This window comes from Arthrobacter sp. B0490, from assembly GCF_002929355.1.
Lineage (GTDB): Bacteria > Actinomycetota > Actinomycetes > Actinomycetales > Micrococcaceae > Arthrobacter_D.
Genome location: NZ_PJIR01000002.1, coordinates 399,347 through 512,689 on the forward strand (window position 1 = coordinate 399,347; position 113,343 = coordinate 512,689).

The following is a 113,343-nucleotide window of genomic DNA, read 5'->3' on the forward strand; positions in this document are numbered from 1 at the left end:
GTCCCGGCCCCCACAACGATCCAGGCTGGCAGCGGATGAGGCTCGAGAGCGAGCTGCTCGAAAATGGACTGCGCAATGTTGTTGTTGCCGCGCCAGTCGGTGGCTCGCTCGGCGAAGGTGAACTGGTCCATGTAATGACCTCCTGTCTCACGCGCCACCTCCTCTGCACGTGCGTAGACATCGGAGGCTTGCTCAACGAACCGGCACTTCCCGCCGTATTGCTGGATCAGCGCGACCTTCTCCGGGCTCGTCGTCGTTGTCATCACGGCGATGAATGGCAAGCCCAGCAACTGAGCGAAGTACGCCTCGGACACTGCCGTCGAGCCGCTGGACGCCTCCACGATTGTGGTTCCTTCCGTGATCCAGCCGTTGACGAGGCCGAAAAGGAACAAGGACCGCGCGAGCCTGTGTTTGAGGCTGCCGGTCCGGTGCGTGGACTCGTCCTTGAGGTACACCTGCACGCCCCAGTGTTCGGGAAGCGGTACGGCGAAAAGGTGCGTGTCCGCCGACCGGTTGCCTTCGGCCTCAATACGCCGAACAGCTTCATCGGACCACGATCTGTCGGCAGCGGTGAATCTAGGCACTGCGTCAGCCTACAAGCCAGTCCTGAAGCTCGTTGAGGTCGGAGCTATCAGCAACTGTCCGCGTTGTTCGGTGATGAGGAAGGACTGGTACCGCTCGTCCTAGCGGCGCTTCCGACTCGTCCTTGCAATCGCCGATAGCCTGCCTCACGACGGCTGGCACTAACCGCTTCTACATACAGGCGCGGCAGTTGGACTCATGAGCAGCAGTCATGGGCGGGCGTTCTACAAATCGCTGCCTTCTCATGCACGACCTCCTTTGTGGGCCCTCCAGCTGCTCTCAGTGATTTCAGGGCTTCTTCCGCGCCCTGAAATAGGGAAGACTAGCCGGAAAGCGCTATCCCGAGGAGGCTTCATGCCGGATTCAAGCACCCAGCCAGGAGTGCGGGACGAAGGTACCCGTAGGGGCGTGCCCAAGCGAGCCGGGATGCTGGTCTGTGCGCTTGTCATGTTGCAGGTGATCTGGCCCTTGACGATGGATCTCTACCTTCCTTCGTTTACCGTTATTCGCCGAGACCTCGGAACGGGCGAGGCAGGCGTTCAACTGACATTGACTGCCGCCTTCGTTGGGATGGGTATCGGGCAGTTGGCGTCAGGTCCTGTGTCCGATGCGGTGGGGCGCGCACGGCCACTGGCTGTGATGATCGTTCTCTACTGCGTGGCGACGGCGTCCTGCGCTGTGGCACCGTCCATCGAGTGGTTGATCACCAGCCGTGCGTTCCAGGGGATGGGATCCGCTGCCTGCGCGGTTTTGGCGATTGCTATCGTTCGTGACCTGTACACGGGCAAGCAATTGATGGTGTTCCTTGCCCGACTCTCCATTGCTTCGGGTGTCTTCGTCGTTCTGTCACCTGCTTTGGGGGCTCAGCTGCTACAAGTGGTGGGTTGGCGAGGAATTTTTTGGGTCCTTCTTGGGTACGGGGTGGTGCTGCTGTGCGTTGCCGGAGTGATCTTGCTGCGAAACGAGACGCATACCGTTGAGCGACGCCAGCTTCGCAAGAGCCTGCGCTTGCGCGATGACTACCGCAGCCTCCTGTCTGATGGACAATTCCGTTCCCTGGCCGTGGCGGGAGGATTCCTGTTCGCCGCGATGATGTCCTATATGGCGGGCAGTGCATTCCTGCTGCAGGACGTTTTCGGGTTGAGCCCAGCGGAGTACGGACTCATGTTCGGGGCGCAGGGCGCCCTGATGGTGGTGGGCGCGCAGATCGGCGGCGTGATAGCTCAACGCTCTTCACCGGTGCTCGTAATCCGCGTTGGGGCTTTCGCGTTGGTGACAGCACTGGGGATCCTGGTCTTGAGTGTCGGTCTTGCGCCCGGGCTCGGGGTGTGGGGTTTGACCGTTCCCATCATGGCGTTCACTACCTCGTTCGGGTTGGTCAGCCCGGCGATTCAAGCGACCGCCCTGGAACATCATGGGTTGCGTGCTGGTACGGCAGCCTCGCTCCTTGGAGCGGCAAACATGACAGGATCAGCTCTAATCGCACCTGTCTCGGGTGCGTTTGGGTTGTCGTCGCCCCTGCCTACCGCCGTCGTCATGGCGACCTGCGTGCTGATCGCCGGCGCCCTCCTGCTCATCGGAACACGGAAGGCAGGCGAGGCAGCGAAAAGACCGGGGGCTCATCCCGACGGTGGTCAACGCCCGGTGCACGCTCCACCAGCCACTATCAACCGGTCATGACAGTGCCGCAGTGTCCATGAAGTACAGACCTAGAAACAGAGACGGTAGGAGCCTGCTCAGGCTGGCCGGAAGCGGTTCCCTGAAAGGAGAGGTCCCTTGAACTCATTAGTGATTGGACGTAGGAGCACCGCAGGCGGTCCTATCCGCTTCGGCATCGTTGGAAGCGGTTGGAGGAGCGAGTTCTTCCTTCGTGTGGCGCGGGAACTGCCTGACCGCTTCACCGTGACTGGCCTCGTGACGAGGAGCGAGGACACGGGGCGCCATATCGAAGACAGGTGGGGCGTGCAGCCTTTCGCCTCGATCGATGACCTCGTGGCGGCTACGTCTCCGTCCTTTGTTGTCGTCTCCGTACCGCGGGATGTCGCTCCGGAGGTCATTCAGCGCCTTGCCGAACTTCGCGTTCCGGTACTGACGGAGACACCACCGGGACCGGACCTTGAGGCACTCACAGGCCTGTACGAACTGGTGCGTCGGGGGGCCATCATTCAGGTGGCGGAGCAGTACCATCTGTCCCCGCTGCTACGTGCACAGCTGCAGATCGCCGTGTCCGGGTGTCTGGGCCGGATCAGTCAGGTGCTGGTTGCTCAATGCCATGACTATCACGGGGTGAGTATCATGCGCCGCGGCCTGGGCGTGGGCTTCGATGACGTCACCATCACCGCCTCGACGTTCGAGTCACCGCTGGTACAGGGGCCGAGCCGGCATGGGGATCCGCAGCAGGAAGTCGTCATTACCGCGCAACAAGTCTCTGCCCGGTTCGACTACGGCGACCGCCTGGGCGTCTACGACTTCGCAGCCGAACAGTACTTTTCCTGGATCAGGGCGAACCGATTGCTCGTCAGGGGAGACCGGGGAGAGATCAACGATCTCGACGTCCGATACCTCGCCGATTGCGGCACACCGGCGTCGACGTCCCTGCGTCGAGTGGCAGCGGGGGAGGGCGGCAACCTCGAGGGCTTTTTCCTGCGGGGGATCGTGGCCGGGACCGAGTGGGTGTTCACCAATGACTTCATGCCCGCGCGGTTGAGTGATGACGAACTGGCGATCGCTGAATGCCTCGTGCGGATGGCTGAGCATATTCAGGGTGGTCCTGACCTGTACAGCTTGGCTGAAGCAAGCCAGGACCACTACCTGTCCCTGCTGATGCTTGAAGCGGCGGCTACCGGTGAGCCTGTCCGCTCCCGGCCGCAGGTCTGGTCACGGTAGGGAGGCCCCGCAGATCTTCCCTAGCGTCGCTCTATGTAGGTGGTGCTACCAGGCATAGGCCTCGGGGGCCTGGCCGCCAGGTCCGGGCCAGATCTCGTCCAGGGCCTGGAGCTGCTCGGCAGTGATCGTCAGATCCAGAGCCTTGAGGGCGCTGGTGAGTTGCCCGGCCGTGCGGGGCCCGATGATCGGCGCGGTGACGACGGGCTGGTGTAGCAGCCACGAGATCGCGAGGACGGCCGGATCGACGCCGAGCTCCTCGGCGAAGCGTTCGTATTTCTCGATCTGGGTCCGGCGTTCTCCGAGCCGGTGGAGGTCCTGTGACCGGGACCGATCGGTTTTGCGGAGCACCCCGCCGAGTTGGCCGCTGGCCAGGGGGGACCAGGGGAGGACTCCCATCCCGTATTCCTGGGCGGCGGGGACGACTTCGAGTTCGAGGAGCCGTTGGGCCAGGTTGTATACCGACTGTTCGGTGACGATGGGCAGCTGGTTCCGCGTCGAGGCGTGCTCACGGTATTGGGCGATATTCCAGCCGGCGAAGTTTGATGAGCCGAGGTAGATGATCTTGCCCTGCGCCTGCAGTGTCGTGAAGGCATCGAGGACCTCATCAACGGGAACGGCCCGGTCGATGTGATGCATCTGGAAGAGGTCGATGCGGTCGGTCTGCAGGCGCCGCAGGGAAGCGTCGACGGCGGCGCGGATGTGCAGGGCGGACAGTCCCCGGTCGTTCGGGCCCTGCCCCATGGGCCCATAGGCCTTTGTTGCGATGACGAGGGAGTCCCTGTTGCTGCGGGCCTGCATCCACTCACCGAGGAGCTCCTCGGATTGGCCGGGCTGATCCCCCCAGGGGTGGCCGCCGTACACGTCGGCACTATCGATGAAATTGATACCGTTCTCCACGGCGAGGTCCAGGATGCTGTAGGACTCCTCCCGTCCGATGACAGGGCCGAAATTCATCGTGCCGAGGGCGATTCTGCTGACAACGGCACCGGCGGAGCCGAGGCGTGTGTAATCCATATCAGGTTCTTTCGTGAGGATCGGTCAGGGAAGGTGCTGAAGAGGTTCAGAGAGGTGGAGTGGACCGGCAGCACCGACCAGCGCCCACCCGTAAGGAGCGAGCTCCACAAGGGAAGGCGACGATTGGTTTCCGGACACTGCCTCGGGCAGGCGGACAGTGACGCTCTCGGGGCCGTGGTTGATGAGAGTCAGGACGTCACCACGACGGGCTACTTCGACGTACTCGAGGTCCGCTGAGCCCGAATCGGGCAGTTCGGCCGCGATACCGGCCTGGCTCGTGAGCCATCGTGTGAGCTGCAGCATCCCGTGGTCGTCCGGGATGGTCGCAAGATAGTAGCCAACACCACCCTGTTCCCGCTGTTCCTCGTGTTCGCTGGTCTGGTTGCCGCTGTCCCGGGCGATGTTCGCGCGGAGGGCGGTGAGGGCCGGACTGCCGGAGGCGCGGCCTGTTGTGAAGGGTGCGAGGACGGTGACCGCTGGGTTGAGGATGTCCAGTACCTCGGCGAAGTACTGGCCGGTAAGGATTCCGACGGGTGTGTCGAAAAAGGCGTGGTCCTCACCTGGTTCATACAACGCTGAGTAATCAGTCTGGGTTGTTTCGCCGGCGGAAGTGGGGCCGGCCGGGGTGGCGCTGGGCTGAATAAGAGCCCCGAATTCGTGCACTGCGACGCCCACGATGTCCCGCAGACCGACTTGGAACCCTCCGCTGCGGAACGCGTCGTGTTCGTCGACGATATCGCTGAAGGCGGTGACGAGGAGGTGACCACCGCCGTTGACGAACCGTGTGAGGTTTCTGGCCCCGTCATCGGTGAGGAGGTAGAGGTTGGGTGCGATCACGACCTGGTAACCGGTCAGGTCTCCGGTCGGGGGGGCCAGGTCGATCGACAGGTGGTGGCGGTGGAGGGCGGCGTACCAGCGTTGCACCAGGTTCAGGTAGTCGAGTTCGGCGGGGTGGTCGGGGTTCTGCAGCGCCCACCAGTTCTCCCAGTCGAAGACGAGAGCGACCTTTGCTCTGCTGGAGTCTTCACCGCTGGGTAGATCGGTCACGTCGGCCAGGGTCTGCCCGAGGTCTGTGACTTCCTGCCAGGTGCGGGTGGTCGTCCCTGCCTGGGGAAGCATCGCGGAGTGGAACTTTTCGCTGCCACGCTGGGACTGCCGCCATTGAAAGAACATGATGCCGTCTGCGCCGTGGCCTATAGCTTGCATGGATAGTGCAGCCATCTGTCCGGGGGCTTTGGGTGCGTTGCTCGGACGCCAGTTGACCTCGTTGGTGGATTGTTCCATGAGCACCCAGGGTCGTCCTGGTTTGAGGGATCGTATGAGGTCGCGGGTGAACGCCGCGGTGCGGAAGGAGTGGGGGTCGTTGGGGTCGGGGTAGTTGTCGTCGGAGATGAAGTCGAGCTCCTTGGCCCATGTCCAGTAGTCCAGGGGCGGGAAGGCGCCCATGAAGTTGGTGGTGACCGGTTGTTGCGCCCCGGAGGCCCTGATGATGTCCCGTTCCATGATGAAGAGCTCGAGCAGCGCGTCGGAGGTGAAGCGCTTGAAGTCCAGCGCCTGGCACGGATTGTGGCTGTAGGGCGCTTGGCGTGGAGGCAGGATTTCGTCGAAGCTGCTGTAGCGCTGGGACCAGAAGAGGGTGCCCCACGCGGCGTTCAGTGCGTCGATGGTGCCGTAGCGGTTGCTGAGCCAGTGGCGGAACCCGGTCGCGGCGTTGTCGGAATAGTCGTAGTGGAGGTGGCAGGCGTATTCGTTGTTGACGTGCCACATGACGACAGCCGGGTGGTGGGCATAGCGGGCAGCCAGTTCGGTGACGAGCCTGGCCGCGAGGCGTCGGTAGTCCGGTGAACTGGGTGCGTAGGCCTGGCGGCTGCCCGGCCAGTAGGTCGTTCCGTCTGCATTCTGAGGAAGAAGTTGCGGGTATCGCGTGGAGGCCCAGGGCGGTGGTGATGCTGTGGCGGTAGCAAGGTCCACGGAAATGCCTGCTTCGTGTAGCCGTCCCAGGATGTCATCGAGCCACTCCCAGTCAAAGGAGTCTTCATCGGGCTGGATGCGGGCCCAGGCGAAGACACCGACCGTGACGAGGTTGACTCCGGCTTCTCCCATAAGCCGTATGTCCTCGTCCCAGGTTTCGGGCGTCCATTGTTCGGGGTAGTAGTCGGCTCCGTAGTACACGGGCATCCTCCATGATGTCGGCGGGTTGGGATGAGTCGGCAAGGCAGCGCAATGAGTCCTGGAACCGTCAGCGCCTCATCGTCGGTCTCAGGGGATGTCAGTGCCGGGTTGATTGGCGCGGCACGAGGAGTGGTTCGAATCGGGTCTGAACGTTGGACGGGGGCACGGCTTTGAGTTCCTGCAGGAGTAGTCGTGCGGCGTGGGCGCCCATCTCGATGGCCGGCTGCCGGATCGACGTGAGGGGGACGACGGCGGCGGCGGCGAAGTCGATGTCGTCGTAGCCGATGATGGCTATCTCACCGGGGACTGAGACGCCGTGGCGGATAAGGCTTTGCAGGACGCCGAGGGCAACGTGGTCATTGGCAGCGAAGATCCCGTCGGGCCGCTCAGCTGGCGGGAGGGTTGCGATGCGGTCGCCGATATCGCGGCCGAGCTGCGGGTTGAGGGTGGTGGTCTCGATGAAGGTGAACCGGGCGCCGGCGGCTTCGACGGTGGAGCGGCATCCTTCGAAGCGTTCGCGCATCTGGTCGACGGTGAGCGGGCCTCCGATGAACGCGATGTGGCGGCTTCCTCCTTGGAGGAGGTGCTCGGTGGCCATGGTGCCGCCGGTGACGTCGTCGAGCGAGACGGAGGGGAAAATCCCTTCCTTATCGGCACGGTCGACGAGGACGACGGGTACCTCGCGCTGTCGGAAGCGTTCCAGCATCGCTGTCGGGGTGCGGACCGGTGCGATGAGGATGCCGTCCATTCTTTGGCGTTCGAACAGGTCGAGGTGCCGTGACTCCCGTTCTTCGGAGTCGTAGCTGTTACCGACGATGATCGAGTATCCGGCCCGCTCGGCTTCCTCCTCGGCACCGAGCACCACATCGGCGAAGAACGGGTTGGTGATGTTCAGGACAGCCATACCGATCGCGTTGCTACGTCCGGCTCTGAGCTGCCGTGCTGCAGTATTGGGCACGTAGCCGAGATGGGTGATGGCCTCGGCGACCCGATGCGCGGCAGCACTCGACACGAGTTCGGGCCTGTTCAGCGCATTGGAGACGGTACTGACGGACACACCTGCCCTGGCCGCCACGTCCTTGATGCCGATCTCACCCATGGTCCCCCTTCAGACGTCTGAGGCTGTGTAGGAGCCTGATGCGGTTCTCGACTTTACCTGCGGCCGGTCCATGCACGAACGTGAAACCCATCTGGTGTGGAGTGGGCGAGGTCAGCAGGACTTCATGCTCATCCCTTCCTATAGAGATAGTGGTGTCCGGGTCGGTGATGACGGCGATACCCGCAGTTGAGTGCAGCACTTGCCCCTCGAGGTGCGGGGGACTGTCGAAGCGGAGGGAGATCGCGCCGTCCGCGGTGTCGGTGAGCTGACCTACGGGGCGACCGTGACTGAAGATCCCGAGGGTTTCCTGCCCGGAGCCAAGAGAGGGGCTCGACAGCATCAAATAGCCTGCGATGACGCGCCAGGTAGGACGAGTAGCCAGATGAGTGTCGGGGAAGGCCGACAGTACTCGCGTGTGGTTTCGTCCGAGCCAGATGATTTCGTAGAACACCGGGTCGATGCCTAGTGACCCGTGACGCATCAGGGTGTTTTGCGTGTCGCGCGCGACGGTCATGCTGGTGCTTTCTGCCCGGCAGTGATGCTCGTGCCGGCGACCCATCGTACGAGGGACAGGAATACCTGCTGGTGGGCGGGGGAGTCGTAGGACTCGACTCCGTGGCCGAGGGCGTCGTACGCGACCCGCCCGTAGTTCTTGTGCGCGTTGTTGGCCCAAATCAGCGGATGCGTCATGCCGTCTTCCGTGTGGATTGCCAGGATTTGCGCCTGCGTCGATGTCTCAAGGTGGGTGTATCGCTCGTCGTAGACGGTGAAGTCGTCGAAGGTCAATGGGTTGTGCGCGTGCGGGGCCGCCTGAATAAGGGAGGTTCCTATCTGGGGGTGCATGGTGGTCCCTGGGACCCATCGTCCGCCAAGTAGTGCAGCCCAGCGTGGGTCGTCCCGGAAGGCAAGAGTGGACGAGTGCGATGCCAGGACACCCCCTCCCCGGTGCCAGTGGGACGTGATGACGTCCACGAGGGCAGTGGAGTCAGGTGATGCCTCGGACAGGTCGCTACTGGCATTGGTGATCAGAACATCCGCGCCCTCCATGGCTTTGAGGAAGTCGCCGTGCTCGTCTGTGCTTACAGCCCGGACATTGGTAAAGCCATGGTCATACAGGAGCTCCGCTATCCGCTGACTTGTCGCGGTGAGGGCATGCCAGGGATCACTATGGGCTCCTGCTCCAACGAGCAGCACGATCCTCGGGCTACCCGCGGAAGTATGGGCGGCGGAGTCGACGTCGGTGACGGCGGTGATGGTGGTGTTCCCGACGTGATCAGTCATTGATCCACGTGCGGGGGTCCGGGCAGATAGCGTCGATTTCGTCCCACAGCGCGTCAGGGATATCGAGGTTCATGTTCAGGACTGCTTGATCGACCTGTTCAGGGGAGACGACTCCGCAGATTGTCGACGAGATGCGGGGATCATGGGTGGAGAACTGAAGGGCGGCTGCCCGCAGTGGTACGCCGTGCCTGTCACAAGCAGCACCCATCGCGTCAACAGCTGCCAGGATCTCTGGTTTGGCTTCGGCGTAGTGGTACCGGTTGGTCGAACGCGGCCAGTTGGCGAGCAATCCGCCTCCGTAGACAGCAGCGTTCATGACACCGACACCGGCGTTAGCGGCGGCGTCGAGGAGGCGGTTCGCGGTGCGGTCCACCAGGGTGAATCGGTTGTGCGTGACCAGCGCATCGAAGTGCCCGGTTTCGACGAATCGCTGAAGCATGGACGCCGGGCCCCCGGAAATTCCGATGTGATCGGCATAGCCCTCGTTGCGGAAGCGCTGCAGCGCTTCGACAGGCCCGTCGGGGGCCATAGCCGCGTCGAAACCGATGTGTTCCGGGTCATGGAGGTACAGGATGGGCACGCGGTCCAATCCGAGGCGTTCAAGGCTCTCCTCGAGCGAGGCACGCATCCGCTTCGCGTCGAAGGTGTCCGTTGTCGGGTCGCGATCCAGCTTTGTCTGGATGACGAAGCCGTCAGGTAGCCCGTACTGCCGGATGGCGGCCCCGACCCGACGCTCGCTTTCCCCATCGCCATAGTTGTTCGAGGTGTCCAGGACGGTCACGGGTCCGGCGAAGGCCCGGCCGGCTGTTGCTACAGCGTCGGCCTCGCTGACGGTGAGCTCGTGCACGGGAGAAGACACCCCCCATGCTGCCGTTCCGACGCAAAGACGGGAGATGTGCAGGCCCGTACGTCCTAGGGGTGCTGATTCGAGGGTGTGCTGGGTCATTCGAATTCGTCTCCTCCGCGGAAGCGGTCGACCAGTACGGCGGCGAGCAGGATGAGTGCCACGATCAGGTCGAGGTAGTCGGGGTCAAAGAACTGGATGTTGAGGATATTGGTGATGCCAGCGACAACCAGCAGGCCGAGCAGGCCCCCGAGCGGATTGCCGACACCGCCGCGGGTGATGGAGTACCCACCGATCATGAGGGCTGCGTAGATCTGGAACTCGAGTCCGGTGCCGAGGATGTTCGAGGCTGAACCGAGTTGTCCCACGTACAGGATCCCGCCGATGGACGCTCCTACGGCGCTGATGACCAGGGCGATGACGCGCACCTTCGTCACCGAGATTCCGGCGCGGGCTGCGGCTCGGTGGTCACCACCGACAGCCTGTACCTTGCGGCCGACCCTGGTTTTGCCGATGAAGCCGGCGGCGACGAGGGTGATGCCTATGCCGATGAGCAGGAGAGTGGGGAATCCAAGGAGTGCGCCCTGCGTGACGTTGTAGAGCGGGTCGATGAGGGTCGTGGGCGGGGCGCTGACGACGATCGCCTGGCTGAGTCCGCGTAGCAGGGTGAGCATGCCGAGGGTGACTGCGAGAGGTTCGGCGCCGAAATAGACGATGACGAAGGCGTTGGTCAGTCCAACCACGACGCCCACGCCGATGGTGATGGCGGCGACCAGCCACGGGTTCAGGCCCGTGGCAACGAGCTGATTGAAGATGACCGCCCCGAATCCAACCATCGAGCCGATGGAGAGGTCTACGACGCCTGCCAGCAGCGCGAACGACGCCAGAACGGCGACGATGAGCGGGATGGCGACGCTCACGCCGACGATCTGGATATTCGAGGGGGCGAAGAATTCGGGTCCGACCCATAGCAATCCGACGAGCAGAGTGACTGCGAGGGTGGCGGTGATGCTTCCGACGGGTCCGTTGAAGGAGTGGAGCGTTCTGTGTCGGAAGGACTGGGGGCGGTCTTCGAAGAGCGGGGAAGCGAGGGTGGTCATCGGCTTGTCCTCTTCAGTCGGGCACCGTCGATACCGACGGCGATGATGAGCAGTGCACCCTGGAAGACGAGTGACCAGGCCGGGGGGAGACCGAAGAACGCGATAGAGGTCGGGATGGTTGCGAGGAATCCGACACTGAGCAGCAGTACGAGCAGGTTTCCTTTTCCACCGGACAGGCTGATGCCGGCGAGGATGACGGCTCCGATGACGATGAGTTGGAACCCGGTCCCTGAGGCTGGCGTGAAGCTTGGATTGACGGCCGAGAAGAGCACTCCTGCGAGGCCGGCGACGGCTCCGGATCCGGTGAACGTCGCCAGGCGTATCCGGCGGAGGTTCAAACCGCGTGCTTTGGCGGCGCGGGCGTTGCCTCCGATGGCGATGAGGCGGCGCCCCCAGCGGGTGTAGGTCAGGGCGAGACCGAAGAGGATGATCGTGATCACCATGGGCCAGAAGATGTTGGGCAGGCCGAGAAAGCGTCCGAGGCCGTACGCCCGCAATGCGGATGTCGACGGGATCTGCGCGGATTTGAAGAGGATCAGCATAATCGCCAGTCCGCCGAATCCGGTTGCGAGGGTCACGATGATCGGGTTCAGTTTCCCGAAGACGACGATGGCACCGTTGAGCAGCCCCCAGCAGGCACCGGCCCCCAAGCCGGCGAGGATTGCGAGAACTGTTGGCAGTCCGGCGTTCAGTGCGCTGACCGTGGCCCAGGCGCTCAGGGTCAGGGATACGGGCAGACTCAGGTCAAGGAGGCCTCCGCTGATGACGATCAGGGCTTGGGCGACGGCGAGGACCCCAGAGATGGACATGGTGAAGGTGACGGCGAGCAGGGTCTGGTTCGAGAGAAAGTCGGGGCGGGCTATGAGTGTGGCTGCCAGGAGCAGAACCCATACGCCGGTGATGCTGATTGCGTCGCGGAACGAGGTGAAGGTGCGCCCGTCCGTGATCGAAATGTGGGGCTTGTCCGGCTTGGTGGCGACCGGATCGGTCGGGGTGAGGTGAGATGTGGTCATGGTGTGGTGTCGTCTCTGACCGATCCGGTCGCTGTCATAGTCGGGCGGGTATCAGGTGATTTGAAGGTCGATCTAGAAGTCGCAGAACAGGTCGTGTTCGGTGGTTCCCTTGGCGGCGGAGGCGAGTTCGGAGACGCGCTCATCGATGTTGGGGATGGACGCGGCCTGTTCCTGAGTCACGGGGCAGGGCTTGACGCTTACGGCGGCGTTGTCGCCTGTGTCCTTGACCTCTGGGGCGTTGCCTTCGGCAATCTGGTCGGCGATTTCGAAGGCGGAGGCCGGGTAGCCCTCGAGGAAGTACATGACGCTTCCGGCGAGGTTGGGGTCGACGTTGTCTCCGGTGATCAGGCCGCCGTCCTGGCCCCAGCCCATGATTGAGCCGTCCCTGCCGAGCTGGGTCGCTGCCTGAAGGGCGCCGACGACAGCTTGGTCGTTGAGGCCCACGACGAGGATATTCTCGGCGTCGGGGTGGGCTGCGAAGACACCGGGTGCGTTGGCGAGGGAGGTGGTGAGGTTGCCGTCTGCCTCGTAGGAGACGTAGTTGTCCTCGGGGATGTCTGGGCAGGTTTCCTGAATGGCGGTACGCGCGTTGCCGGTGCGCCACTCGTTGATTTGGCCGGCTGCAGTGCCCTCAGCGGAAATGACCAGATCGACGTCGCAGTCCCACTTCTCCTGTGCCAGTTCGGCGAGCTTGGTTCCTCCCTCAGTTCCGGCTGAGGCGTTGTCGACGCCGACGAAGTACCAGCCGGGCTGGGCGATATCAAAGGTCACGACCGGGATACTCGCGTCTTCGTACTTTTTGGCGATCACAGGGTTCGCCGAGGGCTGGCCGTTGAACATCATGACCATATCGACACCCTTTTGGATGAAGAGGTCAGCGTTGGTCGTGGCTGTTGCTTCGCTGTTGTCGTTGGAGAGTTCGACGAAGTCCCAGCCACGTTGGTCTGCGAGGCCTTTGGCGACGTCGCCCTGGAGTTCCTGCCAATCGGCGTCCGGCTGGCCTCCGACCGCGAATCCGAGGGTGAAGGTTCCGTCATCGGTTGCCCCTGAATCGGAGCCTCCCGCTGCGGGATCCACGGTGCTGCATCCGGTAAGGGTGAGACTGGTCGCGGCTAGACCGACAAAGGCTGCGCGGACCAGGCGTGAGCGGGTGGTGAGTTGCGTCATTGCAGTGTTCTCCTGGGGTGATGTTCCTGTGATGGTGAAACTGAAAGAGGTCATGCTGTTCTGCGGTAGCGGGGCAGGTGAGGGCCTTCAAACGACGACAGTGGACGTGTCCTCGGGTGTTGGGACGTCGGCGGGGATTGCCCCGGTGATGAGGCCTACGATCTTCTCGGGGGTGATGTCGGCGACGTCACGCGTAGCGATAGTTCTGCCCAGGCGCATGACGGTCACCCGGTCCGCGACTTGGACAAGTTGCTGCATGTTGTGGCTGACGAGGATGACGCTGACACCGCGGTCGCGGAGCCGGCCGATGAGCTCGAGGACCTGCGCCGATTCCCGGACTCCGAGCGCTGCGGTGGGTTCGTCGAGGATGACGATCTGACGTCCCCAGATCAGCGCTCGGGCGATCGCCAGGCACTGGCGTTGCCCGCCGGACATGCCACGGACCGAGACGTTGACGGATTGGATGCCAACTCCCAAGTCCTTCAGGACCTCGCGGGAGCGTGTCCGCATTCCCTTGTCATTGACAACGTTCAGAGCCCTAAGGAGCCGGTTGGAAGACAGCTCCTCCCGCCCGAGGTAGACGTTCTGCACGGCCGACATCGTGTCTACCAGGGCGAGGTCCTGGTAGACGGTCTCGATGCCTGCTTCGAGCGCATCCGATGGGCGGCGGAAGGACACCGGCCGCCCTGACACTTCCATGGATCCCGCATCAGGTGTGACAGCTCCGGACAGGATTTTCAGGAAAGTGGACTTACCGGCTCCGTTGTCTCCTACAAGTCCCATCACTTCGCCCCGGCGGAGCTCCATGGAAGCGGCCGAGAGGGCTACAACGGCACCGTAGCGGCGTTCAATATTTCGTGCCTGAAGGACGATGTCCTGAGCAGCAGCAGTTGAATCGTGCATGGTGGACGACCTCTTCGTCGATCTGAAACGTTTTATCTAAAACGATTTAGATGACAATTACATACTGTGAGACGGTGGTCAAGAGCTGTCGCTCAGCATCTTCGCTGGACGCCGAATGTGACGCTGAAGTCTCTGGTAATCAATGCCTGCACCTGGCGGAACGGTCCGATTTGCTTCACCTGCAACCCCTGCTGAATAGCTTTGATGAACTGCCGATAACCAAGCTTCTGACACGTTTTGTATTGCCGCCCGTGACCTTCTGCGGGGGTGAACGTATCGATTCCGCGTGGACGGTGCCTACAACAACGGGACGCCCGCTATTGCGGACGCCCCGTCGCTTGTTCTCTTGGTAGAAGGTCTACTTGGTGAGGTCCACCCGGTAGGTGGTTGTGGTGGTGCCGTCCTCGCTCGTAACCTCGATGACCGCGGTGCGGGTGCCCTGCGTGGGCTGCGTGATCGCCAGGGTCGAATAAGGATCGGTCGCGGTGGCCGTGACGGTGGGCAGCTTGCCTCGCGCCTGCACCGAGTACGTCATGGTGTCGGGCGAGAAGCCAGGGACGGGCGCGTTGTTGATGCTGATCCCAGAGAGCGTCGGTTCGACGGAGGTCACTGGAACCCAATCGAGTACTTCGATCTCGCTGACGACCATGTGCGTGTTCGACCGAGCGGTCATGACCACGCGCACGGACTGGGCTGTCACGCCGTTGATGGGCAGCGTCACGACTGGCGCGGGAGCACCTGCCGGCACGGTCACGGGGGCGCCGGAGTCGGACCACTGACCGTCGGCGCCCTGAACCTGCAGCTGCACCGTCTGCGCGTAGCTGTCGCTGCTGCCGTCGCGGAAGAAGTGCACTTTCACGCCGCTCAGCGGCTGCGCCTGGCGCAGGTTCACCGTCAACGTATCGGTGAGGTTCTTGTTGCTGGGTTTCCAGTTGGACCATGCCTTGTCCTGTAGGTTCCCGTTGAACAGGCCTGTCGTACCGTAGCCTCGCTCGGTGAACGTCGCGGTGGCCGTGGTGCCGCCGTCGTCCGCGATGTTCTCTGGTGCGCGCTCGGTGACCTTAATCAGGACGATCGCCGGGAGAGTAGTGCCGTTGCCGGCATCGGCCTGCCCCGTGAGTTCATATATGCCGGGCGTGGAGTAGCTGACGGGGGTATTCCAGGTGACTGGGCGTTCTAAGGTGCCGCCCATGCTGCCCACCGCGGTCACCGTGGCGGGCAGCGTCGGTACGCTGTTCACCACGGTCTTGGCACGGGCCGGTTGCGTGGACACGAGTTTGTCCACCGTGACCACGACCTCCGTGGGGAAGGTGTTGCCGAGGTTGTCCGTCGCGGTGCCCGTGACGGTCACGGTCCCGGGCTTCTTCCAGCGGTTGTCGTTCGGGATCTTCGACCACGTCACGGGGATGGCCCCGCGGGCGCCGTCGCGGTAGACCGGTGTCACGGTTTCCGGCAGCACGGGTGCGGTGCCGGGGACTGTGAAGGCGGTGGCGGGTTCGACGCCGAGCACCGTCTCGTCGATCAGCGTCCAACGCTGGTTCGCACCGGAGTTCGCAAGGTACAGGGTCACGGGTGCGCCCTCGGCGGTGGAGCCGCCGCCCACTTCGAGCAGGAGGTCCGTTTCGGCGTTGACGAAGGTGTAGGTTCCGTCTCCGGTGGTGGAGGCGATCCACTCCGCCCGCGGGTTCGAACCTGCGGGGGCGATGACGGCGGCACCGCCCTCGTCGGCGAGCTGCGAGGCGCCGTCGAGCGTGGTGATGGAGTACCGCTCCTGGTTCGTGTTGTCCTCGCCGAGGCTGGTGAAGCGGAAGAGCTGCTGCGTATCGGCGGTGTCACTGGTGCTGATGACGGCGGTGCCGCCCGCGGTCTCGATCGACTTGCCGCTCTGGACGCCCTGCAGCCGGTAGACGTGGCCGTCCTGGATGGCTGCGGCGTCCTCGGCGATGCCCGAGACGCCCTCCACCACGAACGTGGTGACGGACTCGGCGGGCGCGGTGACGACGGCGGAGCCGCCGTCAATCGCGACTGGCTCACTCTCGACGAGTGCGCCGTTGGCGTCGCTGACCACGGGGATCACCGTGGCCCCCTGGGCGATGGACCCGAACTTCGAGAAGTCCAGGACCACAGGAGTGTTCTCGGTGGACTCGTTGATGTGGACGACTGCCGCGCCGGTCTCCGTCACGGCGGCGGTGGTGTCCTCGTCGTTCACGCCGACCAGGCGGTCGCCGGGCTGGATGTAGTGCGTGTAGTTGCGCACGGTGTTGAACTTGGTGTTTGTGTAGATGGGGCAGCTCTCGAGGGTGTCCGCGTCGGTGCAGTCGAAGGGCATCTGGATGCTGCCCCAGTTGGCGCCGGCCGCGGACTCGCCGCCGGGCTTCATGTTGTCGTAGTCCTCCACGGGCTGCCAGAACACCCAGGCGGTGGGCTCGAGTTCGCGGAGGTCGTCGGTGATGCGCTTGGCCATGCCGAGGCCCGGCTCCATGCTGGTGAAGCTCTGGCCGTCACCCCAGGAGCCCTCGACCTCGCTCATCCACAGGGGTTTATCTTCGGCCTTGGCGATGTCCCGGACCGTGGTGCGCTGGTCCGTGCCGTAGGTGTGCACGTTGAGCTGGTCCACGAGGTTCCGGACGTCCTCGGGGTAGCTGTTCCAGTTCGTGGCGAAGAGGCCGGGGTTGGTCTCGTCCATCGCGGAGATCGTCGCGTTGGCGCTGGAGGTCTCGAGCTTCGTGGCGAGGTCGCGGAGGACCTGCTGCTGTAGCTGCGGGCTCAGGTGGGCGCCCTCCTGGCGGCCACCGGTCGGGTTGCCGTCGGCCCCGAGCCGCGTGCTCCAGTAGTTGGTGTTCGGCTCGTTGAACGGATCGAGCGTGTCCACTTCGATGCCGTGCGCTTTCTCGATCTCCTCCGTGACGCGCACCAGGTAGGCGTTGAAATCGGAGATGCTCTCGGGCTTCAGCTGGTCAGCCGTGGAGTTGAAGCCGCCCGAAACGTAGCCGCTGACGGTCTGGAAGTAGGGCGGCGAGTTGCTGAACGTCTCCCAGTGGGTGATGTCCTGCTTGATGCGGTCGATCCACCAGCGCTGCGTAGCGTCCGCCTCGAGGTTCCAGTCTGCGGGGTCCTCGGGATCCCACCAGGCGGTGTCCTCGCGCGTAGTGCCCTCGGGTGCGTTCCACCAGCCCTCCACGGCGCCGCCGGGACGCAGATAGTCCTTCACGTCGGGGGCGTTACCGCCTCCGATGTTATACCGGGCAATGTTGAGGTTCAGGCCCTCGGGCCCGAAGACCAACTCCGCGAGGCCGTTCCGGATTTCGTCCGGGTAGTCGCCGGTGGCGTTCGCGAACCAGACGAGGCTCGTGCCCCAGCCCTCGAACTCCTCGCCCTGGTAGGAGGGGTCCGGGGTGAGGGTGAGTGCACCCTCGGGTGCCGCGGGAGGTGCGGGTGGGGCCGGGGGAGCGGCCTGGGCCGGCGCCGCCACTCCGATGAGGGAGGCTGCCGCCAGCACGGCGGCAACCCCGGTCGCGACAGCCCTGGAACAAGCGGCTCGCCTGGGTCGATTCATCATTGAATGTGCTCCTTAATCAGTGGTGCTGATTCCTTCTGGGCGTTACTGAGTGGTACGGATGAGCTTTCGGACGGTGACGGAGCGGGGAGCCAGCTTCGACTCCTCGCCGGTCAGGGTGTCGCCGTTGACGCCGGTGATGTCCACGGGCGCGTCAGTGCGGTTGATGAGGAAGACGTAGTCGGCGTCGTCATCGGTGCGGATGATCTGCTCGACGGCGCCGCGAAGCTCAGCGGGCAGCTCACTGGTGATCCCTGCGCGTTCGGCGAGGTTCACGAGGACCGGGGTGATGCCCTCCGCGCCCAGTCGCGCGCCCACGTAGGCGGCGCTGCCGGCCCCGACAGTGCGTCGCGTGACGGCAACGTCACCGGCGTGCTCGCCCGTGGTGTAGCGGATGAGGACCTCGACTCCGTCGGCGCGGGGCTGCACGCGGTCCGCCCAGAACGTGGCGGCGGTGCCGTTGTCGAGCTGCACGGTCTCGCCGTCGAGCAGCGGGCCGAACTCGTCGATGCGCACACCGAGCAGATCGGCGAGGGCGCCGGGGTAGCCGCCGAGCCAGATGTGGTCGTTCTCGTCGGTGATGCCGCTGAAGTAGCTTGCGACCAGGTGTCCGCCGCCGCCCACGTACTCCTCGAGGCGCGTCTTCAGCCCCGCGGGGACGGTGTGCAGGATGGGCGCGACGACGAGCCCGTAGCCGGTGAGGTCGGTGGCGGTGGGGACGACGTCGGCGCGGATGCCGAGGGCGAGGAACGCCGAGTACCAGTCCAGGGCCTCCTGCTTGTAGCGCAGGCGGTCGGACGGGTGGGAGTCCTGCTCGGACGCCCACCACGAGTCCCAGTCGAAGAGGATCGCGGCCGGTGCGGCGCTGCGGTGGGATCCGACGACGGCGGACAGTTCGCCGAGCTCACGGCCGAGGTCCACGACGTCGCGGAAGATCGGGCTGTCCTCGCCGGCGTGGGGAACCATCGCAGAGTGGAACTTTTCGGCGCCGGCCTTGGACTGCCGCCACTGGAAGTAGCAGACGGCATCCGCGCCGTGGGCCACGTGGGTGAGGGAGTCGCGGCGCAGGGCGCCGGATTTCTTCGGGGTGTTCACGGGTTGCCAGTTCACGGCGCTCGTGGAGTGCTCCATGAGGAACCAGGGCCTGCCGCCGGCGATGTTGCCGGTGAGGTTCGCTGAGAAGGAGAGCTCGTCGACGGCCTGCGGGCCGGGCACGAAGTAGTGGTCGTTGGCGACGAAGTCCACCTCGGCGGCCCAGTCGGCGTAGTCCATGCCCTTCGTCTCGCCCATGACCATGAAGTTCGTGGTGACGGGGATGTCCGGGGTGATGCGGTTGAGGATGTCGCGTTCGGCGCGCAGGTACTGCTTCAGGGCGTCCGAGGAGAACCGTTTGAAGTCGAGCTGCTGCGTGGGGTTCGGGTGCGAGGCGGCCTGGCGCGGGGGCAGGATCTGCTCGAAGCGCGTGTACCGCTGGGACCAGAAGTCGGTGCCCCAGGCGTCATTGAGGGCGTCGATGCTGCCGTAGCGGTCGGTAAGCCACGTGCGGAAGGCGCCGGCGGCGTCGTCGGAGTAGTCGTAGATGTTATGGCAGCCGAGTTCGTTGGAGATGTGCCAGGCGCAGACGGCAGGGTGGTCCCCGTAGCGTTCGGCCATCGCGGTGACGAGTGTCAGGGCGTGCTCGCGGAAGACGGGGCTGGTGGGGCGCCAGTGTTGGCGGGCGCCGGGCCAGAGGGTGCCGCCGTCGGCCGTGACGGGCAGGATCTCGGGGTGCTCGGTGGCGAGCCACGGGGGCGGGGAGGCGGTGGCGGTGGCGAGGTCGACGGCGATGCCGTTGGCGTGCAGGAGGTCGATGATCTCATCGAGCCACGCGAAGTTCCACGTGTCACGCTCGGGCTGCAGGCGGGCCCAGGAGAAGATCGCGAGCGACACCACGTTAACGCCGGCCTCCCGCATGAGCCGTACGTCCTCATCCCACGTCTCGCGCGGCCACTGCTCCGGGTTGTAGTCGGCGCCGAAGGCCATCCGCTTACGATCGGGGTCGGTGGGCCAGCGCAACCAGCGGTGGGTGGTGGGTGTTGACACGGTACAGCTCCTTGGGGTGTTGCCTGAGGCTTTTGCGGCGCACGCATGTTGCTCCCCGCCGTCGTCGTTCCCTGGACGGACGGGGCGAGGATGGCGGGTCCAGCGGGAGGTGGAACGGGCCGGGCGGGTGCGCGCGAGCTCCCGCCCGGCCCGGGTCTGGTGATGAAGCCGGGGTCTACTCGGAAACGGTGAAGCCCTGTTCGGTGCCGTACTTGACGCTAGCGTCCTGCCAAGCCTTCAGGCCGTCCTTGAGCGGGGTGTCCGAGACGTAGGCCTGGCCGGCGGTGTCGTTGAACACGCTGTTCGCGTAGACCTGGAAGGGCAGGTAGGACCACCCGTCGGGGACGTTCTGCGCGGACTCGGCGAAGATCTCGTTGGCCTTCTGGCCGCCGAAGTACTCGAACTCGGAGTTGAGGAACTCCTCCGACTTGAGGGCCGCCGATGTCGCGGGGAAGGCGCCGCCGTCGATCCGGGTCTGCACGCCGTCGCCCACGTTGGCGTAGTCGAGGAAGGCGTACGCGAGGGCGCCCTGCTCGCTCGCTGTGGGGATGGTCAGCGAGCTGCCGCCGTTCTCGGCGCTAGCCGTGCCGCCCTCTTCCCACTGGGGGAGCGGGGCTGCACGCCACTTGCCGGCGGAGGCGGGGACGCCGGAGGTGAAGTTGCCGGGCATCCAGGCGCCGGTGGCGAGGGTGGCGATGGTGCCGGTGCCAAGGCCCTGGTACCACTCGTCGCTCCAGGAGCTGATGGGGGCCAGGAGGTCCTCGTCGAGGAGCTGCTGCCACGTCTCGGCGAATTTCGTGGAGCCCTCGTCGGAGAAGTTGACCTTCACGTCGGTGCCGTTCACCGTGTAGGGCTTGCCGCCTGCCTGCCAGATGAGGCTGGTCGCGAAACCGGCATCACCTGTGTCATTGGCGATGTACACATTGGGGTCGGCCTCGTGCAGCGTGCGCGCGGCCTCGACGTACTCGTCCCAGGTGGTGGGGACCTCGACGCCGTACTTCTCGAAGACCTCGGTGTTGTAGAACAGCGCCATGGGCCCGGAGTCCATGGGCAGGCCGTAGATACCGTCGCCCGCCTGGACAGAGCTCCACGGGCCGGGGCTGAAGGTGTCGGAGAGGTCGCTGGCGCCGTAGCCGGTGAGGTCCTTCACGGATTCGGCGAGGGCGAACTGGGGGAGGGCGTAGTACTCGATCTGCGCGACGTCGGGCACACCCGACCCGGCGGCGATGGCGTTCTGCAAAGCGGTGTACTGGTCGTTGCCGGTGCCGGCGTTCACGAGGTCGATGTCGACGTTAGGGTGTTCGGCCTCGAAGTCCTCGACGACCTTCTCCAGGGTCGGCTCCCAGGCCCAGACGGTGAGGTCGCCGCCGGCCTCGAGGGCTGCCTGGACGTCGTCGGCGCTGACCTCTTCGGGCGCCGCGCCGCCGGCGTCGTTCCCGCCTCCTCCGCCGCAGGCGGTGAGGGAGAGGGCTGCCGCGAGGGCGAGTGCCGAACCGCGCAGCACTGCTGGGGAGATTCTGCTCTTCATGGGGTTCCTTTTCACTTCATCGTTTTTCGGAAGGGGGTTCTTGGGAGGGGTCTTACTCTTTGACGGCGCCGGCGCTGAGGCCGGACTGCCAGTAGCGCTGCAGCAGCAGGAACGCTGCGATCAGCGGGAGGATGGTGAGGAGCGAGCCGGTGATGACGAGGTTGAAGATCGCCTCGCCGCCGGCCGTCGAGGCCTGCGCGTTCCAGGCGTTGAGGCCCAGGGTGAGCGGGTACCAGGTCGGGTCCTTGAGCATGATCAGCGGCAGGAAGTAGTTGTTCCAGGTGGCCACCATGGTGAACAGCAGCACCGTGACGATGCCTGGGCCCAGCAGCGGCAGGCAGATCTGGAAGAACGTGCGGAATTCGCCGGCGCCGTCCATGCGGGCCGATTCCAGCAGTTCGGTGGGGATGGCCTCGGAGGCGAACGTCCACATCAGGTAGAGGCCGAACGGGGAGATGAGGGACGGGATGATCACCGACCACGGGGTGTTGGTGAGGCCCATCTCGCTGAACATGAGGAAGGTGGGGACTGCCAGGGCGGTGCCGGGCACGGCCACCGCGCCGATGACGACGGCGAACACGGCCTTCTTGCCGGGGAAGTGGAACTTCGCCAGCGCGTAGCCGCCGAGGACGGCGAGGAATGTGGCGCCTCCGGCGCCCACCACCACATAGAGCACGGTGTTGAGGAACCAGCGGCCGAAGATGCCGTCGTCGTAGGCGAGGGTGTCGCCGATGTTCGTGAAGAGGGCGAAGTCACCGCTGAACCAGAGGCCGAACGAGGTGAAGAGGTCCGCCTGGGTCTTGGACGAATTGATGAACAGCCAGACGAGCGGGATGAGGCTGTAGATCAGGATGACGCCAGTGAGGACGGTCAGCAGGAGACTGCGCCTCGGGTTGTCGACACCGCGGCGGGTGCTCTTCATGCGCACATACGCGGGCTTCGGCTTCTGCTTCTCGGCGCGGGTGGGTTCGACGGCGATGCTCATGGTCAGCTCTCCTTCCGCATGCCGCGCAGCTGCACTGCGTAGGCGATGACCATCGTGATGACGCCCATGATGATGGCCACGGTGGCGGAGTAGTTGTACTGCTGGCCGGAGAAGCTCAGCGAGTAGGCGTAGAGGTTCGGGGTGAAGTACGTGGAAATCGAGTTCGGCGCGAGGCTCTGCAGGATGGCGGGCTCGTTGAAGAGCTGGAAGCTGCCGATCACGGAGAAGATGCCGGCCACCACCATCGCCCCGCGGATGGCGGGGAGCTTGATGGCGGTGACGAGGCGGAACTGGCTGGCACCGTCGATCTCCGCGGCCTCGTAGAGGGACTTCGGGATCACGCTGAGCGCGGAGTAGAAGATCAGCATGTTGTAGCCGATGAACTCCCACGTGACGATGTTGCCGATCGAGGCGAGGATCAGCTCGGGAGAGAGCGGGTTCGGCAGGCTGATGCCGAGGGCGCTGTTGATGTTGCCCACCAGGCCGAAACGCGTCCCGTACATGAAGCCCCACATGAGGCTGGCGACAACGGCGGGCACCGCGTAGGGCAGGAAGATCGAGATGCGGAAGAAGGACTTCCCGTAGAGCCTGCCGCTGTCCAGGGCGAGGGCCACCAGCAGGGCGATCAGCAGCATCACCGGGACCTGCACCGCGAGGAAGAGGACCACTCGGATCAGGGAGGACCAGAACTGGGAGTCCTGCAGCACCTGGCTGTAGTTCTCGAGGCCCACGAAGCCGTTGCCGCCCACGAGCTGGTTGCGGAAGAAGCTGAGCCAGATGGAGTAGGCGATCGGGGCCAGGAAGACAACCGCGAAGACCGCCATGAAGGGGCCGATGAACAGCCAGCCGGACCAGGAGGACTTCTGGGTGCGCTTCTGCGCCCGCTTCGCGGGCCTGGGCTGCGTGCCGAGCGTGGCCGGTGGGGGTGACGCCGTCGTCATGGGTGAATCCTTCTGCCTCTCGGTGATGTTTGCGTAAACATAACAGGGCGGTGAGCTGGATGTTTACGTAAACATTATTGTTACGATAGTCACATGTCATCCATGTCGCGTCAACACCTCGTCCGTGAGGACCGGCGCGTCTCCATGTCCGACGTCGCCCGCCTGGCCGGCGTCTCGGCCCAGACGGTGTCCCGCGTCTCCAACGGCAACCCCGGGGTCATCGAGTCGACGCGACAGCAAGTCATCGAGGCGATGGACGAGCTGGGCTACCGCCCCAACAGTGCGGCACGCGCCCTGAAGCGGGGGAGTTTCCGCACGCTCGGCGTCATCCTCTTCACGCTCTCCACCACCGGCAACGTCCGCACGCTGGAGGCCATTGCGGCCCGGGCCGCGGAGGAGGACTACGCCATCACGCTGATTCCCGTCTCCGCGCCGACGCAGGCGGGAGTGCGGGGGGCGTTCTCGCGGCTGAACGAGCTGGCGGTGGACGCCATCATCGTGATCATGGAGGTCCACCTGCTCGACGCCGCCACGGTGTCCTTGCCGCCGGGCGTGCATGCCGTGGTGGTGGACTCCGATGCAAGCGACGGCTACAGCGTCATCGACACGGACCAGGCCGACGGCGCGCAGAAGGCCGTTGAGCACCTGCTGGACCTGGGGCATGAAACCGTATGGCACGTTGCCGGACCGTCGGCCTCGTTCGCATCGGAACGGCGTGTGAATGCATGGCGATCCACCCTTGCCGCTCGGGATTGCGTCGAGCCGCCATTGCTGCGGGGGGACTGGTCCGCGGACTCGGGCTACGTCGCTGGCCTGACCCTTGCCGAGGCGAACTGTACGGCGGTGTTCGTGGCGAACGACCAGATGGCACTGGGGGTGCTACGAGCCTTCCACGAGAAGGGCATTCGGGTGCCCCAGGACGTCTCGATCGTGGGCTTCGACGACATCCCGGACAGCACCGCGTTCAGCCCGCCCCTGACAACAGTGCACCAAGACTTCGCAGAGGTTGGCCGGCGCTGCGTGGACAAGGTGCTGAAGCAGATGCGGGAGAACTCCACCGAGCCGGGACTCGACCTCGTCCCGACGCGTCTAGTGGTGCGAGAAAGCACTGCACGATCTGCATAACGAACAGGGCTTCGGAAGGAGCGCATGCCACGCATACGGAGCATTGTTGTTGTCAGCATAGTTGCCTAGTTCTTAAAAGGCGCGATCGCCGATAACCTCGCGTTATGTGCAGGGCCGCACCAAGAGGGGGTGGCGCTCGGTTAGGGACGGTCACAATCACTCTGGGGGTGATCAATTTAGGTGACGAAGAACGATTCGATTGGATTACCGCAATGCAGGATCTCTGACCCTGCACGCCGAAAATCATGGTGTGGTGATTGGCTACACGTCCCGGAGAGAGGTTTCGAGGTGTTTGATGCCGTCTCGGATGCGGGTTCTGGGGGTCGGCCCGGGGATGCCCAGGTATGCGCTGACCTCGAAATGGGTGGGGCCGGCGTAGTAGGCGAGTTGGATCGTCCCACGCTGCGCGGCGGACAGCGTGCTCATGCCCGCCCGGACCGCAGCGACCTCGGAGTCCGCGCGACGATGAGGTCGAGCGCGTCGATTTCCTGCCTCCCGAGCGATTCTCCTTCTGCCTGTGTCCCATGACACGGGGAGGCAACCGGATCCGGGGTTGTAGGTGGCTATCGGAGCTTGAGTGGAGACCACTTCCGCAGCCTGACTTGAGCCCACCAACCCCGCATGACGACTCGCCAGTGGGCTAACTGCATATCGGCCTACCCCTTTTTTCGGTGGTGGGCTCCGGCTGGTGTTGTGCGGTTCCGCTCAGGCTACGTCTTGTAGAGACGTTCGGCGTTGTTTGATGCCGTCGCGGATGCGGGTCTCAGGTGTTGATTTCCTGTTCGGCGCTCACGGCGAGTTCTCGCAATGTCTGTTCATCCTCGGGTGAGAAGTTCCGAGGGTTCTGGTCGATAATGCACAACGTCCCAACTGTCCATCCGCGGAGTCCTTGCAGAGGATGACCGGCGTAGAAGCGGATGTAGGGCTCGCCCAGGACCAGGGGGTTGGCTTTGAAGCGGGGATCGGTTCGGGCGTCGTTGACGATGAGAGGTCCCGCGTTGCGGATCGTGGCGTTGCAGAACGAGATTTGCCGGGGCATGTTCTGAGACACGTTGCCCACCATGGATTTGAGGAACTGGCGGCGGTCATCGATCAGGGCGATGGTCGCTGTACTGACCTTGAAGTGATTTTTGGCTTGACGGGTGATCCGGTCGAATCGCTCCTCGCCGGGTGTATCCAGCAGGTGTGTGCGGGTGACAGAGTCCAGTCGTTCTGATTCCACTTCTGCCGCCGACAGCAGAAACGCGCCGGCGGCACCGAGCATCCTCCGCCCGTCATCGTCAGGCATGAACGCTTGGCTTCCGGTGCTGTTTGGGACCTGCATGGCCGAGGAAGCATCCTTGAGGAGTTCGTTGGCTGCTGCGGCCAGCACATCACGGTCGAACACGGGAATGTCGAAATGGCCTTTGAGGTAAGCATCTACCTCCAGCTGGGACAGGTTCCCGCCGAAACTGAAGTAACTGATCCACAATTCCCTGACAAGGAGGCCGGCTTCGATGAGCGCGGCGCGCGTAGGATCCTGATGCGCGTGTTGGTCCACAATGAACGTCCCGGTTGAATGAAGGCCGACCACGATGGTGTCGAAACCCCGAACCACCACGGATCAGCATGCTTGTTATTTCACGGTACTGCGCGCCATCGGAACCCACGAGGAATCCGAGAGGACGTTACTCGGGTGCACCGTCGTGCTGGGTCGTGCATGGGATGCGCTGCGGGCCCGCGGTGCTTCTGGTGTCATGGGATCAACGGTGAAAGGGGCTCAAGTCAGGCTGCGAAAGTGGTATTCGGTTAAGCTCCCACAATCAGCGCAGGAGTCTTGCTGGCGCGGTCCGTTATGGTGCGGGGAGGCGTAAATTGGCCCTCATGCAGGACAACACGTGTCCCGAGCAGCACCCTGCGCATTCCGATGCCACCGATCCGCAGGCCCTGATGCTCGAAGACCAGAACATCGAGGACTTCCTCGACCACCTAGCGGTGCTGGGGGAGCAGCTTTTCGCCAATGGGGAGTCGGTGCCGTGCGGGCTGATGTCTCGACGCGGCAACCGGCATCTGAGTGTCAAGAGCAGCTCCGAGACGGCCGCGGCCCTGAATGAGATCCATCACGACGTCGGAGAAGGGCCCTCCTTCGTCGCGATAGCCGCTAATGAGATTGTGGTCGTCGACGACGCCCGGCACGATGCGCGATGGCCCCGGTATTTCAGTTCCTCGGCTGTCACCGGGTTCGCGTCAATGCTCAGCGTCCCGCTGAAGGTTGGAAACGAAGGAATCGCGGCGCTCAATTTTTACGCCCGACCGGCCGGGTACTTCACGAGCGAGAAGCAGCGCGTTGCTGCTGTGTTCGCGGCCCAGGCCGGCAAGGCCCTCGAGATGGCGATGCGGGTGGCCCGATATCAGGACGCTGCTTTTGACATGCGTACGGCGATGGAGGCGCGGACCACTATCGACATGGCCGTCGGCATCATCATCGGCCAGAACAGATGCACTCAGGAGGAAGCGTTCGAGATCCTTCGCCGAGCGTCGAACACCCGGAACAAAAAAATCCGCGATATCGCCCGGGGCCTGGTTGTGCACGCCACTGGATCCACCCCGCGCACCCACTTCACCAACTGACCCACACCTTCCCGCCAGCGGTGGTGGCTCAAGTCAGGCTACGAAAGTGATCTCCACTCAAGCTCCCATAACCATGTAGGGGTTCAGTTCCAAGCGCAAGTATAAAAATCTATACCAATCAAAGATATTTATTATAACAACTTAGAATCTCTTAACGCGGCGAATGAGCAATCTGGCAGGGGAAATAAGGTGCGACTGTCCGCCCGCCCGATCGGTTCCGACACAGATACACAGAGGCACGGCACGGTGGAAAGAGCTGGAGCAGCCGCCAGTCAGGCGGTACCCAGCCCATCGTAAAGGGCACCTGCATCGCCGATAACCTAGCTTGTGACGGACGTTGGGGTGCTGTACCCGGCGCCATAGAACCCCTGGTGGGGTGTTTTCCGTCCCTGGCGCAAGAATCGATCTGAGCGGTCTTGCGGCTCCAAACAAGATCGTGCTCGATCAGCGATCGGCCCCGGGGGCGAAAGTGCCACCCTCGATGACGGCGTCGTCCTGCTGGAACGCGGGAAGGGTCTGACCTAGCTTCGGGTCCCAGCTCCCCGCAGTAATAGTGGGCAGGCGGGGCCCACGTGATGGGTAATAGGCCATAGGCCATTAGATTGCCTTAGGTCAATCCGCATGCCTTGAACCTTCAACGAGGCGCCGCAACAGTCTTGAGTCGTCCCTGTCGTACCGGTGCCGTGTCTCGGAAGGCTTCAGCTTTTGAGGACGTGCTTAGAGCGGGGAGTTGGTCTGCGGTGTCCTTGCGCGGAAAGGTCGTTCGTCTCGGTTTTCGTGGGGCAGGCGCTGCAGTTACCGAACACTTCGGCTGTCGGGGATACGTCGCTGAAGCCAAGGCGTTGTGCTGCGTCGGTGGCCGTATCGTCCAGGGCTTGCCCTGCGATTTCTTCGGCCCGCCCGCATTGCCGACAGATGAGATGGAGGTGGCGTCCTGCCCTGTCGCACCAGCGGTACCTGGTTTCACCATCGGCTGTGTGTAGGACTTTCAGACTTCCGGTTGCGACGAAGAACTGCAGAGCCCTGTAGACCGTTGCTCGGGAGATAGATTCGCCCCGGTCGTACAAAATCGCATACAGCTGTCCAGCGCTTCGGTAGTGGGCGCTGTGTTGGAGCACGCTGAGGATTGCGGCCCGCTGGCGGGTTGCCCGGGTAACGGGTTCGTGGTGCGGGTCAGCGCTCATGTGCTGCCTCGAGCTGGGGCCGGAGCTGGACTTTGGACCGGGATTCGGGGGCGTTTGGGTGCCGGCGGTGAAAGAGTGGGCGGATGGCTGCCACTGCGGCGTACAGGGTGATCGCAAGTACCGTGATCGTGGCGCCCGGGGAGAGCGCATGGAAGTACGTGATGGACAGGCCCACGACACAGACCAGTCCGCCGAGTGCCATCGACAAGCCCATCGTGGCTCGGAAGGACACCGCGACGAGTTGAGCCACGGCGACCGGCACGATCATGAGTGCGGAGACCAGCAGCACGCCGACCACGCGCATGGAGATTGCGACGGTGAGCGCGGCGGTGACGGCGACGAGGATGTTCAGGGTACGAACGGGTAGCCCGCTGGCGCGTGCGAATTCCTCGTCGTAGCACAAGGCGAACAGTGCCGAGCGTAGGCCGAGACCGATGGTGAGGATGAAGGCGGCCAGCCCTACGCTCAACCACATATCGAGGGTGTCAACGGTTGAGATGGATCCAAAGAGGTACGCGGTGAGGTTCGCTGCTGTTCCGCCTGCGATCCCGATCAGAAGGACGCCGCCGGCTATACCCCCGTAGAACAGCAGGGCCAGTGCGAGGTCGGCGCTGGTGCGGCCGCGCTCACGCACGAATTCGATGAGGAGGGCTCCGATGATGGACGCGACGATTGCGCCTGGCACGGCCAGCGCGTCCGCGGACCCGGTACCGGCGGCAGCGCCGGCGAGCCACCCCATCGCAACTCCTGTCAGCGCCACATGGCCGATGCCGTCGCCAAGCAGGGCCAGGCGGCGTTGCACCAGATACGTCCCGATGACTGGAGCGCTGACGCCTACGAGGAGGGCGATGATCAGGGCTCGCTGCATCAGCGGACTGGCGAGCATGGACAGCAGCGTGTCGAGGAAAGTCATGGTTACCTTCGCCAGCCGGTAGTGAGATCGAGTGAGAGCCGCCCGGAGGAGGGTACGCCGTCGTTGCCGTGTACGTGATGCCCGGCAGTGGTATCCGAGGTCACCGGGCCGGGAGTCAGTCGGTGAGGGTCTTGCGTGTCCATCATTTCGTCACGGCTTATTCGTCCCTGGTCGAGGATGATCGTGCGGTGAATCAGCGGGGCGAGTACCCCGGGATCGTGCAGCACGACAACGATGGTGGTCCCTTTGGTCTGGAGTTCGCTCAGACTGATTGCCAGTGCGGTCTGGGATTCCTGGTCGATGCCGGACATCGGCTCGTCGATGACCAGGAGATCCGGTTGACGCACCAGGGCGCGGGCAATCAGGACTCGTTGCTGCTGACCTCCGGAGAAAAGATGGACGCTTTCGTGGGAGCGTTCGCGCAGACCGACCTGGTCGAGAGCGTTGTGCACCCGCTCGCGCGCGCGTGGCCCGGGAAGTAGGCGGCGATTGTCGAGCAGTCCCGCGGCGACGACTTCCTCGGCGGTGACAGTCATGGAGGGGTTGGTGTTGACCCTCTGCGGAACATACCCGATACGCGACCAGGGCACGGAACGGCGAGCATTCACATCCGCTCCGTACAGGGTGACCTGCCCCTTGGTGGTCGGCACCAAACCCAGGAGGGTTTTCACCAGTGTCGTTTTTCCTGAACCATTCGCCCCGAGCAGGGCGAGGGTCTGACCGTCGGGGACGGTGAGGTCGATGCCTTTGAGCACGGTGTTGGCGCCGAGTTGTACGTGGAGTGCGTCGAGGTGAACTGCGGGACGCGGACCGCTGCGCTCACTCACAGCTCAGGGCTTCCTGCAGGGCGCCCAGGTTGTTGCGCATGATGTCGAGGTAGTCCCCGCTGGCTTCCGCGTGGGACTCCAAAGGGTCCAGCAGTGCTGTTCGTACGCCGAGGTCCGCTGCCAGCGTCTCTGCGACCTTCGGGTTGACGAGCGATTCGGTGAAGATGGTGGTGATGTCCTGGCCCTGGATGACGCGGCGGATCTTCGCGACTCGCGCTGGTGCCGGTTCGGCTTCTGGATCGATGCCCGAGACTCCCGTCTGCTCGAGGTCGTAGCGGTCGGCCAGGTAGCCGTATGCCTCATGTGAGACGACGATCGTCCGACGCTTACAGGTGGCCAGGCCTATGCTGAATTCCTCGTCGAGGGCGGACAGCTCCTCGGTGAGCTGGTCGGCGTTGTCCTGATAGGCGTCCGCGTTCTGCGGGTCAGCTTCGCTGAAGCGCTCGGCGACTGCTTTCGTGACCTCGGTAAGGCGCTCCGGGTCGAGCCAGAAGTGTGGGTCGGCTGCTTCCCCGTCCTTGGCGGTGCTGCCGTCCGTCGAGGAGAGTCCTGCCGCCTCTGCCACATCGATACCGTGCTCCGGTGCGGTCTGTTCGACGGCTTCGTCCACGGCGGCCTGGAAACCGGAGGCGTAGATGACCACCGATGCGTCGGCCAGTTCAGCCACCTTCGCCGGGGAGAGCTCCAGATTATGGGGCTCAGCGCCAGGAGGAGTGACGGAACCCACCTCGACGTTCTCGCCGCCGACCCGCTCCGCAACGAACTGCAAAGGGTAGAACGAAGCAAGGACCCGCATCGATTCTGTCTCCCCATCGGCAGAGCCGGTTGAGCCGGCGGGATTCGAGGAGTTGGACGGGGCGCAGGCGGACAGGGCCAGACCGGTCATGACCGTCATCGCCATCATGGCCGTGAGGACGAGCGGGGGTCGGGGAAGGGAGTGCATGGGTTCCTTGCGTGATGATGGTGTGCTGGAGGGCAGGCCGCGACGACCCGGAGGCCGTCGCGGCTTGGTGGTGCAGGTGGCTTAGCCCTCGCTGTCGGAGTGGTTTTCGCCCTCGGCGTGCTCGTGGCCCGGGGTTTCGCTCTCTCCGGTGACGACCGCGAGTTCAACGGGTGTTTCCGGGAGGTCGAAGCTGTCCAGCAGGGTTCCGTCGGTGACGTCGATGACGTGCAGCTTCTTGGCGGCCGGCTCGGTCACGTAGGCGAAGCCGTCTGCTCCGACCTTCACGGTCGGGGCGGGGGACTGCCACTCGTCGGGCTCCTCCCACGGTGCTACGACTGGGACCTCGTGGATGACCTCGCCGGTTTCCTCGTCGAGAACGTTCAGTTCGCCGTCGTAGGTCAGGACGAGGGCTTCGCCCTCGGCGCCGCGGGCGAGCGAGCGGAACCAGTACGCCGAGCCGACGTCGACGGTCTTCATGGTGGCGGTGTTGGTGTCGATCAGGCCGACCAGCGTCGGGCGTTCCTGCTCGGCGTCGGGGTCGACCTTGTAATCGGCGAGGACGATCGGTGATTCGTGGCTGCCGAACTGGTTGCCCGAACGCTGGTAGGTCTCCTCGACGGGAACTTTGTGGAACTCGCCGTCGCGGTACACGACAGGACCGTTCTCGCAGCCCAGAGACACAACATCCCCAGCCGACGTCGGCATCGCTGCCGCTTCTCCATGCACACCCGGGCAATCCGTGGTCTCGGCGAGGACCTCGCCGTCGGGGGAGACGACCTGAACTGTGCTGCGGGAGTCCTCGGTTCCCTGCGTCATGAGCAGGTCCCCTGAGCTCAGCGGAACAGCAACACCGTGGTGGGCGGCGTCAGTGGAATATCCCTGCACCTCATCGGAGCTGATCTGACCGTCCTCGAAGGCCGTAGTAGCCATGATGGAAATGGCTCCGGTGCCGTCGGCGAAGAGCGCTGTCTTCCCCTCGTGCGCGACGACGTGCCCGGCCTCAGGGGCCTCAATCATCGAGCCTGTCAGCTCGGGGGCCTGCTCGTAGTAGTGGTCATGATCCCCGTGACCTTCAACGATGAGCCCTGAGTCGAACACGCGGAACTCCTTGCCGGCGCTGACCAGCACGTGCCGGCCATCTCCGGCATTGTTCAACCGCAGGAAGCCCTCGGACTCGGTATTGGCGAGCACCTCACCGGTTTCGGTGTCGACGGTAATGATCCCGCCGTCATAGGTCAGCACCGCTCGAGGTGCCAGACCATCGACCTCCTGGCGGTCCGAACTTTCAGCGCTGGGTGCGTTGCTCTCCTCCGTTGAAGATTCGGCAGAGGCGGACGCCGGCGCTGATGCATCGGCGGCAGGTTCCGAGGAACCGGTGGAACAGGAGGTCAGCACCAAGGCTGCAAGGACGGCGGTGGACAAGGGAAAAGTTCGAAGATGTATCGACATGCCCTCAGGCTAGATGCAAATGCGTATCATTCTCAACTAAGCCATATCTGCGTATACTGACAGCCGTTCACATCGTGGGTGCCGGCCTGACGTTGGAGGGTTCACGGAACGACGCATCAGGCCAATACCAAAGGATGAAAGTGCCCAGACAGCGACTACCTCCACTGACCTCTCTCGCGATTGCCGCGCTCGTCAGCCTGACTGCCTGCGGTTCATCATCGAGCCCCGAGCCCGAGGGTGCCGGGGGGGGCGCACTTCACGCGCGACGAGTTCCACCCAGCAAGTGGCCGCCGAGCACAATCACGCCGATGTCATGTTCGCGCAGATGATGATTCCGCATCACCAGCAAGCGGTGGATATGGGCGAGATGATGCTCGCCAAGGACAGTCTCGATCCTGAAATCACCTTCATCGCGACCACGCTCAAGGACGCTCAGGCACCGGAAATCACCCTCATGACCCAATGGCTGGAAGCATGGGGCGAGTCCGCGGCAAGCAGCATGGATAGCCATGACATGCATTCCATGGACGGGATGCTGACGGAAGATCAACTGGCGGCCCTGGAAAGCGCTCAGGGCGAGGAAGCGTCGCGCCTGTTCTTGGAGTCCATGATTGCGCACCATGAGGGCGCGGTCACCATGGCGCAAGACGAAGTGGATGACGGGCAGAATCCGAGCGCTGTGGATCTCGCCGGAGACATCATCGAGACACAGAAGTCGGAGATAGAGGACATGCGGCGACTGATGGACGGCCTCTGAGGGGCCAGGTGGGGCGCAGGCAGTCCGAGAGTCCTGTTGATATCAAGCGCCCATACAAATGAACTAGCCATATGAGAATGATTCTCATATGGTGGGGTGATGCACCTCGTCATCGTCACATCTCTAGATGCGCTCAGCCGTAACAGTGCAGCCTCGTCTTTGGCGCAAGCCCTCCCCGGTACTCCGGTGGTTCTGCACGATCTGCTCGATGACGGCGTGGTGATTCGTCGCGTGCACAAGGGTGAGTGCCTCGTGGATCAAGAGACGTCGGTGCTGGAGCATGGGTGCCTGAGTTGCACGGTCCGCCTGGATCTCGCACCGACTCTTTTGCGTCTCGCCAGGGGCGGGACGACCCGGGACATTGTGGGGTTGCCACCCGGCACTACAGTTCAGAACGCGATCGACGGGCTGCACACTGTCGCCCCACGTGCTTTCACCATCGATACGGTCGCGTTGGCGGTTCGCCCTGATGATGTGGAGGATCAGCTGTGGGACCACCACACTCTCTTCGAGTCCGGCTATACCGCCGTTCCCGAGGACGGCCGGACGCCGGGGGAATTCCTGATCGGGGAGTTCCTCTTCGCCGATACGGTCCTGGCTGCCACCAGCAACCTCCTGCCACCGGACCCGAATGCACTGGTCCGAGGTATCCAACTCATCAGCGAACTCGCCCCTCACTCACGCCTTGTGCCTGCTTTCACCACGGTAAGCATCACCGACCTCGGCACCTACGACGACGCGGCTGCCAGATCACGAAGCCTTCCCGGTGCAGTCTTGGCCCCGCCCCAACCTTCGCCATCACCGCCACAGCTGTTGGCCCAGGACTCCGCATCACACACCTCGACCACGTCCCCGGCCATGTTTCGGACCTTTGAACATCGCATCGATCGGCCCCTGCATCCGGACCGATTCCGTACCGCTCTTGGTGCCATTTCGGAGGGGTGCTGTTTCGTCCGCGGAAGCGCATGGATCGCAGGCCTGTCGGACACCCGGATCGCCGTGCACGGGGTCGGTCCGCGTATTGCTTTGGCCAACGGCGGAGCTTGGAGCCACGAAGCAGGTCAGGGGGAGTGGTGCCGCGGCACGCATATCGCACTGACCGGTGACGACCTCGATGACGCCGACATCATCAATCTGCTCGACGCCTGCGCCCTGACCGATCAGGAATTGCGAACCATGCCCGAGCACCATGCGACCGGCGCCGAGTACCAGCAGCACCCCGCCTCACCTAGAGAAGGAACATCATGAAGGTTCGTAACTCCCTGCGTGCATTGAAGAAGGTCCCCGGAGCGCAGATCGTCCGGCGCCGCGGTAAGACGTTCGTCATCAACAAGAAGAACCCACGCATGAAGGCCCGTCAGGGCTAGCCCCATGACACCGGCGGATCAAGGTGCCCCCAAGAAGAGCGTCGGAAAAGACGCCACCGCTCAGGCAGAAGGAGATCCTGCGGGGCCGAGGGCCGGGGTCGTCATCGCCCTTTGCGCCGGCCACCGGTGCGCTGCTCTGACTAAAACCTGCCGTGATGACCTCGCCGGTGCTGTCGCCCGATCCCGGGGCGGGATCCTCATTTCCTCGCCCTGTCTGCAGCAGTGCGCCCAGGGAGTCGTCGGTGCCGTCGCGATCCGCATCTCGAGTGAAGACACCACCGGTCCCTCCATCTGGCTGGGCGGACTCAACCAGGACGGCCACCTACAATCGCTTGCCCACTGGGTCGAGCACTGGCAGCCGATCACCGGACAAGCCAGTATGTTGCCTGATGGCCTCCGCCAGGCCGTGATCGGATCGGGGCTACCCATCCGCCTGACTACGTCAACTCCAGCCGCACACTGACCATCAAAGCGATCGAGCCTTAAATAGTCAGAAACGTGCATCGTTGGGAGCAAAAACAGCACCAGCCCGTGTTTGGGCTGGTGCTGTTCATTACGGCGGTTTCTCCCACTTGGGCGAGGTTGCGAACTCCGATCAAGACTGGCGAGACCGCGTGGACTTAGATGGTCTTAGTGTTCGTCGTAGTGGTCGCCGTGTGCTGCGTGGCGGTGACCGTCGTGGACGTAATCGGTGTGGTCGCCGTGCTCGACGGCTTCGTGCGTGCAGTCGGCCGCGCCATGGGTGTGGTCGACGACAGTGTGCTCGGCGGGCTCGTCGTGCTCGTCGTAGTGATCGTCGTGCTCGGCGTGGCGGTGACTATCATGCAGGTAGTCGGTGTGGTCGCCGTGCTGAACGGTCTCGTGCGTGCAATCGGCGGTGCCGTGCTTGTGGTCGTCGAGGGTGTGCTCTGCCTTGATCTCGGTGGTCATGATGGTCTCCTTGATGCGGGCTTACCCGCGAAACTAGTGGCTGTCCTTAGTGACTGTGCTCGGTCGTCGGTGATGCTTCGACCGTGTGGGCGATCGCATCGTCGATGACGTGGGCGACATGTTCGTCGGTCAGTGCGTAGATCGCTTCGCGCCCTGACCTGCTGACGGTGACCAGGTTCATGCTCCGCAGAAGCCTCAGGTGCTGGGACACCAGAGGCTGAGACAATCCCGTGGCTTCCACGAGTGCACCTACCGACCCCTCGCTGCCTGCGAGGGACGTGAGGATCCTCAACCGGGACACTGTGCTGAGTGCCTTAAAGAGCTCCGCTACCTGTTCGAGCTGAGCATCATCCGTCATACAAATACATAAACACGTATGCATGTCTGTATGCAAGCGGACTGGTTGCGACGCCGTTTTGGCGACGCCGTGGAGCGTCTCGCGCCACGCTGATGGTGTGCTGAGCAGCTTGCTGAGACGGGTTGTGAGGTGCCGGGGACGCTCCGCCAGCAAGGGAGTATGACCTACCAAGAGATTGTTTCGGGCCTGCAAAAGCCCCCTTTCTCAGCTGACGAAAAATCACCGATAACGAACCTTATGTTGAGCATTCAGATCGCACGACGACCCTAATTTTCGAGGAAACAGACAATGTATCTGTGCTTTTATAGGAAATCTCAAATTTTGTCTTTAACAAATGGTGCCGTTTGCCGAAGAAAAAATTTGGCGACTCGCTAGGACGCCATAAACTGGTCAGCTGTGACCCGGATGCCCCACCTTTTACACCCACGGTGCTGCATGTATTGCAGAACTATTTATTGGGCCGCCTTGCCGGATGCTAGCCACAAGCTGGTGTTGTGCAGCACCTTCTTAGAGGATCTGTTGTATAGCGTGGGGGAGTGTCAGAGTTCGGCCAGCAGCCCAGGCAAGACCAAAGCGGATAGGACCGACTTGAGTGCGTGCGGTGGCAAGCAATTCTTCGATCTGGAGGAGTTCTGGTGCAGTGAGTGGATGTCTACGTACGATCGGGTATGCGGCCGCCGCTGCAAGCACACGGATAGCTAGGTCGGCGCGGGCCTGGTGGACGTAAACGCTGGCAAGTGATTCAAGGTAGCCGACGAGGTTGGCTTGTGAGCCCAGTTCGAGAGTGGTGAGAAGAGCTTCCCGGAGTAGGTCCTCGGCCGTGCTAAGGTCGCTGACCTGTTCTGTGCTTTCTGCCAAGTTGGTCAGAGCGACGCCGAGGACGAGGCGGTCTCCTAACTGACGGGCAAGCGCGGCACTTTCGGCACATAGTTCGAGCGCGCGTGAGTAGTGACCGTCGTAATAATTCTGCCGGCTCAAACAGATGAGAGCCGCGATCCGCGTGCGTAAGCTGGCTTGAGGTATGAACAAGACTGCCTCAGTGAGGAGGTAGGCGGACCCGTCATTGCGATCCATTGCCTGCACCGCGACACACAACATCGCCCAGGCGGCCCCTTGTTCATTCCCAGCCCTCATGAACGCCTCCAATAACTCCTCGTGCAGGGAGATCGCTTCTTTATTACGTCCGAGAATCCAGCACAGGGTCGCCATTCCGCCGAGGGCGGGTGCTCTAAGTCCGGGCGGAGCATCGGGTCTGCTGGCGAGCAGCTCAAGGCCGATCTGGCATGGCTCGGACACGTCCTCGATCATCTCCCAGTTATGTCACAGCTGGCCGACGAGCCGCAGGGCAAGGGAGGTTGAGCCGTTCGCGCCAGTGGTCCAAAGTAACGCTTGGCGAAGGTCCGCCGCATCAGCCCGCAACCGTCGGAACGCATCTGGTCGAAGTGGTCCCCAAAGCTCAGGGCGGAATCTGACTGCGACCCGGCAACAGTGGATGTGGATATACATCGTCGAAGTCGCTCGATTGCAGGGCTCGGCTATTGCCGATAATCTACATTATGTCAGGTAGCCGATCTGGGCCCCCTCCGATGAATGGTGGCCATCTGTCGGCACTGCCCGGCTGGACCACCCGCACGACCCGGTCCCCGTGGTCCCGAAGCGGCAGCCGCGGACCAGCACGACCACTGACCCGGTCGGCGGCAGGAAGGGACGGTGGCGCCGTCGAGCAGGACTTTCTGCCCTAGTCCTGCTACTTCGTGGAGCGCACAGTGGACGTCCCCGAGACCTGCAACGGGTCGAGGGCGACGCCCGTGCAGACCGCGGCGCGTTCCCATCCACGATCTCGCGATGACAAGGGTGGCATGTCATGAGCTCGCCTCTCAGCAGCGTTCCCCGAGCAGCCCGTATGCGGACGGCTCCCTTCATCATGGTCCTCCTGGGCGCCCTCCTCGTCGCGATTGCGGGCGCTATCGGTATCGGTGGAGCCACCGTCGCGGCGCTGGCCGGCCTCCAGCGCGACGGGGATTTCCTCACGACCTCCACCGAGCGATTCGACTACGACTCCTATGCTCTGACCAGCACCCGGGTGGAGGTGAACGAGGTGGACGGACTCGAGGACCTTCCCGCGGGAGTCGCCACGCTGCGCTTGCGCGCGACGGCAGCTCAGCCTGGTCAGGCCGTGTTCATCGGTGTGGCCCGGCAGGACGACGTGGACACCTACCTGTCCTCGGTGAATCACACGGAACTGGTCGATCTCCAGACCACCCCGTTCCGCGCCCTGTACCGCGACGTGCCAGGATCCGGTGTTCCAGGTCCACCGGCCGAACAGGATTTTTGGGCGACGTCGGCATCGGGAACGGAGACGCAGGAGATCACGATCGACGTGAGATCCGGAAACTGGGCATTCGTGGTGATGAACGCCGACGGTAGCCGTTCCGGGGCCGTAGAGCTGCAGGCCGCGTTCCGGTCGACGCTGTTCGCCCCGATCGGGGTGGCACTGCTCCTGACCGCGGCCCTGCTGCTCCTGGTCGGGATCCCCCTGGTGCTCGTCGGGGCGAGCGGCCTCGGCAGCGGCCTGGATCCTTCCTTGAGCAGAGGCCGACACGGCCGGGTGATGTCCGCTGGCGAACGGCACCGTCCCGACTCCGGGGATGCCGCACGGGACACCCTGCCTCACCCCACCCGGCTGACCGGACACCTTCAGCCGCGGCTGTCCCGGTGGCTGTGGCTGGTGAAATGGCTCCTGGCGCTCCCCCATGCCGTGATCCTGGTGCTGCTATGGGTCGCCTGTTGGATCGTCACGATCGCCGCAGGCGTCGTCATCCTCTTCACAGGCCGGTACCCGGCGACACTCTTCCCCTTCACGGTGGGCGTCCTCCGGTGGACCTGGCGGGTCCAGTTCTACACCTCGGTGCTCGGGACGGATGAGTACCCTCCCTTCACGCTGGCTCCCGTGGACACCTACCCCGCCGATTTCCACGTACCGCACCCGGCCCGGCTGCACCGCGGGCTGGTCCTCGTCAAGGGGTGGTTGCTGGCGCTGCCGCACCTCCTGATCGTCGCGGTCCTGACGGGCGCCTGGTCCTGGACGGTCGCCCCCGGCAACGATCCCGGCGAGGTCGTCCGAACATCGGGCCCGTCGCTCCTGGCCGTCCTTGCTCTCGTCGCAGGATTCGCGTTGCTGTTCACCGCGCGTTATCCGCGGCCACTCTTCGACTTCGTCCTGGGCATCTCCCGCTGGACGTACCGTGTGCTGGCCTACGTACTCCTCCTGCGTGACGAGTACCCGCCGTTCCGGATGGACCAGGGGTCGGAGGAGCCGGACCTGCAACCGCGGGGCCCCGACAGGCCGGGTCTCGTCGACGCCGGACGGCCCTCACCGGTCGATCGGGATATTTAGTGTCGCCGGACCCGCGGCCGGAACCCGGATAGGCACCTCCGGCGGGGACAGCCGGGACCCTGCTGCGACCGGCGCCGGGGAACAGCGTCGACCGCCTGCCCAGGCCGCGTCGCGCGCCGAGACCGTGCGCACGTACACACCGCATCGCAGGACTACTTATTGTAAGTAGGCTTATCTATGCTGGGAGCAGGAGTTTCATCCTCGAGTCAGCAATCAGCAAAGGCCCATCCCATGGAATCACCCCGCCGGTTCACCGCGATCACGATCATCTTCAATCCCAACAGCACGGGTGATGCCCCGACACTCGCCGCCGAGCTCCGCGACGAGCTGGTGCCGGCGTTGCCGGACACCGACGTGCGGTTGACGCCCACCGAGCACGCGGGTCACGCCATCGACCTCGCCCGTGAGGCCGCGTCCGCCGGGAACGCACTGGTCGTCTCGGTCAGTGGTGACGGCGGGTACAACGAAGTCGTCAACGGCGTCATGGCCAGCGGCAGCGACGACGCCGTGTGCGCCGTCCTGGCCGCAGGCAATGCGAACGACCACAGCCGCGTCACGGCCCGCAAGCCCCTCCACGAAGCAATCATCGAGGGCGAGGTGCGCAGGATCGACCTGCTGCGCATCAGCATCGAGGGAACGGACGCGAGGCCGGCCACGGAGCCGGTGCATGCACACTCCTACATCGGATTCGGTCTGACCCCGATCATGGCGATCGATCTCGAGAAGGGCAGCAAGGGCGCGTTGAAGGAGATGTTCTCCGTCGCGCGGACCTTCAGGAAGTTCAAGCCCTTCGAGATCCGGCAGAGCGACGGCAAGCGGAGGAAGTTCGACAGCCTCGTGTTCGCCAACATCTCCCAGATGGCAAAGTACGCGACCCTCAGCGAGGCCGACGACCACCCGGCCGACGGCAAGTTCGAGGTCATCACCTTCCCCCACATGGCCAAGTGGAAGATCCTCCTCACGGCGCTGCGCGCCTCCACGAAGGGCCTCGGCGACCAGCCCAGCTACTCCTCCTACCGTTTCTCGACCCTCAAGCCCCTCCCCTACCAGATCGACGGCGAAGTCAAGGACGTCGAGGTCGGCACGAACATCACGATCGACAGCGTCCCCAGAGCCCTGGCCATCCTCGGCTGATCCTCCGCGAGGGCGGGTCGACACCCGCACTCCCGGGCACGCGGACGAAAGCCACTCCGCACGGCCCGACGAAGCGACGCGCGGGATATCAGGCGACGCCCGCCGTACCGAGGAGGGCGCCCACGAGGTACGTGAACGCCATGGCGAGGGCGCCCCCGATGATCAGGCGCAGGATCGCACGCCGCCTCGAGCTTCCGCCGGCCTGGGCGCTGACGGCCCCGGTGATCGTCAGGGCCACCAGGACCGCGACGAACGTCAGGGGGATCCGGACTCCCGCCGGCAGCAGGAGGATCGCGAGCAAGGGCAGGACCGCCCCGGCCGCGAATGCGGCAGCGGAAGCGAACGCCGCATGCCAGGGGTTCGCGACCTCCACTTCGTCGATGTTCAGTTCCGCCGACAGGTGCGCGGCGAGGGCATCATGCTCCGTCAGTTCGAGGGCGACCTGACGAGCCGTCGCAGGGCTGACGCCCTTGGCCGCATACAGCCCGGCAAGTTCGTCGAGCTCTCCTGCCGGGTCGTCGCGCAGCTCCTGGCGCTCCTTCTCGATCAGGGCCTCCTGGCTGTCCCTCTGGGTGCTCACCGACACGTACTCGCCCAGCGCCATCGACACGGACCCCCCGACGACAGCGGCAGTGCCCGCGACCAGGATGGGAGCGAACGTGTTCGTCACCCCCGCGACCCCGATGACCGTCGCCGCGGTCGACACGATCCCGTCGTTCGCCCCCAGCACCGCCGCACGCAACCGATTCAGGCGCGCCGCCAGACCGCTGTCATGAGGCTCGATGGTCTCCCGATCTCCAGTCATGGAAGCAGTAAAGCACTCACGGCCGGCCCCTTCCACGCAGGACCTGCTCGCCCCCTCCGCGGATCGTGCCCGCAGTGGCCCGGTGAGGAGTCGCGAGCCGCTGCACGGGGACATCCGATGCGCGTTGTAGGCTCCGAAGGTCGGCCTCGTCGGCGGCTCCTGGTCGAGAAGGCAGGGCGGCCGGCGCCGCTGGGACGCCACCTGCACCGTGGGTCGACGAAGGGTCTCTGCAGGTCACCTCGGGGGAAGGATCGTCGTTTGGAACGCCGGACATTCATCGCTGCCGTCGTCGCGGCCGGTACAGGCCTCGGTATGGCCGCCTGCACTCCCCCGTCCGCCGGTGCTGCGAAGGCATCCGGTGCGGCGACACGACCTCCTGCGCCGGGTCCGACGTCCACCCCTCCCGTGCCCCCCGTGCCGGCAGTGACACCGGCGCCCGCGCCGCCTGCCGCGAAGGTTCCGCTCCCGGCCGGCGTGCTCACCGGCCTTCCCACGACCGACCAGGTCCTCGCCTGGACCGTCGACGACGGATCCGACAGCGAGGTCGTCCGGCTCTACGTCGAGTTCGCCCGCACGAGCGGCACCCGACTGACCTTCTTCCTCAACGGCTCCTACCCGGGGTGGTCCGACCACGCCCGGCTGCTCAAGCCGCTGGTCGCCTCCGGTCAGGTCCAGCTCGGCAACCACACCTGGTCCCACGCCGACCTCACCGCCCTCAGCGACGCCGGTATCGTCGCGGAGCTGCAGCGGAACCACGACTTCATCGTCGCCACCTTCGGCGTCGACCCCCGACCCTACTACCGCCCCCCGTACGGCTACCGCGACGAGCGGACCGACGCCGCAGCAGCATCGATCGGGTACACCTCGCCGGTCATGTGGTACGGGTCGCTGGCGGACTCGGGCCTGCGGACCGAGCAGGAGATCCTCGGCCTCGCCGACCAGTGGTTCCTGCCCGCCCACATCGTGATCGGACACCTGAACTTCCTGCCGGTCACGCGGGTCTTCCCGCAGCTCCGGCAGCTCATCACCGACCGCGGACTGACGACGGTCACCCTCGACGACATGTTCCAGCGCTGACCCGCCGCGGCAGGGCCCTCCACCCGTTGTGTGACGCGTCCGGGCCACAGGGCGCACTCCCACGTGGGTGCTGCCGGGGACCTGTCAACGGTCGTCCTGCCGGTGAGGTCAGACCCGACGCGCGGTTCCGCGGTTGAGCGCCAGATGCCCGCCCAGGAATCCCGCTCCCGATACGATCGCGTTCCCGGCGAGCCCGAGGGCCACGCCCATGGTCGGGCGGCCACGCTAAGCCAGAATCCGAGCGTCACGTCGGTGAGGAGCGGATGGATCGAGTGGCCGAGGACGCGGTACGGAACCGGCTCCGCTGCTTGCCGGCCCGTCGGCCGGGCCAGCGCCGAGCGGGCACGGGCCGCGCGCACGCCCGGGCACTCCACCAGGACGACGGGCGCCCGGCTGAGCCTGGAGCGCCCGCGGAGTGCTACTTCTTCCGGAGCGGCGTGGGGAAGTACTCCCATTCACGGCGGAAACGAGCCTCGGCGTCGAGGGCTGCCGCCTGCTCGAGGGCATGCAGCCGGCCGTAGCTGAACCCGTTCTCCCCCTCCTGGAAGGCCTTCGCACCGAGTCGCCGCAGCAGGTCCCGGGTGACGATGCTGTCCTGGTGCTCGCCGAGCGTCTTCTGCATGACCTGCGCCGCCTCGGCGATCCGGACGACCTTCTTCCGACCGATCGGCGCGGCCGCCTCGGCGGCATAGCGCAACCGCTTGCCGTCCTTCCGGGCCTCGTGCAGGGCGGGGTGGTCGCCGAGTCCGGCGGGGTGGGTCCTCGCATCGTGGACCACCCTGCGGAGGCGTTCCATGTCCCGGTTGATGAGCGCCGGGATCACCCGGTGGGCGGGCTCGGCCGCCCGGGGTGCCATCGCCGGATCGGCGACCAGGGCATCGAGCGCGTCCAGGAGGCGGAAGTACCGTCGTCCGTCCAGCGCCCTCAGCACCTGGGTGCGGAACTTCTTGTAGTCCCCGCCGAGCTCGACGTCGACCCTGCGCCCGACCGGACCCAGCAGGAGTTCGGCGGGTTCGTCGGCGAGCATCCGCTGGAGTCGCTCGTGCATCACCTGCGCGTCCCGCGCCTTCCCGAGGACACCGGCGAGCCACTTGAGCTCCTCGCGCAACAGCCGGACGGCCTCAGTGTCGTCGAGGAGGGTCCGGTACGTCGCGAGGACGGACCGCGCCCGCCGGATGGAGACCCTCATCCGATGGATCGCATCGTGCCCGTCGACCCGCACCTGGGGGTCCTGCTGCTGGAGCACGGTCACCTGCTCCCGCAGGTAGGCGAGCAGGACGTCGCCGGCCGGACCACTCGGGGTCGGGACCGGGGGTTCCGCGGCCCCGTCGGGGACCCTGTCACCCAGGATCCGTGCCAGCTTCGACCGATGAGCGGCGGCATGGGCACCCGCCGCCGTGACGACGGCCTCCGCCGCGTCCAGCAGGTCCCTCGAACCGTCGACCAGTTCGATCTCCCACTCCCGCCATCGCTGGGTGGACGGTGTGCGCCCGGGCACCTCGGCCTGCACCTGGTCGTCCATGACGTCGGCCAGGATCTGGCCCTCGGCGCCGCGCAGGTGGTGCACCGTGCGCCGTGTGTCCAGCCGGGCGACAGGTACCAGGGCCCCGTCCCTCACGTGCACCCGGATCAGCTTCAGGAGGGACTTGGGCACCGCCGAGGACTTGCGCAGCGGTTCATGGTACTCGTGGCGCTCGTCGGGCCCGGCCGGCAGCTTGAGGTGCCACCCGGCGTCCTCGCCTCCGGTTCGTCGGCGCAGTGTGATGCGGCGGGAAGCCAGCCGCAGGTCCTCGGTATCGAAGTACTCGGCCTTCAGGCGGTACTCCACCGGCTGGTCCACACCCCCGACCCCGGGGACGTCCTCCAGTGCGGGAAGCGGGACGTCGTCGTCGACGTCGAACTTCCGCTCGATCTCCACAGCAGGCTCAGGTCGCATACGGCACTGTATATCGTCGCCCGACCACGCGTCAGTAGCGCTCCCTCGGGGCTCGGCCTGCTCGCGGCTCCGAGACGGGGCCGAAAGACCCTAGAGGGATTCCCGATCGTGGCGCATACTTGCTGCACTCAAGGACTGGCAGGAGTCCCTGGGAAGACGAAGGTGCGCGTCGGCCGCCGCGCGATCGGTCACGCACCCCATGACGACGAAGGATACAGCCATGACCACAGAGCAGTCCCAGGCCCGACCCATGCGCCTCCGTACCCCCTCCACCCCCGTGCCCGCGGCGACGGGAGAGCACGTGTACCGACTCGCACATCCGCTCTCCGAATCAGACCTCAAGCGTCAGGGCGAGCGGCGTCGGGAAGCCGAGCGCAAGCTCGCCCTCCATATCCAGCGGTACCGGGAGACCCACCCTCTCCGCCGGGCTCACTGAAGCCGCCCCGGTACGACGCCGCCGCCCGGCTCGCGCCATGGATCAGCAGCTGCACTTCCTCACTGTCGCGACGCCGGACCTCGATGCCGCGCGGTCGTTCTACGGCGGCGGGCTGGGCTGGTCGCCGGTGGTCGATGTCCCGGACGAGGTCATCTTCTACCAGGTGGCTCCCGGGATGCTGCTCGGGTTCTTCCTCGCGGACAAGTTCGCCCAGGATCTCGGGCTGGACGTCGCACCATCACCGGCCGGCGTCACACTGTCCCACAACGTGGGGTCTCCGGACGAGGCCCGCGCCGTCGTCGCGGCGATGGCGCGTGCCGGCGCCAGGGTCCTCAAGCAGCCCCAGGAGAGCGCCTTCGGCGGGATCCTCCACGCCCTCGTGAGCGATCCGGTCGGAGTGACGTGGGAGATCGCCCACAATCCCGGCTGGCGCATCCTCGACGACGGCACCGTCAGTCTGCGCTGAAATGAATGGCAGGATCCCCGCCCCACGACGCTTCGGGACCTCATTCCGGAGGAGTCACATTTCTTTTTGTTCGTCGAATTCTCCGGGCATCTGCATATAGTTGTCCCAGCTTCAAGAGACGCGGTCGCCAAGCTCCGACTGGACCGCGCACCAACCCCATGTTCGTGGGTGGTTCGGATGACGAAGCGGCCTTCTCCCCGGCACCTGGTGCTGGTCCGGTGCAGGCAAGAGCACTCCGAAAGGCACTCGTCGTGAGCTGTACCGCCCTCCCCTAGCAGGACCCCGGCGCGCCCCGTCCGCGTCTCCTCCTTTCTTCTCACCACCCTGGCTATGTGCGCTGCGCGCTGCGTCAGAACATTCCCGAGGAATTCACCATGAATGCATCCCTGATCCCCCCTGCCCGAAATCGCGCCGTCGTCCGACGGCTGACGGCCCTGTCCGCCGTCGGTCTCCTGACCGTCCTGACCGGGTGCGCCGGGACGGCCGGTCCGGCCGGTCCGGCCTCCGCTCCGGACGGCGGACCGGTGTCCGGCGGCATCCTGGACGTGTCGATCTCGGCCGAGCCCGGGTGCCTCGACGGCCACGGCATCTCGGCGACCCAGCAGCAGTTCCTGGGACGCCTGATCTACGACAACGTGGTGACCCTCGACGAGAACGGGGACATCGCCCCCTACCTCGCCGAGTCGTGGGACGTCTCGGAGGACGGCAGGACGTACACCTTCCACCTCAGGCAGGGCGTCACCTTCAGCGACGGCTCACCCTGGAACGCCGAGGTCCTCGGGCAGAACTTCGAGCACATGCGGGACCCCGCCACGAAGTCGCCCCTCGCCGCCGCGTACATCGCCCCGTACGTGGACGGGACAGTCCTCGACGAGTACACCTTCGAAGCGCACCTCGCCTACCCCTACACCCCCTTCCTCTACACGCTCGCGCAGTCCTGGCTCGGCATGAACTCGGGCAAGGCCATCGCCGAGTCCCCGGAGACGCTGTGCCAGGAACCGATCGGTACCGGGCCCTTCACCGTCGCCGACTACCAGCCGGGCCAGAGCATCAGCTACGCGAAGCGGGAGGGCTACGGCTGGGCGCCGGAGTGGCTCGAGGGCGACGGCGAGGCGTACCTCGACGGCGTCGAGGTCACGCTCGTCAGCGAACCGGTCATCCGCCACCAGTCCCTGGTCTCCGGCCAGTACGACCTGACGGAGAACCTCGCGCCGCAGAACGCCGCCGCGGTGCAGGCGGATCCCGGCTTCACGTACGAGAACCTGCCCCGGACCGGCAGCCCCTACGTCCTCAGCTTCAACCTGAGCCGCGCGCCGTTCGACGACCTCGCGGTCCGCCAGGCGTTCGCCGCCGCCGTGGACACGGAGGCCGTCACGGAGAGCCTCGGCTTCGGCACCTATACCCCGATCGACGGTTTCCTGTCGAAGGAGAGCAAGTACTACGACCCGTCGGTCGAGGGCGTCCTGACCCACGACCCGGAGCGGGCCGACCAGCTGCTCGACGACGCCGGCTGGACCGGCCGCGACGACGAGGGCTTCCGCACGAAGGACGGGGAGCGGCTCACGGTCGAGGTGCCCACGGTCGAGAGTTCAACGCCGAGCCCCCTGCTGGTCCAGCTGCAGGGCGAGGCCAGGAAGGTCGGCTTCGACCTCCGGATCATCCAGCTCCCCCAGGCCCAGCTCACGGAACTGCGCTACGCCGGCGACTACGACGCGCTGGCCGGGGTGTGGCACACCAACACCACCGACGTCCTGTTCATCCGCTACCACTCCTCCGAGATCACCGGTGAGCGGATCGGCCAGAACTCGTCCTACGTGAACGACCCCGGACTCGACGGCCTGCTCTCCACGGCACGCGAGGCCGACGACGGACCCGAGGCCGAGGAAGCGTACTCGAAGGCCCAGCACCGGCTGCTCGAGATCGTGCCCGGCGTGCCGCTCTACGAGAACCCGAGCCAGTTCGCCTACGCGAACACCGTGCACGACGTCACCGTGGACACCTCGCATCCGGTGCCCGTCCTGACCTACGCCTGGAAGGCCGAGTAGGTGGCCGTCCTCCGCCGCGTCCTCACACGACTCGCGGTCGGCGTCGGCGTCCTCTGGGGCGCGGCGACGCTGACGTTCCTCGCCGTCCACCTCATCCCGGGCGACACCGCGCTGCTGATCCTCGGCGGACCGGACGCACGGCCCACCGCCGAGACACTGGCGCAGGTCCGCACCGACTACCTCCTCGACCAGCCGTTCACCGTCCAGTACGGCAGCTATCTCGGTCATCTCCTGCAGGGTGACCTCGGGGAGTCCTACAGGCTGCGCCTACCCGTCACGGAGGCCATCGGGCAGCAGATCGGCGCGACGGCGGCACTCGCGGCCGCCGCCGTCGTCGTCGCCCTGCCCTTGACCTTCGCGGTCGCGATCCTGTCCGCGCAGCGCGCCGCCTGGATCCGTTCGATCGTCTCGGGCATCGAGGTGGTCTTCGCCGCGACGCCGACCTTCATCATCGGCTTCGCGCTGCTGATCGTCTTCTCGTTCACGCTCCGCTGGTTCCCCATCGGGGGCAACCAGGGGCCGGCAGCCCTGGTCCTCCCGGCACTCACGCTCGCCCTGGCGATCTTCGGGACGCTCTCGCAGGTCCTGCGGAACGAACTCGAGGACGTCCTGGAGCAGCCGTTCATCCTGACAGCCCGCTCCCGCGGCATGCGCGACCTCCCGGTCCGGATCCGGCACGCCCTCCGGCACGCGGCGATGCCGGTCCTGACCATGTCGGGGTTCGTCGTCGCCGCACTGCTCGGCGGGTCGGTCGTCGTCGAGACCCTCTTCAGCAGGCAGGGCATCGGCTCCCTCGCGCTGGCCTCGGTCTACAACAAGGACCTGCCGGTCATCATCGGGATCGTGCTCCTGTCGGCCGCGGTCTACGTCGTCGTGAACCTCGTGATCGACCTCCTGTACACCTTCATCGACCCGAAAGTGGTGACGGCATGAGCATCGCCTCACGCACCATCCCGCCCGCCGTCGCCCCTCCTGCGGCGCTCCCGCCCCGGCCGACGGCCCTGGCCGGCACGACCCGGGTGCGGCGGGGCCGCCGGCGCGTCCGCCCCGGCATCCTGCTGGCCTCCGTGTTCCTCGGATGGCTCGCCGCGGCGGTCCTCGCCCCCGGGCTCCTGGCTCCCGCCGACCCGTACGCGGTGGACCCGGCCCGCAGCTTCGAGGCGCCCGGTGCCTCCGCCTGGTTCGGGACCGACGACTCCGGCGCGGACAACTACACGCGGATCGTCCACGGCGCCGCCACGTCCCTGTACATCGGCGTCGGCGCGACGGCGATCGGCGTGGTCGGTGGGACCGCCATCGGCCTCCTCGCCGGGCTCAACGGACGACTCGTCGAAGCGTCGGTGATGCGGTTCCTCGACGTCACCCTCGCCATCCCCGAGATCCTCCTCGCGCTCGTGGTCATCGGCATCATCGGCGGCGGCACGGAGAACGCGATCCTCGCGATCGGCGCCGGCAGCATCGCCTACTACGCCCGGATCACGAGGGCGCAGACGCACCTCGTCCGGCGGTCGGGCTTCGTCGAGGCCGCCCGCACGCTCGGCCTGCCGGCCTGGCGGATCCTCGTCACGCACACCGTCCCGAACGTCGTCAAGCCCGTGCTCGTCCTCGCGACCATCGGCATCGGCTCGGCGATCGGTGCCGGGGCGTCCCTGAGCTTCCTCGGGCTCGGCACCCCTCCCCCCGCCCCCGAGTGGGGCGCGATGCTCTCGGCGGGCCGCAATTTCATCTCGAACGCGCCCTGGATGATCACGTTCCCCGCGGCGTTCCTCGTCGCGACGGTGCTGTCCATCACCGTGATCGGGCGCGAACTCCGACGCCGTGCCGAAGGCAGGCTCGCATGAGCTCCACCGCCCTCACCGCCTCCCCCACGTCCCTCGTGGCCCGCACTCCCGTCGTCGAACTCGAGGGGCTCTCCGTCGGGTTCGGCCGCGGCAGCCATCGCCGGGAGGTCATTCACGACCTGAGCCTGTCCATCCGACCGGGCGAGTGCCTCGCCCTCGTCGGCGAATCCGGCTCCGGCAAGTCCGTCACCGCCCGCACCCTCGTGGGACTCACCGGCCCGGGCTCGCACGTCCGGTCGCGCGCCCAGCGCTTCAACGGCCAGGACACCTCCGGATGGGGCGAACGCCAGTGGACCCGGGTCCGCGGCAGGGAGGCAGGCTTCATCCTCCAGGACGCCCTGTCCTCCCTCGACTCCCTCCGCACGGTCGGCGACGAGGTGGGCGAGGTCCTCCGCCTGCACGGTGACCTCGACCGCAGCGCCCGCCGGAGGCGCGTCGTGGAACTCCTCACCTCCGTCGGCGTCCCCGACCCGGAGGTGCGGGCCGGGCAGTACCCGCACCAGCTGTCCGGTGGGCTCCGGCAGCGCGCCCTGATCGCCTCGGCCATCGCCGCGGACCCGGGCTTCCTCATCGCGGACGAGCCGACGACGGCGCTGGACGCCACGATCGCGGCGCAGGTCCTCCGCCTGCTCGGTGGCCTCAAGGGAGGCAGCACGGCGATGCTCGTGGTCAGCCACGACCTGGCCGTCGTCGCCGGCCTCGCCGACCGCGTCGCCGTGATGCGCGACGGCGTCATCGTGGAGGAGGGCACCGTCCAGGCCGTGCTGCAGGACCCGCGGCATCCCTACACCCAGGGCCTGCTGGCGGCCATCCCCTCGCGTTCGTCGCGCGGTCGACGCCTGACGATCCGTGATCCCGGGCAATCGAAGGCCGTGACGCCGGCGCCGTCCCGCGAGGTACCGGACCCGTCGACCGCGCCCGCCCTGGCGGTCGAGGGAGTGACGAAGGCCTTCGCCGGTCCCGGTGGCAGCCGACGGACGGCGGTCGACGGCGTGTCCTTCACGCTCGGGAAGGGCACCACCCTGGGGATCGTCGGCGAATCGGGAAGCGGCAAGAGCACCGTCGCCCGCATCGCCCTCGGCGTCGAAACACCGGACGCCGGTACCGTCCGCGTCCGCGGGCGCACCTGGGCCGAGCACCGGGCATCGCGGGACCTCGCAGCCCGCCGCTCCGTGCAGATGATCTACCAGGATCCGCTGCAGTCGTTCGACCCGCGGAAGACCGTACGGCAGGTGATCGGACAGGCCGTCGCCGCGGCCGGGACGCCCCGGCCCGCGCGGGCCGGCCGGATCCTCGAACTGCTCGACCTCGTCGGCCTCCCCGCCGACAGGTCCCCCAGCCGCCCCCTCGAACTCTCGGGCGGGCAGCGGCAGCGCGTCGCCATCGCCCGGGCACTGGCCGCCGAGCCAGCGGTCATCATCTGCGACGAACCCGTCTCCGCCCTCGACATCACCGTCCAGGCCCGCATCCTCGACCTCCTCACGGACCTGCAGGAGCGCTTCGGGCTCAGCTACCTCTTCATCTCCCACGACCTCGGCGTCATCCAGCACATCAGCCGCGAGGTGCTGGTCCTGAAGGACGGCGTGGTCCTCGATCACGGGCCCGTCGCCGGGGTCTTCGACGACCCCGGGCACGAGTACACGCGCCGGCTCATCAACGCCATCCCCGAACTCCCCGCCGTCCGGAAGGACTCCCGCTCATGACACGCCAGATCGCCTTCAACCTCTTCGAGATGAACTGCGTGGGGCACATCTCCCACGGTCTGTGGGTCCACCCCGAGAACAACCGCCACCGCTTCAACGACCTCGACTTCTGGGTGGAGACGGCGAAGCTGCTCGAGTCAGGGCTCTTCGACAGCGTCTTCCTCGCCGACGTAATCGGCACGTACGACGGCTACCGGGGCGGCCCCGACACGGCACTGCGCGAGGCCGTGCAGATCCCGAGCAACGACCCTCTGCTGATCATCCCGGCGATGGCCGCCGTGACGAAGCACCTGGGCTTCGCGGCCACGTTCTCCACGACGTACGAGCCGCCGTTCGCCTTCGCCCGACGCGCGTCCACGCTCGACCACCTGACCAAGGGCCGGTTCGGCTGGAACATCGTCACGTCCTACCTCCCCAACGCCGCCCGGAACTTCGGACTGGCCGACGAGGTGGAGCACGACCAGCGCTACGCCATCGCGGACGAGTACCTCGACGTCCTGTACAAGCTCTGGGAGGGTTCCTGGGACGACGACGCCGTGATCGAGGACCGCGAACGCCGCATCTACACCGACCCCTCGAAGGTCCGCTACATCGACCACCACGGCGCGCACTTCTCCGTCGCCGGACCGCACCTGAGCGCCCCCTCGCTCCAGCGCACCCCGGTGCTGTTCCAGGCCGGCAGCTCGACGGCGGGCAAGGCCTTTGCGGCACGGCACGCCGAGGGCGTGTTCGTCGGTGGCCGCGACGCGGCGGCCTACCGGGAGAACGTGCAGGACCTCCGCCGGCTCGCGGTCGCCAACGGAAGGGCCGCAGATCACATCAAGGCCTTCGCGAGCGCCGTCGTCATCGTCGGCAGGACACACAAGGAAGCCCAGCGGAAGGCCGACGACTACCGCCGCCTGTCCAGCGCGGAGGGATACCTCGCCCACGCCGGAGGCGGGGGGATCGACCTCGCGGCCTACCGGCCCGACGAGGTGATCGACGACATCCTCGCCCGCGAGAACAGGCCCGGCCGGGACCGGCAGCCCAGCAACCGGCGCCACCCGGCCGGAACCACCGTCGGCGAGGCGCTCGAGCGCATCACGCGCTTCGACCGCGGCCCCTTCGTGGCGATCGGTACCCCTACGGAGGTCGCGGACGAGATCGAGCGGTGGGTCGAGGGCACGGACCTCGACGGCTTCAACCTCCGGCAGTTCCTCAGCCCCGGCACGGCCGAGGACTTCATCGAACTCGTCGTGCCCGAACTGCAGAAGCGCGGCCTGTACCGCAGGTCGTACGAGGAATCGACGCTCCGCGAGCGCCTGTTCGGACCGGGTGCCACACGGCTCTTCGACCAGCATCCCGGTGCCCGCTACCGCAACGGCGCCAATCTCGGCGCCGACGCCGTGCCTCTCGCCGCGATCCCGGTGCGCACTACCGCCCCTGCCGCCCCGTCCTACGCCTAGGAGTCCATCGTGTCCACGACGACCCACCAGCCCCGGACGGGCGAAGCCGGCCCGCCCGTCGCCCCGCCCTCGACGGCTGCGCTCCGCGAGCGTTTCCGCCCCGTCTTCGTCGTCGTCGCCGCCGGCGCCGCGCGCCGCGAGCAGGACCGCGTGCTGCCCTTCGACGAGGTGGCGGCACTGAAGGAGGCGGGGTTCGGCGCCCTGCGCGTGCCGGTCGAGTACGGAGGATCGGGCGCGTCACTGCGTCAGCTGTTCATCCTGCTCACCGACCTCGCAGCGGCGGACTCGAACCTCACGCAGCTTTGGCGCGGACACTTCGCCTATGTCGAGGGGACTCTGCTCCAGCCGCAGTCGGCCCACCGGGACCGCTGGCTGTTCGACATCGCGGCGGGGGCGATGGTCGGCAACGCGTCGAGCGAGCTCACCGGCACCTCGCTGCGCGACATCCGCACGGCGCTCACGTCCCCCAGCCCGCCGGACGGCGCGCTGAGGCTCACGGGTACGAAGTACTACAGCACCGGCAGTCTCTACGCCGACTGGATCGCGGGGAGCGCCGTGCACGACGGCGAGCGGGTCGGGTACGCGGTCCGGGCGACGGCTCCCGGCGTCGAGCGGATCGACGACTGGGACGGCTTCGGACAGCGGCTCACGGGCAGCGGCACCACGCACTTCGCGGAGGTGCGTGTCGACCCACGGAACGTGCGCCCCTCCTCCCCCGACGCGCCGAGCCATGTTCACGCGTTCTTCCAGCTCGTGCTCGTGGCATCGCTCGCCGGGATCGCGCGCGCCGCCGCTGCGGACGCGGCGGCCTTCGTCCGGCCGCGCACGCGGTCCTACCTCAACGCGACGACGCCGCTGCCGCGGGAGGACCCGCAGGTGCTGCAGGTGGTGGGCGAGCTGGCGGGCCACGCGTTCGCGGCGGACGCCGTCGTGCTCGCCGCCGCCGATCTCCTGGACACCGCGTACGAGCGGCTCCTGGCCGGCGCTGCGGCCGACGGACCGGGCGAGGGGGGAACCGGAGACGGGCGTGGCGCCACCCGCGCCGCGGTGGACGACGCCGAGATCGCGGTCAGCCAGGCGCAGCTGGTCGCCGTCGATCGGGCCCTGGCCGCGGCCACCCACCTGTTCGAGGTCGGCGGGGCGTCGGCGACGTCGGCCGGGCGGGCCCTCGACCGGCACTGGCGCAACGCGCGCACCATCTCCTCGCACAACCCCGCCATCTACAAGGCCCGATCCGTGGGCTACTGGGCCGTCCACGGGGAGCGGGAGCCGCAACCGGGCGGCGCTTGAGCCGGACTCCGGTGCCGCGAGCGCCGCCGGGCGGCTAGCGTGGGACCATGACGCACGAGTTCCGGTACGACGTCGAGATCCTGCACCTGCTCGTGTCCCCCGCGCACGCCTACTTCGGCCGGGCGCGGGACGGTGCCGCCGACGTCCCCACCACCGACGCGGATCAGGTGGAGGTCGTCGCCGGGAAGGGGATCGTGGGAGACCGGTTCTTCGGCAAGGCCGCGCACATGGATGCCGCCGTGACCCTGTTCGCCGTCGAGTCCCTCGAGGCCATCGCCACGGAACTGGGAATGCCTTCCTTCGACCCGCTCCTTCCCCGCCGCAACGTGGTGCTGCGCGGCGCCGAACTTCCGCCGCTCATCGGGGAGGACTTCGTCCTGGAGTCCGCCGGCGCGAGCGTCGCGTTCCATGGCGGTCGGCATGCCCATCCCTGCGCGTGGATGGACCGCGTCCTGGCGCCTGGGGCGCACAAGGCCATGCGGGGCAGGGGCGGACTGCGGTGCCGTCCGCTGGGCGGCGGGACGCTCCACCGCGGACCGGCAGTCCTCGTCAGCCCAGTGGCACTGGAGCCGGGCAGGGCGGACCACGCCTCCGTGCTGCGTCCCTCCCGCCTGCCCTGAGCCCTTGCACCGCGACGGGCGGGTTCGCGGAGACTCCCGGCGGTTTCCGGGCGATCCCGCCGAGAATCACCCGGATCAGGTGATACGGCGTGGCCCTGCGCTGACCCACCATGGGGTATCGGTCACGGGAGGGGACCCGCCAGGCGGTGCTCCATGGCCATGGCACGGGCGGTGGTCGTCCGGGAGGGAGGGCGGCAATGGCGGCACAGCCGGGCACCGACACCCTGCAGTACCGCCGGTCCGGGGGGACTCCGCACCGCCTCGGTTCGGGTGCGCCCACCGGCCGGATCACTGTCCCGGCGCGATACAGCGCCACAACCGCCACCGGGCGCCGGGCGGTCATCGGCGCGGTGGCGGTCGCGTGCGTCCCGGTACCACCCCGGACGACCCTGCAGCTCGCCGCAACGGAGGAGATCGCCCAGGTGGTGATGGTGCTGTCCGGATCCGTCGCCCTGCACGGTAGCCGGGGCCCCCTGGTGCCCGTCGATCGCGGCGTCGTCGCAGCCTCCCGCGGCGCCCTGACGCTCGACGCGAGTGGCCCCGCGGCGGTCGTGCTCGTCTCCCTCCCCCTGGACGTGCTCTCGCGGCGGGGCATCCGCCTGCCCGCCGGCACGGCGAGGGCCTGCGCGGACGGAGCGCTCCTCGGCCCGCTGCGGGAGTTCACGTACGCCCTCCACCGGTCGCCTCCCGCGTCCCGGCAGGCTTCGCGCGCGGCCGAACGGGGCCTTGTCGAACTCCTCGTCGGGGCCCTCCTGGAGTCCGAGCCTCCCAGCATGGACAACGCAGCCCTGCGCGGACTCCTCCGATCACGGGCCACCACGATCGTCCGCCGCCGCTTCACCGACCCCACGCTCCGTCCCCGCCTGGTCGCCGTCGAACTCAACGTCTCGCTGCGCCATCTCCAGCGCGCGTTCGAAGGGTCGGGCACGACGGTCGCCCTCGAGATCCGTCGCGCCAGGAGCGAGCACGCCGCGATGCTCCTCGACACCCTGACCGGCCCCGAGCGGACCGACCGCCGCATCGCAGCACGTGCCGGCTTCACGTCCGCGAGCCAGTTACGTGCCGCCTTCGACGACCGCTTCGGGATGCCGACGTCCGCCTACCGTCTGCTCATCCCGGCCCGGGTCGTGCAGCCCTCACCGTGACACGTCGGTGCCCAGCGTGCGCCGCATCTCCGAGGGCGAGACACCGAACCTCGCCCTCACGCGCGACCGCAGTTCGAAGGCGGACGAGAAACCCGACCGGCGCGCGATCTCGGTGACGGTGAGCTCGCGCGAGGCCGGGGCGGCGAGCAGCATGCAGGCGTTGTCGGTGCGGCGTTCGCTGATCTCCGCGGCGATGCTCGTGCCGCTGCCCTCGAACGCGCGCTGCAAGTGGCGCAGCGACACCCCGACCGCCTCGGCGATCGACGCCGGGGTCAGCAGCGGATCACCGAAGGATTCGTCGATGAGATCGATCGCGGTCCGGCGGAGCCGCCAGCGCTGGTCGGCCCGGGGGTCGGCATCACCGAGGCCGTCACCGTAGACGGCCACCAGCAGGTTCTCGAGCACCCGAGCCGCCACCACGGTGCTCACGGCGTTCCTGGTGTCCTGCGCGTCGATGAGCGCCGAGACGAACGCCGCCACCGGTCCGGCGAGCGCACCGCGCCTGATGAGGCACTCGCCGACGCGCAGGTCCACCCCGCGCTCCCGGAGGCGGGCGGAAGGTACGAGGAGGTGGATCCACCGGGTGGGGACACCGCTCTCGAGGACGAGGTCGATCGGTTCCGTGAGGATCAGCGCCTCGCCCTGCTGCACGGGTACGGGCGAGCCACCCACCGGCGTGACGCACGCACGTCCGCGCGCCGCGAACGCCATGTACGTCATGCCGCGGAGGCCCACCGACGCGGCGGTCACCCTGAGGGCGGTCTGCGTGGTCGCGGCGGCGATCATGCCTCCCACCGCCTTCGCCCGCACGGTCAGCTCGGGATCGTCACCGCCCGCAGGCGACAGGGACAGGCCGTCGACGCCGGGGCACACCCAGCGGCCGTCCTTCTCCGGCACGAAGGTCAGCCCTTCCAGCACCTCCGGCGGCACGCCCGACATACCCGCTCCGTCTCCCGTCCCGCGACGATCCCCCGCTCGTCCGTCCGACTCCGCTCGAAGGGCCTGCGCGGCCCCCTGCGTTCGATTCTGCGGGATCACTGCCACCGTGGCGACCCGTGCCGGCCCGCGGAGTCATATCGGACGCCCGGCCGGCATCAGTCCAGCGACACCCCGGGAAGGGCCCGCGGACCTGCCCCTAGCATGGCCGCACCGGTAGGCGCGGGCAGAGCGGGGTGCAGGCATGGAGCGACCGGCGGCTGGACGATGACGGACGGCGCGATCCTCGCTGCGGTCCTCGGCATCTCCCACGCCGTCCTCGGCTTCGTCGCGACGGTCTACGTCTCGGCGAACCGGCACCCCTCCGCGGCGATCGCCTGGGTCCTGACCATCATCTTCATCCCCCTCCTCGGTGCACTCGCCTTCCTGCTCGTGGGAGTAGGAAGGCTGCCCCGCGAGCGGCGGGAGGCGCAGCGCCGGTTCAACGAGCGGGTGATGGAACGGCCGCAGGTGCTTGCCGCCGTCGACCACAGGGACGCGTGGCCGCCGTGGCTCGCCTCCGCCGTGGCCCTCAACGCGCGCCTCGGAGCGCTCCCCATGACCGCCGGGAACCGCGGTCTGCTGCTCGGCGACTACGACGACGCCCTGCAGCGCATGGTGCAACGGATCGATGCCGCCCGCAGCACCGTCCACGTCGAGTTCTACATCCTGGTGCTCGACGACGCCACGGCACCGTTGTTCGCGGCGCTCACCAGGGCCACGGCCCGCGGCGTGGTGGTCCGCGTGCTCTTCGACCACGCCGCGAGCTTCCTGCTTCCGAGGCGCCGGCCCACCCAGGCCGCCCTGACGGCGATGGGGGCACAGTGGCACCCGATGCTCCCCCTGCGTCCCCTGCGGCGCCAGTGGCAGCGCCCGGACATGCGCAACCACCGCAAGCTGCTCATCGTCGACGACGACGCCGCCTTCACGGGCTCCCAGAACCTCATCGACGCCACCTACCTGAAGAAGAGGAACCTCGCGCGCGGCCTGCGCTGGAAGGAACTCATGGTGGTGCTCGAGGGCCCGGCGGTCGCAGAACTGTCCGCCGTCTTCGCCAGCGACTGGTACAGCGAGACCGGCGAGGCCCTCGTGCCGGCACCGGCGGGAAGCAGGGCTGACGCGGGCGTCAGGCGCGGCGCGTCCCGAGCCGCGGCGACCGGCGGGCTGCTCCTCGGGGCGGAGCGCCGGCTGCCGGGAGCGACCGCGGACGTGCAGATCGTCCCGAGCGGGCCGACGTTCGAGAACGCGAACAACCTCAAGCTCTACGTCCACATGATCCAGAACGCGACGCGCCGCGTCACCATCACCAGCCCGTACTTCGTGCCGGAGGAGTCGCTGATGCTGGCCATCGTCACCGCGGCCGCCCGCGGTGTCCGGGTCGACCTGTTCGTGTCCGCCATCGGCGACCAGCCCCTCGTCCACCACGCGCAGCGCTCCTACTACGAGGCACTCCTCCGAGCCGGCGTCAGCGTGTGGCTCTACCGGGCCCCGCACGTCCTGCACAGCAAGCACTTCAGCATCGACGACGACGTGGCGGTGATCGGCTCGAGCAACATGGACATCCGGTCCTTCGCGCTCAACATGGAGGTATCCGTCCTCATCAGGGATCCGGCCCTGGTCGCGGAGCTGGACGCCGTCGAGGACGGGTACCGCCGCAACAGTGATCCCCTCCTCCTCGACGACTGGCTGCGGCGTCCGACGGGCTCCAAGGTCGTGGACAACCTCGCGCGGCTCACGTCCTCCCTGCAGTAGGGGCCTCCACGGCTGCCCACCGGGTCGTCGAGGCCTCCCTGCCGGTCGTCCCTCCCGTCGCCGCGGTCCGCCCGGTCGGGCCGGTCTCCTGATCAGTTCAACGGGTCGACGCGGCGGTCCCAGCGGAAATCCGCCTCCGCGGCCGCCAGGACTGCATACGCCTCCTCGAGACGATCCACGGGACGCTCGCCGCCCAGAGACCCGGACGCGAGGCAGAACCAGGCGAGGATCCTCCGGTCACGGCAGCCGGAGGTCCGCCCGATCCTGGCCACGCCGGCGATGAGCGGCCGGACCGAACGTGCCGCGCTGTCGAACTGGAAGCCCGGGTAGAGCACCCTCCCCGCGCGCGTCGCGACGCCGAGGATTCTGCGGTCGGCCGCGAGGCACCCCGCCGGTGGGCTGGAAGGACCGAGGAGGGCGTCGACGGCAGGACCCTGGAGGAGGCCGAACTCCTCGGCGATCGACCACCACACCGTGCCGGAGGGACGGGCGGCCGGGGTGGGGGCCGCCGGGACGGGGCGGCGGCTCCATGGCTTCGCGCCACCGGGGGACACCTGCAGTCGTGCCTTCGCGTCGGTCGATGCACGCCGTGGTGGAACCATGCCCGGACCCCCCTCTGGAGCAGCTCGGGACGCGCCGGGACGCGCGTCCTCGTGGGCCAGTCTGGTGTCGCTCCGCCTCCTGTGCAGGACGGTGGCGCGCGATTGCACCACCCGGTGCGCGAGTGATACGCCGGAGGAGGGACGGCCCATCCGCTCCGGGCGGTACATCGGCCGGCGCCGCAGACGCCCGCGCGGCGTCCTATGCCGTGAAGGCGACCTCTCGGGCCGTGGCGACGCCCGCGATCCGACCGGGCGCCGACTGGTACTGCCAGTACAGGTTGGTGTGACCGATGACCTGGTCCGGCGTCGGCGCCCCGTACGCGCTCAGGTCCTCGGTGGTGTGGGCGTCGCCCACGAGCGTGACGTCGTAGCCACGGGCGAAGGCGCCGTGGATGGTGGAGCGGATGCACGCATCCGTCTGGGCGCCCGAGACGACGAGCCGGCCGACGCCCGCCGCCGCGAGGACCTCCTCGAGCTCGGTGCCCTCGAAGGCGTCGCCGTAGGTCTTGTGCACGAGCGCTTCGGATTCACGCCGCTCGAGCTCGGGGACGATCTCCCAGGAGTCGCTGCCCACCTCGAGGTCCCCGTCGGAGTGCTGCACCCAGACCACCGGAGCGGACTCGGCACGGGCCCTGCCGACGAGGTCGTTGATGTTCGCGACCACCGCGTCCCTCGCGTGGGCGCCGGCGACGACGCCGTTCTGGACGTCGATGACCAGAAGTGCGGTGTTCGGGCGGTTCTGGAGGGTGGTCATGGCTGCTCCTCGGGCTGGATCGGCTGCTCTGCTCGTCGGTGGGTCCGACTGCGCCGAGCGTACCGGTGAGCAGGGGTCCCTGCAGGAGCATCGAGGACAGGATGGTTCCGCAACGGCGTCGGCCGGGCGGAACCATCCTCGCGCCGCGAGCAGCCGCTCCTACGGGTCCGAGGGCAGGATCAGGAGCTGTTGCGCGCGCGGGTACCGTACTGCTCCACCGGGCCCTGCCGCACGATCGGGCCGCCTCAGCGGTGCCCGCCGATGACGCCGAGCTCCACGGCTTTCGCCGCTCCGTCGGCCTCCTCCCGGGTGAGCGAGCCGTCCGCGACGGCGGCGTCCAGCCTTTCCTGCAGGGCCGCGGAGCGTTCCTCCTGGTGCTCGGCCCCGAGCTCGGCGAGGGCGGCCTGCACCGTCGCCTCGTCGACCCCGAGCGCTGCGGCGAGCGAGGCGGCGAGCTCCGACTGCAGCGCGTCGGGGTCCGGTCGCGCCCCCGCGTCGTCCCGAGCGGGCACCTCGCCCCGCAGGGTCAGCAGAGCTTCCTCGACTGCTGCTTCCTCCAGTCCCAGCCTGTCCGCCAGAGCGGCCGTGTCGAACCCGCTGCCGTGTCGGCCGAACCCGCCCCGGACCTCGCCGCCCGGCGTGGCCGAAGCGCTCGCGGACGGTGCGGGCGTCGCCGTCGTGGTCGCGTTGGCCATGCCCGTGACTCCGAGGCTCGCCCCGGCGACCAGGGCTGCCGCTCCGACGCCCAGTGCGATCTTCCTCCGCTGACTCATGATGTCTCCTCGATCTGCCGCTCCCGGCGGCCGTTTGCAGTGGTCTGGGCCTTTCCGGCCCAGCACCACTGTCACCGGCCCGCTTGTGGCGCAGCTTTCGCATCCCTGTGCGCCGGCTGTGTCCCTGGGGTCCGGTTGCCCGCGATCGTGCGGGATGCCGAGGCCGATCGCCGGGGCCGACGTGGACTGCCCGGAGGAGCTCGGTGGAGAGCCTCGGTCCGCGCTCGTGGAACCGCTCATCCGACCGGCCACCCCCGACCCGGGCCGGGCCCGGGTCTGATCCGGGGCTGCACGCGGCTCCGCGTGTCAGGAGCCGCTGTACGCCGCTTCGAGGGCCGCGATGTCCAGCTTGCGCATCGCCAGCATGGCCGTCATCGCGCGCTGCGCGCCCTCGGCGTCGTCGCCCCCGATCAGGTTCGGCAGCACCGTCGGGATGACCTGCCACGACAGGCCGAACCGGTCCTTGAGCCAGCCGCACTGGCTCTCCTCGCCCCCCTCGGTCAGCGCCGACCAGTAGCGGTCCACCTCGGCCTGGTCACCGCAGGAGATCTGGAAGGACACGGCTTCGGTGAAGGAGAACTGGGGACCGCCGTTGAGGGCCACGAACGGCTGCCCGTCGAGCTCGAACGAGACCGTGAGGGCAGGATCCCCCGGGTCCGCCCCTGCACGGGAGACGTTCACGATGCGCGAGTTCCGCACCACGGAGGTGTACAGCGTGGCTGCCTCTTCTGCCTGGCCGTCGAACCAGAGGCACGGGGTGATCGATCCCATCGCAGGTGTCCTTCGCTCATGTCCGCGCTGCTGCGCGCAGACCGTCGCCCGAATGTAGTTGACGGCTCCTCCATCGACAACCACTAGGCTGGAAGCATGGCCCGCCGCACCCCTGACCGCTCCTCCGTCCGGAGTCAGCAGGGCACCGTGCCGCTCGCGTCCGTCGGGTGGTTCGTCGCCGACGCCGCCCTCGTCCTCGTGTTCGCCGCATCCGGTCGCCGCACGCACGAGCACGGCGTCACCGTGGCGGGCGTCCTCGAGACGGGGTGGCCGTTCCTGACCGCGTACGCGGTCACGGCGCTCGTGTCGCGGGCCTGGCGTACTCCCGCCTCCCCCTGGCCGACAGCTGCCGCGCTGTGGCTCGGAACCGTCGCCGGCGGGCTCGCCCTGCGTGCCATCGCCGGAGGCGGCGTGCCCGTCAGCTTCCAGATCGTGACCCTGCTCGTCCTCGGCGTCTTCCTGCTGGTGCCGCGGGCCGTGGCGCGCGTGATCCGCGGACGCCGCCGTCGGCCGGTAGCGTAAGGGCCGAGGTTCCTACCCGAAAGGCACGCCATGATCACCGCATTCGTCCTCATCCAGACCGACGCCGCACGCATCCCCGAGAGCGCGCAGGCCATCTCCGAGATCGAGGGCATCAGCGAGGTCTACTCGGTGACGGGCGAATGGGACCTCATCGCCATCGCCCGCGTGAGCCGCCACGAGGACCTCGCGGACGTGATCGCGGACCGCCTCTCGAAGGTCGAGGGCATCCGGTCGACGACGACGCAGATCGCCTTCCGCTCCTACTCGCAGCACGACCTCGACGCCGCGTTCTCGCTCGGCTTCGACAGCTGACGCGCCGTACTGGTCGCCTCCCCGCCGGTCACCCCACCGGTCCGCCGCGGGTCCGCCTGCGGCGACGGTGACGGTCAGTAGGACCGGCTGACCCCGACCCACCGCTCGAGCACGCCCGCTGCAGCCCCGGAGTCGATCGACGCGCGGGCCCGGTCCATGGCGGCCCGGATCCGGTCCACGAGGGCCCCGTCGGCGGCGGCGTCGAGCGCCACGAGGCCCGCCGCGGCGTTCAGGACGACGGCGTCGCGCACCGGCCCGGCGTCCCCGGCCAGCACGCCGCGCACCACGGCGGCGTTCCCGGACGCGTCGGTGCCGCGGAGCGCATCGACCGGAACGGCGTCGAGTCCGAAGTCGCCCGGGTGCACCTGATGCGCCACCACCTGGCCGTCGCGGACCTCCCACACGGTGGAGGCCCCGCTGGTCGTGAGCTTGTCGCGGCCGTCGTCGCCCCGGAAGACGAGGGCGCGGATGCCGCGCGCGGCGAGGACACCGGCCATGAGCGGCGCCATCCTCGCATCGGCGCAGCCGAGCGCCTGTGCCGTGACGCCCGCCGGGTTGCTCAGCGGCCCGAGGAAGTTGAACGCGGTCGGCACGCCGAGCTCGCGCCTCGGCACGGCCACGTGCTTCATCGAGGGGTGGAAGACCTGTGCGAAGCAGAACGTGATCCCCGCGAGCTCGGCGGTCCTCGCGACATCGGCCGGCGCGAGGTCGAGCCGGACGCCCAGCTCCTCGATGACGTCCGCCGCCCCGGACGCCGACGACGCACCGCGGTTCCCGTGCTTGACGACCTTCGCGCCCGCGCCGACCGCCACGAGCGACGCCATGGTCGAGATGTTCAGGGTGTTCAGCCCGTCACCGCCCGTGCCGACGATGTCCAGGGTGGGTCCCTCGACCGCGATGCGGTGCGCCCTGCCCAGCATCGCCTGCACCAGCCCGACCAGTTCCTCGACCGATTCCCCCTTGGCGCGCAGGGCGATCAGGAAGCCTGCGATCTGGGCATGGCTCGCCTCACCCGCCATGATCGTGTCCATCGCCCAGCGGCTCTGCGCCGTGGTCAGATCCGTCCTTGACAGGAGGGACGAGAAGATCGACGGCCAGGTCGGTTGTGCCTTGTCAGGGATCGTTGTCGGGCTCACCGTCACAGATTATCTACGAATTGTAGAAAGTCATCATGGGGAACTTCCGCGGAAACACGGGCATGGGGGCTCCCCGCCGCCGTCCGGCGCCTCTCAGGGGGCTGTTTCGCGTTGGTGATCGTGATGATCTTGGGGACATAATGACTCTGTGACATCTGCGACCCAAGCCCCCAGCGCCGTCCCGCATCCCGCGCTCAACCGCCCCAACATGGTCTCCGTAGGGACCGTCGTGTGGCTGTCCAGCGAGCTGATGTTCTTCGCCGCCCTCTTTGCCATGTACTTCACCCTGCGATCCACCTCGAGCGAGATGTGGGCCATGGAGACCGAGAAGCTGAACGTCCCGTTCGCCCTCGTCAACACCGTCATCCTGGTGTCGAGCTCCTTCAGCTGCCAGTTCGGCGTGTTCGCCGCCGAGCGCCTGCAGCCACGCAGGACGGGCGGGGTGTTCGCGATGGCCCGGTGGGGCATGGTCGAGTGGTTCCTGCTGACCTTCGTCATGGGAGCGATCTTCGTCTCCGTGCAGGCCTACGAGTACGCCGAGCTGGTGTCCGAGGGCGTCGCGCTCTCCTCCAACGCCTTCGGCTCGGCCTTCTACATCACCACAGGCTTCCACGGCCTCCACGTCGTCGGTGGTCTCGTCGCCTTCCTCTTCATCATCGGCCGCGCGTTCATCGCCCGCCAGTTCGGCCACTTCGAAGCCACCTCGGCGATCGTGACGTCCTACTACTGGCACTTCGTCGACGTCGTCTGGATCGGCCTGTTCATCATCATCTACTTCCTCCAGTAACTGCCGCACGTAAACTCTTCTACTAGAGGTAGAATTCAATGAAGAACTCCAGCAGCTCTGGTACCACAAAAGGCAGGAACCACTCCGTGAAGGCACTCTCCCAGAGGCGGCGTCACCCACTTGCAGCGTTCGCGCTGCTCCTGATGGCACTCCTCGTCACCGGCGGGCTGTACGCCGCCGCCAGCACCGCCAACGAGGCGCAGGCACAGACCACCACGTTCACGGCGGACGACGTCGAAGAGGGCAGCAAGCTCTTCTCGGCGAACTGCGCCTCCTGCCACGGCATGGGCGCCACGGGCTCGCAGGCGGCACCGTCGCTCGTCGGAGTCGGCGCCGCCTCGGTCGACTTCCAGGTGGGCTCGGGCCGCATGCCGATGCAGATGGACGGCCCCCAGGCCCAGGCCAAGCCCGTCCAGTTCACCGAGGAGCAGACCCGGCAGATGGCCGCCTATGTCGCGTCTCTCGGCGCCGGCCCGGCGATCCCCTCCGAAGAGATCCTCGACGCTTCCGAAGGCGATCCCTCCGCCGGTGGCGAGCTGTTCCGCGTGAACTGCGCGATGTGCCACAACGCCGCAGCAGCCGGAGGTGCCCTGACCCAGGGCAAGTTCGCTCCCTCGCTCGAGGGCAGCAGCGAGAAGCACATCTACGAGGCCATGGTCACCGGCCCGCAGAACATGCCCGTCTTCAACGATGCGAACATCGCCCCCGAGGACAAGCAGGACATCATCGCGTTCCTCAAGACGATCGAGGAGCAGGGCTCCCCTGGCGGAGCCGACCTCGGCTCGCTCGGCCCGGTCTCCGAGGGGCTCTTCATCTGGGTCGCCGGCCTGGGCGTCATCATCGCCTTCACCGTGTGGCTCACGTCAAGGTCCTCCTGACCATCCGCGCGCTCATCGTGAACGAATCACAGACAGACTTTCGAATGCAGTACCTGAAGAAGGATGAGAGGGATCATGGCCGACTCTAGTCACGGCGCTCCCGGGACCTCGGTTACCGTCGCCACGCCGGGCAGCGAGCTGGACTCGTTCGCGAATCCGGGCCTCCCCCCGCACCGCCCGCGGCTCGCGGACCGGGACCGCCGGGCCGAGAAGCGCGCCGAGCGGCAGGTCGCCCTGCTGTTCATCATCTCCGTCCTCGGCACCCTGCTCTTCTTCGTCGGGTACTTCTTCATCCCGCTGGACCAGACGATCGAGCGGCTGCGCCTGCAGAACCTCATGCTCGGCCTCGGTACCGCCTTCGCGATGCTCGGCATCGGGGTCGGGATCGTGCACTGGGCGAAGACGCTCATGCCCGATCACGAGGTGACGGAGAACCGCCACGCGATCCGTCCGGAGAGCGACCGCCAGGACGCCGAGAAGATCGTCAACGACATCCTCGAGGAGTCCGGCATCAAGCGGCGCCCGCTGATCCGCAACACCCTCCTCGGTGCGGCGATCCTCGCGCCCCTGCCCGCCATCGCGATCTTCCGCGACCTCGGTCCCCTGCCCGGCAACGCGCTGAAGCAGACCATGTGGGACACCGGGGTCCGCCTGACCCGCGATCCCAGTGGCACCCCCATCCGAGCCTCCGACGTCACGGTCGGGTCCGCGTTCCACGTCATCCCCGAAGGCCTCAACGAGGTCGAGCACAAGCTCGAGGAAAAGGCCAAGGCAGTCGTCCTGCTCATGCGCCTGGACCCCGAGGAGCTCAATCCCTCTCCCGGACGGGAGAACTGGGGCTACGACGGAATTGTTGCGTATTCCAAGATCTGCACGCACGTCGGCTGCCCGGTAGCACTCTACGAACAGCAGACACACCACCTGCTGTGCCCCTGCCACCAGTCCACCTTCGACCTCGAACAAGAGTGCAAGGTCATCTTCGGACCGGCTGCGCGGCCGCTGCCACAGCTACCCATCGAAGTCGACGACGAGGGCTACCTCGTCGCGTCAAGCGATTTCCAAGAACCCGTAGGACCTAGTTTCTGGGAGCGAGGCTGACATGAGCAGCTCAACTACGACGCAAACCTACGTGCCGAAGACGCGCGTGGGCAAGGTCACCGATTACGTCGACTCCCGCGTCGGCGGGTCGGGGATCGTCAAGGAGTTCGGCCGGAAGATCTTCCCCGACCACTGGACCTTCATGTTCGGTGAGGTGGCGCTGTACACCTTCGTCATCCTGCTGATCTCGGGTACCTTCCTCACCTTCTTCTACGACCCCTCCATGGCGGAGACGCACTACGAGGGCAGCTTCCTGCCGCTCCGCGGCGTCGAGATGTCCGTCGCCTACGCGTCGTCCCTGGACATCTCCTTCGACGTCCGCGGTGGCCTGTTCATGCGACAGATCCACCACTGGGCGGCGCTCCTGTTCGTGGCGTCCGTCGCGGTCCACATGCTCCGCGTGTTCTTCACCGGCGCGTTCCGCCGCCCGCGTGAGTTCAACTGGGTCGTCGGCTGCACCTTGCTCATTCTGAGCCTCGCCGCCGGCTTCACGGGCTACTCGCTCCCCGACGACCTGCTCTCCGGCAACGGTCTGCGCATCATCGACGGCGTCATGAAGGCCATCCCCGTGGTCGGCACCTACCTGAGCTTCTTCCTCTTCGGCGGCGAGTTCCCGGGCACGATGATCATCGGCCGTCTGTACGTCCTGCACATCCTCCTGATCCCCGCTGTGATCCTGCTCCTGATCGGCATCCACCTGTTCATGGTCGTGCTGCACAAGCACTCCCAGTTCCCCGGCCCCGGCCGGACGAACACGAACGTCGTGGGTTACCCCGTCGGCCCGGTGTACGCGGCGAAGGCCGGCGGATTCTTCTTCATCGTGTTCGGCGTGCTCGCTGCGATCGCCGCAGCCTTCACGATCAACCCGATCTGGAACTACGGACCGTACGACCCCTCACCCGTGTCCGCCGGTACGCAGCCTGACTGGTACATCGGATGGGTCGACGGCGCCCTGCGCCTGATGCCCGGCACGCTCGGCGACAACTTCGACTTCGAGTTCATGATCCCGTTCCCCTGGGGCGTCAATGCGCTCTCGCTGAACGTCCTGATCCCCGCACTCGTCCCCGCGATGATCGTCTTCACCCTGATGTTCGCCTGGCCGTGGATCGAGGCATGGGTCACGAAGGACAAGCGGGAACACCACCTGCTGGACCGCCCGCGCAACGCTCCTACCCGCACCGCGATCGGCGTCGCAGGCGTCACGTTCTACTGCGTCCTCTGGGCCGCGGCGAGCTCCGACCTCATTGCCACGCACTTCCTGGTGTCGCTGAACGACGTGACCTACTGGCTGAGGTTCCTGGTCATCTTCGGCCCCGTCCTCGCCTTCATGGTCGCGCGGCGCATCGCCCTGGCCCTGCAGCGTAAGGACCGCGAGATCGCACTGCACGGCCGCGAGACCGGTCGTATCGTGCGCCTGCCGCACGGTGAGTTCATCGAGGTGCATGAGCCCGTCGACGACTACAAGCGCTACAAGCTGGTCGCGTTCGAGTCGCCCGAGGTCATGGTCCCGGCGCCCGACGCCGACGGCAAGGTCGGTCGCCTCGACAAGGTGCACGGTCGCATCTCGCGCTTCTTCTTCGAGGACCGCGTGGCACCCGTCACGCCGAAGGAACTCGCGGCGTCGCACGGCGACCACCACGGTGAGATCGCAGGCGCGAAGGACCGCGAGTCCATCGCGAGTCACTAGGAGCTGAGCAGCTCACTGAAGGGCCCGGACGATCACGTCCGGGCCCTTCGTCATTCCCCATCACACGAGAGGCGACCGTTCATGACCGCTCCTTCGAGCATGCGCCGCCTGCAGGGTACGGACCGGCTCGCGGCCGCCGTGAGCGAGGTCTTCGCTCCCGCCGTCCTCGTGTCCCTGTTCCTGGTCGTCGCCGCCTTCTATGCCGCGCCGTGGCCGGGGAGTCTTCTTCTCGCGGCGGTGGCCGTCTGCTTCACCACGGCGCTCCCGCTCCTCGGGGTCATCGCCCTCGTGCGCCGGGGACGCCTCGTCGACCATCACATCAGCGACCGCCGGCAGCGGGGTCCCGTCCTCGCGGCGACGCTCGGATCGATCGGCGCAGGGCTCGCGCTGCTGATCCTCCTCGACGCTCCGCCGGTGCTCCTCGGTGCCGTGCTGTGCACCGTCGCCGGTGTGGTCCTCGTGCTGGTGGTCAACCTCTGGTGGAAGCTGTCGGCGCACTCCGCGGTCGCGGTCTTCGTCGCCGTCGGAACCGTCGGCCTGTTCGGTCCCTGGGCGTCGCCCCTCCTCCTCGTACCCGCCGTCGTCGGGTGGTCGCGTGTCCGCCTCCGGGCGCACACGCCGGCGCAGGTCGTGGCGGGCTACGCCGTCGGCGCCGTCATCGGGGGCGCCTTTGCCCGGCTCGTCGCGGGCGGATAGGACGGACCGGGCCTCCACACGCTGAGGAGCGGACCCCGGATGCGGGACTGCGGGCCTGGCACCGCGTGGGACCTGCGCTGCGGTGTCAGGCCGGGCGCAGTTCCTGGTGGCGCGAGTCGATGGAGGCCGACACCGCCGCGCCGAGAAGCAGGAGCCGCATGGTGCGCTCGGTCGCCTCGATGAGGAGCTGTTCACCGTTCGCGACCGCGTCTTCGAGGTTCATGGGGATGGTCATGATCGAGGCGATCGCGTCGATGCCGATGTCGTGCACGTCCGGTGCGCCTCTGCCGAGCGAGCCGGCCAGGGCCAGCACGGGTACGCCGGCGAGCTGCGCTCGGCCGGCGACGACGGCGGGTACCTTCCCGTTGGGAGTCTGGAAGTCGATGGCGCCCTCCGCGGTGATGACGAGGTCAGCCCGTCGCATCAGGGCGTCGAGGTCGAGCCCTGCGAGTCCGCTGTCGATCAGGGCCTCGAAGCGTGGCACGAGGCGGGCGCCGAGTGCCGCCAGGCCGGCACCCAGACCGCCCGAGGCCCCCGTCCCGGGGCCCGTGCGATAGTCGACACCGGTCGGCAGCCCGTCCCGTTCGAGCACCCGCGCCCACTGGCGCATGGCCTTCGCGAGTTTCTCGACCTGTTCCGGTGAGGCCCCTTTCTGGGGTCCGAACACCCGCGCCACCCCCGTCCTGCCGCAGAGCACGTTGTGCTGGTTGCAGGCGAGGATGAGGGTTGCCTCGCGCAGAGCGGGGTGCAGGTTCGTCAGGTCGAGGTGCTCCGCCTTGATGAGGGCCGACCCGCCGAAGGGCAGTTCGCGGCCTTTCCCGTCGAGCACGCGGGCTCCGAGCGCCTGCAGGGCGCCGGCGCCGCCGTCACTCGTCCCGCTGTCACCGCAGCCGATCACGATGGTGCGGAGCCCTTCGTCGAGGGCCGCCCTGATCAGTTCGCCGACGCCGTACGTGGTGGTGGCACCCGGATCCCGTTGCCCGCGCGGCACGAGGCGCAGCCCGGCGGCCGCAGCCATCTCGACGACGGCGGTTCCGGTGGCGCTCCCGCCCAGGCGCGCGAAGTGGGATTCCACCGGTTTCCCGACCGGCCCGGTGACGTCGACCGGCACCAGGACGCCGCCGGTGGCCGCAGCCAGCGTCGCCGCGGTGCCCTCTCCCCCGTCCGCGATGGGGACGGCGGTGATCTGGACGCCGGGCAGGACGCGCCGCACGCCGGCGGCGATGGAGCGGGCTACCGTCTCCGCATCGAGGGATTCCTTGAACCCGCTGGGGGCGATGAGGATGCGCTGGGGAACTGCCATGGTGGTTCTCCTGGAGGTGGGGGACTCGGACGTGTGGTGCAGGATGGCGGTGGTCGGTCAGGGGAAGAGCGGCATGCCGAGCAGCGGCCAGACGAGAAAGCTGAAGACCAGCACGAGGGCGGCGTTGACGGGCGCGAGGAGCGTCGACAGGTGCAGCAGGTCCTTGGCCGAGTACGTCTCGACGCCTTCGACCGCGGCGAACATCGCGACGGGCTTCGCCGAGCTCGTCAGGGTATGGCAGAAGCCTGCAGCGGCCGTCGAGGCGAACGCGGCGGCCATCGGTTCCACCCCGACGGCCGGCGAGAGGGCGATCACGATCGGTATGAGGACGGCCGAGCGCGCAGATCTGCTCTGGATGACGAGGTGGGCGACAGTGGAGAGCAGCACGACGAGGACGACGAAGAGCGGTGCTGCGGCGGCGCCCAGCGAGCGGATGGGCTCGAGCGCACCGCCGGCCAGCCACCGGGCCGCACCGGTGGAGACGAGGGCGTTGCCCAGGGCCAGGGTCGCGGCCATGAAGAGCAGCAGGGACCACGGAACCGTCTTCAGCCCTTTCGCGAGGTCCACCGAGCCGTAGCTCGGGGATGCGGCGACCAGGGCCCCGATGAGTGCGACGAGTGCGGGATGCAGCCCGTGCAGCGGCTCGGTGCACCAGAGGACGACGACGGCGCCCAGGAGGAGGGCCGCCCGTGATTCGGCGACGGTCAGGGGCCCGGTGACGGGAGTGTCCGAGTGCTGTTCGAGGTCCGCCGCGTTGATCCGCAGCCGTCGATCGCGTTCCGGACGGGTGGTGAACATCGCGAGCACGATCTCCGCACACAGATGGGACGCGACGAGGGCGAGCGGCAGGCCGAGGAGCAGCCAGGTGGCGAAGTCGAAGCTGCTGCCGGTCGCCGTCTCCAGGATCTGGCTGGTGATGAGGTGGGCGCCGGCTCCGAGGAAGGACCCGACGGCCGAGAGCAGGATCACCGAGGGGAACAGGATCGCGAGCGCCTTGACGAGTGCGGGTCGTCCCGCGAGGACTTGCCGCAGCGCCAGGAAGACCGGGAGTGCCAGGGCTGCGCGACCCGAGGTGGACGGGACGGCGAAGGTCGTGACCACGAGGGCGAGGGTGGTCAGGTGGACGAGCTGCCGCGGCGTCGTCGCGCCCGTGATGACGAAGGCGGCCCCCCGGTTGGCCAGGCCCGAGGCGCGTACTCCGGCGGCGATCACGAAGGCGGCCAGGAGGAGCCAGATGGTCTCCTCCCCGAGGGTCGAGAAGAGGGCGCCGGTGTCCATCGTGCCCGTCAGGACCAGGACCGTGGCAGCCCCCAGTGCGACGTAGGTGTCGTCGATGGACGTGAAGATCCAGAGCCAGACGGCGAGGACGAAGACCATCAGGGTGACGGCCCCCTGGGACGAGAGGTCCGTGCCGGGTTGCCGGGCAGCGACGACGACGGCTGTGGTCGCGGCCAGGCCGAGAACGGCGGCTGCCGAACGGACGACGACGGAGCGACGAGCGGCCGACCGCGACTCGGGGGTCGGGGCGGGTGGCGTCCCGGGTGAACCGGCGATGCGCGGAGGCGGTGTGGTGGAGTGTTCGATCAGGGTCACGGCAGCCGGTACCCCACTCCCCTGATCGTCTCGATGCGCTCCGTACCGATCTTCTTGCGGAGGGCGCGGACGTAGACGTCGACGACGTTGGAGCCCGGATCGAAGTCGTAGCCCCATACCTGACTCAGCAGCTGCTCACGGGAGATGACGCGGTCGGGATGGCGCAGGAAGACCTCAAGGATCGCGAACTCGCGGGCCGTCAGTTCGACGGCCTCCTCACCCGCACGCGCCCTCCTCGAATGGAGGTCGAGGGACAGACCCTCGTGCTCGATGACGGTGCCGGTCGCGGCAGGTACGTGGTCGGTGAGGCGTAGGCGGATGCGTGCCAGGAGCTCGGCGACATGGAACGGCTTCGTCATGTAGTCGTTCGCGCCGCCCTCGAGTCCGGCCACGGTGTCGGGGACGCTGTCCCTCGCGGTCAGGACGATCACGGGCGTGGAGACCCCTTCGCCCCGGATCTGCGCGAGGACCTCGAAGCCGTCCAGCAGAGGAAGACCGATGTCGAGGATGATCAGGTCGAATCCCGCCGCCCGCGCGAGGAAGAGCGCGGTCTCTCCGTCGGCGGCATGTTCGGTCGCGTAACCGGCCGCCCGGAGGCCCTTCTGGATGAACGAGGCGACATGGAGGTCGTCCTCGGCGATGAGGATCCGGGTCATGGTGTCTCCTTCAGCGTGGGCTGTCCGACTGCGGGTAGAACAGCGGTGATGGGGCGCACGTCACCGGGAGCGTGGGATTCCGGCGTCGGACCGGTCGACGCCGCGGCGGGCCTGTGCGGGCGTGGCGGTCGGCTCGGCGTGGGGCGGGCAGGAGCGTCGGGCGCCGGTAGGAGCAGTCCGAAGATGGAACCGTGCCCCGGTTCGCTGCGGACCCATGCCGCACCGTCGTGGCCGTCGGCGATCGCCCGTACGATCGACAGGCCGAGGCCGGCCCCGCCGCGCTGACCTGTCGGGTGCAACCTGTCGGCGGGCAGGGAGTTCGCTGACCCGTGCTGGAACCGTTCGAAGATCACCGACGCTTCGTCCTCGGTCACGCCGGGACCGGAGTCCTGGACCCAGATGCGCAGCTGCCTCTCCGCGCCGGTGCCTTCGTAGACGGATCCGACCCGGATGTCGGATCCAGCGGGCGTGTACTGGACGGCGTTGGCGCCGAGCTGGAGGACGGCCTGTGTCACGCGCTGGCTGTCGAGGGTGACCACGCCCTCGGCGACCTCCATGAGGAGCCAGCGCCGGTCACCCAGAGCCTGCATCTTGGCTTCCAGGCCGAGCATCAGTTCAGCCACATCCACGGGGGCCGGCTGGACGAAGTCCGGGCGTTCGGCTTTGACGAGCAGGAGGAGATCGGACACGATGCGCGCCATCCGGGACAGTTCGCCGTCGACGAGGGACAGCGTGGCGGCCCGGCTCGACGGGTCGTCGTCGATGAGTTCGAGGTGTCCGCGGATGACCGTGATCGGGGTGCGCAGTTCGTGGCTGGCGTCGTCGATGAACCGCCGCTGCGTCACGTACGCCTGCTCGAGGCGGTCCAGCATGTCGTTGAACGTCGTGGCGAGAGCTGCGACGTCGTCGCGCCCCTGGACCGGTACGCGTGCCGTGAGATCCGACTCGGTGATCCCGGTGGCGACACGCCGCACGTCCCGGATGGGCCGCAGGATTTGCCCGGCCACGAGCCAGGCGATACCGGCGGTGAAGAGCAGGCCGCCGAGCGCCACGAAGAAGATCACGGTCACGGTCTCCTGGACCTGCTCGTATCCGCCGCGGGTGAATTCCGCGATGATGAGCGTCCCGCTCTCGGCGCCGGCCTCGACATCGACCTTGCCCCAGCGCATCGAGCCCGCCGCCGTCTCTCGGACACCGGACGCGGCAGGATCCTCCCGCAGCTCCTGCAGCAGGGCCGTGTCCGTGGAGAGGCGGTATTCGTCGTTGCTGCCCCGGCCGTAGGACCCGAGGTAGAGCACCTCCTCCCCTGTCACCCCGAGGATGACTTCACCGGCCACGGAATTCTGGCGCGAGAGATAACGCTCGAGCAACTCGCTGACCGAGGTGTAGGGCTGAGCGGTGAGCGGATCGACGGCCTCGCCGGCGAACGTGCTGAATTCCTGCACCTCCTGGACCACGTCCTCGTTCGCGTCCTGGTCGACGCCCGCGATCAGGAGGGACCGGACGGTGACCAGCAGGGCGACGAGGGCCAGGGCCGTGGTCAGGACGATCCAGCCCACGATGCGCCATCGCGCGGACACCGAGGAGCCGCCCACGGGTTTCGCCCGCGGACCGGAGCCAGGCGCTCCAGCACCCGGGGCAGTGGACGGGGCGGGGCCCCCGGTACCCGAGTCACGTGCCATCAATCCTCACCGTCCCGGCCCGGCACCTCGTCGTCGACGTCCACGTCGTCATCCTCCCCGTGGTCGCCGAGCACCTCCCGCTCCACCAGACCGGGAGCCGACTGGTCGGCGGGGACTGGCGGTGCAGGCTGGGGCGCGCTCGGAGCCGTGGCGGGAACCGGGGACGGCGTTCCGGGCACCGCGGTCGGAGCCTCAGGCCGCGGTGTCGTGGGATCGCCTTCGTCCCCCGTCTGCCGTCCCTCCACGGCCTCGGCCGGTGCGAGGTTCACCACGACCGGCTGCGGATCCACGGGCGGGACTTCCGCAGGACGACTCAGGGCCTGGCTCCCCACCGCAAGGAGCGCCGGGACAGCGAGCAGTCCTGCGGCGGCGAGGATACGGGGGGCCAGGGACACTGCAATCTCCTAGAAGCTCTCGGGTACGGACGGGGCAGCGACACCCATGACATCGCCATCACCAGGCCGCGCCGGCGACCGATCGAGGCGAGGGGCCAGGTGCCGTGCGATGCCTGCCGCTGGGTTCTCCGACGTCGGTGTGTTCGCTACGACTACTCTGACGCACCCGGATGAGCCCCCCGTGAAACCAGGATGAGGACTTCTTCATCTTCCCGGAGAGCAGGGATCGTTCAGACGGGTGTCACGTCGGACGCGGCGACGATCGCCCCCTGCGCGTCACGGACCTGGAGCCGAGCCAGATCCTCACGCAGGACTGCCGCATTCATCCGGCAGGTGATGGTCTGCTCCGCTCCGAGGAAGGTGCCGGAAAGAAGCTCCTTGCCGTCCTCGCGGACGAGGACGACGTCGTACACCCGGCCGGGAAGGAGCCCGTCGATCTCGAGGATCGTCTCGGTTCCCCAGGTATGTGCGACAAGCTCGGCGTCGACACGTGCTCCCTGGGGAGTGTCGGTCAGCACGATGTCCTCCACGGCGCCCAAGGTGCCCGGAGGTCCTGCAGGAGGTCGATCCACGAGATGAGTGATCCCTGCTCCTCCCAGTGCTCCCACGGCCAGCAGGGACGCAGCGAGAGCAGCGCCGCGGATCAACCGCCCGCGCCGGGCAGAGGGCTTGGAGGGCCGGGACGAGTCGGGAGTGCGGGACGTCCCCGCCCGCCGGCGTGACGAGCTGCTTCTCAGGGGCGACAAGGCGTCGGCATCAGGTGCCGACCGGGTCCGTGTGTCCTGATCGATCGCGTCGACGATGCGGTCCTCCAGGCCGGCAGGGATATCGGGGTCGTCCCACTGCAGGGCCGGGGTTGCCGGGCGTGGAGTGGAGAATCGGGTGGCGAGGCGGCTGAGAGCCTGGTACTCGTCGAGGAAGGCGCCATCGCGCGAGCAGAGATCCTCGAACTCCTTCTGCCGGCCGGCATCGAGATCATGAGCGAGAGCGGCGCCCATGAGTTCGTCACGGTCGAAGTCGTCGTCGTGATTCCGGTCCTCGTCCTGGCCATAGGTCCCGGTCATGGTCGTGCCTCCTCTCCAAGTGCGATGCGTAGTGCTTTGAGCCCGTAATACATGCGTGTGCGAAGGGTGGCCGCAGGGACGCCGGTCCTGTCCTGCACCTGCTGGTAGGTCAGGCCTTCGAGTTGCACCGCGACGATGACTGCCCGGTGTTCGGTGCTCAGCATGGCCAGGCCCGCGTAGAGCACGATCCGGTCCTCGATCGCACCTGTGCCCCCTCCCCGGTCCACCCCTCCTTCGAGGTGCTGGTCCAGACCGGGAACCGGTCGTCGCGCCCGGGCCCTCACCTCGTCGATGATGACATTGCGCGCGATGGCGAAGAGCCACGTCCGCTCGGACCCCCGGTCTGCCCGGTAGCGGTCCCGTGCCCGCCATGCCCTGACGAATACCTCCTGCACACAGTCCTCGGCCAGAGCCGTGTCGCGGACACTGTTGAAGGCGAATCCGAACAGATCCCGACCATGGGCGGCAAACGCCTCGCGCACGTCGAAGGCAGACCCTGTCGAGTCCATAGCGCTCACCGACCTGACATCCGTCATCTCCAGCATGCTTCCATCTCCGCCAATCTAGCTGTTGGAAGGGATACGACCCTGACCGCCCCGGCGTTCACCGTGGGCACCAGCCGGCACCACCAGGACTCCCTCCATCGCCGCTGCGGAAGAAGGACCTCGAAGCGGACCCCGCCGGCTTCTCAGCCGACACCCACACCTCCCGCTACGCACCCGGAGCCGTGCGGGGCAGGAGGACGTCGGGAGGGCGTACTCCCTTCCGGCTCACGGTGCCCGGTCGGGACGGCGTCCGTTGACGCGCGGAGGCCCGCGGCGCGATCCCTCCTCGTTCGCCGTCCCCTGTGGCGGTTCAGGCGGGGAGGACGATGACCTTCCCGGGGATGCTACCGGCATCGGCCTCGGCGTGGAGGGCGGGCAGCTCCGTGAGCGGGATCCGACGCGTCACCTCGACGGTGAGTGCGCCGTCGTCGACGAGGGACACCAGCTGTGCGAGCCGGTCACGGTTACGGAGGACGAACACCGTGGCCGCCCGCACCCCTCGGGCGTCGTCGCCGGGAGTTGGCATGAAGGCAGTGGTGCTGACGACCACCCCGCCGTCGAGCACGGCCTCGACGTACAGGGTGAATTGCTCCGGCTCGATCGGGGCGAGGTTCAGCAGCACGTCGACCTGCCTGTCGACGGCACTGAGCAGGTCCGTCTCGGTGTGGTCGATGATCTGGTCGGCTCCTGCTGCGCGGACGGCAGCAAGGCTGCGCGGGCTGGCCGTGGCGATCACGTGCACGCCGGCTCGCTTGGCGAGCTGGATGGCGTACTTGCCCACGACGCCGCCGGCGCCGACGATGAGGACGCGCTGGCCTGCCTGGAGCCCACCTTCGTCGAAGAGCGCCTGCCACGCCGTCAGGCCCACTGAGGGCAGCGCCGCAGCATCGGCCAACGGGATGGCCGTCGGAGCCGTGACAACGGCGTCCGCGGGTGCGACGACGTATTCGGCCGCTCCACCATTGCTCTCCATCGGCAGGAAGGCGATCACCGGGTCGCCGACCGTCAGCCCGTCGACCCCTTCTCCGATCGCGTCGACGGTTCCCGAGACGTCGTAGCCCGGCACGTGCGGGAGCTCGATCGGGATCGGGAGGAAGCCGCCCCGCATGCCGCTGTCAGCTGCGCTGTACGCCGAGGCGGCAACACGCAGTCGCACCTGCCCGGCACGCGGCGTCGGCTGCTCGATCTCGCCGTACTGGAGGACCTCGGTTCCGCCGACTTCGTGGAACTGAATAGCCTTCATGGTCGATCCTTCCGTAAGTTGCTTCGAGTTCGAAGCAGATAGTGAGAGAATACATCACTTCGAACTCGAAGCAACCCCTATGATCAGAAGATGACCGAGATCCCTGCTCCCCTCACGCCGACGCAGCTCCAGGCATATTTCGCTTTCACGGAGGTGAGCAGCCTCCTGCGGCCCGCGGTCGAGAAGCAGCTCCGCGATGTCGGGGCCCTGAGTTACGTCCAGTTCCAGCTCCTGGCACGCCTGGGTGACGCCGTCGACGGCCACTTGCGCATGACCGACCTCGCCGATGGAGTGGTCTACAGTCGCAGCGGTCTGACCTATCAGGCACAACTGCTCGACCAGCGTGGCCTGATCACCCGCTCCCCCTCGGCCGACGACGAGCGCAGCACCGTCGTCACCATCACTGCCGCCGGCCGCGACGTACTGGCGGCTGTGTTCCCCGGTCACATCGAAGCCGTCCGTGAACTCCTCTTCGCACCGCTCAGCGACGACGACGCCGACGACCTCGCCCGCATCCTCGGCCGCGTGGGCACACACCTCCGGGCAGCCCCGCCGCGCTCGGCGACCCGCCGGCGGAAGGCCTGAGCCCGCGACGACCGGGAACCAGCCGGTAATCCTCGAGCATGCGTCCGCGCGCCCTTGACGATCCGGTCGACGTTCCGGGGACCGCGAAGGCTGATCCCGCCGAGGTCCAGCTCGCGGGCAGGTATCTCCGCGACTGCAGTCCTGTTCGTGCCGTCATGACCGGTGGCGAACAGCTCCCGCGTGGACAGGGCCGTGGGAACGCCACGGCCCGACGCCCGCTCCCTGGCTACTGCCGGCAGCTCTGCCCCGGCCGCAGCACCAGGACGGGCCCACCTCGACCGCATCACGCATCCCCTTCCTCGATCACCCTGCTACCCCCGCATGTGCCTCACGACGGAGGGTCCGCCGTCGGGGGTGAATCGTTCCGCAAGCGGATCCTCCACCTGAGCGAGGACTCGATGCCCGCCTGTTCGAGTCGTTCACGATCGCCGACGCCGCCCGGGTCCTCGAGGTCCATCCGAGCCACATGGTGCGTGCCTTCTCGAAGGCGTACGGGATCGCCCCCTGCGCTACGTCACCGGACGCCGAGTGGACCGCGCCCGGCAGCTCCTGCTCTCGGGGGACTCCCGGCATCCGACGCTGCCGTGCGGGCGGGCCGGACCCGGCGGCATTCGCCGAGGCGGGAGTCAGGAGTACGGCGTAGGAGTGCGGCACGCACTCCTACGCTCGCGATCCGTCCGTTCGTCGTCGATCGGGTGTCGGGTTGGTCTCCAGGATGGTCGGATCGGTCCACTGCGTCAGGGCGACCGTGAAGCCGTGCACGAGTCGCTCGAAGCTACGGTCGATGTTCGCGCTCATGGCGAACGATCCTGCCGTCTCGAACGACACGAAGCCGTGCAGGGCGGAGCGGAACGCACGGATTGCATCGACGGCGTCGTCGCCCGCCAGGTCGTAGGCGGCGAGTACGTCGGCGATCACCTGGATGCCCGCGAGCGACACGGCCTCGTCCTCGAGATCCCCGGGTGAGGGCATCCGCTGCGAGGATTCGTAGCGAGCAGGGTGCTCCCGCGCCCAGTCGCGGTAGGCATGCGACATGGCGTGGATCGCGGAGGCTCCGGACCGGCCGACGGCGGCGCGGGTGAGTACCTCGCCGAGTTCGCGCTTCGCGCGTACCGAGATATCGCGATGCAGTCCCGCCATCGAGTCGATGTGCTTGTAGAGCGAAGGCTGGCGGACCCCCAGCCGTCCGGCGAGGGCGGCGAGCGTCAAGCGGTGGAGACCGACCTCGTCGACCATCAGCACGGCCTCCTCCACCACGCGATCGCGTGAGAGACCGGCCCTAGGCATGCTGCACCCTCGTGAGGAAGCGGAGGACGGCGTTCGCGGTCACGTCGGGCTGCTGGGCCTGGGGGTAGTGGCCCGCATCGGCGACCATGATGACCTCCGCCTGGAGGGCGTCGCCGACGAAGCGGGCTTCGGCGGCGGGGTCCTTGAAATCGGGGTCCTTCTCCCCCATGATCACCAGCGTCGGAGCACTGACCGACCGGAGCTTCGCCTCGGCGGGATCATGGTCGGTCTGCCGGGTGGTGAGTGAGAAGGCCTTGCCGTACGGCTTGCGCTTGAGGCTCGCCACGACCGCCTTGCGGTACTCCTGGAAGTCGTCCGGCTTGCGGCCGGCGTACAGGGCCGGCATGTAGCTCTTCCACACGGGGGCGACCCAGAGCGGGGCCATCATGGCGCGGAACAGGGTCCGCGTGAAGGCGTTCGACGGGGGGTTGCGCACGAAGGGTCCGATCAGCACGAGGCCGTCGACCAGGTCAGGGTGTTCGGCTGCGACGATCACGGCGGAGCCGGCGGCCAACGAGTTGCCGACGACGACCGCCGACCCCCCGAGCTGCGCGAGCAGCGCCCGGATATCGCCCGCCGTCTCGACATCGCCGTACGAGGTGAAGGTCGTGTCGCTGTCACCGTGACCGCGGAGGTCGGTGGTCGCGACCGAGTAGCCGGCGGCGACGAGCACCGGGGTCAGGAACCTGTAGGAGGAGCGCAGCTCGCCCATCCCTGGCACGAGGACGAGGAGCGGGCCGGAGCCCTGGAGGTCGTACGCGACACGTCCCTCGGGACGGGCGATGTACTGCGTCGAAGGGGCGGAAGCTGAAGGAGAGGAGGTCATATGGCTAGTCTCTATTGCCTTTTGGCTATAGTCAATAGCCACTGGGTCTTCGCTCACCCTCGGGAGGCTGAACCTGCCCGCCCGGCGCCTGCTGTCCTGCTCGTAGCTCGTGTCACGAGTGGAGAGTTCCGCGGTGGATCTCGTAGGAGCGGGAATGCCCGGGCTCATCAGGATTGTCGATGATCGGCTGATCCGCCATGAACTGGCTGATGACGTGAGCCAGTTCGCCGGGGTTGCTGAAATTTATCGCGTGCGCCGCCCCTTCGATGATCACCACGAGGACCTGGTTGTCCGTGCGGCTCGCGACCTCGCGAACCCGGGCAGGGCTCGGCATCAGTGGGTCACGGTCGCCGATGACCACCAGGGTCGGGATTCTCAAGGCCAGCAACCGGTCGAGTGAGGGGTATCGGGTGAGAGCGCGGAACATCCGGACGGTGCTGGGGATACCGAATCTGAGGTAGTCGGGGGCGGCCACGCGCATCATCGCGACCGGTTCGCGCGTGCCGTCGCGAGCGAGCTGCCGCAGGGCACGCCGCAACGGCTGATTGTGCACTCCCCCGGCCGGGGAGACGAGGACCGCCCGGTCCAGGCGCTCCGGATAGCGGTAGGCGAACTCGCAGATGATCGGACAGCCCATCGAATTGCCGACGAGCGTAGCCGACGTGATGTGACGGTCGTCGAGGAACCGGGCGGCCGCGTCGGCGAGCTCGGGCACGTCGAGGGGGTTGCTCGGCTTCCCGCTGCGTCCGAAGCCCGGAAGGTCAGGGACCAGGGTGTGGAACTCGTCGATGAGACGCTCTGCCGTCGGCAGCAGGTACCGGCCCGACAGGCCGAAGCCGTGCACGTGCATCATGACGGGCGCGTCGGACCGGGTGGGTGATTCCCGGTAGAACACATCGACTCCATCGATCCTCGTCCACCGTTCCGCCAAGGCCGATGCTGCCCGCCTCGGCAGCCGGCGTCCACTCCGTCGGAACCCGAAGGGGCCCGGCACGTCGATTGTCACGTCAACTCCGATCGTTCAGGGAACAATGGCGACGATGGTAGTGCTCAGGCCGGCGTCTCACGTCATCCCCCGGGGGTGATGTGGGAGACAGAAGGGCCGCATCATGCCGTGGACGGCTCAGACCCCCGGCTGTCCGGGACGCCGTGGAGGCTCGTTCCTATCTGCCGTCGGTGAGGGCGTCACTGTGCTGCAGGGCATATCGACGCCCGATCGGGCCGGCCGATACTCCGTGGAGGACGACGCTGAGCAGGACGGTGATGCTGACGATGGAGATCGCGAGTCGGATGGGCTCCGAATCTCCGAGCTCTTCGATGGCCAGCAGCGCGAACACGATCGAGGCGAGGCCACGCGGCCCGAACCACCCCACGAACAACACCGTCGACCTGTCCAGCCCGGTTCTGGCCAACGCCAGCGCAACGGGAATCATGCGGATGAACGTCAGGCTCGCTACCGCGTAGAGCAACACCCACACCGAGAGGAGCTCGAAGGCGACCGGCACCAGCGCCGCGCCGAAGAGGAACCAGACGCCGAACGCGAGCAGTTCTCCCAGCAGTTCCGGGAGTTCACTCAATTCGTGCTGTTGATCGGTGCCCTGCTCCAGGGCCGCGCTGAACGCGATTCCCGCAACGAAGGCCGCGATGAACCCGTTGCCGTCGAAGGTCACAGCCCCAGCGAAGCTGCCGAGCGCGACAGCCAGTGTTGCAAGACGTCGGCCACCGGAACTCATCCAGTGGCGGGCCGAGGCGAAGGCAATGAGTTTGGCGCCGCCCCATCCGAAAGCGATGCCGACCACTGTCCCGATACCCAGTTCGAGCAGTGGCCGGATCGCGGCGTGGTCGCCGCCATGGGTGCCGAGCTCGCCGGCCACCAGGGCGAGCGAGAACACGACGATCGGGGTGGCGATTCCGTCGTTGAGCCCGCTCTCGACGGTGATGACGCGGCGCACGCGTACGGGAACCCGCTGATCGTTGATCACCTGGGCGCTGAGCGCCGCATCGGTAGGGGCGAGGGCGGCACCGACGAACAGCGCGAGTGCCCAGCTGAAGTCGCCGAAGAGCACCACGGCGGCGACAGTGCCGAAGACCAGAGTGAGCGGAAGGCCGATTCCCAACAGGCGCGCGGGCACCCGGAAGTCGTGCCTCAAGTCGGCGACGTTCACCCTCACCGCGTCCGAGAACAGCAGCATCGCGAGCGTCAGTTCGGCGAGAAGATGGACCGACGGCGCCTTCGCGTCGATCGGGACCGGGCCCCAGGACTGGTTTCCGAGCAGGAAGCCCGCGAGCAGGAAGACGAAGGGCCCGGTGATGTTCCATCCACCGAGTCGATTCGAGGTCACTGCCCAGCCGAAGATGATCACCATCAGAAGAGCGAAAGCCGACTCCGTCATCAGTCCTGACCTTCCCGAGCATCGAGCACTGCCGCCGACATCGCGGCACGATTCATGCGGCGACGATAGCTCCCCGGACGGGTGGCGGCATGACCCGTAGGGGATGAGATGACCCGGACTTGCCGCTCGCGATCCCACGGAGTGTTCATGAGATGGCTCGACTTCCTGTGGGTCGGGGGCGGTTCCTAGTCGGCGGCGGTGGCTTCCAGGCGTCCGGAACGGACCGCATCGGCGAAGGACGTGTAGTCGCGTTCGTTCTGGTCCGCGTAGCGCTCGGAGAAGTCGGTGATGGAGCGGTCGAATTTGTCGCTCTTCCCCAGGTAGGCGGCGATCGCGACGGGGTCACCGGACCGGGCATGCGCCCGCGCCAGAGTCCACCCGCAGGCGTTGGCGTAGAACGTCATGCCGAGCGGGTCCATCCCTTCCACGACGGCCGAGCCCTTCATGTCACGCAGTTGGCGCCAGTACAGGTACCTGTTCTCCTGTGCCCCCTTGGTCCAGCCCAGGAAGATATCGCTCGCGGCCTGCATCATGCGCTGCCCCTGCACGACCCGTTCGCCCGGTTGGCGGAACCGGCTCTTCGGCAGGTGGTCCTCGAGGACTGACCTCGTCGCCTCCTTGACCTGCAGGAACAGCGGATCCTGTTGATCCCGGCCCTGGAGCAGGACGATGAAGGCGCGCGTGCCCACACTGCCGACACCCACGACCTTGCGGGCGACGTCGACGACCTCGAAGCGCTGGAGCAGGTGACGCCGGTCCCGGGACAGCGTGGCCCGGTACGACCGGAGCTGCTCGCGAATCACCTGCTCGACCTCGTCGGCCGACAGGCCGAACGATCGGCCCAGGTCCCGGGCCGGGATGACGACCGGGGGCTGACTGACGATCCGGTACTTCCCGTCGACGTGCTCGGCGAGCTTCGTGAGTGCCTGCAGGCTGTCCCTGGTACGTGCCTTGCCGATGTTCTTCCGCGCCGCCTTCCCGATACCCTCGGCTTTCTTCAGGGCCTTGCCCTTCTGGGTCGCCACCGCCAGGTCGATGGCCTCCATCAGTTCCTCGTCGGACAGGTGGGCGTACCAGATGTCCAGCGTGCGCATGTGCGCGAACCGGGCCATGGCTTCGCGGTAGGCCCGCACCGCCGTGAGCGTCACCTCGAGCGCGTCGTCCCTCGTGAAGGCGTTGTTCCTCGCAGCGATCGTGAAACTCGCAGCCAGGCGCTTGACGTCGTACTCGAACGGCCCCGGAAGTGTCTCGTCGAAGTCGTTCAGGTCGAACAGCAGACGCCGCTCCGGCGAGGCGAACACGCCGAAGTTGGACAGGTGGGCGTCCCCGCACAGTTGGGTGACCAGGCCCGCCCTCGGCGTGTCCTTCAGATCGGCGGCCATGATCTTGGCCGCACCCCGGTAGAACGTGAACGGGGAGACCAGCATCCGACCGTGCCGCACCGGGACGAGGTCCTGTTCGCGGGTGAGGTTCTGCTCCTCGAGCAGCGCGACAGGATCCGGACGGTCCGGGGAGGGTACCCAGCCGGTATGACTGGAGACCGGTGTCTTCCTGTGACGCTTGCCCTTTGCAGCACGTTCCTCGACGGTCCGGTGCTTCACTTTTCCCTGGGTCATGATCGTGGACCTCCCCCTTACACCGGAGTGGGAGCGAAGGGTGCTACTTCGGCCTGGGCGCCGTGGATCACCAGGTAGGAGGCCTCCGGCACCTCCTGCCACGCGCCCTTGAGGTCGCCGAGCGGCTCGGACACCACGAGTCGCGCGTCGCCCGAGAGCTCCTGGAGCAACTCGTGGGTCGGGTGCAGAGCCCGGAGGGCCGAGATGTCCGTGCTTCGGAAGAGGGAGCGGGACCGTCCTTCGCTGGAGTAGCGGAAGGCCCAGGTCGTGTCCCCGTCGGTCACTGCCACCGTCATCTGCATCGGGAACTCGACGCCGTGGCTTCGGCCGATGTCCTCGATCAGCCCGACGGCACGCGCGACAGCCCCTGGAGGATCCTCCTCGAGCCCGAAGGTGAGAGCCAGGTAGAAGAACAGCTCCGAATCGGTGGACCCCTGGATCAGCGGGAACAGGTCCGGATCGACGGCGAGCGTCAGGTCTCGTTTGATCCTGGGGAAGCCGTTGATCAGGCCGTTGTGCATCCAGAGCCATCGGTCATGGCGGAAGGGATGGCAGTTGGTCTGCTGGACCGCGGTGCCGGTGGACGCGCGGATGTGGGCGAACACCCGGCCGGACCACGCCAGTGCCGCCAATTCCCGGAGATTCCTGTCGTTCCACGCGGGGTCGGTGCTGTGGAAGAGGCCCGGGCGGGGAGGCGTCGAGTACCAGCCGACCCCGAATCCGTCCCCGTTGATTGTCTCAGCCCCCAACCGGGAGTGTTTGCTCTGCATCACCAGGGAGCGCTCCGGTTTGTACAGGAGGGCCTCGAGATTGACGGGCGAACCGGAATAGGCGATCCAACGACACATGAGTAGTCCTTTCCGGCAACATCGCAACATGCCGGCAACCGGGGAGGATCACCCTGCAAGGGTGAACCGGGGGGCTGCCCGCCCGCAAGGATCCCGGTGAGGGCACCACAGCGGCAGGCACGCCGTCTCCCGGCGGCAGAGCTTCTCGAGGTGTCAGGACGGAGACACCGGGCAGGCCACCGATCGCCGGTTCGGGGGTTGCACTCCGCTTCGTCGGCGATAGGGTTCCTAGATGCCCCTGTCCCAGCCTGTGACCCTGCCCTTCGACCTCCGACGGCCGATCATCGGTGCGCCGATGGCCGGCGGGCCCTCGACCCCGGAACTCGTCGCCGCAGTCAGCAATGCGGGCGGGATGGGCTTCCTCGCGGGCGGGAACAAGACCCCGCAGCAGCTCACGGAGCAGATCACCAGCACCCGGACCCTCACGCGGGGCCCGATCGGCGTGAACCTCTTCGTCGTGTCCGCCAACGACGCCGACGACGAGGAGCTCGAGGCCTACCGGCAGGAACTGCAGGACGAAGCCGCCGGGTACGGCATCGAGGTCGGCACCCCGAGATGGGACGACGACATGTTCCAGGGCAAGCTCGGGGTGATCCGCGACCTGAGACCCGACGTCGTCTCCTTCACCTTCGGCTGCCCGGACGCCGACGTCCTGGACGAGCTGAACACGCTGGGTATCCACACCGCCGTCTCCGTCACCTCCACGGCGGAGGCGTGCACAGCCGAGGATCGTGGAGCCACGATCCTGGTCGTGCAGGGTCCCGACGCCGGTGGTCACCGCGCCACGTTCGACCCCGCCGTCGAGCCGGGCACCGAACCGCTCCCCGACCTGATCACCGCCGTCAGGAACGCCGTCGGCCTGCCGCTGATCGCAGGAGGGGGCATCGGCACCCGCGACCAGGTCCGCGGGATCCTCGCCCTCGGCGCCGCAGCCGTCCAGATCGGGACCGCCCTGCTGCTGGCCGACGAGGCAGGAACCAGCCCCGCCCACCGCGCGGCCCTGCAGGACCCGGCCTTCACCGAAACGAAAGTCACCCGCGCCTTCACCGGCAGGCCCGCCCGAGGCCTGCGGAACCGGTTCATGGACATGCACGAGCGCAGCGGGCACGCCTACCCTCAGATCCACTACATCACCGCGCCCCTGCGCGCGGCGGCGGCCGCGAAGAACGACCTGCAGGCCCTGCATCTCTGGGCCGGCACCGGCTACCGCACCACCCGCACCGGACCGGCCGCCGACATCATGGCCGACCTCGCGCCCTGACACCGGCACCTCCCACCCGCGACACCGCCGTCCTCCGGAGGAGGCGTGGAGGTCAGCCGAGGCGCTTAGAGCTGTACGCGCGCGGAGTCCGGACACCGGGCCGTTGCAGCGGCACCCACAGCTTGTAGCGGTCCGCCCGGTAGTAGGACACGGAGTAGTCGATCATCGCGCGCGCGACATAGGCGTGGCGCTGGATTTTCAGCAGCGGCGCGTTCATCTCCACGTTGAGCAGGCGCGCGATCGAGGGTGATGCCGCCGTCGCCTCGATCGTGTCCTCACCCCACTCCATGACGAGCCCGTACTTCTCGCTGAGCACGTTGTACAGGGACGTGGGCGGAGGACCGTCGAGGAGGCCCTTCACCCGGTGCGCCGGGAGGAAGTTCTCGTCGACGCTCATGGGCTCCCCGTCGGCGAGGAGTTGGCGGCGGAACCGTACGACCGGCTGCCCGATCTCGATCTGCAGCTCCCTCGCCACCAGGGGCGTGGCCCCCTGCTGTTCGAAGCTGAGGACCCGGGCGTCCGGCACCATGCCGCGCCGGATCATCTCCTCCGTGTAGGAGGTCATTTTCATGTGGAGGTCCACCTTGGCCCTCGCCACGAACGTCCCGAGGCCCACGACGCGTTCGAGCACCTCCTCCGCGACGAGCGCGTCGACGGCCTGCCGGACGGTCATCCGCGCCACCCCGAAGTACTCGCTCAACTGTCGCTCGGACGGGATGCCGGCTCCCGGTTCGCCGAACTGGCGCACGTAGCGTCGCAGACTCTCACGCAACTGCACGTGCTTGGGCGTGCCGGACGCGTCATCGAGCCGGTCCGCGTCGAACGGCCTGGGCAGCACGGCCATGGCACGGTCTCCTTCCTACGCCGGTCGCGGTCGCGGCCGGAGGCACTGACTGGTCCCACGAGTATCGCCCCGGCACGCGAAAGGGAGCCCGCACAGGGCGGGCTCCCTTGTCGATCACGATCAGGAGGTGCTAGTGGGCGTGGTACCCGCGGCTGTACTCGAAGACCCACCCGACGAGGGCGATCACTGCGAGGCCGAGCCCGATGTAGAGGATCCAGAACCCGATGGCGATGCCGAGGAAGCCGGTGGCGGCCGCGAGGCCGAGGACGAGGGGCCACCAGCTCCACGGGCTGAAGTGACCCTGTTCACCGGACCCCTCGTGGATCTCGGCATCGAGGCGGTCCTCGGGGCGTGCTCCGACGCGCTTGCCCGTGAAGGCGAGGTAGAAGCCGATCATGCCTGCGAGCCCGGCGGTGAGGTAGAGCGCGAGGAATCCCACGGGTTCCGCCCACTCGACCAGGAAGCCGTAGACCGTCGCCACCAGCAGGAAGAACGGGACCCCGTACAGGAAGAGGTTCTTCTCGATCTTCATGCCTTGGCATCCTCTCGGTCGGCCGAACCCAGGAAGCTGGCGGCACTGTCATCGGGCGTGTGCGTCTGCTGGAGCTCGGGGTGGTGCAGGTCCAGGGCAGGGCGCTCGGAGCGGATGCGCGGCAGCGAGGTGAAGTTGTGGCGCGGCGGCGGGCAGGACGTCGCCCACTCGAGGGAGGCACCGAAGCCCCACGGATCGTCGACCTCGACCTTCTTGCCGGTGCGCCATGTGACGTAGACGTTCCAGAAGAACGGGATCAGCGACGCCCCGAGGATGAAGGAGCCGAAGGTGGAGAACTGGTTCATCACCGTGTAACCGTCCTCGGGGAGGTAGTCCGCGTAGCGGCGCGGCATCCCCTCGACCCCGAGCCAGTGCTGGATGAGGAACGTGGCGTGGAAGCCGAGGAACAGCATCCAGAAGTGGATCTTGCCGAGACGCTCGTTGAGCATCTTGCCGGTGAACTTGGGCCACCAGAAGTAGAAGCCCGCGAACATCGCGAACACGACGGTACCGAAGACCACGTAGTGGAAGTGTGCGACGACGAAGTACGTGTCCGACACGTGGAAGTCCAGGGGCGGCGAGGCGAGGATGATGCCGGTGAGACCACCGAAGAGGAACGTCACGAGGAAGCCAAGGCTCCACAGCATGGGCGTCTCGAACGTCAGCGAACCGCGCCAGAGCGTGCCGATCCAGTTGAAGAACTTCACGCCCGTCGGGACCGCGATGAGCATCGTCATGAAGGCGAAGAACGGCAGGAGCACGGCACCGGTGACGTACATGTGGTGCGCCCAGACGGTCACCGACAGGGCGGCGATGGCGATCGTCGCGTAGACGAGGCCCTTGTACCCGAAGATCGGCTTGCGACTGAAGACCGGGAAGATCTCCGAGACGATGCCGAAGAACGGCAGCGCGATGATGTACACCTCGGGGTGGCCGAAGAACCAGAACAGGTGCTGCCACAGGATGGCTCCACCGGCTTCGGGATCGAAGATGTGCGCGCCGAAGCGGCGGTCGGCTCCGAGTGCGAACAGGGCCGCGGCCAACGGCGGGAACGCCATCAGTACGAGGATCGAGGTGATCAGCGCGTTCCAGGTGAAGATGGGCATGCGCCACATCGTCATGCCCGGCGCGCGCATGCAGATGATCGTGGTGATGAAGTTGACGGCGCCAAGAATGGTGCCGAAGCCCGACAGGGCGAGGCCGAAGACCCACAGATCTCCGCCGACGCCCGGCGAGAACGTCGTGCTCGAGAGCGGGGCGTAGGCGAACCAGCCGAACGAAGCGGCACCCTGCGGGGTGATGAACCCGGATACGGCGATGGTGCTGCCGAACAGGAAGAACCAGAACGCCAGCGCATTCAGCCGCGGGAAGGCGACGTCGGGTGCGCCGATCTGCAGGGGCATGACGAAGTTGGTGAAGCCCGCGAACAGGGGCGTCGCGAACATCAGCAGCATCACGGTGCCGTGCATCGTGAACAGCTGGTTGTACTGCTCCTTGGTCTGCAGGATCTGCATGCCCGGCTCGAAGAGCTCGGCACGGATGATCAGGGCCATCACACCGGCGAAGCAGAAGAAGACGAACGACGAGATCAGATACATGAACCCGATCGTCTTGTGGTCGGTCGAGGTGATCCAGTTGACGACGATGCGTCCCTTGGACCGCGGGACCACGCGGGGAGCGGCTACGGTGCCGGCTTCCTCAAGGGTGTATTCGAAGGTGGACATCAGCTGCTGCTCCTGGCTGGGTCGGTATCGGGATCATCCTCCGGGTAGGAGTCGCGGTCGTACTCGTCGCCGAGCTGACCGTCTTCGAGCTGGTCCATCTGCGCGTCGAACTCCTCCTGCGAGACCACCTCGACGTTGAAGAGCATCTCCGAGTGGTACTGGCCGCACAGCTCCGCGCACTTGCCGGCGAAGATGCCTTCCTTGGTCGGCGTCAGGTTGATGTAGTTGGTGCGCCCCGGGTAGAGGTCGCGCTTCATCAGGAAGCCGGGGACGAAGAAGGAGTGCTGCACGTCGCGGGCGTTGAGCTGGAGCTCGACCGTCCGGTTGACGGGCAGGTACAGGGTCGGCAGGTCCTCGATCTGGCCCGCCTCCCCCGTGAGGTGAGCCTGTACCCCGGTGGAGTACTTGTCCTCGTTGACGTAGTTGAAGTCCCAGGACCACTGCTTGCCGCGGACGTCCACGATCACGTCGGGGTCCTCGACGCGGGCGTCGATGCTCGCGATGTCCCGCTCGGTGAAGTAGAAGAACACGAGCACCATGAAGAGGGGGATCGTCAAGTAGAAGATCTCCAGCGGCAGGTTGTAGCTCATCTGCCGGGGGTATCCCGTGTCGTTCTTCCGGCGGCGGTACGCCACCATGCACCAGATGATCAGGCCCCACGTGATGACACCGACGGCCAGGGCCGCGATCCACGAGTTGACCCACAGATCCGTGATGGCTCCGGTGTGGTTGGTGTTGTCACGGTCTGCCGGAAGCCAGCCCTTTTGGGCTTCTGCCGAACAGCCGGTCAGTAGGAGGGCGCCGGCCAGCGTGATGCTGGAGATCTTCGTGATCCTGACGCGCTTGCTACCGGTTCGGTCCTGCGAACTCACAGACGGACCTTCCTTTTCTACGTGCGTTGCCACCCGCTCATCAAGCTGCCCGGGGTGCACATCCAGTTTTACTACTCACTGTAGAGCTTACCTGTAAGACCCGCGATCCGGTGACATGCGAAAGGCCCGGAACACTCCCCTTCGGGGTGTTCCGGGCCTTTCGCCACGTGCTAGTGGAAGGAGTCTCCACATGCGCAGGAACCGCCTGCGTTCGGGTTGTCGATGGTGAATCCCTGCTTCGAGATGGTGTCCTCGAAGTCGATGGATGCGCCGGACAGGTACGGGACGCTCATCTTGTCCACGATGACCTCGACGCCGTCGAAGTCGCGGACGGCGTCGCCGTCGAGGACCCGCTCGTCGAAGTACAGCTGGTAGATCAGTCCCGAGCAGCCGCCGGGCTGTACGGCGACGCGCAGGCGGAGGTCCGTGCGACCCTCCTGCTCGAGGAGGCTGCGCACCTTGCCTGCCGCGACGTCGGACAGGGCGACCTCGTGGACAGGGAGGTCCGTGGACTCCTGCAGGGCCTCTGCTTCGGTGGTCGGTGTGCTCATGGTGTCTCTCCTAGCTCGGACCTTGGTGGATCCGCTCTCAGTGCCGTCCGCGGTGTGGCGCGCACGGCTTTGTCCAATCGTACGCCGGGCCCACTCTCCTTCTAACGGCCGGGAGGCCCGAAACATTTCCGCCCTCCCCGACCGGCGTCAGCCCTGGTCGCCGAGCAGCCCGCCCTCGTTGATCCGGGCGAGGAGGATGGCCTCGGCCAGGACGGCCTTCCGGAATTCGTCGAGGTGCAGGGATTCGTTGGCGCTGTGGGCCCTCGAGTCAGGGTCCTCGACGCCGGTGATCAGGATCTGCGCGGAGGGGAAGAGCTCGGTGAGGTCGGCGATGAACGGGATGGAGCCACCCATGCCCGCTTCGACCGCGGGCACTCCCCACGCCTCCTCGAGCGCGTCGAGTGCCAGGCGCGACGCCGGTTCGCTCGTGTCGGTGCGGAAGGGGCTGCCGGTCTCCCCCGGCGTGAAGGTCACCCGGGCGCCGAAGGGGGCGTGGTCCTCGACGTGCCGGCGGACGGCGTCCATGGCCACCTGCGGGTCCTCGCCGGGCGCCAGGCGGAGGCTGAACTTGGCGCGGGCGCGCGGCAGGAGCGTGTTCGATGACAGGGCGACGCTCGGGACGTCCATGCCGATGATGGAGAGCGCAGGCTTGTGCCACAGCCTGGACGCGATGGAGCCGGTCCCGGCGAGCTGCACGCCCTCGAGCACCGAGGCGTCCGACCGGTAGTCCGCTTCCGCGTAGTCCACGGTCGCGTGGTCCCCGCCCTGGAGGCCCGCGATGGCGACGTCGCCGGCGGCGTCGTGCAGGGTCGCGATGAGCCGCGCGAGCAGGGTCGGGGCGTCGAGTACGGGACCGCCGAACATGCCGGAGTGGACTGCGTGGTCGAGGACCTGCACCTCGATGGTGCCGTCCACGAGGCCCCGCAGGCTCGTGGTGAGCGCGGGCACGCCCACCTTCCAGTTGCTGGAATCGGCGACGACGATGACGTCTGCCTCGAGGTCCTGCCGGTAGGTCTCGAGGAACGAACGGAAGGTCGGCGACCCGGCCTCCTCCTCGCCCTCGATGAAGAGCGTCACCCCCACCCCGAAGGAATCGCCGAGCACGTCGGACAGGGCCCGGAAGGCACCGATGTGGGCCATGATGCCCGCCTTGTCGTCGGCTGCGCCGCGGCCGTAGAGCCTGCCGTCGCGTTCGGTGGCCACGAACGGCTCGCTCTCCCAGAGCGAGGGGTCGCCGGGCGGCTGGACGTCGTGGTGGGCGTAGAGGAGCACGGTCGGGCGGTCGCCGACGGCGGGGCGGCGGGCGACGACGGCCGGTCCGCCCGGGGTGCCGGCGTTGTCGACGCGGAGGATGCGCACGTCCCCGATGCCGGCGTCACGGATGAGCGCGGCCACGGCCTCGGCGCTGCGGTCCAGTTCGGCGGCGTCGAAGGCTTCCCAGGCGATCCCGGGGATGGCGACGAGGTCGGCGAGCTGTTCGACGATCCGGGGGAACGCCGCGTCGACGCTCGCCCGCAGCTGCTCGACGACGCGGGAGGGCTCGTTCGGATGCGCGGTAGGAGTACTCATGGAGGTCATGCCAGAACCCTACACAGGCGGGCTCCCGCGGTGGACGGGCCGGCGGACGGGTCGGCGGACGGGCCGGCGGACGGGCCGCGCGGCCGTCCGCGGTGCCGTCCGACCGGACCGTGAGGACCGGACCGGCGAGGCGCGTCCGGCGAGCCGGTATCCTGTAGGGGTGTTCGGACGAAATAAGGAAGCACCCTCTGCCCAGGAAGTCGTTGACAGCGCTTCACCTACCCCCGAGACCCGGCGCGTACAGGGCAAGGGCGCCCCGACGCCCAGGCGCAGCGTGCAGCAGGCCGCCCGCAAGCGGCCGCTCGTGCCTGCCGACCGCAAGGCGGCCCGGGACAAGGACAAGTCGTCGGTGCGGGATGACCGCGCCAGGATGCGGCAGGCCCTCGACACCGACGACGAGCGCTACCTGCCGCTGCGGGACAAGGGCCCGAGCCGGCGCTTCATCCGCCAGTTCGTCGACGCCCGGGTGAACATCGGGGAGTTCCTGATGATCGCCGCGCTGGTGTTCGTGGTCCTGAGCTTCTTCCAGTCCCTCGCCGTACAGAGCGCCGTCCTGATGGCGTTCTGGGTGCTCATCGTCGCCGTGGTCGTCGACTGCGTGCTGCTGCGCCGGAAGCTGAAGAAGAAGCTGACCGAGAAGTTCGGCGGCCCCAACCAGGGCGACCTCTGGTACGGGGTGACCCGCGCTTTGCAGCTGCGCCGGTTGCGCCTGCCGAAGCCGCAGGTCAAGCGCGGACAGTACCCCGCCTGATCCGGGCGCGGTGCGCCGTGTCCTCCGGGAAGAGCCGGGCCTTCGGGCCCGGCTCTTCCTGTGTCGCGGGGGTCAGGCGGGTAGCGGTCGGGCGGAGCCGGCGTCGGAGCTTGATTCAGGCACGGGCGCGACGCTGCCGGTCCGCCAGTCCGCGGTTGATCCGGCGTGCCCAGAAAGGCCCCTCGTAGAGGAAGGCCGTGTACCCCTGCACGAGCGTGGCACCGGCCTCGAGCCGCTCGATGACGTCGTCGGGGGTCTCGACGCCACCGACCGAGACGATGGCCAGCCGGTCGCCGACGGCGGACCGGAGCCGCGCGAGGACCTCGAGCGACCGCGCCTTCAGCGGTGCCCCACTGAGGCCGCCGACGCCCTTGGCCATCACGGCGGCCGGGTCGGTGGTGAGGTTCCCGCGGGTGATGGTGGTGTTCGTGGCGACGATGCCGTCGAGCCCGAGGTCCAGGGCGAGGGCACCGACGTCGTCCAGGTCCTGGTCCGTGAGGTCGGGGGCGATCTTGACGAGGAGCGGGACGTGGCGTCCGGCCGCGCCGTCGGCCGTGGTACGCACTGCTTCCAGCAACGGCCGCAGGGACTCGACGCTCTGCAGCAGCCTGAGCCCCGGCGTGTTCGGTGAGGACACGTTGACCACGAGGTAGTCCGCCGCGGGGGCGAGCCGGCCGGCGCTCACGAGGTAGTCGGCGACGGCGTCGGCGATGTCCACCTTCTTGGTCTTCCCGATGTTCACGCCGACGACGGGCCGCTGCCGCGCGCCGTAGCGGCGGGCCAGGCGCTGCCGGGCCGACGTGAGGCGCGGCGCGACGGCGGCGGCGCCGTCGTTGTTGAAGCCCATCCGGTTGATGACCGCCCTGTCCTCGACGAGGCGGAACAGGCGGGGCGCCGGGTTGCCGGGCTGGGCCTGGCCGGTGATCGTCCCGATCTCGACATGACCGAACCCGAGCGCGGTCAGTGACAGCACGCCGTTGCCGGCCTTGTCGAAGCCGGCGGCCAGGCCGAAGGGCGAGGGGAACTCAAGCCCGAAGGCGGTGGTCGCGAGGCTCGGATCCGGTGCGCAGAAGCGACGCAGCCCCCAGCCCACGGGTGTGCGGTCGGCGGCGCGGATGAGGGCGAACCCGATCCGGTGCGCCCTCTCGGCGTCCATGCCGGAGAAGGCGATCCGGAAGAAGGTCGGGTAGAAACGCATGGGTCAAGAGTTCCATGATGGATGCAGGAGCATCAACTCGGGGCGTCGAGAGGACGATAATGTCCAGCATGGACGAGTCCTGGACCGAGGACATCCTCGGACCCCCCTTCCGTGCGCTGACGCTGCCCCTCGAACCCGACGACGAGGGCCCGCGGGTCGCGACGCTCGTCGCGTACGAGCCGGACGGCGCCGGCGGCCCCTCCGAGCAGGCGGGACCCGCCCGTGCCGTGCTGTACGTCCACGGCTTCAGCGACTACTTCTTCCACGAGGAACTCGCCCGGACCCTGCACCTGCACGGCTGGGAGTTCTTCGCCCTCGACCTGCACAAGTACGGGCGGAGCCTGCTGCCCGGCCAGACCCCCGGCTACGTGTCCACGCTCGAGCACTACGACGCGGACCTCGAGGCCGCGATACTCGCCCTCGAGCAGCGGGTCGCGGCCCGACGCGGCGCGCCCACAGCCGTCGATCTCGTCCTGGTCGCCCATTCGACCGGCGGGCTTGTCGCCACGCTCTGGGTGGCACGCAACCCGGGCCGGATCGCCGCCCTCGTCCTGAACAGCCCGTGGCTCGACACCCCGGGCACGCCGCTCCTGAAGCGGGCGGTCCGCGGGATCCTGACCGCGGCGTCCCGCCGCTGGCCGAAGGCGCGCCTTCGCCTGCCCGAACCCGGCTCGTCCTTCCGCAGCATCAGCGACTCCCGCGACGGGGAATGGCGCATCGACCCGGTCTGGCGTCCCGAGGCGGGCTTCCCCGTCACGGTCGGCTGGCTCTCCGGCGTCCTCGCCGCCCACGACGTACTCGCGAGGGGGATCTCGGTCCGGGAGCCGGTCCTCGTCCTGTGTTCGACGGCGTCGACCCTCGGCACCGCCTGGAAGAACGCGAAGCTCGCGACGGACAGCGTCCTCGATGTGGCGCCCATGGTGCGACGCGCGGCGGAACTCGGCCCGAGGGTGACCATCCGGCGGATCCACGGCGCCCTGCACGACGTCTTCCTGTCCCGCGGCGAGGTGCGCAGGCTCGCCGTCGACAGTGCAGCCTGGTGGCTCGACGCCTATGTGCCGGTGCGGGCGGAGAACAGCGACGTGCTCCCCCGGGGCATGACGGCCGGGGGCGCGCCGCGTATCCCGGCCGAACGACCGGCGCAGGACTAGGAGGACAGGCGCGTGTCGGTGGAGCGGTCCACCGCTCCCCCGTAGCGCCGGTCGCGGGCCGCGTACTCCTCGATGGCCCGCCAGAGCGTGCGGCGGTCGACGTCCGGCCACAGCGTGTTCATGAACACCATCTCCGCGTAGGCGGACTGCCACAGCATGAAGTTGGAGAGCCTCTGCTCGCCCGACGTGCGGAGGAACAGGTCGACGTCGGGCAGGTCCGGTTCGTCGAGGTAGCGCTGGATGGTCTTCTCACTGACCGACGACGCCTTGAGCGTCCCGGCGGCCACGTCCTCGGCGATGGCCCGGGCGGCGTCGGCGATCTCGGCCCGGCCGCCGTAGTTGACGCACATCGTGAGCGTGCACGTGGTGTTGTCCACGGTGTGCCGCTCCGCGTCCTCCAGTTCGCGGATGACCGACTGCCACAGTTTCGGACGGCGGCCGGACCAGCGGATGCGGACGCCCCACTCGTCGAGCTGGTCGCGCTGGCGCCTCAGGACGTCCTTGTTGAATCCCATGAGGAAGCGGACCTCCTCGGGTGAACGCTTCCAGTTCTCGGTGCTGAAGGCGTACACGGAGACATGGCGGACGCCGATCTCGATCGCGCCCGCCATGACGTCGAGGAGCGCCGCCTCGCCGGCCTTGTGCCCCTCCGTCCGGGGCAGGCCCCGCTCGTTGGCCCAGCGGCCGTTGCCGTCCATGACGATCGCCACGTGCGCGGGGACGAACTGCCGCGGGATGGACGGCACCTGCTCCCCGCTCGGGTGCGGCCAGGGCGCCACGGGTCGGGCTGGGTTCTTCATGCACGCTCCACATGTTTGAGGGAGGCGACCCCGCGTTCGAGGTGCCATTGCAGGTACGCCCCGACGAGGCCGGCGGCCTCGCGGCGCGCACCGGTCTCGGAGGCGTCCGCGGTGGTCCAGTCGCCCGTGAGGAGTGCCCCGAGCAGATCCATCGTCGCGGACGAGGGCGAGGCCGCCCCGGGGGGCCTGCAGTCCGCGCAGACTGCTCCGCCGAGCGGCGCCGAGAAGGCGGAGTGGGGTCCGGGCACGCCGCACCGCGCGCAGTCCGTGAAGCTGGGAGCCCATCCCGCGGTCGAGAGGGCGCGCAGCAGGTAGGAGTCGAGGATGAGCTCCGACGGGTGCAGGTCACGGCTGAGGGCCGAGAACGCGCCGGCGACGAGGGCGTACTGGGCACTTCCCGCTTCGCCGATGTCGGTGAGGCGCTCCGCCGTCTCGGCGATGGCCGTCGCGGCGGTGTAGCGCCCGTAGTCGGAGGCGATGCCGTGCCCGTACGCGCCCTTCGTCTGGGCCTGGGTGATGATGTCCAGGTTGCGTCCGTGCGCGAGGAGCAGCTCCACCGACATGAACGGCTCCAACCGGGATCCGAACTTGCTGCTGGTCCGCCGCACGCCCTTGGCCACGGCGCGCACCTGGCCCTGGTCGCGGGTCAGGAGCACGATGATGCGGTCCGCTTCACCGAGCTTGTAGGTGCGGAGGACGACACCTTCGGCGCGGTAGGTACGTGATGCTGAGGAGGACGGCACGTTCCCATTCTCCCACCTGCCACCCCCGTCGGAGCCGACCGCGGGGCCGGCGGAAGGGGGTGGCGGGCCGGGTGCGGCGGACAGGACGCGGACGGTCAGGCCGCGTCGCGGATGGCCCGGTTGACGGCAGAGACGACGGCCTTCAGGGCCGCCATGGTGGTGTTCGCGTCGATGCCGACCCCCCAGAGGACCCGCTCGCCGACGGCGCACTCGACGTAGGCGGCGGCACGGGCGTTCCCGCCGGAGGACAGCGCGTGCTCGGTGTAGTCGAGGACGCGCACGTCCACGCCGTCATGGCTCAGGATGGCCAGCAGTGCGTCGATCGGACCGCTGCCCTGCGCGGCCCTGCGCTGCTGGACGCCGTCCACGAGGAGCGTCGCGACGAGCTTGAACGATCCGTCCTCGGCGGTGTCCGTGTTGACGGAGGTCAGTTCGTAGTGGCCCCATGCCCCCGTGCCGCCCTCGGCGCGGGTGGGCAGGTACTCGTCCTGGAAGACCGCCCACAGCTGCGCGCCGCTGACCTCTCCGCCCTGGGTCTCGGTGCGGCGCTGGATAACGCCGGAGAACTCGATCTGCGCACGGCGGGGCAGGTCCAGGCTGTGCTCGTTCTTGAGCAGGTAGGCGACGCCGCCCTTGCCGGACTGGGAGTTGACGCGGATGACGGCCTCGTAGGACCGCCCGATGTCCTTGGGGTCGATCGGCAGGTAGGGGACGCCCCACGGCAGGTCGTCGACGCCGACCCCGGCGGCTGCGGCGTCGCGCTCCATGCTCTCGAACCCCTTCTTGATGGCGTCCTGGTGGGACCCGGAGAACGCCGTGAAGACGAGGTCTCCGCCGTAGGGCGACCGCTCGGGGACGCTGAGCTGGTTGCAGTACTCGGCGGTGCGGCGGATGTCGTCCATGTCGGAGAAGTCGATCTGCGGATCGATGCCCTGGCTGAAGAGGTTCATGCCGAGCGTCACCAGGTCCACATTGCCGGTCCGCTCGCCGTTGCCGAAGAGGCAGCCCTCGATCCGGTCCGCGCCGGCCAGGTAGCCGAGCTCGGCGGCGGCGACGCCCGTCCCCCGGTCGTTGTGCGGGTGCAGCGACAGGATGATGCTGTCGCGGTCGGCCAGGTTACGGCTCATCCACTCGATCGAATCGGCGTACACGTTCGGCGTGGCCATCTCCACGGTGGCGGGCAGGTTCAGGATCATCTGCCGGTCCGCGGACGCCTCGAACACCGCCGACACCTCGTTGCTGATGCGTGCCGCGAAGTCCAGCTCGGTCCCGGTGAAGGACTCCGGCGAGTACTCGTAGGTGATGGCGGTGTCGCCCATGTTCTCCTCGAACTTCCGGCACAGCCGGGCTCCCTGGAGGGCGATGTCGATGATGCCGTCCTGGTCCTGATTGAACACCACGCGCCGCTGCAGCACCGACGTCGAGTTGTAGAGGTGCACGATCGCGCGGTCGGCACCCTCGAGGGACGCGTAGGTGCGCTCGATCAGGTGCTCGCGGGACTGCGTCAGGACCTGGATGGTGACGTCGTCCGGGATGCGGTCCTCCTCGACGAGCTGGCGCACGAAGTCGAAGTCCGTCTGCGACGCCGAGGGGAAGCCGACCTCGATCTCCTTGTAGCCCATCCGGACCAGCAGGTCGAACATCTTGTGCTTGCGCTCGGGGTTCATCGGGTCGATCAGTGCCTGGTTCCCGTCGCGCAGGTCCACGGCGCACCAGCGGGGCGCCTTCGTGATGACGCGGTCAGGCCACGTGCGATCGGGGAGTTCCACGGTGATCTGGTCCTGGAACGGACGGTACTTGCCGAAAGGCATACCGGAGGTCTTCTGTGCGTTCTGCATGGGGAATCGGCCTTCTCTGCTGGAATGGAGGTTCTGGCGGCCGGGCAGTGCCACCGCGGCGAGGGATGGCCAGTAGCTCGTAAGTCCTAGATGGCCTCGCCGCGGCACCGAAGAAGGGTCAGCTGTGCGCGCACGTTGCCACGATAGCACGGCACATAGGATGGCTTGCGGGCGCCCGCCCCGGGACGACCAGGTTCCGCACCACGAGGAAACGGGAAGCGACAATGACGATCAGCACCTTCGGTCCGCACCAGCTCGACGGGACGGTCCGCCCCCAGGACGACCTCTTCCGACACGCGAACGGCGTGTGGCTGAAGTCCTCCGTCATCCCGGAGGACCGTCCGCTGACGGGCTCGTTCACCGCGCTGCGCGACGCCTCGGAGCTGGCCGTCCGGGCCATCATCGAGGACGCCGCCGGGCAGCCCGCGGATCCGGCGGCGGACGGCATCGGTGCGAAGCTCGGCGCCCTCTACGCGGACTTCATGGATACGCAGCGCATCGAGGCGGAGGGTGCCTCCCCGATCCTGCCGCTGCTCGAGCGCATCGCCGCGGTGACGAGCGTCGAGGAACTGGTGGGACTCAGCGCCGGCCTCACCCGGTCCGGCGTGCAGGGCCTCGCGGCTCCCTATGTCAGCAACGACGCCGGCAATCCCGAACGGTACCTGCTGCACCTCTACCAGTCCGGTCTCGGGCTGCCCGACGAGTCGTACTACCGGGAGGAGGGCTTCGCCGAGACCCGGGGGAAGTACGGTGAGCTGCTCGCCACCCTCTTCGGGCTCGTCGGCGCCGACGATGCTGCCGGAGCCGCCGCCCGGGTCCTCGCCCTCGAGACGCGCCTCGCGGCGTCGTCGATGGGCAGCGTGGAGCGGAGGGACCCCCAGAAGACCTACAACCTGGTGCAGCACGACGACGTCGCCGGCCTCTCGGGCCACCTCGTGCCCTGGCTGGGGATCGTGACCGACGACCCGGACCAGGCGGGAGAGCTGGTCGTCAACCAGCCCGGGTACGTGCGCGGACTCGACGCCGCGCTGCGCGAGGAGGATCTCGGCACGTGGCGGGAATGGCTGGCGAGCCGCGTGCTGCTGCATGCCTGCGACTACCTCGACGAGCGGTTCGTCGACGCCGCCTTCGCCTTCTACGGCACGCACCTCGCCGGCACGCCCCGGCTGAAGGACCGGTGGAAGCGCGGCGTCGCCCTGGTGGAGGGTGCGATGGGCGAGGCGATCGGCCAACGGTACGTGGAGCGGCACTTCCCTGCGACGCACAAGGCCGCGATGCTCGACCTGGTGGCCAACCTGATCGCGGCCTACGAGTCGAGCATCACGGCGCTGACCTGGATGACCGACGGGACGCGGGCGAGGGCCCTAGAGAAGCTCGCCCGCTTCACCACCAAGATCGGCTACCCGGAGCAGTGGATCGACTACGGCCCGCTCGACGTCCGGCCCTCCGACCTCTACGGCAACGCCCTGCGCGCCGCCGAGTTCGAACATCGTCGGCAGCTGGACAAGCTCGGCCGGCCGATCGACCGCGGCCTGTGGCTCATGACGCCGCAGACCGTCAACGCCTACTACATGCCCACCATGAACGAGATCGTCTTCCCCGCAGCGATCCTGCAGCCCCCGTTCTTCGACATCGAGGCCGACGACGCCGTCAACTACGGGGCCATCGGCGCGGTGATCGGCCATGAGATCGGTCACGGCTTCGACGACAAGGGGTCCCAGTTCGACGGGACGGGCATGCTCTCCAACTGGTGGAGCGAGCAGGACAGGGAGGCGTTCGACGCCCTCACGGGGAGGCTCGTGGCGCAGTACGCGGCGCTCGAACCGTCCGAGGTACCCGGCCAGGGCGTCAACGGCGAACTGACCCTCGGTGAGAACATCGGCGACCTCGGCGGTCTGGGCATCAGCTACCGCGCCTATCTCCTGAGCCTGGGCGGCGCCGAACCACCCGTCGTCGACGGCCTCACCGGCACCCAGCGGTTCTTCCTCTCGTGGGCGACGTGCTGGCAGCAGAAGATCCGGCCCGAGGAGGCGAAGCGGCGCCTGACCGTCGATCCGCACTCGCCGAACGAGTTCCGCTGCAACCAGGTGGTGCGGAACCTCGACGAGTTCCACGAGGCCTTCGGCGTGGGCGAGCGGGACGGCCTCTGGCTCGATCCCGCCGAGCGCGTCCGGATCTGGTAGGGGCCGCGGGGCTTCCCCTACAGGCCCGACGACGCCTGGCAGGTGACCTGGTCGGCGGTCTGGCCCTCCAGGTCGCTGCCGAGCGGCGGGGCGACGACCCTGTTGCTGGTCGCGAGGTCGGCGCCGACGAGCAGCTGGAGGCCCGCGGCCTGTTCGCTGAACACCACCTGGCTCCCGGGGATGCCGAAGCGCTCGGCGAGGTCGGCGGCGGCAGCATCGAAGCCGGTGCCGAAGACGACCTGCGACACGTCGGCCGGTACGGATTCCAGGGGTGAGTTCTGCGTGTAGCCGGCAGCGTCGAGGAGCCGCTGGACGGCGGCCGCCCGGTCCGTGTCCGTCGTGGCGTTGATGACGAGGACGGGCACCGTCGCCGGATCGACGGCGGGCGCCTCAGGGGTCGGGGAGGCATCGGGCGCGGACGGCGTGGCCGAGGGCTCGGGCGCCTCCTCGGTGAGGCCGCGGTCCTCCCGGAGGGCGTCGAAGAGCGGGGCGGCGGTCTCCTCGTCGAGCACCAGCCGGTTCGGGTCCTGGTCCCAGGGCGCGGTCGGCACGGTCACGAACGCGATGTTGCCGAGATCGACGTCCTTCATGCGGTCCGCGATCTTGAGCAGTTCGGTGGGCTGCGACAGGCCCTCGTCGACCGTCAGGTTGCGCGTGATGACGTCGGCGATCTCGTAGAGCTTGGGCAGGTTCGTCAGCGTGCCCTCGGCCCGCACCTTGCGTGCCAGGGACGCCATGAACGACTGCTGGGCCGCGATGCGCCCGGTGTCGCCCCCGTCGCCGAAGCTGTGGCGCGTCCGCAGGAAGGCCAGCGCCTGGTCGCCCTCGACCTCGCTGGTGCCGGCGGGCAGGGACAGCCCGGAGAACTCGTCGTCGACGGGCTGCTGGACGCAGACCTCGACGCCGCCCACGGCGGAGGAGAGTTCCTTGACCGCGTCGAACCCCGCCATCATGAAGTGGTCCACGGACAGGCCGGTGAGGTTGTTGATCGCGGCGACGGTGCAACCGGGCCCGCCCTCGTCGAGAGCGGCGTTCAGCTGGCCGAGGTCGAAGGCCTCGGAGACCTCGCCGGTCTCTGGATTGACGCAGCTGGGCAGGGGCACCAGCAGGTCGCGGGGGAAGGAGACGACCGTGACGTCCTCGCGGTCGGCCGAGAGGGTGAGCAGCATCATCACGTCCGAGTTCCCCTCGCCCGAGGAGTCGCTCTCGTCGCCGTAGAACTCGCCGCTGTTCCCGGTCCGGGTGTCCGATCCCAGGATCAGGATCTGCAGCGGGTCCGTGCTCGAATCGACGGGCAGTGCCGATTCCTGGTCCTCGGCGAGGTTGAGCGGCATCGTGAGGACGTTCGACTGCAGGCGGAAGACCTGCACCGCGACGAAGGCGATCGCGGCCACGAGGACCGAGGCCATGATGATGGCCGTCAGCCTCAGGGCACGGTGTCCGCCACCCCGGCCGAGGTGCCGTCCGGGGCCCGTGGTGCCGGGCACATCCGCGGGAGTCGTCCCGGAGGCATCAGGGGCGCTGTCTGCGCCCTCGGTCGACGGTCGGCGGGTCATGCCCGGGCTCCTTCGGATGGAGGGTGGTGGTCGGTACTGGCGGTGGGCCGCACGCGCCGTCGCGCAGCGGGCCGCGACGGGACGGCACGGAGGCCGGTCACCCGGCCGCGGCGGAATGGTCGACGGCGCGGGTTATCGCAGCCTATCGGCCCGTTCCGGCAGGACAACGAGCGGACGCGGTGAGTCGTGCCCCCTAGAAGCCGAGCTTCACCAGCTGCTTGGGGTCCCGCTGCCAGTCCTTGGCCACCTTCACGTGCAGGTCGAGGTAGATCCGGGTGCCGAGCAGCGCTTCGATGCCGCGGCGCGCGGTCGTACCGACCTCCCGGAGCCTCGCACCCTGCTTGCCGATGATGATCGCCTTCTGCGACGGCCGCTCGACGTACAGGTTCACGTGGACGTCGAGCATGGGGTTGTCCGCGCTCCGGCCCTCGCGCGGGATCATCTCCTCGACGACGACGGCGAGGGAGTGCGGCAGTTCGTCGCGGACGCCCTCGAGGGCCGCCTCCCGGACGAGTTCGGCCACCATGACGGCCTCGGGCTCGTCGGTCAGCTCTCCCCCGGGGTACAGCACGGGCGATTCCGGCATGTGCCTGCTGAACACCTCGGCGACGGTGTCGACCTGGAATCCGTCCGCGGCGGAGACGGGCACGATGTCCGCCCACCCCTCGGGACCCGCGACGTCCGTGCCGAGCTTCGCGACGGCGAGGAGCTGCTCGGTCAGGGCACGCCGGTCCACGAGGTCCGTCTTGGTGACGACGGCGATCAGCGGCTTCCGGTTGAGCCGCGCGAGCTGCTCGGCGATGAAACGGTCACCCGGGCCGATTTTCTCGTTGGCGGGCAGGCAGAAGCCGACCGCGTCGACCTCGGAGAGCGTGTCCGCGACGAGGTCGTTGAGCCGCTGCCCGAGCAGCGTCCGCGGCCGGTGCAGCCCCGGGGTGTCGACGAGGACGATCTGGGAGTCGTCGCGGTTCACGATGCCACGGATCGTGTGCCGCGTGGTCTGCGGCTTCGCCGATGTGATGGCGACCTTCTGCCCGACGAGGGCGTTCGTGAGGGTGGACTTGCCCGCATTGGGCCGGCCGACGAGCGAGACGAATCCGGCCCTGTGTTCAACGTCGCTCATGCTCAGCCTCTATCGTCTCTCGGTCGTCCTGCTCGGTGTGTTCTGGTGGAAGGCGGTGGGCGATCACGTGGGAGACCCTGTTGCGGCGACCCTCCACGCGTTCGGCCCGCAGGCCGATACCGTCAATTGTGACCTCCGAACCGACGATCGGCACCCTTCCGAGGGTCTTGGCCAGCAGGCCGCCGACGGTGTCGACCTCCTCGTCGTCGAGGTCCAGGCCGAACAGCTCACCGAGGGTGTCGATGCCCATGCGGGCGCTCACCCTGTACTCGCCGTCGTCGAGCCGTTCCTGCTCCGGCACCTCGGAGTCGTACTCGTCCACGATCTCGCCCACGATCTCCTCGATGAGGTCCTCGAGCGTGACGAGCCCGGCCGTGCCGCCGTACTCGTCGATGACGATGGCGACGTGCGTGGACTCGCGCTGCAGTTCCCGCAGGAGGTCACCCACGGGCTTCGACTCGGGCACGTACCGGGCGGGCCGGCACGCGGCGTCGACGGGCCGTGACAGGTTGGTCACCGCCCGCCCATGGAGATTCGCGACGACGTCCTTCAGGTACAGCAGGCCCCGGATGTCGTCGGAGCTCTCGCCGATCACCGGGATGCGGGAGTATCCCGAGCGGAGGAACAGGGACATCGCCTGGTCGAAGGTGGACCCGGTGTCGATGGTGACCATGTCGGTGCGCGGGACCATCACGGAGCGGACCTTCGTGTCGCCGAGCTCGAACACCGAGTGGATCAGCTCGGCCTCGTTGTCCTCGATCATCTCGGCGTCCGAGGCGCGGGAGAGGAGCTCGCGGAACTCCTCCTCGGTGAAGAAGGCGGCCTCGTCCCGGCTCGCGCCCGGCGTGATGGAACTGCCGATCCGCACCAGCCAGCGCGGGATCGGTCCGAGGATCGCGCACAGGAAGGCCACGAGCCCCGCGGTGAACCGGACGACGGCGGGCGCGTGCATGCGGCCGAGCTGGCGCGGTGAGACGCCGACGATCACGAAGCCGACGGCCGCCATGACGGCCGTGGCCAGGAGCCCGGCGAGCCAGATGCTGTCGAGCAGGTCGTGGAACAGGATGGCGACGGCGACCGCCCCGGCCATCTCGAACCACACACGCCAGAAGCGCAGGGCATGCATGTGGGCGACGGGTGCGTCGAGGATGCGGCGCAGCGACGAGGTGCGCGACTCCTGCAGGAGGGCCTCGCCGTCCTGCCGCGGGAGATAGCTGAAGGCTGCTTCCGCGGCCGTGACGAGGGCGGCGGTGAGGGCGAAGAGCAGGGCCATGAGCCCGAGGAGCCAGATGGTCAAGCGCTGGTCTCCTGCGGGGCCGTGCCGCCGAGGAACCCGGACAGGAGCTGGCGCTGGAGACCGAACATCTCCTTCTCCTCCTCGGGCTCTGCGTGGTCGTACCCGAGAAGGTGGAGTACGCCGTGGGTGGTCAGCAGGAGCAGCTCGTCCTTCGTGCTGTGGCCCGCTGCCGCCCCCTGGGACGCGGCGACCTCCGGGCAGAGGACGATGTCCCCGAGGAGACCGGCAGGGGTGACCCGACCCGGCGTCCCCGGGCGCAGCTCGTCCATGGGGAAGGAGAGCACGTCCGTGGGGCCCGGCTCGTCCATCCACTCGACGTGCAGCTTCTCCATCGCGGCGGTGTCCACCAGGATGATGGAGAGCTCGGCCTCGGGATGCAGGAACATCGACTCGAACAGGTAGTTGGACAGGCGGACGAGCGACTCCTCGTCGACGTCGTACCCCGACTCGTTGTTGACCTCGACGCTCATCGGCTTCCGACCGGTCGGGCGGTGCGTACCTGGCCGGCGCGCTGCGCCTCGTCCCAGACGCTGTAGGCGGTCACGATGTCCCCGACGAGGCGGTGCCGGACGACGTCGGTGGAATCGAGTTCGCTGAAGTGGACGTCGTCGACGTCGCGGAGGATCTCGCTGACGATCCGCAGCCCGGAACTGGTCCCGCTCGGGAGGTCCACCTGGGTGATGTCACCGGTCACGACCATCTTCGAGCCGAAGCCGAGGCGCGTGAGGAACATCTTCATCTGCTCCGGGGTCGTGTTCTGCGCCTCGTCGAGGATGATGAACGCGTCGTTGAGCGTCCGGCCGCGCATGTAGGCCAGCGGGGCGACCTCGATCGTGCCGGCGGCCATGAGGCGCGGGATCGAGTCGGGGTCCATCATGTCGTGCAGGGCGTCGTACAGCGGACGCAGGTACGGGTCGATCTTGTCGTTGAGCGTCCCGGGCAGGAAACCCAGCCGCTCCCCCGCCTCGACGGCAGGGCGCGTGAGGATGATCCTGTTGACCTCCTTCTGCTGCAGCGCCTGCACGGCCTTGGCCATCGCGAGGTACGTCTTGCCGGTACCGGCCGGACCGATCCCGAACACGATCGTGTTGCGGTCGATCGCATCGACGTAGGTGCTCTGGTTCAGCGTCTTGGGGCGGATCGTCTTGCCGCGCGAGGAGAGGATGTTGACGGACAGGACCTCCGAGGGCCGGGCCGCGCTCTGCGTCTTGAGCATGGACACGAGCTGCTCGAGGACCTGCGGGGAGACCGTGGCGTTGTTGCTGGCCATGGTCCGGATCTCGCCGACGAGGCGCTCGGTGCGGAGGACGTCCGCGGAGGGACCGGTGATGGTCAGCTCGTTGCCCCTGGCCTGCAGTCCCACACCCGGGAACGAGTCCTCGATCAGGCGGAGGGCCTCGTCGTTCGAGCCGAGTGCCTGCACCATCTGCTCCGTCGAGTCGAAGACGAACGTCCTGGTGTCCAGCCCTGCAGCATTGATGCCTGTTGAAGATTCGCTCATAGCTCGGCCGTCCGGCCTTCGATCGCCCTCATTCGAGTAGTCGTACACATCGTGGTGGTGGTTCTGCCGGGCACGGGTCGTGTCTCGCGCGAGCGGCGGACGAACCGTGGCAGAGATGCCAATCCTACGCCATCCCCTTTTTCGCCTCCCCTGTGTCAACAGGGGAGGGACGCCCGTGATTCCCGGCGGGAGGACCGGCGGGGCACGATCCGGGGGGTGCTCCCCGCGGACCGCGCGCACCTCGGCTTTACATCGCGAATCGGCAACGTCTTCGTATCGATCGGGTTTCAGTCCCGGGCGCTGCACCTATTCGGGCGGGTGCGTGCGGCCGCCCTGTGCCAAGCTGAAAAGAGGCCCGGCGGAGTGGACCGCAGATCGGTCCTCGCCCGCATCGACTCCCAGCGTCGATGTCCGCAGGACCGCGAACAATCCAGGAATAGACCCGCGCCCCGGCGCGCCCGACGGAAGGGGGCCGGCATGAGTGAGCAGGACCCCCTGAAGAGGAGCCGCCTCGGGCTGCGCGGCATGCTCCTCGCCTCCGGCGGAGTGCTCCTCGCCGGCAGCGTGTTCATCGTCCCGAACGCCGGGCTGCTCCAGGGCGGCGGGCCGACGACGGCGATCGCCGAGACCCTGGCGACCGTCGCCCCCGACGTGGACTCCGGCCCCTCGGACCCGGCGGTCCGGACCCAGGGCGCCGCTGCGGGGCCCGCCGAAGCGGCGCAGGCGCTGGTTCCCGTGTACTGGCTCGGGGAGGTCGAGGGCAGCGACCGCCTGTTCCGCGAGTTCCTCCCCGCCCCCGAGGGATCCACGGGCGACCCGATCGCCGACGCCGTCCGGCTCATGACCGCAGGCCGGCCCCTCGATCCCGACTACCGTTCCCCGTGGCAGCAGGCCTCGAGCGTCCGGTCCGCGATCTCGACGAAGAACGTCATCACGCTCGACATCTCCTCGGACGCCTTCTCCCCCCGCCTCGACGAGGACGCGGCCCGCTTGGCACTGCAGCAGCTCGTCTACACGGCGACGGCCGCGGCATCGAACGCGGGCCTCATCCCGGGCGGGGAGTCGAGTTCCGTCGTCGTGCTGGTGGACGGGGCGGCCGACGTCCGTGCGTTCGGCGCCATCGACCTGGTCGGCGAATGGACCCGGGACACGACCGCGCTCGCCCCCGTCTGGATCATCGACCCGCAGGAGCACGTGGAGGCGGACACCGCCGGGCTGATCATCCACGGGGTAGGTCCGTCGTCGGAGGAGTCCGTCGCCTGGCGGATCGACCGCAGCGAGGACGGCTCGGCGGACGGTCCGAGGGGACTGTTCCGCGACGGGTCCGTGGACATCACGCCCGAGGACGGCGCGTATTCCTTCTCCGTGACGCTGCCCCCCGGGCGGTACGACATCACGGTGTCCGTCCCCGCCGGGGACGCCGAGGCGCAGGACTCGAAGACCGTCGTCGTCAGGTAGGCACCGGATCGGGTCCTGCCGCCGGCTTCCCGGCCGGTGTGCCCGCTACCAGCGGCCGAGCAGGTGGTTCAGCAGGACGAGCGCGGCCGGACCGGCCGACGACGACCGCAGGACGTGCGGTCCGAGGCGTGCCGTCCCCGCTCCGACGGCGCGGAGCTTCCCGAGCTCGGCGTCGCTGATGCCACCCTCGGGCCCGACGACGACGGCGGTCGACGACGGCGCCTCCAGTGCACCGGAGGCGCGCAGGGCCGATACCTGATCGGCGAGCGACGCGTCCGCGTCCTCGTGGAGGACGATCAGCCGGTCCACCGACGACGCCCACACGGCCAGTCGCGACGTGTCCATCACGTCGTGCACGTCGGGGACGAACGAGCGGCGGGACTGCTTGGCGGCGGCGCCGACGAGCGACACCCACTTCTGCCGCCCCTTCTCCGCCTTGTCACCGCGCCAGCGCACGATGCTGCGTTCCGCGTGCCACGGCACGACGGCGTCGACGCCGAGCTCCGTGGCCGCCTCCACGCCCTGCTCGTCACGGCCGCCTTTGGCGAGGGCCTGCACGAGCACGAGGCGATGCAGGGGCGCCGGGTCCTGTCCCGCCGTCTCGACGTGGAGCTCGACCGTCCCCGACCCGACCGCCGCGATGGCGCCGCCGATGCGGTAGCCGGCGCCGTCGGAGACGTCGATGTGCTCCCCCACGGTGAGCCGACGCACGGTGGCGGCATGGCGCCCCTCGTCCCCGTCCAGGACGAAGACGGCGCCGGGCACGGCCGTCCGGACCGCGTCACCCGGCCCGAAGAACAGGGGGCGCGTCATGGTCAGCGGTTCCCGAGGCGCTCCCGGAGGCGCGCGAACACGCCCGAACCGCTGCTGGCGAGCTGTCCGTCCGTGTATTCCTCGCCGCGCAGCTCCGCGAGCCGGCGCAGGAGCTCCTCCTGCTGATGGTCGATGTTGCGCGGCGTCTCGACGTTGAGGTGGACGCGGAGGTCTCCCCTGCCCTGGCTCCGGAGGTGCGTGACCCCGAGTCCGCGCAGCGTCAGGATCTCGCCGGACTGGGTGCCGGGCTTGATGACGAGTTCCTGGCCGCCGTCGTACGTCTCCAGGTGCACGCTGGTCCCGAGCGCGGCCGCCGTCATGGGGACGCTCAGGGTCACGTGCAGGTCGTCGCCGTCGCGCAGGAAGGTCGAATCGGTGTTGACCCGGATCTCCACGTACAGGTCGCCCTGGGGTCCGCCGGCGATCCCGGCCTCGCCCTGCCCGGCGAGCTGGATGCGCGTGCCGGTACCCACGCCGGCGGGGACCTTGATGGTCAGGGTGCGCCGTGCGCGGATGCGGCCCTCGCCGCTGCACTCGTGGCAGGGGCTCGGGATCACGGTGCCGTAGCCCTGGCACGTGCCGCAGGGTGCGCTCGTCATGACCTGGCCGAGGATGGACCGGACCGCGCGCTGGACCTGACCGGAACCGCCGCAGATGTCGCAGGTACGGACCGACGTGCCGGGTTGGCAGCAGGTGCCGTCGCACGTGGGACACACCTCCGCCGTGTCGACCTCGATCTTCTTGTTGACGCCGAAGACGGCGTCCTTGAGGTCGATGCGCACGTTGATGAGGGCGTCCTGCCCGCGGCGCGTCCGCGAAGGGGCTCCCGCCTGCTGACCGCCACCGCCGAAGAAGGTCTCGAAGATGTCCTGGAACGCGAATCCGGACCCCGAGTAGCCGGCGCCGTACCCGTTGTCGGTCCCGTTCTCGTTGCCCGTCGTGTCGTAGACACGGCGCTTCTGGGGATCCGAGAGCACCTCGTAGGCGTGCGTGACGCGCTTGAACTCCTCTGCGGCGTCGTCACCGGTGTTCACGTCCGGGTGGAGCTTGCGCGCCAGCTTGCGGTACGCCTTCTTGATCTCCTCGCCGGTCGCACCCTGCGCCACACCGAGGACCTCATAGTGATTACTCACTCGTGCACATCACTTCCTGTTGGAGACTTCTGTCTTTGCTCGCCGGTACCGGCGGAAATGCGGGGGCGCCCGAGAGGGCGCCGGTCTACTCCTCGAGGATCCTCGAGAGGTAGCGGGCAACGGCGCGCACGGCGGCCATCGTCGTCGGGTAGTCCATGCGGGTGGGTCCGAGGACGCCGAGCTTCGCGCCCGCGTCCGGTCCGTAGCCCGTCGCCACGACGGAGGCCCCCGACAGGCCCCCGTAGGGGTTCTCGCTCCCGATCCTCACCGAGATGCCCCGGGCGTCGTACTCCATCTCGGAGAGGAGCCGCAGCATGACCACCTGCTCCTCGAGTGCCTCGAGGATGGGACCGATACTCAGCGGGAAATCACCGGTGGACCGGGCGAGGTTCGCCGTCCCGGCCAGCAGGATCCGGTCGTCGCGGCCGAGCCCTGCGAGCTGTTCCAGCGTCCTGACGATCGTACCCCCGTGGGCCCGCAGCGGAGGAGGCAGCTGCGACAGCGCCACCCCGAGCTCGGCGGGCAGCACCGACAGCTTCACGCCGGACACGGCCGAGAGGATGCGCTGCCTGAGCTCCGCGAGCTCGGTCTCCTGGAGCGCCGCAGGGGTGCGTACGATGCGCTGCTGGACGGTGCCGTTGCTCGCGATGAGGACGACGAGGATCTGCTGCGGAGCGAGCAGGACGAACTCGATGTGCCGGACCGACGCTCCCCCGACCCGGGGGAACTGCACGACGGCGACCTGGTTGGTGAGCTGGGCGAGGAGCCGCACGGTCCGGTCCATCACGTCGTCCAGGTCGTCGGCACCCTCCAGGAGCGTCTGGATGGCCTTCTTCTCGGCAGCCGAGAGCGGCTTCACCTCGGAGATGCGGTCGACGAAGAGGCGGTAGCCCTTGTCCGTGGGGATGCGGCCCGAACTGGTGTGGGGGGCTGCGATGAGGCCCTCCTCCTCGAGGACGGCCATGTCGTTGCGGATGGTGGCGGACGAGACGCCCAGCCGGTGACGGTCGACGAGGGCCTTGGAGCCGACGGGCTCCCGCGAGTGGACGTAGTCCTCGACGATGGCCCGGAGCACCTCCAGGCGTCGTGGTTCACTCATTCCTGTGTCACCTCCGGGTCCGTTCCTGACGACTGCGCTTCACGGGTGGTTCCGAACGGTTGGCACTCAACACACCCAAGTGCCAAGTCTAGTACGTCGGCACCGATTGTTAGCATTGGGGACCGGGCCGCGGCAGACCGCCGGAGCCCCCGCGGGAAGGACACGCTCGGCATGGACTACGGCTGGGGAGCACAGGACATCGCAGCTCCGAAGCGGGCCGTCCTGCCCGACGTCCCGGTCGGGAAGGACATGGTCCTGGAGGACGTCCAGAGCGGATTCGTCGGCGCGGTGGTCCGCGTCGAAAAGTCCGGCGGGCTGCACGTCATGGTCCTCGAGGACCGGCGCGGGAAGACCCGCACCTTCCGGCTCGGCCACGGATTCCTCCTCGACGGCGAACCCGTGCACGTCGTCGCGCCCGTCGCACGTGCGGCGCCGGCAGCCACGCGCACCGCGTCCGGCTCCCTCCGGGTGGACGGAGCACGTGCGAGGACGGCCCGTGCCAGCAGGATCTGGGTGGAGGGCAAGCACGACGCCGAACTGGTCGAGAAGGTGTGGGGCGACGACCTGCGGCTGGAAGGGATCGTCGTGGAGCCGCTGCACGGCGTCGACGACCTCGAAGGGGCCGTGCGCGCCTTCGGACCCGGGCCTCAGCGCAGGCTCGGGATCCTCGTCGACCACCTCCTGCCGGGGACGAAGGAATCGCGGATAGCGCAGCAGGCGATGACCGTGGCCGGCGCCCGCCACCATGTCCTGATCGTGGGCCACCCCTACGTGGACGTCTGGCAGGCGGTGAAGCCCGCGGCACTGGGCCTCGACGCATGGCCGGTGGTGCCCCGCCACCAGGACTGGAAGACGGGCATCCTCGCCGGCCTCGGCTGGCCGCACTCCGACCAGGCCGCCGTCGCGCACGGCTGGAAGCGGATCCTCGCGGGCGTCAGCACCTACGCCGATCTCGAACCCTCGCTGCTCGGACGGGTCGAGGAGGTCATCGACTTCCTGACCGCACCGCCGGGGAGTGGTTGAGCGGCGCAGCACCGGCCACCACGTATCCTAGAAGCACACTCCCGGGGAGAGTTCCCGCCAGCCACCGAAGGATCCGACGTTGTCCAACACTGCCGACCACCAGCACCACGGCCGGGGCGATTCCCGGCCCGCGTTCGAAGGCACGCCGGCGACGGCCCTTCCGCTGACGGCCTCCGAGGACCGCCAGTTCGCCACACTGGCACACTTCGGCGGGATCCTGGGTTTCATCCCCTCACTGCTGATCTACCTCATCTTCAAGGACCGCGGCCCGTTCACCGCCCAGGAGTCGAAGGAGGCGCTGAACTTCACGCTCCCGCCGACCGCCCTGGCCCTCGCCGCCTGGCTGCTGTCCCTCGTCCCGGTCATCGGCGGCTTCTTCGCGGTGGTGAACGCCCTCATCTGGGTCACGATCACGATCTTCTCCGTCAACGCGGGGATCCAGGTCAACCGCGGGCGGCCTTACCGGTACGCCCTGAATCTGCGCCTGATCCGCTGAGGGGCTGTCCCCGCCCGTCGACCGGCGTTCCGGCCGCCCGGTGACCGACCGTCCCGTGGCGCGTGCGCCCCGGTTCCGTACGGTGCGGACTCAGTCCGGGAGCAGCCTGCGCACGACGGCGTCGGCGAGCAGCCTGCCCGGGAAGGTCAGGACGACGCTGCCCGCGAAGGCGGCAGCCGGGTCGACGAGCCCGTCCGCGATCAGCCCGGCGACGGCCCTCCGGCCCGTCGCCGTCAGGGACTCCGTGGGCAGCCCCTCGCGCAGCCGGACACGGAGCATGACGTCCTCGACGTAGCGGTCCTCGGCGGACAGCACCTCGCGCCCCGCTGCCGGTGAGCGTCCCTCGTCGAGCGCCTCCGCGTAGGGCCGGGGGTGCTTCACGTTCCACCATCGGGTGCCACCCACATGGGAGTGCGCTCCCGGGCCGGCGCCCCACCAGTCGCTGCCGCGCCAGTATGCGAGGTTGTGCCGGCACTCGTCGGCCGGCGTGCGCGCCCAGTTGCTCACCTCGTACCAGTGCAGCCCCGCAGCCGTGAGCATCTCCTCCGCGAGGGCGTACTTGTCCGCGTGGTCGTCGTCGTCGATGGGCGGAACCTGGCCGCGTCGGATGCGCGATGCGAGCCGCGTGCCGTCCTCGATGATCAGGGCGTAGGCGGAGATGTGGTCGGGGCCGTAGGACAGGGCCGTGGCCAGGGACGTGCGCCAGTCCTCCAGCGACTCCCCCGGCGTGCCGTAGATCAGGTCCAGGCTCACGTGCAGCCCGGCGTCGCGCGCCCACTGCACGGCCTGCGGGACACGCTCGGGCGCGTGCGTGCGGTCGAGCACCGCGAGGACATGCGGCACCGCCGACTGCATGCCGAAGGACACGCGTGTGAATCCGGCCTCCCGCAGGATGCGCAGCGATTCCGGTGTGACCGAGTCGGGATTGGCCTCGGTGGTGACCTCCGCGTCCGGAGCCAGTCCCCACGTGGCTCGGGCGGCCCGCAGGATCGACGCGAGGTCCTCGGCGGGGAGCAGCGTCGGCGTCCCTCCGCCGAAGAACACGGTGGTCAGCGGCCGGGCCGGCACGCCGGACGACGCCAGGACGCGCGCTCCCAGGTCGATCTCGGCAAGCACGGACCCCGCGTAGGCGTCCTGCGATGCTCCCCCGCCCAGTTCCGTCGCGGTGTAGGTGTTGAAGTCGCAGTAGCCGCACCGGACGGCGCAGAACGGGATGTGCACGTAGAGGCAGAAGTCACGGGACAGCGCCCCGTCGGCCGCCGCCGGCGGCAGCAGGCCGTCGTCGGGTGCCGGCAGGCCGAGCGGCAGTGCGCTAGGCATGCCGGCTGGTCCCCTGGGTACCGTACGGGGTCACTTCTTGGCTTTGTCCTTCGACTCGTCGGACGACAGTGCGGCGATGAAGGCTTCCTGGGGGACCTCGACGCGGCCCACCATCTTCATGCGCTTCTTGCCCTCCTTCTGCTTCTCGAGGAGCTTGCGCTTGCGGGTGATGTCTCCGCCGTAGCACTTCGCGAGGACGTCCTTGCGGATGGCCCTGATGCTCTCACGGGCGATGATCCGCGCACCGATGGCGGCCTGGATGGGCACCTCGAACTGCTGGCGCGGGATGAGCTCACGCAGCTTGCCCGTCATCATCACGCCGTACGCGTAGGCCTTGTCGCGGTGGGTGATGGCGCTGAAGGCGTCCACCTGCTCGCCCTGCAGGAGGATGTCCACCTTGACGAGGTCGGCCACCTGGTCGCCGTCGGCCTTCCAGTCGAGGGACCCGTAGCCGCGGGTCTTCGACTTCAGGAGGTCGAAGAAGTCGAAGACGATCTCCGCGAGGGGGAGCCGGTAGCGGATCTCGACGCGGTCCTCGGAGAGGTAGTCCATGCCGCCGAGCACGCCACGGCGCTGCTGGCACAGCTCCATGATGGCGCCGATGAACTCCGACGGCGCGAGGATGGTCGCGGACACCATCGGTTCGCGCACCTCGGCGATCTTGCCCACCGGGTACTCGCTCGGATTGGTGACCCTCAGGGCGCGCTTGTCCTCGAGGGTGACCTCGTACTCGACGTTGGGCGCAGTGGAGATGAGGTCGAGG

General features: G+C 67.7%; 104 protein-coding genes, 1 pseudogene and 1 riboswitch (2 of these 106 only partly in view). Of the genes and pseudogenes, 37 read left to right on the forward strand and 68 right to left on the reverse strand.

Going from position 1 to position 113,343, the window contains the following annotated elements; translation table 11 throughout:
- Positions 1-584 carry the 5' portion of a PLP-dependent cysteine synthase family protein gene (locus CXQ97_RS04785; protein ID WP_104179684.1) on the reverse strand. The gene continues 517 nt to the left of window position 1, outside the view, so only the first 584 of its 1,101 coding nucleotides appear in the window; the start codon lies at positions 582-584; its stop codon lies off the left edge, out of view.
- Positions 585-990: 406 nt separating this feature from the next.
- Between CXQ97_RS04785 and CXQ97_RS04790 the strand changes: the two genes are divergently transcribed.
- Positions 991-2,262, forward strand: a complete 1,272-nt coding sequence (locus CXQ97_RS04790) for a multidrug effflux MFS transporter (protein WP_181034974.1) — start codon at positions 991-993, stop codon at positions 2,260-2,262.
- Positions 2,263-2,358: 96 nt separating this feature from the next.
- On the forward strand, positions 2,359-3,468 hold the full coding sequence (locus CXQ97_RS04795) for a Gfo/Idh/MocA family protein (RefSeq protein ID WP_258062269.1): 1,110 nt from the start codon (positions 2,359-2,361) through the stop codon (positions 3,466-3,468).
- A 45-nt stretch (positions 3,469-3,513) separates the two neighbouring features.
- Here CXQ97_RS04795 and CXQ97_RS04800 read toward each other — a convergent pair whose 3' ends face one another.
- From CXQ97_RS04800 to CXQ97_RS04870, 15 genes are all read right to left on the reverse strand, one after another.
- Positions 3,514-4,482, reverse strand: coding sequence for an aldo/keto reductase (locus CXQ97_RS04800; RefSeq protein ID WP_104179686.1), 969 nt, complete (start codon positions 4,480-4,482; stop codon positions 3,514-3,516).
- Between the two features lie 24 nt (positions 4,483-4,506).
- On the reverse strand, positions 4,507-6,654 hold the full coding sequence (locus tag CXQ97_RS04805; RefSeq protein WP_104179864.1) for a beta-galactosidase: 2,148 nt from the start codon (positions 6,652-6,654) through the stop codon (positions 4,507-4,509).
- Positions 6,655-6,751: 97 nt separating this feature from the next.
- Positions 6,752-7,753, reverse strand: a complete 1,002-nt coding sequence (locus CXQ97_RS04810) for a LacI family DNA-binding transcriptional regulator (RefSeq protein ID WP_104179687.1) — start codon at positions 7,751-7,753, stop codon at positions 6,752-6,754.
- Positions 7,746-8,267, reverse strand: coding sequence for a hypothetical protein (locus tag CXQ97_RS04815; RefSeq protein WP_104179688.1), 522 nt, complete (start codon positions 8,265-8,267; stop codon positions 7,746-7,748). Before CXQ97_RS04815 ends, CXQ97_RS04810 begins: the two co-directional genes overlap by 8 nt.
- Entirely contained in the window at positions 8,264-9,034 is a 771-nt protein-coding gene (locus tag CXQ97_RS04820) for a ThuA domain-containing protein (protein ID WP_104179689.1), read from the reverse strand. Before CXQ97_RS04820 ends, CXQ97_RS04815 begins: the two co-directional genes overlap by 4 nt.
- Positions 9,027-9,980, reverse strand: coding sequence for an aldo/keto reductase (locus CXQ97_RS04825; protein WP_104179690.1), 954 nt, complete (start codon positions 9,978-9,980; stop codon positions 9,027-9,029). The genes CXQ97_RS04820 and CXQ97_RS04825 overlap by 8 nt, the downstream gene beginning before the upstream one ends.
- Positions 9,977-10,978 carry an ABC transporter permease gene (locus tag CXQ97_RS04830; RefSeq protein WP_104179691.1) on the reverse strand — a complete coding sequence of 334 codons (1,002 nt, stop codon included), beginning with the start codon at positions 10,976-10,978 and terminating at the stop codon, positions 9,977-9,979. Before CXQ97_RS04830 ends, CXQ97_RS04825 begins: the two co-directional genes overlap by 4 nt.
- Positions 10,975-11,991 (reverse strand): ABC transporter permease, encoded by a 1,017-nt coding sequence (locus CXQ97_RS04835; protein ID WP_104179692.1) that lies wholly within the window; start codon positions 11,989-11,991, stop codon positions 10,975-10,977. The genes CXQ97_RS04830 and CXQ97_RS04835 overlap by 4 nt, the downstream gene beginning before the upstream one ends.
- A gap of 72 nt (positions 11,992-12,063) precedes the next feature.
- Entirely contained in the window at positions 12,064-13,158 is a 1,095-nt protein-coding gene (locus CXQ97_RS04840) for a substrate-binding domain-containing protein (RefSeq protein WP_181034975.1), read from the reverse strand.
- Between the two features lie 87 nt (positions 13,159-13,245).
- Positions 13,246-13,965, reverse strand: a complete 720-nt coding sequence (locus tag CXQ97_RS04845; protein WP_219815378.1) for an ATP-binding cassette domain-containing protein — start codon at positions 13,963-13,965, stop codon at positions 13,246-13,248.
- A 454-nt stretch (positions 13,966-14,419) separates the two neighbouring features.
- Positions 14,420-17,560, reverse strand: coding sequence for an Ig-like domain-containing protein (locus tag CXQ97_RS04850; RefSeq protein ID WP_258062271.1), 3,141 nt, complete (start codon positions 17,558-17,560; stop codon positions 14,420-14,422).
- A 102-nt stretch (positions 17,561-17,662) separates the two neighbouring features.
- A complete protein-coding gene (locus CXQ97_RS04855) occupies positions 17,663-19,699 on the reverse strand; it encodes a beta-galactosidase (protein WP_258062272.1) in 2,037 nt (678 codons plus the stop codon).
- A gap of 175 nt (positions 19,700-19,874) precedes the next feature.
- Entirely contained in the window at positions 19,875-21,227 is a 1,353-nt protein-coding gene (locus CXQ97_RS04860) for an ABC transporter substrate-binding protein (protein ID WP_104179696.1), read from the reverse strand.
- Between the two features lie 52 nt (positions 21,228-21,279).
- Complete coding sequence (locus CXQ97_RS04865) at positions 21,280-22,149, reverse strand: carbohydrate ABC transporter permease (protein WP_258062317.1); 870 nt, start codon at positions 22,147-22,149, stop codon at positions 21,280-21,282.
- Between the two features lie 65 nt (positions 22,150-22,214).
- Positions 22,215-23,153: a carbohydrate ABC transporter permease gene (locus tag CXQ97_RS04870; RefSeq protein WP_104179698.1), complete on the reverse strand. Its 939-nt coding sequence runs from the start codon at positions 23,151-23,153 to the stop codon at positions 22,215-22,217.
- A 144-nt stretch (positions 23,154-23,297) separates the two neighbouring features.
- Here CXQ97_RS04870 and CXQ97_RS04875 point away from each other — a divergent pair, with 144 nt between their 5' ends.
- Positions 23,298-24,278: a LacI family DNA-binding transcriptional regulator gene (locus CXQ97_RS04875; protein WP_104179866.1), complete on the forward strand. Its 981-nt coding sequence runs from the start codon at positions 23,298-23,300 to the stop codon at positions 24,276-24,278.
- 763 nt (positions 24,279-25,041) lie between these two features.
- Here the strand turns inward: CXQ97_RS04875 and CXQ97_RS04880 are convergent.
- On the reverse strand, positions 25,042-25,878 hold the full coding sequence (locus CXQ97_RS04880) for a GAF domain-containing protein (protein ID WP_258062273.1): 837 nt from the start codon (positions 25,876-25,878) through the stop codon (positions 25,042-25,044).
- 263 nt (positions 25,879-26,141) lie between these two features.
- Here CXQ97_RS04880 and CXQ97_RS04885 point away from each other — a divergent pair, with 263 nt between their 5' ends.
- Entirely contained in the window at positions 26,142-26,888 is a 747-nt protein-coding gene (locus CXQ97_RS04885) for a GAF and ANTAR domain-containing protein (protein WP_104179699.1), read from the forward strand.
- A 698-nt stretch (positions 26,889-27,586) separates the two neighbouring features.
- On the opposite strand, the gene CXQ97_RS20625 is transcribed toward CXQ97_RS04885, so the two are convergent.
- The 5 genes from CXQ97_RS20625 to CXQ97_RS04910 all read right to left on the reverse strand — a co-directional run bounded on the left by CXQ97_RS20625 (position 27,587) and on the right by CXQ97_RS04910 (position 31,997).
- Positions 27,587-28,072: a Fur family transcriptional regulator gene (locus CXQ97_RS20625; protein ID WP_181034976.1), complete on the reverse strand. Its 486-nt coding sequence runs from the start codon at positions 28,070-28,072 to the stop codon at positions 27,587-27,589.
- Positions 28,062-28,985: a metal ABC transporter permease gene (locus CXQ97_RS04895; RefSeq protein ID WP_104179701.1), complete on the reverse strand. Its 924-nt coding sequence runs from the start codon at positions 28,983-28,985 to the stop codon at positions 28,062-28,064. Before CXQ97_RS04895 ends, CXQ97_RS20625 begins: the two co-directional genes overlap by 11 nt.
- Before the next feature lie 2 nt (positions 28,986-28,987).
- Positions 28,988-29,812 (reverse strand): metal ABC transporter ATP-binding protein, encoded by an 825-nt coding sequence (locus CXQ97_RS04900; RefSeq protein WP_104179702.1) that lies wholly within the window; start codon positions 29,810-29,812, stop codon positions 28,988-28,990.
- On the reverse strand, positions 29,805-30,755 hold the full coding sequence (locus tag CXQ97_RS04905) for a metal ABC transporter substrate-binding protein (protein ID WP_258062274.1): 951 nt from the start codon (positions 30,753-30,755) through the stop codon (positions 29,805-29,807). Before CXQ97_RS04905 ends, CXQ97_RS04900 begins: the two co-directional genes overlap by 8 nt.
- 81 nt (positions 30,756-30,836) lie before the next feature.
- Positions 30,837-31,997: a hypothetical protein gene (locus CXQ97_RS04910; RefSeq protein ID WP_258062275.1), complete on the reverse strand. Its 1,161-nt coding sequence runs from the start codon at positions 31,995-31,997 to the stop codon at positions 30,837-30,839.
- 490 nt (positions 31,998-32,487) lie between these two features.
- Between CXQ97_RS04910 and CXQ97_RS04915 the strand changes: the two genes are divergently transcribed.
- From CXQ97_RS04915 to ykgO, 3 genes are all read left to right on the forward strand, one after another.
- Positions 32,488-32,961 (forward strand): DUF305 domain-containing protein, encoded by a 474-nt coding sequence (locus CXQ97_RS04915; RefSeq protein WP_258062276.1) that lies wholly within the window; start codon positions 32,488-32,490, stop codon positions 32,959-32,961.
- Between the two features lie 99 nt (positions 32,962-33,060).
- Positions 33,061-34,209 (forward strand): GTP-binding protein, encoded by a 1,149-nt coding sequence (locus CXQ97_RS04920; RefSeq protein ID WP_104179869.1) that lies wholly within the window; start codon positions 33,061-33,063, stop codon positions 34,207-34,209.
- Positions 34,206-34,328, forward strand: a complete 123-nt coding sequence (ykgO, locus tag CXQ97_RS04925; RefSeq protein ID WP_082471366.1) for a type B 50S ribosomal protein L36 — start codon at positions 34,206-34,208, stop codon at positions 34,326-34,328. Before CXQ97_RS04920 ends, ykgO begins: the two co-directional genes overlap by 4 nt.
- A 630-nt stretch (positions 34,329-34,958) precedes the next feature.
- On the opposite strand, the gene CXQ97_RS04930 is transcribed toward ykgO, so the two are convergent.
- The 3 genes from CXQ97_RS04930 to CXQ97_RS04940 form a co-directional block, all read right to left on the reverse strand.
- Positions 34,959-35,258 carry a hypothetical protein gene (locus CXQ97_RS04930; RefSeq protein WP_104179704.1) on the reverse strand — a complete coding sequence of 100 codons (300 nt, stop codon included), beginning with the start codon at positions 35,256-35,258 and terminating at the stop codon, positions 34,959-34,961.
- Between the two features lie 46 nt (positions 35,259-35,304).
- Entirely contained in the window at positions 35,305-35,640 is a 336-nt protein-coding gene (locus tag CXQ97_RS04935; protein ID WP_306739486.1) for a helix-turn-helix transcriptional regulator, read from the reverse strand.
- Positions 35,641-36,123: 483 nt separating this feature from the next.
- A complete protein-coding gene (locus CXQ97_RS04940; protein ID WP_104179706.1) occupies positions 36,124-36,924 on the reverse strand; it encodes a hypothetical protein in 801 nt (266 codons plus the stop codon).
- A gap of 556 nt (positions 36,925-37,480) precedes the next feature.
- Here CXQ97_RS04940 and CXQ97_RS04945 point away from each other — a divergent pair.
- Together CXQ97_RS04945 and CXQ97_RS04950 are read left to right on the forward strand one after the other, a co-directional pair.
- Entirely contained in the window at positions 37,481-39,013 is a 1,533-nt protein-coding gene (locus CXQ97_RS04945; RefSeq protein WP_258062279.1) for a DUF4389 domain-containing protein, read from the forward strand.
- 231 nt (positions 39,014-39,244) lie between these two features.
- Entirely contained in the window at positions 39,245-40,147 is a 903-nt protein-coding gene (locus tag CXQ97_RS04950; RefSeq protein ID WP_104179708.1) for a diacylglycerol kinase family protein, read from the forward strand.
- A gap of 88 nt (positions 40,148-40,235) precedes the next feature.
- On the opposite strand, the gene CXQ97_RS04955 is transcribed toward CXQ97_RS04950, so the two are convergent.
- Entirely contained in the window at positions 40,236-40,952 is a 717-nt protein-coding gene (locus tag CXQ97_RS04955; RefSeq protein WP_104179709.1) for a VIT family protein, read from the reverse strand.
- 258 nt (positions 40,953-41,210) lie between these two features.
- On the opposite strand from CXQ97_RS04955, the gene CXQ97_RS04960 reads away from it, so the two are divergent.
- On the forward strand, positions 41,211-42,029 hold the full coding sequence (locus tag CXQ97_RS04960; protein WP_104179710.1) for a polysaccharide deacetylase family protein: 819 nt from the start codon (positions 41,211-41,213) through the stop codon (positions 42,027-42,029).
- Positions 42,030-42,447: 418 nt separating this feature from the next.
- On the opposite strand, the gene CXQ97_RS04965 is transcribed toward CXQ97_RS04960, so the two are convergent.
- The gene (locus CXQ97_RS04965; protein ID WP_104179711.1) at positions 42,448-43,965 is read right to left on the reverse strand and encodes a CYTH and CHAD domain-containing protein; all 1,518 of its coding nucleotides are present in this window, start codon (positions 43,963-43,965) and stop codon (positions 42,448-42,450) included.
- 220 nt (positions 43,966-44,185) lie between these two features.
- On the opposite strand from CXQ97_RS04965, the gene CXQ97_RS04970 reads away from it, so the two are divergent.
- The 10 genes from CXQ97_RS04970 (at position 44,186) to CXQ97_RS05015 (ending at position 54,956) form a co-directional block, all read left to right on the forward strand.
- Positions 44,186-44,401, forward strand: a complete 216-nt coding sequence (locus CXQ97_RS04970; RefSeq protein WP_104179712.1) for a hypothetical protein — start codon at positions 44,186-44,188, stop codon at positions 44,399-44,401.
- 37 nt (positions 44,402-44,438) lie between these two features.
- Positions 44,439-44,867, forward strand: coding sequence for a VOC family protein (locus CXQ97_RS04975; RefSeq protein ID WP_104179713.1), 429 nt, complete (start codon positions 44,439-44,441; stop codon positions 44,865-44,867).
- A 109-nt stretch (positions 44,868-44,976) separates the two neighbouring features.
- Positions 44,977-45,104, forward strand: a riboswitch (SAM riboswitch).
- Between the two features lie 137 nt (positions 45,105-45,241).
- Positions 45,242-46,912 carry an ABC transporter substrate-binding protein gene (locus CXQ97_RS04980; RefSeq protein WP_104179714.1) on the forward strand — a complete coding sequence of 557 codons (1,671 nt, stop codon included), beginning with the start codon at positions 45,242-45,244 and terminating at the stop codon, positions 46,910-46,912.
- Entirely contained in the window at positions 46,913-47,845 is a 933-nt protein-coding gene (locus tag CXQ97_RS04985; protein ID WP_104179715.1) for an ABC transporter permease, read from the forward strand.
- On the forward strand, positions 47,842-48,753 hold the full coding sequence (locus CXQ97_RS04990; protein ID WP_104179716.1) for an ABC transporter permease: 912 nt from the start codon (positions 47,842-47,844) through the stop codon (positions 48,751-48,753). Before CXQ97_RS04985 ends, CXQ97_RS04990 begins: the two co-directional genes overlap by 4 nt.
- Positions 48,750-50,456 (forward strand): ABC transporter ATP-binding protein, encoded by a 1,707-nt coding sequence (locus CXQ97_RS04995; protein WP_104179717.1) that lies wholly within the window; start codon positions 48,750-48,752, stop codon positions 50,454-50,456. Before CXQ97_RS04990 ends, CXQ97_RS04995 begins: the two co-directional genes overlap by 4 nt.
- A complete protein-coding gene (locus CXQ97_RS05000; protein ID WP_104179718.1) occupies positions 50,453-51,901 on the forward strand; it encodes an LLM class flavin-dependent oxidoreductase in 1,449 nt (482 codons plus the stop codon). Before CXQ97_RS04995 ends, CXQ97_RS05000 begins: the two co-directional genes overlap by 4 nt.
- Before the next feature lie 9 nt (positions 51,902-51,910).
- Positions 51,911-53,191: an acyl-CoA dehydrogenase family protein gene (locus tag CXQ97_RS05005; protein WP_104179719.1), complete on the forward strand. Its 1,281-nt coding sequence runs from the start codon at positions 51,911-51,913 to the stop codon at positions 53,189-53,191.
- Between the two features lie 47 nt (positions 53,192-53,238).
- The gene (locus CXQ97_RS05010) at positions 53,239-53,811 is read left to right on the forward strand and encodes an MOSC domain-containing protein (RefSeq protein ID WP_104179720.1); all 573 of its coding nucleotides are present in this window, start codon (positions 53,239-53,241) and stop codon (positions 53,809-53,811) included.
- A 197-nt stretch (positions 53,812-54,008) separates the two neighbouring features.
- Positions 54,009-54,956, forward strand: a complete 948-nt coding sequence (locus CXQ97_RS05015) for a helix-turn-helix domain-containing protein (protein WP_181034977.1) — start codon at positions 54,009-54,011, stop codon at positions 54,954-54,956.
- Here CXQ97_RS05015 and CXQ97_RS05020 read toward each other — a convergent pair.
- Positions 54,948-55,895 (reverse strand): helix-turn-helix domain-containing protein, encoded by a 948-nt coding sequence (locus CXQ97_RS05020; RefSeq protein ID WP_104179722.1) that lies wholly within the window; start codon positions 55,893-55,895, stop codon positions 54,948-54,950. The genes CXQ97_RS05015 and CXQ97_RS05020 overlap by 9 nt on opposite strands.
- Before the next feature lie 264 nt (positions 55,896-56,159).
- Between CXQ97_RS05020 and CXQ97_RS05025 the strand changes: the two genes are divergently transcribed.
- Positions 56,160-57,683: a phospholipase D-like domain-containing protein gene (locus CXQ97_RS05025; protein ID WP_104179723.1), complete on the forward strand. Its 1,524-nt coding sequence runs from the start codon at positions 56,160-56,162 to the stop codon at positions 57,681-57,683.
- A gap of 92 nt (positions 57,684-57,775) precedes the next feature.
- Here CXQ97_RS05025 and CXQ97_RS05030 read toward each other — a convergent pair whose 3' ends face one another.
- The 4 genes from CXQ97_RS05030 to CXQ97_RS05045 form a co-directional block, all read right to left on the reverse strand.
- The gene (locus CXQ97_RS05030) at positions 57,776-58,285 is read right to left on the reverse strand and encodes a hypothetical protein (RefSeq protein WP_146069571.1); all 510 of its coding nucleotides are present in this window, start codon (positions 58,283-58,285) and stop codon (positions 57,776-57,778) included.
- Positions 58,286-58,484: 199 nt separating this feature from the next.
- Positions 58,485-59,039, reverse strand: coding sequence for a cysteine hydrolase family protein (locus tag CXQ97_RS05035; RefSeq protein ID WP_104179725.1), 555 nt, complete (start codon positions 59,037-59,039; stop codon positions 58,485-58,487).
- A 245-nt stretch (positions 59,040-59,284) separates the two neighbouring features.
- Positions 59,285-59,812, reverse strand: a complete 528-nt coding sequence (locus tag CXQ97_RS05040) for a hypothetical protein (RefSeq protein WP_104179726.1) — start codon at positions 59,810-59,812, stop codon at positions 59,285-59,287.
- 306 nt (positions 59,813-60,118) lie between these two features.
- Positions 60,119-60,583 (reverse strand): VOC family protein, encoded by a 465-nt coding sequence (locus tag CXQ97_RS05045; protein ID WP_104179727.1) that lies wholly within the window; start codon positions 60,581-60,583, stop codon positions 60,119-60,121.
- A 96-nt stretch (positions 60,584-60,679) separates the two neighbouring features.
- Here CXQ97_RS05045 and CXQ97_RS05050 point away from each other — a divergent pair, with 96 nt between their 5' ends.
- Both CXQ97_RS05050 and CXQ97_RS05055 read left to right on the forward strand, forming a co-directional pair.
- Entirely contained in the window at positions 60,680-61,105 is a 426-nt protein-coding gene (locus tag CXQ97_RS05050; RefSeq protein WP_104179728.1) for a DUF3054 domain-containing protein, read from the forward strand.
- 30 nt (positions 61,106-61,135) lie between these two features.
- The gene (locus CXQ97_RS05055; RefSeq protein WP_104179729.1) at positions 61,136-61,417 is read left to right on the forward strand and encodes an Lrp/AsnC family transcriptional regulator; all 282 of its coding nucleotides are present in this window, start codon (positions 61,136-61,138) and stop codon (positions 61,415-61,417) included.
- 74 nt (positions 61,418-61,491) lie between these two features.
- Here the strand turns inward: CXQ97_RS05055 and trpD are convergent, their stop codons facing one another.
- On the reverse strand, positions 61,492-62,553 hold the full coding sequence (trpD, locus tag CXQ97_RS05060) for an anthranilate phosphoribosyltransferase (protein WP_181034978.1): 1,062 nt from the start codon (positions 62,551-62,553) through the stop codon (positions 61,492-61,494).
- 148 nt (positions 62,554-62,701) lie between these two features.
- Between trpD and CXQ97_RS05065 the strand changes: the two genes are divergently transcribed.
- The 5 genes from CXQ97_RS05065 (at position 62,702) to CXQ97_RS05085 (ending at position 67,699) form a co-directional block, all read left to right on the forward strand.
- Positions 62,702-63,340, forward strand: a complete 639-nt coding sequence (locus CXQ97_RS05065) for a heme-copper oxidase subunit III (protein WP_104179730.1) — start codon at positions 62,702-62,704, stop codon at positions 63,338-63,340.
- A gap of 86 nt (positions 63,341-63,426) precedes the next feature.
- Positions 63,427-64,218, forward strand: coding sequence for a c-type cytochrome (locus tag CXQ97_RS05070; protein ID WP_104179731.1), 792 nt, complete (start codon positions 63,427-63,429; stop codon positions 64,216-64,218).
- Positions 64,219-64,293: 75 nt separating this feature from the next.
- Positions 64,294-65,316, forward strand: coding sequence for a ubiquinol-cytochrome c reductase iron-sulfur subunit (locus CXQ97_RS05075; RefSeq protein WP_104179732.1), 1,023 nt, complete (start codon positions 64,294-64,296; stop codon positions 65,314-65,316).
- Position 65,317: 1 nt separating this feature from the next.
- Entirely contained in the window at positions 65,318-67,003 is a 1,686-nt protein-coding gene (locus CXQ97_RS05080; RefSeq protein ID WP_104179733.1) for a ubiquinol-cytochrome c reductase cytochrome b subunit, read from the forward strand.
- 81 nt (positions 67,004-67,084) lie between these two features.
- Complete coding sequence (locus tag CXQ97_RS05085; protein ID WP_104179734.1) at positions 67,085-67,699, forward strand: phosphatase PAP2 family protein; 615 nt, start codon at positions 67,085-67,087, stop codon at positions 67,697-67,699.
- An 85-nt stretch (positions 67,700-67,784) separates the two neighbouring features.
- On the opposite strand, the gene CXQ97_RS05090 is transcribed toward CXQ97_RS05085, so the two are convergent.
- The 8 genes from CXQ97_RS05090 to CXQ97_RS05125 form a co-directional block, all read right to left on the reverse strand.
- Complete coding sequence (locus CXQ97_RS05090; protein ID WP_104179735.1) at positions 67,785-69,002, reverse strand: glycerate kinase; 1,218 nt, start codon at positions 69,000-69,002, stop codon at positions 67,785-67,787.
- A 57-nt stretch (positions 69,003-69,059) separates the two neighbouring features.
- A complete protein-coding gene (locus tag CXQ97_RS05095; protein WP_181034990.1) occupies positions 69,060-70,595 on the reverse strand; it encodes an SLC13 family permease in 1,536 nt (511 codons plus the stop codon).
- The gene (locus CXQ97_RS05100; RefSeq protein ID WP_104179736.1) at positions 70,592-71,251 is read right to left on the reverse strand and encodes a response regulator transcription factor; all 660 of its coding nucleotides are present in this window, start codon (positions 71,249-71,251) and stop codon (positions 70,592-70,594) included. The genes CXQ97_RS05095 and CXQ97_RS05100 overlap by 4 nt, the downstream gene beginning before the upstream one ends.
- Positions 71,248-72,933, reverse strand: coding sequence for a HAMP domain-containing sensor histidine kinase (locus tag CXQ97_RS05105; RefSeq protein WP_104179737.1), 1,686 nt, complete (start codon positions 72,931-72,933; stop codon positions 71,248-71,250). The genes CXQ97_RS05100 and CXQ97_RS05105 overlap by 4 nt, the downstream gene beginning before the upstream one ends.
- Entirely contained in the window at positions 72,933-73,328 is a 396-nt protein-coding gene (locus tag CXQ97_RS05110; protein ID WP_104179738.1) for a hypothetical protein, read from the reverse strand. Before CXQ97_RS05110 ends, CXQ97_RS05105 begins: the two co-directional genes overlap by 1 nt.
- Positions 73,329-73,558: 230 nt before the next feature.
- Positions 73,559-74,392, reverse strand: coding sequence for a hypothetical protein (locus CXQ97_RS05115; RefSeq protein ID WP_104179739.1), 834 nt, complete (start codon positions 74,390-74,392; stop codon positions 73,559-73,561).
- Entirely contained in the window at positions 74,389-74,928 is a 540-nt protein-coding gene (locus CXQ97_RS05120) for a sigma-70 family RNA polymerase sigma factor (protein ID WP_258062288.1), read from the reverse strand. The genes CXQ97_RS05115 and CXQ97_RS05120 overlap by 4 nt, the downstream gene beginning before the upstream one ends.
- Positions 74,929-75,247: 319 nt before the next feature.
- A complete protein-coding gene (locus tag CXQ97_RS05125) occupies positions 75,248-76,180 on the reverse strand; it encodes an NADP-dependent oxidoreductase (protein ID WP_104179741.1) in 933 nt (310 codons plus the stop codon).
- A 90-nt stretch (positions 76,181-76,270) separates the two neighbouring features.
- On the opposite strand from CXQ97_RS05125, the gene CXQ97_RS05130 reads away from it, so the two are divergent.
- Positions 76,271-76,765 carry a MarR family winged helix-turn-helix transcriptional regulator gene (locus tag CXQ97_RS05130; protein WP_104179742.1) on the forward strand — a complete coding sequence of 165 codons (495 nt, stop codon included), beginning with the start codon at positions 76,271-76,273 and terminating at the stop codon, positions 76,763-76,765.
- Positions 76,766-76,815: 50 nt separating this feature from the next.
- Here the strand turns inward: CXQ97_RS05130 and CXQ97_RS20055 are convergent.
- Positions 76,816-77,049, reverse strand: a pseudogene (locus tag CXQ97_RS20055) (DUF2000 family protein); the annotation flags it as partial.
- A 39-nt stretch (positions 77,050-77,088) separates the two neighbouring features.
- On the opposite strand from CXQ97_RS20055, the gene CXQ97_RS19370 reads away from it, so the two are divergent.
- On the forward strand, positions 77,089-77,517 hold the full coding sequence (locus CXQ97_RS19370) for a hypothetical protein (protein WP_258062289.1): 429 nt from the start codon (positions 77,089-77,091) through the stop codon (positions 77,515-77,517).
- On the opposite strand, the gene CXQ97_RS05145 is transcribed toward CXQ97_RS19370, so the two are convergent.
- The 6 genes from CXQ97_RS05145 to CXQ97_RS05170 form a co-directional block, all read right to left on the reverse strand.
- Positions 77,426-78,052 carry a TetR/AcrR family transcriptional regulator gene (locus CXQ97_RS05145; protein WP_104179743.1) on the reverse strand — a complete coding sequence of 209 codons (627 nt, stop codon included), beginning with the start codon at positions 78,050-78,052 and terminating at the stop codon, positions 77,426-77,428. The two genes, CXQ97_RS19370 and CXQ97_RS05145, sit on opposite strands and share 92 nt — an antisense overlap.
- The gene (locus CXQ97_RS05150; RefSeq protein ID WP_104179744.1) at positions 78,045-78,878 is read right to left on the reverse strand and encodes an alpha/beta fold hydrolase; all 834 of its coding nucleotides are present in this window, start codon (positions 78,876-78,878) and stop codon (positions 78,045-78,047) included. Before CXQ97_RS05150 ends, CXQ97_RS05145 begins: the two co-directional genes overlap by 8 nt.
- Before the next feature lie 112 nt (positions 78,879-78,990).
- Positions 78,991-79,773, reverse strand: a complete 783-nt coding sequence (locus CXQ97_RS05155) for an alpha/beta fold hydrolase (protein WP_258062290.1) — start codon at positions 79,771-79,773, stop codon at positions 78,991-78,993.
- Positions 79,774-80,041: 268 nt separating this feature from the next.
- Positions 80,042-81,271, reverse strand: coding sequence for a sodium:proton antiporter (locus CXQ97_RS05160; protein ID WP_104179745.1), 1,230 nt, complete (start codon positions 81,269-81,271; stop codon positions 80,042-80,044).
- Positions 81,272-81,456: 185 nt separating this feature from the next.
- Positions 81,457-82,887 carry a DUF2252 domain-containing protein gene (locus CXQ97_RS05165; protein ID WP_104179746.1) on the reverse strand — a complete coding sequence of 477 codons (1,431 nt, stop codon included), beginning with the start codon at positions 82,885-82,887 and terminating at the stop codon, positions 81,457-81,459.
- 17 nt (positions 82,888-82,904) lie between these two features.
- Positions 82,905-83,735 carry a class II glutamine amidotransferase gene (locus tag CXQ97_RS05170; protein ID WP_104179747.1) on the reverse strand — a complete coding sequence of 277 codons (831 nt, stop codon included), beginning with the start codon at positions 83,733-83,735 and terminating at the stop codon, positions 82,905-82,907.
- A 232-nt stretch (positions 83,736-83,967) separates the two neighbouring features.
- Here CXQ97_RS05170 and CXQ97_RS05175 point away from each other — a divergent pair, with 232 nt between their 5' ends.
- The gene (locus CXQ97_RS05175; RefSeq protein ID WP_104179748.1) at positions 83,968-84,996 is read left to right on the forward strand and encodes a nitronate monooxygenase; all 1,029 of its coding nucleotides are present in this window, start codon (positions 83,968-83,970) and stop codon (positions 84,994-84,996) included.
- A 52-nt stretch (positions 84,997-85,048) separates the two neighbouring features.
- Here CXQ97_RS05175 and CXQ97_RS05180 read toward each other — a convergent pair whose 3' ends face one another.
- The 6 genes from CXQ97_RS05180 to CXQ97_RS05205 all read right to left on the reverse strand — a co-directional run bounded on the left by CXQ97_RS05180 (position 85,049) and on the right by CXQ97_RS05205 (position 91,097).
- Positions 85,049-85,840, reverse strand: a complete 792-nt coding sequence (locus tag CXQ97_RS05180; protein WP_104179749.1) for a GntR family transcriptional regulator — start codon at positions 85,838-85,840, stop codon at positions 85,049-85,051.
- Between the two features lie 130 nt (positions 85,841-85,970).
- The gene (locus CXQ97_RS05185; protein ID WP_104179750.1) at positions 85,971-86,372 is read right to left on the reverse strand and encodes a cytochrome c oxidase subunit 4; all 402 of its coding nucleotides are present in this window, start codon (positions 86,370-86,372) and stop codon (positions 85,971-85,973) included.
- Positions 86,369-88,096, reverse strand: coding sequence for a cytochrome c oxidase subunit I (gene ctaD / locus CXQ97_RS05190; RefSeq protein ID WP_104179751.1), 1,728 nt, complete (start codon positions 88,094-88,096; stop codon positions 86,369-86,371). The genes CXQ97_RS05185 and ctaD overlap by 4 nt, the downstream gene beginning before the upstream one ends.
- Entirely contained in the window at positions 88,096-88,968 is an 873-nt protein-coding gene (gene coxB / locus CXQ97_RS05195; protein WP_104179752.1) for a cytochrome c oxidase subunit II, read from the reverse strand. The genes ctaD and coxB overlap by 1 nt, the downstream gene beginning before the upstream one ends.
- 170 nt (positions 88,969-89,138) lie before the next feature.
- The gene (locus CXQ97_RS05200; protein ID WP_104179753.1) at positions 89,139-89,519 is read right to left on the reverse strand and encodes an iron-sulfur cluster assembly accessory protein; all 381 of its coding nucleotides are present in this window, start codon (positions 89,517-89,519) and stop codon (positions 89,139-89,141) included.
- 147 nt (positions 89,520-89,666) lie between these two features.
- The gene (locus CXQ97_RS05205) at positions 89,667-91,097 is read right to left on the reverse strand and encodes a dipeptidase (RefSeq protein WP_104179754.1); all 1,431 of its coding nucleotides are present in this window, start codon (positions 91,095-91,097) and stop codon (positions 89,667-89,669) included.
- Between the two features lie 160 nt (positions 91,098-91,257).
- Here CXQ97_RS05205 and CXQ97_RS05210 point away from each other — a divergent pair, with 160 nt between their 5' ends.
- Positions 91,258-91,848 carry a DUF3043 domain-containing protein gene (locus CXQ97_RS05210; protein ID WP_104179873.1) on the forward strand — a complete coding sequence of 197 codons (591 nt, stop codon included), beginning with the start codon at positions 91,258-91,260 and terminating at the stop codon, positions 91,846-91,848.
- 115 nt (positions 91,849-91,963) lie between these two features.
- On the opposite strand, the gene CXQ97_RS05215 is transcribed toward CXQ97_RS05210, so the two are convergent.
- Positions 91,964-93,046, reverse strand: coding sequence for a quinone-dependent dihydroorotate dehydrogenase (locus CXQ97_RS05215; protein WP_104179755.1), 1,083 nt, complete (start codon positions 93,044-93,046; stop codon positions 91,964-91,966).
- Positions 93,047-93,114: 68 nt separating this feature from the next.
- Between CXQ97_RS05215 and CXQ97_RS05220 the strand changes: the two genes are divergently transcribed.
- Positions 93,115-94,197 (forward strand): alpha/beta hydrolase, encoded by a 1,083-nt coding sequence (locus CXQ97_RS05220; protein WP_181034979.1) that lies wholly within the window; start codon positions 93,115-93,117, stop codon positions 94,195-94,197.
- On the opposite strand, the gene CXQ97_RS05225 is transcribed toward CXQ97_RS05220, so the two are convergent.
- The 3 genes from CXQ97_RS05225 to leuA form a co-directional block, all read right to left on the reverse strand.
- On the reverse strand, positions 94,194-94,997 hold the full coding sequence (locus tag CXQ97_RS05225; RefSeq protein WP_104179757.1) for an isoprenyl transferase: 804 nt from the start codon (positions 94,995-94,997) through the stop codon (positions 94,194-94,196). The genes CXQ97_RS05220 and CXQ97_RS05225 overlap by 4 nt on opposite strands.
- Entirely contained in the window at positions 94,994-95,740 is a 747-nt protein-coding gene (recO, locus tag CXQ97_RS05230) for a DNA repair protein RecO (RefSeq protein WP_104179758.1), read from the reverse strand. Before recO ends, CXQ97_RS05225 begins: the two co-directional genes overlap by 4 nt.
- A 95-nt stretch (positions 95,741-95,835) precedes the next feature.
- The gene (gene leuA, locus CXQ97_RS05235; RefSeq protein WP_104179759.1) at positions 95,836-97,578 is read right to left on the reverse strand and encodes a 2-isopropylmalate synthase; all 1,743 of its coding nucleotides are present in this window, start codon (positions 97,576-97,578) and stop codon (positions 95,836-95,838) included.
- Positions 97,579-97,802: 224 nt separating this feature from the next.
- Between leuA and CXQ97_RS05240 the strand changes: the two genes are divergently transcribed.
- A complete protein-coding gene (locus tag CXQ97_RS05240; protein WP_104179760.1) occupies positions 97,803-99,761 on the forward strand; it encodes a M13 family metallopeptidase in 1,959 nt (652 codons plus the stop codon).
- A 17-nt stretch (positions 99,762-99,778) separates the two neighbouring features.
- Here CXQ97_RS05240 and CXQ97_RS05245 read toward each other — a convergent pair whose 3' ends face one another.
- The 5 genes from CXQ97_RS05245 to CXQ97_RS05265 form a co-directional block, all read right to left on the reverse strand.
- Positions 99,779-101,317, reverse strand: a complete 1,539-nt coding sequence (locus CXQ97_RS05245) for an LCP family protein (RefSeq protein ID WP_104179761.1) — start codon at positions 101,315-101,317, stop codon at positions 99,779-99,781.
- A gap of 193 nt (positions 101,318-101,510) precedes the next feature.
- Positions 101,511-102,440: a GTPase Era gene (gene era, locus CXQ97_RS05250; RefSeq protein ID WP_104179762.1), complete on the reverse strand. Its 930-nt coding sequence runs from the start codon at positions 102,438-102,440 to the stop codon at positions 101,511-101,513.
- Complete coding sequence (locus CXQ97_RS05255; RefSeq protein ID WP_104179763.1) at positions 102,427-103,737, reverse strand: hemolysin family protein; 1,311 nt, start codon at positions 103,735-103,737, stop codon at positions 102,427-102,429. The genes era and CXQ97_RS05255 overlap by 14 nt, the downstream gene beginning before the upstream one ends.
- Positions 103,734-104,207: an rRNA maturation RNase YbeY gene (gene ybeY, locus CXQ97_RS05260; RefSeq protein WP_104179764.1), complete on the reverse strand. Its 474-nt coding sequence runs from the start codon at positions 104,205-104,207 to the stop codon at positions 103,734-103,736. The genes CXQ97_RS05255 and ybeY overlap by 4 nt, the downstream gene beginning before the upstream one ends.
- Positions 104,204-105,238, reverse strand: a complete 1,035-nt coding sequence (locus CXQ97_RS05265) for a PhoH family protein (protein ID WP_104179765.1) — start codon at positions 105,236-105,238, stop codon at positions 104,204-104,206. Before CXQ97_RS05265 ends, ybeY begins: the two co-directional genes overlap by 4 nt.
- Before the next feature lie 477 nt (positions 105,239-105,715).
- On the opposite strand from CXQ97_RS05265, the gene CXQ97_RS05270 reads away from it, so the two are divergent.
- Entirely contained in the window at positions 105,716-106,696 is a 981-nt protein-coding gene (locus CXQ97_RS05270) for a GerMN domain-containing protein (RefSeq protein WP_104179766.1), read from the forward strand.
- A gap of 45 nt (positions 106,697-106,741) precedes the next feature.
- Here CXQ97_RS05270 and CXQ97_RS05275 read toward each other — a convergent pair whose 3' ends face one another.
- From CXQ97_RS05275 to hrcA, 3 genes are all read right to left on the reverse strand, one after another.
- Positions 106,742-107,509 (reverse strand): 16S rRNA (uracil(1498)-N(3))-methyltransferase, encoded by a 768-nt coding sequence (locus CXQ97_RS05275; protein ID WP_104179767.1) that lies wholly within the window; start codon positions 107,507-107,509, stop codon positions 106,742-106,744.
- Positions 107,510-107,511: 2 nt separating this feature from the next.
- Positions 107,512-108,642, reverse strand: coding sequence for a molecular chaperone DnaJ (gene dnaJ, locus CXQ97_RS05280; protein WP_104179768.1), 1,131 nt, complete (start codon positions 108,640-108,642; stop codon positions 107,512-107,514).
- An 85-nt stretch (positions 108,643-108,727) separates the two neighbouring features.
- Complete coding sequence (gene hrcA, locus CXQ97_RS05285; protein ID WP_104179769.1) at positions 108,728-109,741, reverse strand: heat-inducible transcriptional repressor HrcA; 1,014 nt, start codon at positions 109,739-109,741, stop codon at positions 108,728-108,730.
- A gap of 171 nt (positions 109,742-109,912) precedes the next feature.
- Here hrcA and CXQ97_RS05290 point away from each other — a divergent pair, with 171 nt between their 5' ends.
- Together CXQ97_RS05290 and CXQ97_RS05295 are read left to right on the forward strand one after the other, a co-directional pair.
- Positions 109,913-110,764: a DUF3097 family protein gene (locus CXQ97_RS05290; RefSeq protein WP_104179770.1), complete on the forward strand. Its 852-nt coding sequence runs from the start codon at positions 109,913-109,915 to the stop codon at positions 110,762-110,764.
- A 79-nt stretch (positions 110,765-110,843) separates the two neighbouring features.
- Entirely contained in the window at positions 110,844-111,260 is a 417-nt protein-coding gene (locus tag CXQ97_RS05295) for a DUF4870 domain-containing protein (RefSeq protein ID WP_104179771.1), read from the forward strand.
- Between the two features lie 90 nt (positions 111,261-111,350).
- Here the strand turns inward: CXQ97_RS05295 and hemW are convergent, their stop codons facing one another.
- Positions 111,351-112,580 carry a radical SAM family heme chaperone HemW gene (hemW, locus tag CXQ97_RS05300; protein ID WP_104179772.1) on the reverse strand — a complete coding sequence of 410 codons (1,230 nt, stop codon included), beginning with the start codon at positions 112,578-112,580 and terminating at the stop codon, positions 111,351-111,353.
- A 30-nt stretch (positions 112,581-112,610) separates the two neighbouring features.
- Positions 112,611-113,343, reverse strand: partial view of a translation elongation factor 4 gene (lepA, locus tag CXQ97_RS05305; protein WP_181034980.1) — the 3' portion only. The gene runs 1,121 nt beyond the window's last position; 733 of the gene's 1,854 nt are visible here — the last part of the coding sequence; the start codon falls outside the window, past its right edge — the gene reads right to left on this strand; the stop codon is at positions 112,611-112,613.

What these genes read in the sequence shown, in the direction of transcription:
- CXQ97_RS05105 (WP_104179737.1), bottom strand. Translation starts at nt 72,933, where the DNA reads ATGGCACGTGACTCGGGTACCGGGGGCCCCGCCCCGTCCACTGCCCCG.
- CXQ97_RS05290 (WP_104179770.1), top strand. Translation starts at nt 109,913, where the DNA reads ATGGACTACGGCTGGGGAGCACAGGACATCGCAGCTCCGAAGCGGGCC.
- CXQ97_RS04810 (WP_104179687.1), bottom strand. Translation starts at nt 7,753, where the DNA reads ATGGGTGAGATCGGCATCAAGGACGTGGCGGCCAGGGCAGGTGTGTCC.
- hrcA (WP_104179769.1), bottom strand. Translation starts at nt 109,741, where the DNA reads ATGAGTGAACCACGACGCCTGGAGGTGCTCCGGGCCATCGTCGAGGAC.
- CXQ97_RS04840 (WP_181034975.1), bottom strand. Translation starts at nt 13,158, where the DNA reads ATGACGCAACTCACCACCCGCTCACGCCTGGTCCGCGCAGCCTTTGTC.
- CXQ97_RS05170 (WP_104179747.1), bottom strand. Translation starts at nt 83,735, where the DNA reads ATGTGTCGTTGGATCGCCTATTCCGGTTCGCCCGTCAATCTCGAGGCC.
- CXQ97_RS04970 (WP_104179712.1), top strand. Translation starts at nt 44,186, where the DNA reads ATGACCACAGAGCAGTCCCAGGCCCGACCCATGCGCCTCCGTACCCCC.
- CXQ97_RS05085 (WP_104179734.1), top strand. Translation starts at nt 67,085, where the DNA reads ATGACCGCTCCTTCGAGCATGCGCCGCCTGCAGGGTACGGACCGGCTC.
- CXQ97_RS05225 (WP_104179757.1), bottom strand. Translation starts at nt 94,997, where the DNA reads ATGAAGAACCCAGCCCGACCCGTGGCGCCCTGGCCGCACCCGAGCGGG.
- CXQ97_RS05045 (WP_104179727.1), bottom strand. Translation starts at nt 60,583, where the DNA reads ATGGGATCGATCACCCCGTGCCTCTGGTTCGACGGCCAGGCAGAAGAG.
- CXQ97_RS20625 (WP_181034976.1), bottom strand. Translation starts at nt 28,072, where the DNA reads ATGAGCGCTGACCCGCACCACGAACCCGTTACCCGGGCAACCCGCCAG.
- CXQ97_RS05130 (WP_104179742.1), top strand. Translation starts at nt 76,271, where the DNA reads ATGACCGAGATCCCTGCTCCCCTCACGCCGACGCAGCTCCAGGCATAT.
- CXQ97_RS05000 (WP_104179718.1), top strand. Translation starts at nt 50,453, where the DNA reads ATGACACGCCAGATCGCCTTCAACCTCTTCGAGATGAACTGCGTGGGG.
- CXQ97_RS04870 (WP_104179698.1), bottom strand. Translation starts at nt 23,153, where the DNA reads ATGACGACGGCGTCACCCCCACCGGCCACGCTCGGCACGCAGCCCAGG.
- CXQ97_RS05055 (WP_104179729.1), top strand. Translation starts at nt 61,136, where the DNA reads ATGATCACCGCATTCGTCCTCATCCAGACCGACGCCGCACGCATCCCC.
- CXQ97_RS05125 (WP_104179741.1), bottom strand. Translation starts at nt 76,180, where the DNA reads ATGAAGGCTATTCAGTTCCACGAAGTCGGCGGAACCGAGGTCCTCCAG.
- CXQ97_RS04825 (WP_104179690.1), bottom strand. Translation starts at nt 9,980, where the DNA reads ATGACCCAGCACACCCTCGAATCAGCACCCCTAGGACGTACGGGCCTG.
- CXQ97_RS04905 (WP_258062274.1), bottom strand. Translation starts at nt 30,755, where the DNA reads ATGCACTCCCTTCCCCGACCCCCGCTCGTCCTCACGGCCATGATGGCG.
- CXQ97_RS04830 (WP_104179691.1), bottom strand. Translation starts at nt 10,978, where the DNA reads ATGACCACCCTCGCTTCCCCGCTCTTCGAAGACCGCCCCCAGTCCTTC.
- CXQ97_RS04860 (WP_104179696.1), bottom strand. Translation starts at nt 21,227, where the DNA reads ATGAAGAGCAGAATCTCCCCAGCAGTGCTGCGCGGTTCGGCACTCGCC.
- era (WP_104179762.1), bottom strand. Translation starts at nt 102,440, where the DNA reads ATGAGCGACGTTGAACACAGGGCCGGATTCGTCTCGCTCGTCGGCCGG.
- CXQ97_RS05275 (WP_104179767.1), bottom strand. Translation starts at nt 107,509, where the DNA reads ATGACGCGCCCCCTGTTCTTCGGGCCGGGTGACGCGGTCCGGACGGCC.
- CXQ97_RS04835 (WP_104179692.1), bottom strand. Translation starts at nt 11,991, where the DNA reads ATGACCACATCTCACCTCACCCCGACCGATCCGGTCGCCACCAAGCCG.
- CXQ97_RS05030 (WP_146069571.1), bottom strand. Translation starts at nt 58,285, where the DNA reads ATGGTTCCACCACGGCGTGCATCGACCGACGCGAAGGCACGACTGCAG.
- CXQ97_RS05265 (WP_104179765.1), bottom strand. Translation starts at nt 105,238, where the DNA reads ATGAGCGAATCTTCAACAGGCATCAATGCTGCAGGGCTGGACACCAGG.
- CXQ97_RS05020 (WP_104179722.1), bottom strand. Translation starts at nt 55,895, where the DNA reads ATGTCGGGCGTGCCGCCGGAGGTGCTGGAAGGGCTGACCTTCGTGCCG.
- CXQ97_RS05240 (WP_104179760.1), top strand. Translation starts at nt 97,803, where the DNA reads ATGACGATCAGCACCTTCGGTCCGCACCAGCTCGACGGGACGGTCCGC.
- CXQ97_RS04845 (WP_219815378.1), bottom strand. Translation starts at nt 13,965, where the DNA reads ATGGAGCTCCGCCGGGGCGAAGTGATGGGACTTGTAGGAGACAACGGA.
- CXQ97_RS04950 (WP_104179708.1), top strand. Translation starts at nt 39,245, where the DNA reads ATGGAATCACCCCGCCGGTTCACCGCGATCACGATCATCTTCAATCCC.
- CXQ97_RS04920 (WP_104179869.1), top strand. Translation starts at nt 33,061, where the DNA reads ATGCACCTCGTCATCGTCACATCTCTAGATGCGCTCAGCCGTAACAGT.
- CXQ97_RS04895 (WP_104179701.1), bottom strand. Translation starts at nt 28,985, where the DNA reads ATGACTTTCCTCGACACGCTGCTGTCCATGCTCGCCAGTCCGCTGATG.
- ykgO (WP_082471366.1), top strand. Translation starts at nt 34,206, where the DNA reads ATGAAGGTTCGTAACTCCCTGCGTGCATTGAAGAAGGTCCCCGGAGCG.
- CXQ97_RS05115 (WP_104179739.1), bottom strand. Translation starts at nt 74,392, where the DNA reads ATGACCGGGACCTATGGCCAGGACGAGGACCGGAATCACGACGACGAC.
- CXQ97_RS04955 (WP_104179709.1), bottom strand. Translation starts at nt 40,952, where the DNA reads ATGACTGGAGATCGGGAGACCATCGAGCCTCATGACAGCGGTCTGGCG.
- CXQ97_RS04885 (WP_104179699.1), top strand. Translation starts at nt 26,142, where the DNA reads ATGCAGGACAACACGTGTCCCGAGCAGCACCCTGCGCATTCCGATGCC.
- ctaD (WP_104179751.1), bottom strand. Translation starts at nt 88,096, where the DNA reads ATGTCCACCTTCGAATACACCCTTGAGGAAGCCGGCACCGTAGCCGCT.
- CXQ97_RS05180 (WP_104179749.1), bottom strand. Translation starts at nt 85,840, where the DNA reads ATGGCCGTGCTGCCCAGGCCGTTCGACGCGGACCGGCTCGATGACGCG.
- CXQ97_RS05100 (WP_104179736.1), bottom strand. Translation starts at nt 71,251, where the DNA reads ATGACCCGGATCCTCATCGCCGAGGACGACCTCCATGTCGCCTCGTTC.
- CXQ97_RS05080 (WP_104179733.1), top strand. Translation starts at nt 65,318, where the DNA reads ATGAGCAGCTCAACTACGACGCAAACCTACGTGCCGAAGACGCGCGTG.
- CXQ97_RS04975 (WP_104179713.1), top strand. Translation starts at nt 44,439, where the DNA reads ATGGATCAGCAGCTGCACTTCCTCACTGTCGCGACGCCGGACCTCGAT.
- CXQ97_RS05040 (WP_104179726.1), bottom strand. Translation starts at nt 59,812, where the DNA reads ATGAGTCAGCGGAGGAAGATCGCACTGGGCGTCGGAGCGGCAGCCCTG.
- CXQ97_RS05200 (WP_104179753.1), bottom strand. Translation starts at nt 89,519, where the DNA reads ATGAGCACACCGACCACCGAAGCAGAGGCCCTGCAGGAGTCCACGGAC.
- CXQ97_RS05270 (WP_104179766.1), top strand. Translation starts at nt 105,716, where the DNA reads ATGAGTGAGCAGGACCCCCTGAAGAGGAGCCGCCTCGGGCTGCGCGGC.
- CXQ97_RS04935 (WP_306739486.1), bottom strand. Translation starts at nt 35,640, where the DNA reads ATGCATACGTGTTTATGTATTTGTATGACGGATGATGCTCAGCTCGAA.
- CXQ97_RS05015 (WP_181034977.1), top strand. Translation starts at nt 54,009, where the DNA reads ATGGCGGCACAGCCGGGCACCGACACCCTGCAGTACCGCCGGTCCGGG.
- CXQ97_RS05165 (WP_104179746.1), bottom strand. Translation starts at nt 82,887, where the DNA reads ATGACCCAGGGAAAAGTGAAGCACCGGACCGTCGAGGAACGTGCTGCA.
- CXQ97_RS04800 (WP_104179686.1), bottom strand. Translation starts at nt 4,482, where the DNA reads ATGGATTACACACGCCTCGGCTCCGCCGGTGCCGTTGTCAGCAGAATC.
- CXQ97_RS04980 (WP_104179714.1), top strand. Translation starts at nt 45,242, where the DNA reads ATGAATGCATCCCTGATCCCCCCTGCCCGAAATCGCGCCGTCGTCCGA.
- CXQ97_RS05075 (WP_104179732.1), top strand. Translation starts at nt 64,294, where the DNA reads ATGGCCGACTCTAGTCACGGCGCTCCCGGGACCTCGGTTACCGTCGCC.
- CXQ97_RS04990 (WP_104179716.1), top strand. Translation starts at nt 47,842, where the DNA reads ATGAGCATCGCCTCACGCACCATCCCGCCCGCCGTCGCCCCTCCTGCG.
- CXQ97_RS04875 (WP_104179866.1), top strand. Translation starts at nt 23,298, where the DNA reads ATGTCCGACGTCGCCCGCCTGGCCGGCGTCTCGGCCCAGACGGTGTCC.
- CXQ97_RS05205 (WP_104179754.1), bottom strand. Translation starts at nt 91,097, where the DNA reads ATGACCTCCATGAGTACTCCTACCGCGCATCCGAACGAGCCCTCCCGC.
- CXQ97_RS05025 (WP_104179723.1), top strand. Translation starts at nt 56,160, where the DNA reads ATGACGGACGGCGCGATCCTCGCTGCGGTCCTCGGCATCTCCCACGCC.
- CXQ97_RS05215 (WP_104179755.1), bottom strand. Translation starts at nt 93,046, where the DNA reads ATGCGTTTCTACCCGACCTTCTTCCGGATCGCCTTCTCCGGCATGGAC.
- CXQ97_RS05245 (WP_104179761.1), bottom strand. Translation starts at nt 101,317, where the DNA reads ATGACCCGCCGACCGTCGACCGAGGGCGCAGACAGCGCCCCTGATGCC.
- CXQ97_RS04820 (WP_104179689.1), bottom strand. Translation starts at nt 9,034, where the DNA reads ATGACTGATCACGTCGGGAACACCACCATCACCGCCGTCACCGACGTC.
- CXQ97_RS05035 (WP_104179725.1), bottom strand. Translation starts at nt 59,039, where the DNA reads ATGACCACCCTCCAGAACCGCCCGAACACCGCACTTCTGGTCATCGAC.
- CXQ97_RS05175 (WP_104179748.1), top strand. Translation starts at nt 83,968, where the DNA reads ATGCCCCTGTCCCAGCCTGTGACCCTGCCCTTCGACCTCCGACGGCCG.
- CXQ97_RS04965 (WP_104179711.1), bottom strand. Translation starts at nt 43,965, where the DNA reads ATGCGACCTGAGCCTGCTGTGGAGATCGAGCGGAAGTTCGACGTCGAC.
- CXQ97_RS05090 (WP_104179735.1), bottom strand. Translation starts at nt 69,002, where the DNA reads ATGGCAGTTCCCCAGCGCATCCTCATCGCCCCCAGCGGGTTCAAGGAA.
- CXQ97_RS05145 (WP_104179743.1), bottom strand. Translation starts at nt 78,052, where the DNA reads ATGCCTAGGGCCGGTCTCTCACGCGATCGCGTGGTGGAGGAGGCCGTG.
- CXQ97_RS05010 (WP_104179720.1), top strand. Translation starts at nt 53,239, where the DNA reads ATGACGCACGAGTTCCGGTACGACGTCGAGATCCTGCACCTGCTCGTG.
- CXQ97_RS04930 (WP_104179704.1), bottom strand. Translation starts at nt 35,258, where the DNA reads ATGACCACCGAGATCAAGGCAGAGCACACCCTCGACGACCACAAGCAC.
- hemW (WP_104179772.1), bottom strand. Translation starts at nt 112,580, where the DNA reads ATGCCTAGCGCACTGCCGCTCGGCCTGCCGGCACCCGACGACGGCCTG.
- CXQ97_RS05220 (WP_181034979.1), top strand. Translation starts at nt 93,115, where the DNA reads ATGGACGAGTCCTGGACCGAGGACATCCTCGGACCCCCCTTCCGTGCG.
- CXQ97_RS04940 (WP_104179706.1), bottom strand. Translation starts at nt 36,924, where the DNA reads ATGATCGAGGACGTGTCCGAGCCATGCCAGATCGGCCTTGAGCTGCTC.
- CXQ97_RS05150 (WP_104179744.1), bottom strand. Translation starts at nt 78,878, where the DNA reads ATGACCTCCTCTCCTTCAGCTTCCGCCCCTTCGACGCAGTACATCGCC.
- CXQ97_RS05050 (WP_104179728.1), top strand. Translation starts at nt 60,680, where the DNA reads ATGGCCCGCCGCACCCCTGACCGCTCCTCCGTCCGGAGTCAGCAGGGC.
- CXQ97_RS05160 (WP_104179745.1), bottom strand. Translation starts at nt 81,271, where the DNA reads ATGACGGAGTCGGCTTTCGCTCTTCTGATGGTGATCATCTTCGGCTGG.
- CXQ97_RS04995 (WP_104179717.1), top strand. Translation starts at nt 48,750, where the DNA reads ATGAGCTCCACCGCCCTCACCGCCTCCCCCACGTCCCTCGTGGCCCGC.
- CXQ97_RS04945 (WP_258062279.1), top strand. Translation starts at nt 37,481, where the DNA reads ATGAGCTCGCCTCTCAGCAGCGTTCCCCGAGCAGCCCGTATGCGGACG.
- CXQ97_RS05120 (WP_258062288.1), bottom strand. Translation starts at nt 74,928, where the DNA reads ATGACGGATGTCAGGTCGGTGAGCGCTATGGACTCGACAGGGTCTGCC.
- CXQ97_RS04815 (WP_104179688.1), bottom strand. Translation starts at nt 8,267, where the DNA reads ATGACCGTCGCGCGCGACACGCAAAACACCCTGATGCGTCACGGGTCA.
- ybeY (WP_104179764.1), bottom strand. Translation starts at nt 104,207, where the DNA reads ATGAGCGTCGAGGTCAACAACGAGTCGGGGTACGACGTCGACGAGGAG.
- CXQ97_RS05185 (WP_104179750.1), bottom strand. Translation starts at nt 86,372, where the DNA reads ATGAAGATCGAGAAGAACCTCTTCCTGTACGGGGTCCCGTTCTTCCTG.
- CXQ97_RS04865 (WP_258062317.1), bottom strand. Translation starts at nt 22,149, where the DNA reads ATGAAGAGCACCCGCCGCGGTGTCGACAACCCGAGGCGCAGTCTCCTG.
- leuA (WP_104179759.1), bottom strand. Translation starts at nt 97,578, where the DNA reads ATGCAGAACGCACAGAAGACCTCCGGTATGCCTTTCGGCAAGTACCGT.